Source organism: Enterobacter vonholyi, from assembly GCF_008364555.1.
Classification (GTDB): domain Bacteria; phylum Pseudomonadota; class Gammaproteobacteria; order Enterobacterales; family Enterobacteriaceae; genus Enterobacter; species Enterobacter vonholyi.
On record NZ_VTUC01000037.1, the window covers coordinates 227130 to 340050 of the forward strand.

Sequence of the window (112921 nt, forward strand, 5' to 3'; positions counted from 1 at the left end):
ATCAGGAGCAGATTAAGGCGCTGAAGTCGACTATTGATACCAGCAAGGTGACCGTGTCCGTGATTCAGGCGAATCAGGGGAAGATTAACGCCATGCACAGCTACCACTCGCTGGGCCGCGTGCTGCGCGACGCAGGATTCAAGTTCCCGCCGCTGATTGAGTCCATCCCGGAAGAGGGACGGATTGACGTCAGCGCCGAGCGCCTGCCGGAGCTGGATGCCGATTTCGTCTTCGCCACCTGGCGCGGGGATACGGGCGGTAAACCGCAGGACGAGCTGGCGGCGATGGATGCTGTCATGCCGGGCTGGTGTCAGTTCCTCAATGCCTGCCGAACCGGGCATTACGTGCTGATCTCGCGTGAAGAGGCGATCTCGAATTCGTTCGCGTCTTTAGGGCTGATGGTCGCGCAGGTACAGTCTCAGATTGCCGGGCGTCCGCTGCCGGAGGCATCACGGTGATCCGCAAAGAGAAAGGGCGCGTGGATGTCTATGGCGACCGTTTTCGCGCGCGGGCGCATCAGCTGACGCCGCGTCTGCTGCAGGTTGCACGCTATATTCATGACAATCGCGAAGCGGTGATGGAACAGACCGCCATGGAGATTGCTGCGGAACTGAAAACCTCGGATGCCACGGTGGTCCGCGCCATCCAGGCGCTGGGTTTCGCCGGGCTGCGCGATCTCAAGCAAACGCTTGAGCAGTGGTTTGGTCCGGTGGTCACCTCCAGCGAAAAGATGTCCACTACGGTGAACACGCTTGCCAGCGACGTCAACGCGAGCATTGATTTCGTTCTGGAGGGGCATCAACACACCTGCGAGGTGTTGTCCGAGCCGCACAACCGCTACGCGATGGCCCAGGCGGTCTCTCTGCTGGCGCAGGCGAGGCAGGTCGCCATATTTGGCATTGGCGCCTCCGGCATTCTGGCCGAGTATACCGCCAGGCTGTTCAGCCGCATGGGGTTACCCGCCACGCCGCTTAACCGTACCGGAATAGGGCTTGCCGAGCAGCTGATTGCGCTTCAGCGCGGCGACGTGCTTGTGATGATGGCGCAGAAGTCCGCGCACCGGGAGGGGCAAACCACCCTGCGTGAAGCAAAACGTCTGGGCATTCCAACGATACTGCTGACCAACGCCCTTGATTCGCGCTTCAGCAAGGAGGCCAGCGTGGTGATCCACGTTCCGCGCGGCGGCGAAAAGGGCAAAATCCCGCTCCACGGCACGGTGCTGCTGTGTCTGGAGATGATTATTTTATCCGTAGCCTCCACCGAGCCGCAGCGCACTATCAAGTCGATGAAGCGCATCAACGAGCTACATCGCGGGTTAAAACCGGGGAAGAAAAGCAGCTAAAAACAACAAAGCCCGGTTGCGCTGACGCTCACCGGGCCTGGACCTGTTCTCCCTCTCCCGTCAGGAGAGGGCTGGGGTGAGGGAAAACTTAAACCCCTTGCTCCAGAATGCGGATGTGGGTTTCCAGCACGTCACCCTTCACCGCGTCACTCCACGCTTTCATGTGCGTGGTCTGCAGGTGTGCTTCGAGGTGCGCGACGGTTTCCCACTGCTCAACCATGATGATCGAGTCCGGTGCGGTCGCCTGGAAGCTGGCGTCAGTGGCGGCATCCACCATCGGCGCGTAGCCGTGGCAGCCTTCTTCTTTCAGTACGGTCGGGATAATTTTCGCGAACTGATCCAGCACCGCCTGACGGTGATGTTGACCTGGACGAGTACGGATTTCTGCGATAACGGTAAGCATGTTTACTACTCCTTTAATTCCAGGCTACCAGTTAAGCAAAAATTTCCGCGAGATGCTTGCGATATTCTGCGATATAGCTCGGGACATCAGGCATTTTAATCACGTCGTTGACGATAAACGTCGGCAGAGGATCCATGCCCAGGAACTGGTTAGCCTTGTGGAACGGCAGGTACGCGCCGTCAACGCCCACGCCTTCGAAGAACTGATCTTTCTCGGTGAAGGCTTCCAGCGGGGCGTTCCAGGTCAGAGAGAGCATATATTTTTTGCCCTGAATCATACCGCCTGACCCGTATTTTTTGGACGCGTCAGAGCGGGTGCGGCCATCGCTGGCATACAGTGAGCCATGACCTTCGGTGAACACATCGTCCATGTATTTTTTTACGGTCCACGGCGCGCCCATCCACCAGCCTGGCATCTGCCAGATCACCACGTCAGCCCACAGGAAGTTCTGTACTTCGGCCTTCACGTCGTAGTTGCTGTCCGCGCGTACGACCTTAACATCATGCCCGGCGTCGCGCAGGAAACCGTCCGCGACCTCGGTCAGGGTGTCATTCAGCTGGCCTTTAGAGTGCGCAAATTCTTTTGCACCGTTGATAATCAGGATGTTGCTCATTATTTGTCCTCGACGATGAAAGTATGGCGAGTATTCTACGCGCGAGGACGGAGCGGAAAAATGAGCAAAATGTGCAAAGTCTTTTGCATTAAACGCAATAATTTCTACCAGCTGACCTTCACTTCAAAACCGCCTTCAGGCGCATTGCTCAACGAGACGCGCATACCGTGCAGCGCGGCGATGCGTTTTACGATGGATAACCCCAGCCCGCTGCCCGTGGCATCCTGACCCGGCGGACGATAAAAGCGCTCGCCGATGCGCGCCAGCGCGTCAGGTGAAATGCCTGGGCCGTTGTCGCGCACGGTAAAACTACGCGCGTCCAGGGTGACATCCACCACGCTGCCGCGCGGGCTGTAGCGGATGGCGTTGTCCAGCAGGTTGCGCACCAGCAGGCTTAGCAGCAGTGGCTGTCCCTGACGTTTGATCTGCGGGGCGCGGTTGTTGAGGCGAATATCAATCCCTGCCTGCTGCGCCGGATGCCAGATATCCAGCACCGCCGACTGAAGTAAATCGGCAAGCGTTATCGGTTCGACGTCGTCAAGATTATCCAGCGAGTCCAGACGCGACAGCGTGAGGAGCTGGTCCACCAGCCGGGAAGCGCGGTCGATGCCCGCATGCAGCTGCACCAGCGCTTTTTCCCTCGCCTGCGGATCGTCCTGCGAGAGCTGCGCCACGTCAGTTTGCACCTTCAGGGCCGCCAGCGGGCTGCGCAGCTCGTGGGCGGCGTCGGACGTAAAGCGGCGCTCGCGGGTCATCATTTCCTGGGTACGCGCGAAGAGATGATTCAGCGAATCAAGAAGGGGGCGCACTTCCGTAGGGACGCCCTCCGTCGGCAGTTTATCGGTAGCATCCGGCGAGCGGGAGCGCAGGGTCTGCGCCAGCTTTTTCAGCGGCTTTAGCTCCCGGCTCAGGAGCAAAACCAGCAACAGCAGCATCACGGGCAGCGCCACCAGCCAGGGCGCGAGCTGCGAGCTGACCACGTCCAGCGCCATCTCCTGGCGATACTCCCACTCCTGGCCGACCACCACGCGGTATTTCCCGTCGGGTGAGGTCAGCCACAGGAAACGCCATTCGTCGTTGTCGTCCTGGAGCTGCCCGTTAGCAAACCCGTCGCGGCGATAGTGGTACGGAATATCGCGCCCGTTCTCGCCATCGTTCAGCAGCATTTTGCCGTCGACGGCGTAAATGGCGAAAGCCAGCGCGTCGTCATCGAGACGGCCATGCTTCACTTTTTTCGGGATCTCGCGCATCCGTTCGGGGGCGCGGATCTCGTCAAGATCCATCGTCAGCAGCCGTTTGGCAAACAGCATCTGCTGCGTGTCGAAGAGCTTATCCAGCTTGTGGGTGGTCTGCTGCCAGGCCACCAGGCTGGCGGCAAACCATGCCGTCAGGGAGAGCGCTAAAAAGAGGAGCGTCAGGCGCAGCTTCAGGCTCAGGCGTTGCGTCAGCTTCATGCGTCACCCAGGGTATAGCCGATGCCGTGCACGGTGCGGATAAACTCGCTGCCAAGCTTGCGGCGCAGGTGATGAACGTGGACTTCTACCGCGTTGCTGGAGACGTCGTCATCCCAGGTATACAGTTTTTCTTCAATCGTCTTGCGAGGGAGCACGCGGCCTGCATTGCGCATCAGCAGTTCCAGCAGCGCGAACTCTTTCGGCTTCAGCGTCAGCGGTTCACCGTCCAGCGTGGCGACGAGACGGGTCGGATCGAGCGTGACCTTGCCGTGGCGTAGCTCGCTATGCGTCTGGCCGTGACTGCGGCGGACCAGCGCCTCGAGGCGGGCGCCGACTTCAATCAGCGCGAACGGCTTGCAGAGATAATCATCCGCGCCAAGACGCAGCCCTTCCACGCGCTGGTTGAGCGCATCCCGCGCGGTCAGGATCAATACCGGCTCGCTGCGCCCGCTTTCGCGCCACGCGCGCAGGATGTCCAGACCGTCGATTTCCGGCAGCGTCAGATCCAGCACCACGGCATCATAGGGCGCAGAAGCAAGCGCGGCCTGACCGGTTTTACCGTCGGTAAACCAGTCCACGCTAAAGCCCATTTTGCTTAAACCCGCCCTGATACCGTCGCCGATTAACGTGTCGTCTTCTACCAGTAAAATGCGCATGTTCCCTCCTTGATGCTGTCAGTAAACCCTCTGTAAGCGCCTGCTGTACAGCAATAATAAATAAATTTTTCCCTTAAGAAGTTGTTAAGGATTACCCTGTTTAATGGACTGCGAAACCAGATTAAAGGGAGAGTTAATATGAAAAAATTCGCTGCTATTGCCGCCATCATGATGATGACCACTGCCCCCGTTTTTGCCGCGCAGGGCGGATTTAACGGCCCGTCGGCCACGCAAACCCAGACCCAGACGGGAGGTTTTGTTGATAACGACGCTAACCTCACCACTGCGGTGAAGGTAAAAGAGATGAAGGACGATAGCTGGGTGAAGCTGCGCGGGAACATTACCCAGCGCCTGTCCGATGACCGCTACACCTTCCGCGATGAGACCGGCACGCTCAATGTGGAGATTGACCACAAGCGCTGGAACGGCGTGACCGTCACCCCTCAGGATAAAGTGGAAATCCAGGGCAAGGTCGATAAAGAGTGGAACGATTTTGAAATCGACGTGAAGCAGGTCATTAAGCTGAACAAATAACCCGGAAAGGGCCGCATAAGCGGCCCTTTTTCTTTGTGACTCAACTCGTCAGATAGGGTAGTATCTGCGGCAATATTGCCTGAAACCCTTCGGTTTCTGAGTTGAGGAATCACACGTAATGAGCGATATGGCAGAGCGCCTCGCGCTACATGAATTCACGGAAAACGCCTACCTGAACTATTCCATGTACGTCATCATGGACAGGGCGTTGCCGTTTATCGGGGATGGCCTGAAGCCCGTTCAGCGCCGCATCGTGTATGCGATGTCCGAACTGGGGCTGAACGCCACCGCCAAGTTCAAGAAATCCGCCCGTACCGTCGGTGACGTGCTGGGTAAATACCATCCGCACGGCGACAGCGCCTGCTATGAAGCGATGGTGCTGATGGCTCAGCCGTTCTCTTACCGCTACCCGCTGGTGGATGGTCAGGGGAACTGGGGGGCGCCGGACGATCCGAAATCCTTCGCGGCAATGCGTTATACCGAATCCCGTCTCTCTAAATATGCCGAAGTGCTGCTGGGCGAGCTGGGTCAAGGAACCGTCGACTGGGTGCCAAATTTCGACGGTACGATGCAGGAGCCAAAGATGCTGCCTGCGCGTCTGCCGAACATCCTGCTGAACGGTACCACCGGTATTGCGGTCGGTATGGCGACGGATATTCCGCCGCACAACCTGCGTGAAGTGGCGAAAGCCGCCATCACCCTGATCGAGCAGCCGAAAGCCTCGCTCGACGATCTGCTGGATATCGTGCAGGGGCCAGATTTCCCAACCGAAGCCGAAATCATCACCTCGCGCGCGGAAATCCGCAAAATCTACCAGAACGGGCGCGGCTCTGTGCGCATGCGCGCGGTGTGGAATAAAGAGGACGGCGCCGTGGTGATCACCGCGCTGCCGCATCAGGTTTCCGGCGCCAAAGTGCTGGAGCAGATCGCCTCCCAGATGCGCAATAAAAAGCTGCCGATGGTCGACGACCTGCGCGATGAATCGGACCACGAGAACCCGACCCGTCTGGTGATCGTGCCGCGCTCCAACCGCGTGGACATGGAGCAGGTGATGAACCACCTGTTTGCCACCACCGATCTGGAAAAAAGCTACCGCATCAACCTGAACATGATCGGCCTCGACGGACGCCCGGCGGTGAAAAACCTGCTGGAGATCCTCACCGAATGGCTGACGTTCCGCCGCGATACGGTACGCCGTCGTCTGAACCATCGTCTGGAGAAAGTGCTTAAGCGCCTGCATATCCTTGAAGGTTTGCTGGTGGCGTTCCTCAATATCGACGAGGTGATTGAGATCATCCGCACCGAGGACGAGCCGAAGCCCGCCCTGATGTCGCGCTTTGGCATCAGCGAAACCCAGGCCGAAGCGATCCTCGAGCTGAAGCTGCGCCATCTCGCCAAACTGGAAGAGATGAAGATCCGCGGCGAGCAGAACGAGCTGGAAAAAGAGCGCGATCAGCTGCAGGCGATCCTCGCGTCCGAACGCAAGATGAATAACCTGCTGAAAAAAGAGCTGCAGGCCGATGCCGATGCCTTCGGTGACGACCGTCGTTCTCCGCTGCACGAGCGCGAAGAAGCGAAGGCGATGAACGAGCACGACATGCAGCCGTCCGAGCCTGTGACCATTGTCCTGTCGCAGAGCGGCTGGGTACGCAGCGCCAAAGGCCACGATATCGACGCGCCGGGGCTCAGCTATAAAGCGGGCGACAGCTTCAAAGCGGCGGTCAAAGGCAAGAGCAACCAGCCGGTGGCGTTTATCGACTCCACCGGTCGCAGCTACGCCATTGACCCGATCACGCTGCCTTCCGCGCGCGGGCAGGGCGAGCCGCTAACCGGCAAGCTGACGCTGCCGCCGGGCGCGACGGTTGACCATATGCTGATGGAAGCCGATGACCAGAAGCTGCTGCTGGCGTCCGATGCGGGCTACGGCTTTATCTGTACCTTCAACGATCTGGTCTCCCGCAATCGTGCCGGTAAGGCGCTGATTAGCCTGCCGGACAACGCTCACGTGATGGCACCGCTGGTGATTGAGAACGAAAGCGACATGCTGCTGGCGATCACTACCGCCGGACGTATGCTGATGTTCCCGGTCAGCGATCTGCCGGAGCTGTCAAAAGGCAAGGGCAACAAGATCATCAACATCCCGTCGGCGGAGGCCGCGAAAGGCGAAGATGGCCTGGCGCACCTCTTCCTTCTGCCGCCGCAGAGCACGCTGACCATTCACGTCGGCAAGCGCAAAATCAAGCTTCGTCCGGAAGAGCTGCAGAAGGTGGTGGGTGAGCGCGGTCGCCGCGGCTCGCTGATGCGCGGTCTGCAGCGTATCGATCGCGTGGAGATTGACTCTCCTGCACGCAGCGCTGCGGGCGACAGCGAAGAGTAATGTCGTGATATCCCCCCTCTGTCCGGAGGGGGAATTTCAATAAAATTTCCCGTAAAATCGTTGTTAATTCGTGCGTTGCGATTAACAATACGCGCTCGTAATAAAGTCCTTACCTGGCCACAGGTGAAGTATAATTGTCAGCTGTTGGGGCTTCAGAGGTCGCTATGCTATATATTGTTCGTCTTATTCTTACCGTCATCTACTGTATTCTGGTCTGTATTTTCGGCTCTATTTATTGCCTGTTCAGCCCGCGTAATCCGAAGCATGTCGCCACCTTTGGCCATATGTTCGGGCGCCTTGCTCCGCTGTTTGGCCTGAAGGTTGAAAAACGTCTGCCGGAAGGGGCGGAGAATTTCGGTAACGCCATCTATATTGCCAACCATCAGAACAACTACGATATGGTGACGGCCTCTAATATCGTGCTTCCACCGACCGTGACGGTGGGCAAAAAAAGCCTGCTGTGGATCCCGTTTTTTGGTCAGCTGTACTGGCTTACCGGTAACCTGCTGATTGACCGTAATAACCGTGCAAAAGCGCACAGCACCATTGCGGAAGTAGTGAATCATTTTAAAAAGCGCAAAATCTCAATCTGGATGTTCCCGGAAGGAACGCGCAGCCGTGGTCGCGGCCTGCTGCCGTTTAAAACCGGTGCGTTTCATGCTGCAATTGCGGCAGGTGTTCCAATTATTCCCGTGTGCGTTTCCAATACTTCGAATAAGATTAATCTTAACCGCCTGAATAATGGGCTGGTGATTGTCGAAATGCTGCCACCTGTCGATACCAGCAAATACGGTAAAGATCAGGTGCGCGAATTGGCAGCACACTGCCGTGAGCTAATGGCTCAGCATATTGCGCAGCTCGACAAAGAAGTCGCAGAGAGAGAAGCCGCCGGTAAGATTTAACCCGGCGTTGAAGGGAAAACGAATTCCCGCGTTGTTAGTCGTTTCAGATGGAGCTTATATGTCACTCAGTCGGCGTCAGTTTATTCAGGCTTCGGGGATCGCCCTTTGTGCGGGTGCGATGCCGCTGACAGCCAGCGCCGCCGGGCAGCAACAGCCGCTGCCTATACCGCCATTAATTGAATCCCGTCGCGGTCAGCCGCTTTTCCTGACGCTGCAGCGTAGCCACTGGTCCTTTACCCAGGGGACGCGTGCGCCCGTCTGGGGCATTAACGGACGTTACCTCGGGCCGACCATACGCGTGTGGAATGGCGATGACGTAAAGCTCATCTACAGTAACCGCACCCCTGAAAATGTCGCTATGACCATCAGCGGTCTGCAGGTGCCTGGCCCGCTGATTGGCGGCGCGGCGCGAATGATGTCACCCAGCGCCGACTGGGCGCCCGTTCTGCCGATTCGCCAGAGCGCGGCAACCCTGTGGTATCACGCCAACACGCCTAACCGCACGGCGCAGCAGGTCTATAACGGCCTGGCCGGCATGTTGCTTGTGGAAGATGAAGTCAGCAAATCTCTGCCGATCCCGAATCACTACGGCGTGGATGACTTCCCGATTATCATCCAGGACAAACGTCTGGATAACTTCGGCACGCCTGAATACAGCGAGCCGGGCAGCGGTGGCTTCGTCGGTGATACGCTGCTGGTCAACGGCGCGCAAAGCCCGTATGTCGAAGTTTCTCGCGGCTGGGTGCGCCTGCGCCTGCTCAACGCGTCTAACTCGCGCCGCTATCAGCTGCAAATGAGCGATGGTCGTCCGCTGCACGTGATCTCCGGCGATCAGGGCTTTTTACCGGCGCCGGTGTCCGTCAAACAGCTTGCGCTCTCGCCGGGCGAACGTCGCGAAGTTCTCATTGATATGACCAATGGGGATGAAGTGTCTGTCACCTGCGGTGAAGCGGCCAGCATTGTCGACCGTATTCGCGGGTTCTTTGAACCGTCGAGCATTCTGGTCTCGACCCTGGTGCTGACCCTGCGTCCAACCGGTCTGCTGCCGCTGGTGACCGATAGCCTGCCCATGCGCCTGCTGCCGCAGGAGATCATGAGCGGCTCGCCGGTGCGCAGCCGTGATATCAGCCTCGGCGACGACCCGGGCATCAACGGCGCGCTGTGGGACGTCAACCGCATTGACATTACCGCGCAGCAGGGTACCTGGGAGCGCTGGACGGTGCGTTCAGATATGCCGCAGTCGTTCCATATTGAAGGGGTGGCATTCCTGATCCGCAACGTCAACGGTGCCATGCCGTTCCCGGAAGACCGCGGCTGGAAAGATACCGTCTGGGTGGACGGCCAGGTTGAGCTGCTTGTCTACTACGGTCAGCCTTCGTGGCCGCATTTCCCGTTCCTGTTCCACAGCCAGACGCTGGAGATGATGGACAGGGGCTCCGTAGGGCAGATGCTGATCAATCCGGCCCCATAATCCTGACATTCCCGGTTCGCCGGGAATGTTTTATGCCCGCCAGAAAAAGCGCGAGAACAGTATCAGCACCGGATAAATTTCCAGACGCCCTAAGATCATCGCCGCGCACATCAGCAGTTTTGCCCCCTCTGTTAACGTGCCGAACGTCGACGCCGTCTCGCCAAACCCCAGCCCCATGTTGTTGATGCAGGCGGCAACCGTTGCGAATGACGTAAACAGGTCGTAGCCCATCAGATTGAGCGACCAGACAAAAAAGCCCGTAATCATCACGTAGAGAAAAAAGAAGCTCCAGACTGAGCGCAGGACGCGTTCATTCACCACGCTTTTGCCCACCTTAATGCTCAGCAGCGCTCTCGGATGCGCCAGCTGGTTCATCTCCTGAATACTCTGCTTGAACATAATGAGAAAACGCAGCGCTTTGATCCCGCCGCAGGTCGAGCCTACGCAGCCGCCAAAAAAGCTGGCGCTCAACAGCAGGAAGATGGTATGTGCTGGCCACTGGGCATAGTCGGCTGTCGAAAGGCCGTTATCGGTCATCATCGAACTGGCAAGGAAGAAGGCATGCACCAGGCTATCAGTGGCGTTGTACATCCCGGCATGCCAGACCTGCCAGGCGGTGATGACGATAATCACCGCGGCGGCGCTCAGAAAGAATTTAACCTCCGGGCTGCGGCGAATCGGTTTCAGGGTGCGTCTGACAATGGCGACGTACCAGAGGGTGAAGTTAAACGCGGAGAGCAGTGAAAACGCCCCGGCGACCAGCTCAATCGCGTGGCTGTCATAAAACCCAATGCTCTCGCTGCGGGTGGAGAAACCGCCCAGTGACACGGTCGACAGCCCGTGACAGAGGGCGTCAAAAAAAGACATTCCCGCCAGCCAGTAGGCCAGGGTGCAGGCCACCCCCAGCGCGAAGTAGGTCACCCACAGCGTGCGCGCGGTATCGGCAAGGCGGGGCGTCAGGCGCTCCTCCTTGAACGGTCCCGGCATCTCTGACTGATAGAGCTTCATGCCACCGATGCCCAGCAGCGGCAGGACCGCGACGGCCAGCACGATGACGCCTAACCCGCCAATGAAATTCAGCTGAGCGCGGTAATAAAGGTACGATTTAGGCAGGGCGCTGACGTCCCCGATCACCGTTGCCCCGGTGGTGGTGATCCCGGAAACCCCTTCAAAGAGCGAGTCGGCAAAAGAGAGCTGTAGCCCGTCATCCATCCAGAGCGGCATGGCGCTAATCAATGAAAACAGCAGCCAGAACAGCACGATGATCACGAAACCGTCGCGGGTGCGCAGCTGTATGCCCGCGTGACGGGTTGCCCGCCAGGTTAGCCCTCCGAGAGTAAAAAAGGTTAAAAAGGTGGTCAGAAAGGCAAAGTAGGTCCGCTCTTTATTCAGCAGGGCGATAACCATCGGCGGCAGCATAGAAAGGCTGTACAGCAGAACCAGAAAACCGCAGAGGTGAAGGACCACCCGCAGTTGGGAGACATGTAACGAATCGTTGGGCTTCACAACTGAGCTCCGCACAAATACGCATTACCGGGGCAAATCACCGGAAAATATAGTGAATATTATGATCCAAAATTATCAGGGTGCTGTATTTTAACGAGTTCCGTGAATATCTGCCTGCTTCCTGCATCCTTTTCTTCAAATCCGGCGGATGAACAGCGTATAATCCCGCTCCTTTTGTTTATTTTTTCTTCGGAAGCATTATGAGCGCAATTTCCCTGATCCAGCCGGATCGTGACCTCTTCTCCTGGCCCCAGTACTGGGCGGCCTGCTTTGGACCGGCGCCATTCCTGCCGATGTCCCGGGAAGAGATGGACCAACTGGGCTGGGACAGCTGCGACATCATTCTGGTCACGGGCGATGCCTACGTTGACCACCCGAGCTTCGGCATGGCCATCTGTGGACGTATGCTTGAGGCGCAGGGCTTCCGCGTGGGGATCATCTCCCAGCCTGACTGGAACAGCAAAGACGACTTTATGCGTCTGGGTAAACCGAACCTGTTCTTCGGCGTGACTGCAGGCAACATGGACTCGATGATCAACCGCTATACCGCCGACCGTAAGCTTCGTCATGACGACGCCTACACGCCGGATAACGTGGCGGGTAAACGCCCGGACCGCGCAACCCTCGTCTATACCCAGCGCTGCAAAGAAGCCTGGAAAGACGTGCCGGTGATCCTGGGCGGCATCGAGGCGAGCCTGCGCCGTACCGCGCACTACGATTACTGGTCTGATACCGTGCGCCGCTCGGTGCTGGTGGATTCCAAAGCCGACATGCTGATTTACGGAAACGGCGAGCGTCCGCTGGTGGAAGTGGCGCACCGTCTGTCGCAGGGCGAGCCGGTGAGCAGCATCCGCGACGTGCGCAATACCGCCATCATGGTGAAAGAGGCGCTGCCGGGCTGGCGCGGAGTGGATTCCCGCATCATTGATATGCCGGGTAAAATCGACCCGATCCCACATCCGTACGGCGACGATCTGCCGTGTGCCGATAACAAGCCGGTTGAGCCGAAAAAAGCGGAAGCGAAGGCTATCGTCGTGCAGCCTCCGCGCCCGAAGCCGTGGGAAAAGACCTACGTGCTGCTGCCCTCCTATGAGAAGGTGAAAGCCGACAAGGTGCTCTACGCGCACGCGTCCCGTATTTTGCACCATGAGACCAACCCTGGCTGCGCCCGCGCGTTGATGCAGAAGCACGGCGAGCGCTTTATCTGGATCAACCCGCCGGCGATCCCGCTTTCCACCGAAGAGATGGACAGCGTCTTTGCGCTGCCGTACAAGCGCGTGCCGCACCCTGCTTACGGCAACGCCCGTATCCCGGCGTATGAGATGATTCGCTTCTCGATCAACATCATGCGCGGCTGCTTCGGCGGCTGTTCTTTCTGCTCGATTACCGAGCACGAAGGGCGCATTATTCAGAGCCGCTCTGAAGATTCGATCATCAATGAGATCGAAGCGATTCGCGACTCGGTACCTGGATTTACCGGCGTGATTTCCGACCTCGGCGGTCCAACCGCGAACATGTACATGCTGCGCTGCAAGTCGCCGCGCGCAGAGCAAACCTGTCGTCGCCTCTCCTGCGTCTATCCAAGCATTTGCGAGCACATGGACACTAACCATGAGCCGACGATCAACCTCTACCGCCGCGCGCGTGACCTGAAAGGCATCAAGAAGATCCTGATAGCCTCCGGGGTACGTTACGACATCGCCGTGGAAGATCCGCGCTACATCAAAGAGCTGGCGACGCACCACGTCGGTGGCTATCTGAAGATTGCGCCGGAGCACACCGAAGAAGGCCCGCTGTCGAAGATGATGAAGCCGGGCATGGGTAGCTACGATCGCTTTAAAGAGCTGTTCGACACCTACTCGAAGCAGGCGGGCAAAGAGCAGTATCTGATCCCGTACTTCATCTCTGCGCACCCAGGCACGCGTGATGAGGACATGGTGAACCTGGCGCTGTGGCTGAAGCAGCGCCGCTTCCGCCTGGATCAGGTGCAGAACTTCTATCCGTCACCGCTCGCCAACTCGACGACCATGTATTACACCGGCAAGAATCCGCTGAGTAAGATTGGCTACAAGAGTGAAGAGGTGGTGGTGCCTAAAGGGGATAAACAGCGTCGTCTGCACAAGGCACTGCTGCGTTACCACGATCCGAAAAACTGGCCGCTGATCCGCCAGGCGCTGGAAGAGATGGGTAAAAAACACCTGATCGGCTCGCGCCGCGACTGTCTGGTACCGGCCCCGACGCTGGATGAGATGCGCGAAGCTCGTCGCCAGAACCGCAATACTCGCCCGGCGCTGACCAAGCACACGCCGATTGTGCATCAGCGTTCGAATGGTAATTCGAGTGTGAAGAAGCCCGTGAAGCGCAAAGCGTAAATAATAAACCCCGGCAAGCCGGGGTTTTTATGTCGACACGCAGGCCGGGTAAGGCGAAGCCGCCACCCGGCTTTTTTACGCAATTACCCGCCAAACTGATCCGGGTCCGGCCCAAGCCGCTTGCCCTTATCCAGCTTCGCAATTTCCCCCAGCTCATCTTTGTCGAGACGGAAATCCCAGACGTCGAAGTTCTCGGCGATGCGCGATGGCGTGACCGATTTCGGGATCACCACCAGGCCGTTGTCCAGATGCCAGCGAATGACGATCTGCGCCGGGGTTTTGCCGTATTTATCCGCCAGGTCGCGGATAATTTTCTGGTCGAACACGCCTTCGCTACCCTGTGCCAGCGGGCTCCATGACTCGGTCTGGATTTTATGCGTGGCGTTCCAAGCGTGAAGCTGACGCTGCTGCAGCAGCGGGTGCAGTTCGATCTGGTTAATGACAGGCGCGACGCCCGTCTCGTCAATCAGCCGCTGCAGGTGATGAACCTGGAAGTTGCAGACGCCGATACTTTTCACCAGCCCCTCTTTCTGCAGTTCAATCATCCCTTTCCAGGCATCAACATAATGGTCGATAGCCGGAACCGGCCAGTGCATCAGATAAAGGTCGACGAAGTCGAGCTGGAGCTTCTCCAGGCTCTCCTGCAGGGCCTCGCGGGGACGTTTTTGATCGTCATTCCACAGTTTCGTGGTGATGAATAACTCATCGCGGGGGACACCGGCGCTGGCCAGTGCGGTCCCCACGCCGTCCTCGTTTTTGTACGCGGCGGCGGTGTCAATCGACCGATAGCCGACTTCCAGGGCTTTATGAATGGCGGAGACGACCTCGTCGTTACCGGCTTTCCATACACCTAGCCCCAGCTGGGGCATCACGTTGCCGTCCTGCAGCTTGATTACGGTTTGGTTTGCCATTTTTCCTCCTTCAGGTGCGCATCGTCGGAGGGAGACTCCGGCGATGGGGTGTGCATTAAGTCTGGACGAAATGTCAAAAAACGAAAGTCGGGGGGACAAAAACGCTTAGCGTGCCGCCTCGTAAATACGACGGCTGACGTCCAGCGTGATGTCGCCGTGCTCGCCCAGATGGGTCATGCCGTGCTCTTCGAGTTTCGCCAGCAGGGCAGGGATGGAGCTGCCGTCCAGCCCGTAGCCGGACAGACGCGTTGGCACGCCCAGACCTTCAAAGAAGCTGCGGGTCGCTTCGATGGCGGCATCAATGCGCGCGTCGTCAGAACCCTCGGTGATGTCCCACACGCGCTCAGCGTACTGCAGCAGTTTGGCGCGTTTGGTATCACGTTTTTCATTCCACAGGGCAGGCAGCACAACGGCCAGCGTCTGAGCATGATCCAGACCGTGCATCGCCGTCAGCTCGTGGCCCAGCATGTGGGTCGCCCAGTCCTGCGGCACGCCAGCGCCGATCAGGCCATTCAGCGCCTGTGTGGCGGCCCACATCACGTTGGCACGAACGTCGTAGTTTTCAGGCTCTTTCAGCGCTTTCGGACCTTCTTCAATCAGCGTCAGCAGAATGCCTTCCGCGAAGCGATCCTGAATTTTAGCATTCACCGGGTACGTGACGTACTGCTCAACGGTATGAACAAAGGCATCGACCACGCCGTTCGCCACCTGACGCGCAGGCAGGGTGTAGGTGTAAACCGGGTCCAGGATAGCGAACACAGGCTGGACGTGTTCGTTCATGAAGGCCTGCTTGTCACCGGTGGTTTTACGGGAGATCACCGCGCCCTTGTTGGATTCAGAACCGGTGGCTGGCAGGGTCAGCACGGAGCCCATCGGGATGGCGCTTTTAATGTCGCTGCCGCGGGTTTCCAGAATGTGCCACGGATCGATGCCGTCAGCGTAGTGCGCTGCCGCAGCGATGAATTTGGTGCCGTCCAGTACGGAGCCGCCGCCGACGGCCAGCAGGAAGGTGACGTTTTCTTCGCGGGCAATTTTCACCGCGTTCATCAGCGTTTCGTAAGACGGGTTTGGTTCGATACCACCGAACTCACGCACGTCCAGACCGTCCAGCGCGCTATAAACCTGATCCAGTACGCCGGTTTTTTTCACGCTGCCGCCACCGTAGGTGATCAGTACGCGGGCGTCAGCAGGGATCTGCGCGCGCAGGTCAGCGATAGCGTCTTTACCAAACAGAATGCGGGTTGGGGTGTGAAGATTAAAGTTGTTCATTGCTCGTTCCCTTTAGTGGGTGAAAAACCGTGGTGCGCAGAGGGCGACCTGATGCTGCACATTGTGGCCGTCCGGGGCTATCCCCTCAATGCACATTCCTGCCGATGTCTTGCCCATTTCTACAGAGCGCTGGAGAAAGCGCGGAAAACGACGCACACTGTTAGCGTCAAAAACCGTACCCGGAGTAACGCAAGATGAACCGTGAGGCTATCTGCCAGCAGCTCACTGTGCAGATTAAGAGATTGATAGATAATGATAATCGTGCCAGCGATCTGCTGCCGGATATTCGCCTGCTCTATGGCACGCAGCCGGGGACGCGCACGCCGGTCATGTACCAGCCGGGCATCGTTTTTCTCTTTTCAGGCCATAAAATTGGCTATATCAACGAGCGCGTGTTCCGCTACGACACCAATGAATATCTTCTCCTGACGGTACCTTTACCCTTTGAATGTGAAACCTTCGCGACAGAGGCGGTTCCGCTGGCGGGGATCCGCGTCAATGTCGACATCCTCCAGCTGCAGGAGCTGCTGATGGAGATTGGCGAAGATGAACTCTTCCAGCCTTCGATGGCCTCGAGCGGGATTAACTCGGCGACGCTGTCTGAAGAGATCCTCTGCGCCATTGAGCGTCTGCTGGACGTGATGGAGAGGCCGCTGGACGCGCGTATTCTGGGCAAGCAGATCGTCCGCGAAATTCTGTACCACGTGCTGCTGGGCCCGGGCGGCGGGGCGTTACTGGCTCTGGTGAGCCGACAGACCCACTTCAGCCTGATAAGCCGCGTGCTCAAGCGTATCGAGAGCCAGTACACGGAAAACCTCAGCGTCGACCAGCTGGCGGCGGAAGCAAACATGAGCGTCTCGGCGTTTCACCATAACTTTAAGTCGGTGACCAGCACCTCTCCGCTGCAGTACCTCAAAACCTACCGGCTGCATAAGGCGCGGATGTTGATGATCCACGACGGCATGAAGGCCAGCGCGGCGGCGATGCGGGTGGGCTATGAAAGTGCGTCGCAGTTCAGTCGGGAGTTTAAGCGCTATTTCGGCGTTACGCCGGGAGAGGATGCGTCACGTATCAGAACGATGCAGGGAGCCTGAGGGGAAACACAGGCCGGGTAAGCGACAGCGCCACCCGGCTTGTTGAATTATGCGCTGCAGTACTTCTTCTTAATCACCACCGCGATGGTTCCCACCAGACCCGCCACCAGCAGGAACATCGGCAGCACCATCAGGAAGGTCATCACCTGATCTTCGTGGTGTTTCACAAAAGGGATCATGTTCAGCGCGTAGCCGAGCGTGGTGACTACACCCACCCACAGTAGGGCGCTCAGCCAGTTGAAGAACTGGAAGCGGCGGTTCGACAGACCGGAAATGCCCGCCATCGTCGGCAGAAGGGTGCGAACAAACGCCAGGAAACGCCCCGCCAGCAATGCCAGCAGGCCGTGACGATCGAACATGCAGGTCGCACGCTGATGATATTTATGCGGTAACTGCGCCAGCCAGCCTTTTACGACGCGGGTATTCCCGAGCCAGCGGCCCTGAAGATAGCTCAACCAGCAGCCCAGGCTGGCTGCGGAGGTGAGAATAACCATCGTTGGCGTGAAGTCCATGACGCCTTTCCCGATTAACGCCCCGGCAAGTAAAAGCAGGCTATCACCGGGTAAAAACGAGGCTGGCAGTAATCCATTTTCCAGAAACAGAGTTGCGAACATCACGAGGTAAACGATACCGACGACGTGAGGATCCGCCAGCGCGGCAAAGTCGTGTTGCCAGAGCGCCGCGATAATATCTTGAATAACAGCCATGGACTTTCCTGTGGAACAGCAGATATAGCGCTATTGTACTCCCTTATTCGCCCGTCGGGTTTGATCCCGGGCGCAACTCATGCAGACTTTTCTGCTTGCGGTGTCCACAAAAGCGTCCAGAGAGTACATTTTCAGCCAGCACTCTACACGATACGCTCGAACCCTGCTGCTAAATCGGCAATCAGATCGTCAACATTTTCTAAACCGATATGCAGTCGTATCAGGGTACCGCTGAAGTCTACTTCACCCCCGGGGCGAAGGGCCGCGATCTGTTCCGGCTGGTTAGCCAGGATCAGGGATTCAAAACCGCCCCAGGAGTAGGCCATGCTGAAAAGGGTAAAATTATCCAGATAGCTCGCCAGCTCGTCGTTATTCAGCCGCTTTTTCAGTACGAATGAGAACAACCCGCTGCTGCCCGTAAAGTCACGTTGCCAGAACTCATGGCCTTTACTGCCTGGTAACGCGGGATGATTTACGCGCTCAACCAGCGGATGCTGCGCCAGCCATTCTGCCACCTTCAGGCTGCTTTCATGGTGCTGACGCAGACGAACGCCCAGCGTGCGGATACCGCGGCTGGTCATGTAGGCCGTGTCGGCATCTACCATCTGGCCCATCAGGTACGCATTTTCACGCAGCTGATCCCAGCAGCGCGCGTTGGAGACCGCAGTACCAATCATGCCGTCAGAGTGGCCTATCAGGTATTTCGTTGCCGCCTGAATCGAAATATCAATGTCGAATTCCAGCGCTTTGAACAGCACGCCTGCCGCCCAGGTGTTGTCGATCATAACGATCGCCTCTGGCGCTTTGCTGCGTACGGCCTTCACGATAGCCGGCACGTCGTGAACTTCCATGGTGAGCGACCCCGGAGATTCCAGGAACACAATGCGCGTGTTTGGCTGAATAAGTTCGGCAATGCCTTCACCAATCAGCGGGTCGAACCAGCCGGTCGTTACCCCGAGCTTGCTGAGGATTTTGGTGCAGAAGTCCTGGCTGGGTTCATAGGCGGTGTTGGTCATCAGGATATGGTCGCCCTGTTCCACAAACGCCAGAATGGTGTTGGCGACCGCCGCCGCCCCGCACGGGAAGAGCGCACAGCCCGCGCCGCCTTCCAGCTCGCACATCGCTTCCTGCAGAGAAAAATGGGTTAGCGTGCCGCGACGGCCATAAAACAGCCCGCCTTTCGCGCGATTACGCGTGGCGTTTTTTTTCTCCTCAACGGTGTCAAACACCAGCGAGGAGGCTCGTTGAATCACGCTGTTGACCGATCCCTGAGTATATTTTTTGCTGCGTCCTGCCTGTACCAGCGTGGTATCAAGATGCTTCTTTGTCATGTTCGCTAACCCTGTTTTTATACGTCTGGACGTCCAGACTACCACGATTGGAAAAAACTGCACCCCGAGGCTTATCGAATAAGCAGAAAATATTAGCAAAAAACCGCATAAGAAATTTTTACTGCGTAAGCGCAAGGAAAGTGAGCGAAAATTACGGCACCATGCAAATACTAATGAGAACTACTATCAATTCGACGACGTTTTGATATTATTACGCTCAGATTTTGTGATTTGCGTCCTGGAGATACAGAGTGGGTAATAATTTGATGCAGACGGATCTCTCCGTTTGGGGCATGTATCAGCATGCTGACATCGTGGTTAAGATTGTGATGATCGGCCTGATTCTGGCGTCCGTTGTCACCTGGGCTATCTTCTTCAGCAAAAGTGCCGAGTTGCTTTCGCAGAAGCGTCGCCTGAAGCGGGAACAGCAGCAGCTGGCTGAAGCCCGCTCTCTGGATCAGGCTTCAGATATGACCTCATCTTTCCACGCGAAAAGCCTGACTACCCTGCTCGTGAATGAAGCGCAGAACGAGCTGGAACTCTCCGCAGGCAGTGAAGATAACGAAGGCATCAAAGAGCGTACCGGTTTCCGCCTGGAGCGCCGCGTTGCGGCCGTTGGCCGACACATGGGGCGCGGCAATGGTTATCTGGCTACCATCGGCGCGATCTCACCGTTCATCGGTCTTTTCGGCACGGTCTGGGGCATCATGAATAGCTTTATCGGTATCGCGCAGACCCAAACTACCAACCTGGCGGTCGTGGCGCCGGGTATCGCAGAAGCGCTGCTGGCGACAGCAATCGGTCTGGTTGCCGCTATCCCGGCGGTGGTCATCTATAATATCTTCGCGCGTATGATTGGCAGCTATAAAGCGACTCTTGGAGACGTTGCCGCGCAGGTTCTGCTGCTGCAAAGTCGCGATCTCGATCTGAATGCCAGCTCGGTTAAGCCGGTGCATGCGGCGTCTAAACTGCGCGCAGGTTAATAGTATGGCGATGCGTCTAAACGAAAATCTGGACGATAACGGCGAAATGCATGAAATCAACGTGACGCCGTTTATCGACGTCATGCTGGTTCTGCTGATTATCTTCATGGTAGCTGCACCGCTGGCGACGGTGGATGTGAAGGTGAATCTGCCGGCATCTTCCAGCCAGCCCCAGCCGCGCCCGGAGAAGCCTATTTACCTGTCGGTGAAAGCGGATAAATCCATGTTCCTCGGGAACGACCCGGTGACGGACGACTCAGTCATCCCGGCGCTGGAGCAGCTTACGGGCGGAAAGAAAGACACTACGGTCTTCTTCCGTGCGGATAAAACCGTTGATTATGAAACCATGATGAAGGTAATGGACACGCTGCATCAGGCGGGTTACCTGAAGATTGGACTGGTCGGCGAAGAAAAGGCGGCCTCGAAGTGATAAAGAAGCTGGCGAAAGCCGGCTTTTTTTATGCCTGTCGGTTATGCGCTTTTGTTATTCGTTGGTGCGGCGGAAGGATTTGCCAGCGCGTCCTCATCAAGCGCAACGCAGGTGACGTTTGAGGTACGGTACTCACCGTCTGACAGCTTGCGCGTCAGACGCAGGGTGGCGATTTCTCTGGCGAGCAGATACTGATAATTGGCCTCGAGGCGCCCCAGAAGCTTCTCTTTCAGCTCTGGCCGCTGTTCAATGATGGCATTCATCACGGCACCGTAAATTTCTTCTTTGACCTGCAGCGGATAAATTTCACGGCGATTCTGCCATTTAAGCCGCACCAGCGTCGCCGGGATCGATACCAGGTCTTGTGTAATGCGCGTCATCTCGTCATTTTTTGTGTTTCGTAGTGCGTCGAGATTTTGCTTTAAGATAAATTCATCACTTTTTTTATCATCTAAAGTCAAATAAACGTCGTTATTTTTAACTTCTTTCACGTTAATCTTCCCCCAGGCTATAAAAAATTGGGTTGTTTTTTTCGCGCGTAATTAAATTAAGCCAAATTTCATTGCCCGCTTCATTAATTTCTTCGGTTTTCTCGGCTATTATTTGACTTAGTTTCTGGGCATCTATTTCTCCCTCGGCCTGCAGGTCATTCAGCAGGTGGACAAAGGCTTCAATTTTTATAGCGCGAAATAAGCGGTCTTTTATATGACGATCGTGCTCTTCCAGCAACATATTTCGCGATTTGCCAGTTCGGGAAACACCAATTAATATATCGGGCTCGAAATCAGAGAGCTTTCTTTTCCCCTGAGTGAAACTGGCCTCTTTTTCTGCTTCCGTCGGTTGCTGTTCCACAGGCGTAATGTGGTACTTAGCCGGGACGAGATAGTCGGGCAGCATTTTTAATTTCCTTTAATTTCAACAGGGTGGGGTTGGTAAAGGCGTGAGATTCGTTGACAATATCATGAGGCAAATTTAAAATCAAAAAAAATGGAGCCTACCCATGAACAGCATCTTTTTTACGGTCATCACATTACTATTATTGACCGCTGGTGTGCTTTTATTGATGCAAGAGTTCAATAAAACGAAAGTGTCGAAAGACGCCAGTGAGCCCCCACAACCTGAACTGATGACAAAAGAGGAAGGTGAAGACCATTTCTCTGTATTGATGAACTCCGTTACGCCTGTCTGGTACTGGCGGGTGAACCACGAATATATCGACTTTTTACATGCGACAATTAAGCGCATGAAAATGTCGGAAATTAATGACACGCCCGGACTGTTTGAGGCGCAGCGTCGCTGTAGCGATCTGAATTCAGCAGTCTATAAATATTATGACAATATCAAAAAGCGCTGTCTTAACGGAGAAAAGGTATCTTATTCCGATCTGGACGTATTGAATTTGCGGCAGTGTTTTCGCGAGTTCAGTCTGGAAGCCTATCCTGAACTGGTGGCGCTTGTCTGGCCGGAGTACGCACGTCCGGAAGTTAATCCAGACAACGTCTGAGTGACGTACCGTTGAGTTATTGCAAACAGTCAGCGCCGTTGAGATATACTGGGCGCTGGTTTCTTTTGCAAACAGGACTCTATGGAACGCTTTTTTGAAAATGCCATGTACGCCTCTCGCTGGATACTGGCCCCCGTCTATTTTGGCCTTTCGCTGGCACTTATCGCGCTGACGATTAAGTTCTTTCAGGAAATCCTGCACGTTCTGCCGAATATCTTTTCCATTGCCGAAGCGGATTTGATTCTGGTTCTGCTCTCGCTGGTGGATATGACCCTGGTGGGTGGGCTGCTGGTGATGGTGATGTTCTCCGGCTACGAGAATTTCGTCTCCCAGCTTGATATCGACGAGCGTAAAGAGAAGCTCAGCTGGTTGGGCAAAATGGATGCCTCGTCGCTGAAGAATAAAGTGGCCGCGTCGATTGTGGCGATCTCTTCTATCCACCTGCTACGCGTATTTATGGACGCGAAGAACGTGCCGGATAACAAACTGATGTGGTACGTCATTATCCATCTGACGTTTGTGCTGTCTGCGTTTGTGATGGGGTATCTGGATAAGATCAGTAAGAAGTAAAGTACGCCTTACCCCTCACCCTAACCCTCTCCCCAAAGGGGAGAGGGGACTGCTCGGTGCGGCATTATTTATCAGACGACGCCTGCCACAGATTCAACTCCCCATCCGCAACATGCTGGTCAATCCGCTTGAGTTCGTCCTCCGTAAAGCGCAGGTTTTCCAGCGCCTGTACATTCTCTTCCAGCTGTTCCGGGCGGCTTGCGCCAATCAGCACGGACGTCACGCGCGCATCTTTCAGCAGCCAGCTTAGTGCCATCTGCGCCATGGTTTGTCCGCGCGCCTGCGCCATCTCATTCAGCAGGCGAAGGCTGCTCAGGTTGGCGTCGGTGAGCATCTTTTGCGTCAGGCCGCGCACTTTATTCCCTTCGCGCTGCATGCGTGATCCTTCAGGGATACCGTTCAGGTATTTCCCTGTCAGCAACCCCTGCGCCAGCGGGGTGAAGGCAATACAGCCCGTACCGTTTGCTTCCAGCGCATCCAGCAAGCCGGTCTTATCGACCCAGCGGTTAAGCAGGTTATAGGACGGCTGATGGATCAGCAGGGGGATCTTCCACTCGCGCAGCAGCTCGGCCATTTTTTGTGTGCGGTCTGTCGAGTAGGAGGAAATCCCCACATACAGCGCTTTTCCGCTCTGCACGGCATGGGCCAGCGCGGATGCCGTCTCTTCCATCGGGGTGTTTTCATCCACGCGGTGGGAGTAGAAAATATCGACGTACTCGACGCCCAGACGCTTCAGGCTCTGGTCGAGGCTGGCGAGCAGATATTTGCGTGAACCGCCGGAACCGTACGGCCCAGGCCACATGTCATAACCCGCCTTGGTGGAGATAACCAGTTCGTCGCGGTATGCGGCAAAATCTTCCCGCAGCAGGCGGCCGAAATTCTCTTCCGCGCTACCCGGCGGTGGTCCGTAGTTATTGGCAAGATCGAAATGAGTGATGCCGAGGTCGAAGGCTTTTCGCAGCAGCGCGCGTTGGGCATCAAGAGGCTGGACGTGGCCGAAGCTATGCCACAGTCCCAGCGACAGGGCGGGCAGGCGCAGGCCACTTTTGCCGCAATAACGGTATTGCATATTCTCATAGCGGCCGGGGGAAGGGTGCCAGGACATGATGTCTCCTTTCTTATTGATGAAATTTTCGAAACAACGTTTTCATTCTGAACTTACCACATCACAAATTACATCACTAAGCTCGGGCCTGATGGTTAACAGCTGCTGTGTGACCAGTGAAGCCACGCTAATTAAAAATGATCACAAAACGTTATAATTTCCCTCTTTCCTGCCGATAACGAGAGTAGTACTCGCCTCTGGGCGAACTCACCCTCACGGCAAGGAAGACTTATGAATATGCTCCGTAATTTCACGATCCGCTTCGTCATGCTGACGATTCTCGGGATCTTTTGTTTAATGTGGGCGGGTGTTGGCTTGTACAGCACCTGGTCCCTTTCTCGCGTTTCAGATGGCAACGAAGTCGATCGCCAGCTGGTTAAACAGATGACGGTACTCAGCCAAGGTAACGATCAATATTTCCGCTTTGTGACCCGTCTGAGCCGCGCAATGGAAGTCAAAGCCGCAGGCGGCACGCCGGATCTGTCCTCTGCCCAACAGGCGCTGGATAACATGGGCAAGAAACTGGCCGAGATGAAGGCGATCTCCCCAGGCCCGATGGATGAGCAGATCTCTTCCAGGGTGATTGGCACCTGGCAGGCGCTGCTTGAACAGGGCGTAACGCCGCAAATGCAGCAGGCGAAGCAGGGGGCTCTGGAGGGATATCGCCAGCAGGCCAACAACGTCACACCGCCGCTGAGCCGCGCGTTTGGTGCGGCCGCTGAGGAGTTCAATAATGCCGCCGCGAAGTCGCTCGACAGCACCCGCGTGGTGGTGGACGGCCTGACAAGCATGACCCGCACGGTGATTATCGTTGCCACGATTATCGGCCTGCTGATCCTGCTCTTCACCGACCGTTACCTGGTGGCGATGCTGGTCAAACCGCTGGATCGCATTCGCCAGCAGTTCCGCCAGATTGCCCAGGGCGATCTCAGCCAGCCCATTGAGCCGTTCGGCCGCAACTGCGTGGGCCAGCTGGTGCCGCTGCTGAGCGCCATGCAGGACAGCCTGCGCGAAGCGGTCAGCACGATCCGCTCCGGCAGTGAAAATATCTGGCGCGGCGCGACGGAAATCTCCAGCGGTAACAACGATCTCTCTTCCCGTACCGAAGAGCAGGCGGCTGCGCTGGAAGAGACGGCAGCCAGCATGGAACAGCTGACCGCCACGGTGAAACTAAATGCGGAAAGCGCGCGTCAGGCCAGCCAGCTGGCCGATGTGGCCTCAACTACCGCCAGCCGCGGCGGCTCGCTGGTGGAAGAGGTGGTGACCACCATGAGCGGTATTTCGGAAAGCTCGAAGAAAATCGCTGAAATCACTAACGTTATCAACAGCATTGCCTTCCAGACCAATATTCTGGCGCTCAATGCGGCGGTTGAAGCGGCGCGCGCGGGTGAACAGGGGCGTGGTTTCGCGGTAGTGGCAGGTGAAGTTCGCAACCTGGCAAGCCGCAGCGCCAACGCGGCAAAAGAGATTGAAGGGCTGATTACCGACTCCGTTTCCCGCGTAGAGCAGGGGGCACAGCTGGTGAGCGACACCGGCACCACCATGGATGCGATTCTGCGTGACGTAACGGAAGTGACGACCATTATGAAGCAAATTGCCTCGGCCTCTGAGGAGCAGAGTAAGGGCATTTCGCAGGTCGGAATTGCCATTACCCAGATGGACGGCGTTACCCAGCAAAACGCCTCGCTGGTGGAGGAGGTTTCCGCGGCGGCGGCGGCGCTGGAGCGTCAGACCGAAGAGCTTCAGCGCTCGGTGCAAAAGTTCCGCCTGACGGCATAACGCAACGTTTCAAGGCCGCCGGATGCGGCCTTGTATTATTAACGCCTTCCCCATTCAGCTCGCGTTGAAACTGCTATTCTTTTGCTAACCCCCCTGACGTTCTGGGCTCTCTTCTGTGAGGTGTTGCTATGAACAGATCGTTATCTCTCATCCCTGTTCTCTCTTTCATTTTTCTGATGATGTTCTCGGTTTTTGCCGATGCGACCCAACAGGCGCAGGAACGGCGCGTGGCGCGTGATGTCAGGCAGGAAACCCGCGACGCGTCACGGCAGGTGAAGCAGACCTGCGTGGCGAACAATAACCAGAGTAATCACGACTGCAGCCAGGATAAACGTCAGATGAAACAGGCCGGACGGCAAAAAGCGCGGGATATTAAGTATTAATGTGGTAATGAAAAATATTAGGAATGAGACACGGACAATAAGCGGAAAGCATCATCGGGGATGTGATTAATACCGGGCAAACGCAGCGCTGCCCGGATGTATGTATCAGTGCGTCGCCTCACCAATCAGCGCACCCGTGCCCGCACCAACGGCTGCACCTTTCAGCACGCTCTTGCCGGTCACCGCCGCGGCACCTGCGCCCACGGCAGCACCTACCGCACCGCCTTTACGCGCGGCTTTACCTTTGCCGCCGTTTTTGAACATAGCACCCGTGCCTGCGCCAACAACGGCGCCGCCAACGGTCGATTTCAGATCTTTGCCAGTGGCTGCGCCAATCGCCGCGCCTGCTACCGCGCCAGCTGCAGTTTTGTCGATGGCCATTCCCGAGGTGGAGAAAATGAGGGCGCTGATAACCAGCGTTGTTTTAATAAGTTTCATAACAGATCCTTTGTGACTGCTGTCGGTTGATACGTCATTTCTCACTCTCTGACGCGAGAAAAACGTCCAGATAGTGCCAGCAATACCGGTTCAACCTTTAAGCTAATCATGCCCTGGGCAAGGATCTCAGCTGCCGGGCGGGGATCCGCCCGGCGGAACATTACGCCTGACGCTTATCTTCCGTATTGGTCTCGAAGTCGCTCGCCGCATGGCGCTCGTGGAGCTGCTCGTTCAGCTCGCCGCTGGTGCGGTTAACAATACGTCCGCGCTTAACGGCATGGCGGTTCGCCACGTCTTTCGCCCAGCGCTGCACGTTGGTGTACTTCTCTGCATCCAGGAACTCGGCGGCGTTGTACACGCTGCCCAGCGCCACGCAGCCGAACCACGGCCAGATTGCCATATCCGCGATGGTGTACTCCTCACCCGCCACGTAGCGACCGCGCGCCAGCTGTTTATCCAGCACGTCGAACAGGCGTTTGGCTTCCATGGTAAAGCGGTCAATTGCGTACTCAATTTTTACCGGCGCGTAGTTGTAGAAGTGGCCAAAACCGCCGCCGAGGAACGGCGCCGCGCCCTGGAGCCAGAACAGCCAGTTCAGCGTTTCGGTGCGTCCCGCCGGATCCTTCGGCAGGAAGTGGCCGAACTTCTCCGCCAGGTAGAGCAGGATATTGCCGGATTCAAATACGCGGGTTGGCGGGTTCGTGGAGTGGTCACGAAGCGCCGGTATTTTCGAGTTCGGGTTCACCTCAACGAAGCCGCTGGAGAACTGGTCGCCCTCGCCGATGCGGATCAACCACGCGTCGTACTCCGCGCCCGTCACGCCCAGCGCCAGCAGCTCTTCGAGCATGATCGTCACCTTCTGGCCGTTCGGTGTGCCGAGCGAGTAGAGCTGCAGCGGGTGCGAACCGACAGGAAGATCTTTCTCATGGGTCGCGCCGGAAATCGGACGGTTAATGTTGGCGAACGCGCCGCCGTTGTTCTTTTTCCATTCCCACACTTTGGGTGGCTGATACGTGTTGTCTGACATGTTGGCCTGCCTTTTGAGTGATGTGTTGAGGCAGTGTAGCAGGAGATTTGTGAACCGTTTAACGTTGCGAGCGCAATCAATTAACCGCTATTCCTTCCGGCGCTTATATATAACAAATCCGGCATAAGCTTAATCGAAAATCGCATTTTCATAATTAATGCGTAAAACGATAAAGCTGAATATGATGCTTCAACATAAATAAAAGATGCAGTAATAAACACTTTATAAGGCAAGGAGTTAGTGAGATGCGCAAGCTTCTGTTATCGGCCGTGGTCGTTTCGCTCGCGTTAGGCCTGGCAGGCTGTGATGATGCGAAAAATAAAGAGACAAATACGGCCGCGGCGGCAAAAAGCGACGCGCCAAAAGAGGGCGGTTCGCTAATTATTGGAATTACCTCCGGCGACCCGTTAGCCGTTAATCCGCTTTATGCCAGCGACCGCACAACGTTAACCATCATGCAGGCGTTGTATGCCCCGCTGTACAGCTTTAATAACGGCAAGATCGAGTGGGGCCTGGCGGAAAGCCTCACGCCCTCCGCCGACAACCTGAGCTACACCCTGACGTTAAAACCCAACCTGAAATGGCAGGACGGTCAGCCGCTGACGGCGGACGACGTGGTCTTTACGTTCAACAAGCTGCTCGATGCCAAACAGCACAGCTTCTTCCGCAGCATGTTTACCTGGGGCGGCAAGCCTGTTGAAGTAAGCAAGGTTGACGACCGCACCGTTAAGTTCACCTTACCGCAGGTCAGCGCCGCCTTTACCGGCACCCTGGTACAGATCTACCCGATCCCGCAGCACGTGTTCGCCGGCGAAGGCGACCTGGAAAAGAGCAGCAAAAACGATGCGCCGGTCGGCTCCGGGCCGTTCAAGTTTAAAGAGTACCGCGCCGGGCAGTATTACGCCCTGACCCGTTTTGACGATTACTGGAACGGCAAAGCGAAGCTAGATTCGGTGACCTACCGTTTCGCCAAAGACAGTAACGCCGCCAACCTGGCGCTGCAAAACGGTGAAATCAACCTCAAGATGGTTGACCCGCAGGACGTGAACCGCCTGAAAAATACCGGTAAGTTTGACTTCGTGGTCTATCCGGAAGGCCGCCTGGCCTATATGACGTTCAACCAGAACGTGCCGGTAATGAAGAGCAAAGAATTGCGTCAGGCCATTGCTTACGCCATCAACAAAGACGAGCTGACCCAAACCGCCTTTACCTCGCTGGACTACGCCAAACCGGCGACGTCCTTCCTGACGCCCGATACGCTTTACAAGACGGATGACGTCGAGCAATACAAATTCGACCTGCAAAAAGCTAAAGAGCTGCTTAAAGCGTCCGGCGCGCCGGACAACCTCAAGCTGCGCCTGGCGTATGTGAATACCAACAAAACCCAGGAGAGCATGGCGCTCTACATTCAGCAGGCGCTGAAGGGCATTGGGATGAACGTGGAGCTGATGCCGCTGGACTCCAACGCCATGTCCCAGCGCAGCCTCGATATGAACAACACCGCCTGGGAGCTGAACCTGGGCGGTTACATCATGGGCTCAGAGCCGGACGGCTACAAATCGCTGTTCATGAGCAACGAGGCCTATAACTACGCGCACTACAAAAATCCGCAGTTTGATGCCCTGTGGGATAAAGGCGCCGTGGAAACCGACGCCGCAAAACGTGCCGATATCTACAAGCAAATTCAGCAGACCGTGGCGAACGACATGACGTACTACCCAATCGCCTATACCAATGCGACCGTCGCGGTGGACAAGCGTTTTGGCGGCACCGAGGAAGCGGAGCCGAAACCGGTCTATCTGTTCCAGGATCTGTCAAAAATCTATCAGAAATAAGTAATTGCCCCGGCCGTCGGGTCGGGGCCTTGGTAAGGGCACGTCGTGAACACACTTCTCACGCGTCGGCTGCTGCAGCTGCTGCCGATGCTGTTCTTTATTTCGCTGGTGGCGTTTTTGCTGGTCAAACTGGCGCCCGGCGATCCGGTGGCGGCGTACATTACGCCGCGTATGGCTCCGGAAGATATCGAACGTATTCGCCAGAGCCTGGGGCTGGATAAGCCGCTGGTCACGCAGTACGTCCTGTGGCTGAAAAATGTCCTGCAGGGCGATCTCGGCTATTCGCTGATCTACCACCGCCCGGTGCTGGAGATGATCGGCGAACGCATTCCGGCCACGCTGGGGCTGATGGGCGCGTCGCTGCTGCTGGCGATCGTGCTGGCGATCCCGCTGGGCCTGCTGGCGGGGGCATTCAAGCATCGCTGGCTGGATCACCTGCTTAACCTGTTCGCCTATATCGGCATCTCGGTGCCGATTTTCTGGTTCGGCATCTTGCTCATTACGGTCTTTGCCGTGCAGCTTAGCTGGTTCCCCAGCATGGGGATGCGCACCATCGGCATGGAGGATAACGCGCTGGACGTGCTGCGTCACGGCGTACTGCCGTGTATTGCCCTCACGTTCTACAACCTCTCCAGCTATGTGCGCTACATCCGTTCCAACACCATCTCGCAGCTCTCGGCCGACTACGTGCAAACCCAGCTTGCCTACGGCGCTACGCGTTCCAGCATTCTGTTTAGACACGTGCTGAAAAACGTGCTGCTGCCAGTGATCACCCTGTTCGGACTGTCGTTCGGTGAGCTGATTGTGGGGGCCTACGTGACGGAAAGCGTCTTCTCCTGGCCGGGGATGGGGCTGCTCGGGATCCAGTCGATCGCCTCGCTGGACTACCCGCTGATCATGGCGATCATCATGCTCTCGTCGATGATGCTGATCGTCGGTAACCTGATCGCCGATCTGCTTTATCGCTTCGCCGATCCACGCATTCGTACGCTGAGGTAACCCGGATGAGCAGACGCTGGCAGCAGGTTCGTCACCAGCTGCGCCGCAACCGTCCGGCGCAGTTCTCCCTGTTTGTGCTTTTTATTTTTATTGTCGCCGCGCTCTGTGCGGGGTTAAGTCCGTACGATCCGGATCGGATGGCGCTCGGCGCACGCACGTTACCGCCGGATGCCGCACACTGGTTCGGCACCGACGAGTACGGGCGCGACTACTTCACCCGCGCGCTTTATGGCGGCCAGATCTCCCTGATGGTCGGTTTTCTCGCCATGCTCTTTTCCACGCTTATCGGCACGGTGGTGGGCACGGTGAGCGGCTATTTTGGCGGCTGGCTGGATAACCTGATGATGCGCGCCGTGGATATCCTGATGGCCATTCCGGCCTTCTTCCTGCTGCTGGTGGTGAATGCTTACCTCAAGCCGGGCGTGGATAACATCATTCTGATCATCAGCCTGCTGACGTGGATGAATATGTCGCGGCTGGTGCGCGCAGAAACCCTGTCGGTGAAAGAGCGCGAGTACGTGCTTTATGCCCGCGCGTCGGGGGAAAACCCGCTGCGCATTATCGTGCGTCACATTATTCCCGGCGTGCTGCCGACCATTATCGTTGCCGCCACGCTCAATATCGCCTCGGCCATTCTGATGGAGTCGACGCTCAGCTTCTTAGGGCTGGGCGTACAGGCACCGGCGGCGTCGTGGGGAAGCATGCTCAATAACGCCCAGTCTTATATTGGCGAAGCGTCGTGGCTGGCGATGTTCCCCGGCATCCTGATCCTGCTGACGGTGTTCAGCTTTAACGTGCTCGGCGATGTCTTCCGTACCGCCTTTGAGCCGGGAGCGAATCGCGATGAGTAGCTTATTAGCGCTTGAGAACCTGCAAACTACCTTCCGCACCCGCGAGGGCGAGGTTCACGCGGTGCGCGGCGTAAGCTTTCAGGTGCAGCCGGGAGAACTTGTCGGCATTGTTGGCGAGTCGGGCTGCGGAAAAAGCGTCACCTGTAAGTCGATTATCCAGCTTCTGGGGAGCAACGGACGGATAACCGGCGGCAGCATTCGCTTCCAGAATGACGATCTGGCGCAGAAAACCCCTGCGCAGATGCGCGCCATTCGCGGCAATGAGATCGCGATGATTTTCCAGGATCCGATGACCGTCCTGAACCCGGTGCTGACCATCGGCAAGCAGATGTCTGAGATCCTGATGCGCAATAAAGGACTCACCAAAAGAGCGGCCAAAGCGGCGGCGATCGCCATGCTGGAACAGGTGGGGATTGCCGAGGCGGAACGCCGATACGACCAGTATCCTCACGAGTTCAGCGGTGGGATGCGCCAGCGGGTGATGATCGCCATTGCGCTCTCCTGCAACCCGAAGCTGCTTATCGCCGATGAGCCAACTACCGCGCTGGACGTCACCATTCAGGCGCAGATCCTGCGTTTGCTGAAAAGCCTGCAGCAGCAGACCCAAACCGCGATTCTGCTGATCACCCACGATCTCGGCGTGGTGGCGCAGGTCTGCAGCCGCGTAGTGGTGATGTACGGCGGGCTGGTGATGGAGGAGGGCAGCGTAGAGGACATTTTTTATCGCCCCGCGCATCCTTACACCCAGGGGCTGCTGACCTCGCTGCCGCGCCCGGATGAGGTGAATCAACGTCTATCGCCTATTGAAGGTTCGCCGCCCGGCCTGCTTAACCCGCCGCCGGGCTGCCCGTTCGCCGAACGCTGCCCAAAACGCATGCCCCAGTGTGAACGGCAGCCCGCGTTTTACACCGCCGGAGAGGGCCATCGCGCCGCCTGCTGGCTATGGGCCGATAAGGAGACTCATGCATGAGTGAACAACAGGCACCATTAGTGAGCGTGCGCGATCTGCGCAAGCACTATCAGCTTAACGGCGGTCTGCTGCGTAAAGGCGCGGCCGTGAAGGCGGTTGATGGCGTGAGCTTTGATATCCAGCCCGGCGAGACGTTTGGCCTGGTGGGAGAGTCCGGCTGTGGGAAATCGACGCTCGGACGCGCCATTCTGCGCCTTTTCGATATTACCGCGGGCGAGATCCACTTCGCCGGGCAGGCGATTGCCCACGCCCGCGAAAAAGAACTCAAGCCGCTGCGCAAGCGGATGCAGGCGATTTTTCAGGATCCTTACTCCTCGCTCAACCCAGGCATGACGGTGCGACAGCTGGTGGCCGAGCCGATGCAGATCCACGGCTACAGCCGTGAAGAACAGCGGGAACGGACGGAAACGCTGCTCTACAAAGTGGGGCTGAAGCAGGAACACCTTGATCGGTTCCCGCATGAGTTCAGCGGCGGGCAGCGTCAGCGCATCAGTATTGCCCGTGCGTTGTCCGTGCGTCCCGAATTTGTGCTGTGCGATGAGCCGCTCTCGGCGCTGGACGTCTCGGTGCAGGCGCAGGTGGTGAATATTCTGCAGGATTTGCAGCAGGAGCTGGGGCTGACCTATCTGTTTATCGCCCACGATCTCTCCATGGTGCGCCATATCTCCAGCCGCATTGGGGTGATGTATCTCGGTAAGCTGGTGGAGGTGGCCCCGGCGAATGAGCTGTATCAGCGTCCGGCGCACCCTTATACCCGCGCGCTGCTGGCGGCGGTTCCCCAGCCCGATCCGCGGATTCGCAACCTTGAAGACGCGACCCTGCGCGGTGAAATGCCCGGCCCTACGTCCGCGCTGCCGGGCTGTAAGTTTTGCAGCCGATGCCCGCACGCCATGCCGGTTTGCCAGACGCAGAAGCCTGCGATGCAGGAGATCGCGCCAGGGCATTTTGCGGCGTGCTGGCTGTTTAACATGTAGTTAATGCACCGCGCAGGTGTATGATAAATGTCCCTCTGTCAGGTTAATTACAACGTGCAGACGACGACAAACCTTAAAAAATTGCCGCCTGCCTGTTTTAGGTTGGATACATGCATAAAGGAAATTTAAGCAGTGATGCGCCATTCGGGACATTGTTAGGCTATGCGCCCGGTGGCGTGGCGATTTACTCTTCAAATTACGGCAGTCTGGACCCGCGAAAATACCCGGAAGACGCGGATTTTCGCAGCTACATCGGCAACGAATACATGGGCCACAAGTGGCAGTGCGTTGAGTTTGCCCGCCGTTTCCTGTTCCTCAACTATGGCTTCGTGTTTACCGACGTCGGTATGGCGTGGGAGATCTTCTCTCTGCGCTTTTTGCGTCAGGTGGTGAACGATAACATTCTGCCCCTTCAGGCCTTTGCCAACGGTTCAAAACGCGCGCCGCGCGCCGGAGCGCTGCTGATCTGGCAAAAGGGCGGCGAGTTTCACGAGACCGGCCACGTGGCGGTGATCACCCAGCTTCTGGACGATAGGGTGCGTATTGCGGAGCAGAACGTGATTCACTCCCCGCTGCCGCTCGGGCAGCAGTGGACGCGCGAGCTGCGCCTGAGCGTGGAGAACGGGTGTTACACCCTCCACGACACCTTCAGCGACACGGAAATTCTCGGCTGGATGATCCAGACCGAGGATACGGAACACAGCATTCCCCAGCCGGAAATCGACGGTGAACTGCTGAAAATCAGCGGCGCGCGGCTGAAAAACAAACGTCAGTTCGACGGCAAGTGGCTCAACGAAAATGACGCGCTGCAGCAGGCGTATGTTCGCGCCAACGGCCACGTGATCAACAAAGATCCCTGCCAGTACTTCACCATTACCGAAAGCGCCGAACAGGAGCTGATCAAGGCCACCAACGAACTGCATCTGATGTACCTGCACGCCACGGACAAGGTGCTGAAAGACGACAGCCTGCTGGCGCTTTTCGACATCCCGAAAATCCTCTGGCCGCGCCTGCGCCTCTCCTGGCAGTGGCGTCGTCACCATATGATCACCGGTCGTATGGATTTCTGCATGGATGAGCGCGGGATCAAGGTCTATGAGTACAACGCCGACTCCGCCTCCTGCCATACCGAGGGCGGGCTTATCCTTGAGGAGTGGGTGAAAAACGGCTATCGCGGCAACGGGCATAACCCGGCGGAAGGCCTGCTGGAAGAGCTGACCGGCGCCTGGAAGCACAGCCACGCGCGGCCGTTCGTCCACATCATGCAGGACAACGATGTCGAAGAGGACTATCACGCGCTCTTTATTCAGCGTTCGCTGATGCAGGCCGGGTTTGAGACCAAAATCCTCCACGGGCTGGGGGCGCTCAGCTGGGATGCCGCCGGGCAGCTGATCGACGACGAAGGTCGCCACGTCAACTGCGTGTGGAAAACCTGGGCGTGGGAGACGGCGATAGAGCAGATCCGCGAGGTCAGCGAAACCGAATATGCCGCCGTGCCGATCCGCACCGGGCATCCTGAAGGCGAAGTGCGCCTGATTGACGTTCTGCTGCGCCCGGAGGTGCTGGTCTTTGAACCGCTGTGGACCGTTATTCCAGGCAACAAGGCGATTCTTCCGGTGCTGTGGCAACTGTTCCCCAATCACCGTTACCTGCTCGACACCGATTTTGAGGTCAACGATCTGCTGAAGCAGACCGGATATGCCGTTAAGCCGATTGCCGGACGCTGCGGCAGCAATATCGATCTGATCAGCGCCCAGGACGAACTGCTGGATAAATCCAGCGGCAAGTTTGTCGACCGTAAAAACATCTACCAGCAGCTGTGGTGCCTGCCGAAGGTCGACGGCAAGTACATACAGGTCTGTACCTTTACCGTGGGCGGGAACTACGGTGGGACCTGTCTGCGCGGCGATGACTCGCTGGTGGTGAAGAAAGAGAGCGATATCGAGCCGCTGATCGTGGTTAAAGATAAGTAGTTCTTAGCCGCTTTTAAAAAGCCCCCGCAGGGTATCCTGCGGGGGCTTTTCGTTACTGTTCTTCCTCTTCCTGCCCGTTGATCTTCAGATCGATGATGCGGCCAATCTGATCGTGGTACACCGTCAGCAGGTTGTACTGGCTCATCTCGGAGATGATCTGCGGTGAGACATTAAAGCTGCGGGCCAGCTCCTCCTCCTGCAAATAACCCGGCTGGCGCCGCCTGACGTGGGCACGGCGGCGATTGTACTGATACCACAAAATCAGCAGCCAGCCGTTGAGTGCGGCGAACAGCAGGTAGAGCAATACCGTATTAAAGGACGCAATAATCACGCCCCAGCTGTGGTCGCTCTCCTCGGTTAGCTGCATCCAGAGCCGGGCATACAGGAAAAACAGAAAGCCTCCCCACGCCACCAGCGTTAACGCGGCATCGAAAAGACGTGGCAACAGCCGATGTTCGGTCAGTATTAAGGTATTTTCGTTCATTGAAGGCTTCCTTTTCCCCGGTCCGGACTGATCCAGCGCGCGCGGGCGCGCTGGCGTTTAAGCATGACTTTTGGAAAGGCGACGAGGGTGGTGAACAGGCCGATCATCCAGTACACCATCGGGAACCAGATCACCCAGAAAAGCGAGCTGGCCACCTTCCGTTCATAGCGCCGCTCAATGTACAAACTGACGAGGAACTGCAGGAGGCACATCACGCCCAGCAGTAGCCCGGTAAACTCCGGTGGAAAGAGGCTCTCCACGGTCAGCCTGGCAGGAACAGGGGCGATATGGCTGAGAATAAATAACAGCACCGTCATGGCGTACGCGAAGGCCCACAGCGTTGACAGGGCGTACTCGATAAAAAGGGGCCACATGCGGTGATGCTCCCAGCGCACAATCCTGCGAAGGTTGACCAGAAACACCTCCGCGCCGCCCTGAGCCCAGCGCAAACGCTGTTTCCACAGGCCCTTGAGCGTCTCCGGCATCAGGATCCAGCACAGCGCCCGCGGCTCGAAAAAGATATCCCAGTGGCGCAGCTGGAGCTTCCAGCTGATGTCGATGTCTTCGGTGATCATGTCCGGGCTCCAGTACCCGACGTCCGCCAGCGCCTGTCGGCGAAAGGCGGCGATGACGCCGGAGACGGTAAAGACCCGGCCATAGATCCGCTGCGTCCGCTTGATGAGCCCGATAATCGATGAGAACTCGCCCACCTGAATGCGGCCGATCAGCGTGGAGCGCGTGCGAATACGCGGGTTCCCGGTGACCGCCCCGACGTGGGGATACTGAATCAGCGGTGCCACCAGATACGCTGCCGTATCGCGATCGAGCAGGGCGTCACCGTCAATGCAGACCAGCAGATCGCCCCGGGCCGCCGCCGCGCCGGCTTTGAGCGCCAGCGCTTTCCCCTGATTTTCCGCGAGATTAATCACCCGCAGGCGCGGCTGTTCCAGCGCCAGCGCCTGCAGCACCTGCGCCGTGTTGTCAGACGAGCCGTCGTTGATGGCGATAACTTCTATATTTTCATACCGCTGATCCAGCGCGGCGCTGATGGTCTCCCGGGCATTTCGTCCCTCGTTAAAGCAGGGGATCAGAATGGATATGAGCGGCTCACCGGCGAGCGTCGGGGCGGGCGTCTCTTTATCCCACGACCAGTGGCGTTCAAGCTGAAACCAGAAATAGAGCCCGCCGGTTATCCAGAGCACGGACATGAACAGCGGCCAGAAGAACACAAAATCCAGAATCAGTTCGCCGGTAAAGAGGGCGGCCACGCCCAATGGCAACCCGAATACCAGACATAAAATGGAAAAGGCGATAATGCGATCAGTCATTGTCAGGGTACCAGTACGAAGAAAATACAGGCCTGATGCGTGTGATATCAGGTTGGTTGTTGATGAAATCATCGGGGTAGTAACCGTAGTTTTTGACGCCGTTCAGCTGGAGCACGCGCATCCACTGCGCAAGCTGGCTATCAGAAACGGCGCGCTGCGGTTTCTTATCCCAGTCCCTGGACTGCAGTTCAAAAATGGTTTTATCGAGCGCGCCGGGACGTGTGGCGACCGCTTTAACCAGACGCGCCAGCCAGGCATCGCTCTCGTCAGCCGGAATGGACTCCATCAGCGGCATGGCCATCGGCACCGTCCAGTCATACTCCGCCAGAAAATCGTCAAGATCCTGCGCGAACCACGCCTCGCTTTCGGGCTGCAGAATGGGTAGGGCGAACATGTTGCGCGCGGTTTTTATCTGCGGGCCACGGATATGCTTCACCGCCAGGCTCAGGGCATGGGTAAACCCGATAAGCGTCTGGCTTTTCTGACGTGTTGTGCTCTGAGCGCCATCGTCCACGTCCGTCAGCACCGCATCGTCATGGAACAAAATCCCGTTGAAGCTGGCATAGCGGGCCAGATCTTCGTAGATGTCCGTTACCTGCTGGCGCACCTGCGGGTCCCACGGGGAGAGCCGGATATAGGGCTCGGTGGCTTCGCGCAGCTGGCCGGTTTGACGATCCCGGCGCTGCACGCGCGGCAGGAAAGGATCGAGATCGAACGAGAGCACCGGCATCCACGCGAAGACTTTCACCCCCGCGCGGGTTTGCAGCTGCCAGGAGACAAAATTAAAGAGATCGGCCCGGACCGGCAGACGACGGTTGGGGAAATAGAGCGCCTTAATCCTGCCGTCGCCCTGCGGGTCGGCAAACGCCTGCAGAAAAACATGGCTGATTTTCATGTCGTAGACCCGCTGGATCAGCCTGTTGATGTTTTGGGTCTGCTGGGCCGGATCGGGATCGTAAACGTAGTCGAGATCGACGTGCATGACGCGAACGGGATCGTGCTCCTGAACCTGGCTTACCGTACTGGCAAACGCCTTGAGCGAGGGATTGCCAGCGATCAGCAGACGAGGGATGTTCCCCAGCTCCTGCACGTTCCCCAGCCCGTCTTCAAGGGTAAAGGCCAGCTGATAACCCTGCTGTCTGGCGATAGCGAGCGACGTGCCGTTGGCGGCACCATAGGGCCAGACCCAGGCGCGCGGCGCTTTGCCCGTCACCTGCGTGATTTTTTCAGTCACTTTGCGAACGTCATCGCCGATCCGCTGGCTGAACTGCCGATCGGTTTCATAGCGGCCCGTGGCTTTATCATAAAAGCGGTTGGCGATGGCAGGTTCGCGGCTGCCCTGCGGGTTGGCCGGAATGCCGTAATGCGAGGCCCAGGTGTGCGATCCGATCTCAATCAGCGGGGACCGACTGAGCTCGCGCACCATGTCCCACGTCGCGAAGCGATCGCGGGGCGTCATCAGACCGCCGAAGTTAACTTTTTGATTTGCCGGCGTATCCACCCAGCTGCCCACCGGCGCCCAGAGCGCAGGGACGTTCCACGCCTGAAGCAGCGGCCAGACGCGGGTGTAAAAGCTGCTGTAGCCGTCGTCAAAGCTGAGCAGAACGGCTTTCGGCGGCAGCGTTTTTTTTCCGTCATGGGCATCCAGAATGTCCTGCACGCTGATGATGTGATAACCGTTGTGCAGCAGCCAGCTTATCTGCTCGTTTAGCGCGCTGGTACGCACGGAGAGGTAGCGCTGATCGGCGGCATCGTCTTCTACATCGTGGTAGGCCAGCACCAGAAACTGGTTCTGCGGCCAGGGTTTGCTCGCCTCCAGCTGTGGCCGCGCTTTGGGGGCAATAAACGAAAATGCCTGCGCGCAGACGCTCGCGCTGAGGCAGAGCCAGCCGAGGAGTATCAGGCTCGCGGAAAAACGTGTGTTAAGCATAATCATCCTTAAAAGCGTAAAGTCGCGTCTAACGTGACGGAGAGGTTGCTCTCGCGTTTGCCGTCGTAAGGGCGTTTATCCCAGTTCAGCATCACGCCGGTATCAATAACGTTGTTCCACTGAACGCGCTGTCCGTAACCCAGCAGGGCGATGGCGCCAGCGGACTGATTTTTCTGCCAGTAGCTGCCGCCTCCCGCCACGAACTGCTGGCTCCAGAGGGTGTCGTAATGGCGGTACATCTCATGGTCAACGGCCAGGGCCGCCGTCACGGAGAGATCCCGCGCCGGGTTGTAGTAGAGCGTGTCCCGCAGGCTATTTTTACTGGCGGCGATCCCCGGTTCGAGATCCAGCGTCAGTGACGGGGTCTGCCAGAGACGCTCCTTGCCCGTGAGGGTGTATTCCTGGCGGCGGTTATGATCCGAGAAGCGGCTGAGGGCGGCACTGAACTGGTACTCACGACGCTCGTTTTGATACCAGCGCACGCCGCCTTCCCCCCGGTTGGCGTTGATCCCGTTGCGTAACGCCCGCAGGGGCGTGGTGTGCGACAGGCGCTCAAGGCTGCCGCTGACCTGCCAGCTATCGGTGACAAAGTACGTTGTTGAGAGGCGAGCGCCCGGCTTGTTCGCCCCGTGATAGCGGTTGCTGGAGAGTTCGGCTTCGAGCTGGAGGTTGCGTGGCCGCCATTTGACGCCGCCCAACAGGTGACGGCTGGAGCCTTTGCCTTCATCGAAATTACCTTCGGCATAGCGGGTGCCGGCAAACAGCCGCCAGCTATCCGCCACGGGTGGGCCATAGAGCGTGGCGTCCCAGTTGAGGTCGTGCGTCCCGCTGACGGGGTTATCGGAGTGCAAACCCTTGCTCGCGTTGAGGCGCAGCTCGGACATATGGTGGACGGTGCGGAGCCTGTCCAGACGCCTTGCGCTGCGATCGCGCGGCGCGCGGGCGACTACGTCGTCGGCCAGTAAATCCATCTGCCGCCATTCCTGCAGATCCATGGCGACGTAAGCCTGCTGCTGCTCAAGTTCGAGATTCGAGGGCTCCAGCGCCTCCGCCATTTTCAGCGTTTGCTCGGCCGCGCGCGGCAGGCCTCGCGTCTGAAGCAGCGTGGCGTAGTCAATCTGCAATCCCTGATTGCCCGGCGCGGTTGTCGCCAGACGTCGCGCCAGCTTTTCGGCTTCCGGCAGGGCATTAGTCGCCAGCAAATAGTTAAAACGGAGCGACTGCCCGGTAAGCCACCGATCGTTCGGCTGAGGGGTAGGGGAACCGAAATCGTAACGGGTCCAGGGAACGTTGCGGGTCTGGCGCTCTGCATACCGGCGGGCGGACGGATACTCTCCCGTATCCAGCCAGGCGTAGAAAAGCGCGTGCTCTTCGTCCTGCGGATCGGAAGCGTATTGCGGATAGCGCTGCAGAAGCGCGAAGGCGGCCGCGGTATTTTTCTCCTGGAGGTAGGACGAGATCACCCAGCCGATTGCCCAGCCCGGCACCGGATGCCGGGCTGCCGTCAGATCCTGATATTCGCTGATGACCCGCGGGTAATCGGCATGAGCGTAGAGCGCGCCGAGCCGGTCGATACGCGCAAGGACGACGTCTTCCGCCGCCTGCGGCTCGCTTTGCCAGCGAGACAGCAGTGCGTCGTAACGATTCAGTGCGGATTGCGCAAGCTGCAGGCGCTCCTTTTCTGTTCTGCCAGGCACATCTGCAAGGCGAACGCTTTCGGCTGCGGCATTCAGCTCTAGACGACGACGCTCCGCTGGGGACAGCGCCACCTTTTTTGAAAGCTGGAGAGCGGGAGTATTGACCCGGTTATCCGTTAGCGCGTCGATCAGCTCGCGAAGAAGCGCGTGATTTTCTGGCGCGATATTCAGCGCGCGCGTGTCTGCTAAAAGCCGATCCCAGCTTTTTCCCTGGCGTAACCAGACATACCCCAGCGTCTGAAGATGCGCCTGAGAGGGATCCTCCGCCACCAGCTGTCGGGCTTCCTTGAGGGCAAGCGTATCTTTACGGGCATCGGCCAGGGTTTTGATATAGCCGATACGATAATCGTCGTTATCCGGCGCAAGGCTCAGCGCTTCTTTCCAGAGCGCCAGAGCTGGCTGCCACGCTTTCTGATTTCTCCTGGCCTGTGCGACAGCCGCAACGCCACGGGCGGGCAGCGGCATATAAATGCTGTAGCGCTGCCAGACCTGAATAACCTCGTCATCATGACCTGCCCAGGCCGCTACCTGTAACCAGTCCGCAACGTGTTCAGGCGTCAGGGCATGCTGCTGCTGATAACGCTGAAGATAATCGAGAAACGACGTGTAATTACCGTTACGCGCCTGTTGAATCTGTTGCTCATAAACGGATTCCGAACCCTGAACCAGAACAGGAAAGAGTAATAACAGAAACAATAATGTTGGGGTGCGATAAAAGAATAATGTACTTAAGCGAAGCGATCTTTCCATATCTATTTGCCATTTGTTTATCATGAATCCATTGCATAACACGGCCGCCTTTTAACTCTGCGTTAAAGGCCATAAATGGGAACATTAAATCTGAATGCAGTAACGTTATGGGGTACTTACTTAAAGGTAATTATGTAACCTCATCTCAGTGGTCTGGATGGGAGGTAATGTACACCTGATATGTTGCCGGATAAATATGCTGAAAAGCTGCTGTGTAGTTTTGAGATAATTCTGTAATAGGCGTGTTTTTGTGTTTATTTTGAATTGACTAATTAATTATAACTAATTGAAATAATTGCATTTTATTTTTATTGTGACAGTTTTGTATATATTTTTTATGACGCTAATCTGTCTCAATTAAAGTACTTTCTGGTGCATGTTTGGGAAGTTTCATGACAAAAATTCTTAATGTTTAGAGAAGTGACTTTTCTGGGATTGTTTTTTATTTATAATTAAAGACAGACATTGAATGATAGTCTATAGGAAGTCTTACTCATCAATGTGTGTATTGAGGGATGTCCAAAGCCAGAATACATTTATCGTTAATATAACAGCGCTATAAAACGAAGGCGGTCTTCTTTTCGCAGGATCGTTCTTGCTTTAATCTAAAAGGGATGGTTAGTGGCAACTTCAATAGTGTTAGTGACTCAGGATCGCTACCTTGTCAGGGGCATGCGGATATTTTTTCCGGATATTATCCTGCTCGATTCGATTGACAGAAACATATTTGATAACGGTGCAGATGAATATTCTGTATTGATTGATAGTCGTGCGCCGCTTCGTTTATATGATTACCTGATACGCCATCCGGCCAGAACGAGAAAAACGATTTGCTGCGTTATGCTTGATATGCGCCATCGCGAGGAGAATCTGCTCAGTATGAAGCTGTTTATGAATACGTCGCTGACGGAGCCGGACATGGCCTCGCTGTTTAATCTGGTGCTCAATATGAAGGGCAGGCGCCTGACCACGAAGTGGCTGCTGAATTTACGGCTGAGCACGCATGAAACGATCATGTTGCGGTTGCTGAGGGCAGGCATGTCAATGGAGGAGGTTGCTGACGAGCTGAATACGTCGGTGAAAAGTCTCTACCGCAAACGTACGGCGCTCTCGGAACGGCTGGGGGCGGAGAACTTCAATGAGGCGTGTCTGTTTATCTTCAAAAACAAACTGCTGGGCGCAGGTGGGAACGATCCCTGAGGTGGGAGAAACCAAAAGCATAGAACTGACTTGCGGGCGGTATTCTGAGTTTTAGGAAAACTGGACGGTGACGACATCCTTGTTTTAGCTATGGATTTACTCTGGCTCAAAACGAGAGAAAGGACGTTGTAATGGACACGGTTGAAGAGACTGGTGGAACATAGTTCTATCACGGAAATGCTAACGTAACAGCGCAGGAGCTATTTTTGCTCATATTTGCTGAGGGTCTTGCAAATCATATGGGGGTGACGGTTGAGTCTGCTGCAACCATTTTGGCTGGGCAACCCCTTCTGCCTAAGCGAAAGGTCCTGGGTGCATCCGGATCACGGACAAGTATTGCCTCGAAAGTTGCGCGGCGTATTTTAAAGGGAGCACGTTTCCCCGATGGCATAAGGGTCGAAACCACCATTGGTATGGGTAAGACACGGCTAACAAACAAGGTCGAGGCAGCAGTAGGGCGGGCGTATACTCAGGCGGTGATTATTTTTATTACGGTTGCCAGAGAAACGAGAAGCAAGTACAACCTCATCGCGCGACCTAAAGATCGCATTGTCTGGACATACTTCTGATGTTGCAACCTGATGAACAAGAATTGTTAGATTACATCACTGATAATTACAGTGACCGTAAATCTCCGGCAAGGAAAGAATGGACCTTCCAGGAGCATTTCAATCTCGTACCTGAAGATCTTGAGGACATGCTGCTGGACCTTTTCACCCGGTACGGAATTGAGTATGGCAACTTTGTGATGGACCATTATTTTGAGCCGGAGCTGTTTTGGTTTCAGTTTCGGCTCACAAAAAATTCCGCGACCGTCAGTATAAGCCGCTAACGCTTGAGATGATTATTGAGTCGGCAAAAGCCGGACGCTGGCTGTATGACTAAGGGGCAGAAAGCGCCTTATGATGTTTACGCCGATTGGCGCTCGTTCCATGCTATTCGGTGATTCGATAGCATTCGTAGTATAGATGGCCCTGCGGATATCTGGTGGGTAGATGAAGAATGTGTTCAGGCATTTTCCAATGCCTACACCAGCTTTTGCTCATTTGTAGATGTTTGCCAGCCTGTAAATAAACCCGATTTAGTTCCACATATTTTTGAGATCCCTGACTGATGATGTTGTAGACGGTATTCCTCAGTCATCAAGCTGTTCAGTGATTCATGCGGATGTTCACAGTTATACAATGAGAGGCCCGGTTTATTGATAAGTTGCTAATTAAAGCATTGGCATGAAAAATTCATAAGCATGTCAGCGCTCTTGTTCATCTTATTTTATTTTACTTTATCTTCGGATGTCGGCATGGCGGAGGAAGTGGCTTTTGTGAAATTTTTATCAAAATGGCTTAGGAAGGTTTCTGTTAAGTGTCCATGATAATAAGCGTAAGCAACAGTGCTAACATTTGAGCTTTTGGGTTTGATAATGTTAAAAGTTAACATTGTAGATCTCACTACCGGCAACAAAGACGTAGCTGTGGTGGATGCGATGATCATACCCGGTGGAGATGAGCCGACAGATTGTTGATGCGCTGGATAAAGAGGGCATCAGTTACAACGATCTCCGGGTCGATGCATTGTTGCGTTGTCGGTATGTTATGGATATCTCAGCAAATCACGCTGCTTTTTCTGACATAAAAATAACCAGCCGAAAGCGGGTGCTGTTCTGGTTTCCGGTTGCGGTACTGGTGATTTTCTGTAGTGGTGTATGGGTTCTCAGGCAATTAACGTCAACGTCAGTAAACTCGCCCGTCTTTATTTTCTTTGTCTGGCTTTATTTTATGTTGTGGCTGTGGATCTGCAGCCTGAGCCTGAATGAGTGGGAGAGGCTGAATAAGGCAACATTGCTCTGGGCGCAATTATCCCCGTATCTGGGGGCCTGCGGTATCCGGGTTTCAGCGGACAGCGATGAGGTGCCGGAGTGATGGAAGATCTGACCCTGCGCTATTTCGACACCGAAATGCGCTACCTGCGCGATGCGGCGCGGGAGTTTGCGGAGCTGCACCCGGAAGAAGCCCGTGAAATGGGGCTGACAATGAACGGCGCGAAGGACGAATCGGTTGATCGTCTGTTCCAGGGCTTTGCCTTCCTGATGGGCCGGGTGCGCCAGAAGCTGGACGATGATTATCCGGAACTGACCGAAGGGGTTATCAGCCTGCTGTGGCCGCATTATCTGCGCCCGCTGCCGTCAATGTGCGTGGTGGAAATTGCGCCGGAGCCGGATGCGCTCAAGCACAGTGATGTCATCCCTGAACATACCGAAGTGATTTCAGCCCCGGTGGGAGACAACCGCGTGCGCTGCCGTTACCGCACCACGCGACCGCTGACCCTGCATCCGCTGATGCTTCAGAAGGCAGGTAACTTCACCGAACCGGACGGCAGGAGTGCCCTTCGTCTGCGTTTCATCTGTGGTAATACCGCTGACTGGCAACGGCTCGACCTTGCTGCGCTGCCGCTGTACCTGAACGGCGATACGCCGCTGGCCTCGCTGCTGCATCTGTTTCTGACCCGCCATGTGGCACAAACCTTTATCCGGATGCCCGGCAATGTTGACCGTGAGCCGCTGGCGTTGCGCTTTCGTGCCAGCGCCTTTGATGCAGATGCGTACCTGTGGGACGTGGAGAAGAGTGAGTACAGCGGCTATCAGCATCTGCTGGAGTATTTCACCTTCCGCGAGAAGTTTATGTTTGTCTCGCTGGAAGGACTGGAGCAGGTTGCCTGGCCTGAAACGCTGCCCTGGTTTGAGCTGGAGCTGCGCTTCACGCAATCGTGGCCGCATGATTTCAGCGTCAGTGAAGAGAACCTGCGCCTGCACTGCGTGCCGGTGGTGAACCTGTTCCGCCTGGATGCACGTCCGCTGGCGATTAATGCAGAGCAGACGGAATACCGGCTGCAGCCGTTGCGCGATAACGACCCGCATACTGAAATCTTTGCGGTGGAATCGGTGGCCGCCTCGTTTGAAGAGGATGCGCCACATTACACCCCGTTTCGTCTGTTTGAGCAGCGGGGCGACATGCTCCGGCGTGAACGTCCGCCCCGGTATTTTCATACCCGTGTGCTGCGCGGGCCGTCAGGCCGTACGGAAACCCGGCTGATTCTGGGAGGCGAAGAGTTTGAACGTGAGCGCCTGTTACCAGATGAGCCGCTGGCGCTGAGTCTTACCGGCACCAACGGCAGCCTGCCGCGCATGACCCTGAAAAGTATCCTGCTGGACCAGCTTGCCGGTACACCGCAGACACCGGTTCGCGTGCGTAACCTCTGCCCGCCGTCAATGCCCTGCTACCCGCCGAACGAGAACCGCTTTCACTGGAAGCTGCTGAGCCAGCTCGGCAGCAGCTTTCTGTGGATGATGAACAATGCAGAGGTGTTGCGTAATACCCTGGCGCTGTATGACTGGACGGACAGCGAGACTCACCGTCGTCGTCTGAACGGTATCCTGAATGTTGAACACCACCGGCTGGAATACTGGAAACGCGGCCTGATACGGGGTGTGGATATTGAGGTCACGCTCGACACCACGATGTTCGCAGGCATGGGCGATGCCTGGCTGTTTGGCAGCCTGCTGAACCGCTTCTTTGCCCAGTACGCCGATATGCACCTATTTAACCGCCTCACCCTGATACTGCAACCGACAGGACACTGCCTGCGATGGAAAGAAAACCATCAGTCAGCTTCACGGGGCTGAATGACGCATTCGGCGGGGACCTGCCGTACACGAATTTTTACCGCTTCCTGCAGTGGCTGGAAAAGACACATCCGGAGTATCCACCACTCGGCAGCAGCTGGCGCATCGGCGATGACCCGGTGCGTCTGCGTCCGTATGCCGGAATGGGCTTTCCGGCGGGTGAGTTCAGGGGCATTGAGATTAACCCGGATGACAATCCGGATTCACCGCCCACGGTCAGAACCACCTTTATGGGGCTGTACGGCGTTACATCACCGTTGCCCACGGCGTATATCGATGACATCACGCAGCGGCGTGAAGGTCATGAGACGGTGGAGCACTTTCTCGACATCTTCAACCACCGCCTCATAACGCAGTTTTACCGCATCTGGCGCAAGCACAGTTACCCGGCGTCGTTTGAGGACGGCGGCACGGACAGAATTTCACAGTGCCTGCTGGGACTGGCGGGACTCGGCATTCCCGGTACGGCTGAACACCTGGACACTCCGCTGTCGCGCTTTCTCGGGATGCTGCCCGCCCTGCAAGTACCGGGGCGCACTGCTGAAGGCGTGGCCCAGGTGGTCAGAATGGTCACGCCGGATACTTCTGTCACGGTGATACCGCGCTATAAGCGAAAGGTGGAAATCCCTGAACTGACCCTGAGCGCCAGCGGAGACGGATTTTGTCTGGATGACTGCCCGGTGCTGGGCGGTTTTGCCTGGGATGTGAACAGCACCATTGAAATCCGCCTGTATACCGAAAGCAAAGCCGACGTGCGGAGCTGGATGCCACCAAAATACTCGCTGTATCACGATTTACTCTCGCTGCTGCGGGTCTACCTGGGCTGGCGCTATGACGCCCGCATTTTCCTGAGCTTTCCCCGCAGGCTCCTGCCCGCGCCACGTCTGACGGTCCGGGACAGCGAAGACAGCGTTTACATGGGCTATTCGTTCCTGCTGGGCCACGACCCGGACGATACGGGGCCGGATCCGGAAATGCCCGATACCGTGACGATTAAACTTGGCCGCTACGAAGGGCTGAAAAAGAACCCTCATCATCGTGAGGTGACGGAGGTTGAGGACTGAGATGATGATGAACAGAAAAATATTTCACGCTGCCGGTCTGCTGGTGGTGCTCACCCTGACGGGATGTGGTCTGACGCAGAAAGTCAGTGATGGCACGACCTCGGTCGCGAGGGCCATTTTCTACAAACAGGTGAAAACCCTGCACCTCGACCTTGCCGCCCGCACCGCGCTCAATCCTGATGAAGACGGGATGTCACTGGCAACGGACGTGTGGGTGTATCAGCTGAAAGACCGGCAGGCGTTTGATAAAGCCGATTACGCCGCGCTTCAGTCAGGTGCCAGCACGCTGCTGAGCGCTGACCTGCTGGCAGAAAAGGACGTGTGGGTTCGCCCCGGCAGCACGGTTTCGCTGAATATGCCGCTGGATGAGAAAGCGCAGTACGTGGCGCTGGTGGCGCAGTTCCGCTCACCGGATGCGCGTAAGAATGACTGGCGGCTGGTGCTGACGCGGGATGACCTCGATCCGGACAAAGCGCGGGTGATTGCGCTGGAAGGGCATTCGATAACGCTGAAAGTGGCTGAAGATAAATGAGGACTTTTTGATGAAACGAGACTGGGATTTGTTACGCAAAATACTGGTGGATATAGAGGAAGAGCGGGATCTTTTTGCTTATCTACCAGGTGAACCACAACTGGATGATTTCGAAAGCGTAGATGCATACTCCTGTGAATATGAGAGCTGGTGTCTGACTCAGGAGCACTTTTTCGGCCATCTTGAACTGTTGCTGGAAAGCGACTTTGTAGACGGGATCCAGATAATAAGAGGTTCGGATGGATATATCAGCTATGGCACATCACCAAAAGTTAGATTGATGATGGCGGGACACGATCTACTCGACACAATACGTTCTGCAACGCTCTGGGAAAACATCAAAACAACAGCAAAAAAGAAAGGGGTTGAGTTGTCGTTTGATGCAATAAAAGTGCTGGGAGCGACAGCGCTTAAACATCTGCTGGGCTGAGCACCTGTATGGCCGTTGCGTACAGACCATTGACGGTATAACTGAAAAGGGGAAGTGTGTGTCTGAAAAAACAGTGTATTTCACCGATTTTGATGTTGTTCGCAACCGCGCAACTTTTGATGCTGATGCGGAGATTAGCCTGGAGAATTTTGAGCGTCTTACCGGGGCTTACCATTTTACGCAGGAAGTGATTTGCCAGGTCAGAACGCCTGGTGGCGTTTGCCATCAGAAGCATAAGCGGGGTTGCCTCGGCGTAATGAAAGACGGCAGGGAGGCGCTGATAGGCAATAGATGTGCAGATCACTATTTTAAATCCGATCTGAAATTTTCTCTCGAACGTAAACGCGTGAAGGATGAAATTGAAAGACAGCGCATTTTCAGTCAATACCACACTATTCTGGCGGAGCAGGAAACACAGCGCGAAGCATTGTCTTTGTTGCACTGGCAGGCGCTGCAAACGAGCGCGATGATCAAGTCATGGTACAAAGGATTTCAGCCCGGTGTGCTGCGTTTCATTTATAACGCAGGCAAGACCGGAAATGGGAATGTAGTGATCGAAACAGAGCATGTGACGACTGAAATCAGAGTGATCGAGGGTGAAGAGCAGGAGAAGCGTATATCGAAATGGTTGCCCGAAGTCCTCGGACGTTTATCGCCACTTCCGGAAGAGCGTGTCGTGCAGGATATGGTTGACGGTGCAGGAAAAGCAAAAGATGCTCTGGATACGCTGATTGCCTGCGATCCAGAAGCGCTCTCGTTTCGGAAGCTAAAAACACTGGTTACCGCCATTGATAGTGCAGATCTTATTTCTCAGCAGCAGAATGATATTAAAGCGGATGCTGAAAGGTTTAAGCAACGCACGAACCTTCAGTTGCTTTTTTTCGTTCAGGACAGATGGGATGACTCTGATCGGGTTCTGGCGCAAATTTTGCGCATGCGTGGGAATAAGTACACGCCTGCTGATATCCGGCGAGAAGAGAAACGGATCCTTGCGACGTTTGCTTCGCAGATTAAGGAACGTGCCTGGCGGGCTGTCTGATGATAATACTTTCGATATGGATTTCAGAGGAGAGGGGTTACGGTGTCGGTGTAGATCTGGAAGATATCTCCGTACTGAGGTGATCGGGCATGACGATCGTCACGAGTGATGTGGAGGTTTATGACAACCTGACGAAAACGACGAGGGTAATTTCGGCGTGGCAAATCTGAACCGCCGTGTCGTACATGAATTTAACCATTCATGCATGTATTAATATTTGTAAATATATTGTTGCGAATGAAGAGGTGCCAGTAGGAGTTAAGATCGTAGCTAATAGGGGATGTGCAGGGAGAGGGTATTGGCTGGCAGGACAAAATTATGTTTTAGACCGGAGAGAGGAAAGTCCTAAAAAGCCTAATTTAGGTGGTTTAGCACTTTATTGATGTCATATTCTAAAAATTATTAGCATTGAATGGTATTAATTACCATTGCCATTTGTTGCGGTGGGCCCCTGGTTCAGTGCTATATGTTGCTCTCTTGTATAAATAAATCGAGCCACGCCGCTGGTTGGACAATATACGAAGAAGAAATCATTACGGTAAAACTCCTGGATGATATCAATGGCCTCGTCCAGTTTGGCGCGTTTGCTGACACAATCAGGGCCATATTGTAAAAGCAGGCTGCATGAAAAACCTGTTCTCCAGCGAGGGCGATGCTGGTTTTCTTCCAGCCAGCTCATTAGTTTAGTGGCTCGCTGGAAAGCGGGGGCCCTTTTGTCGAAGAGGTTCATAAATTGCTTCATATGCCAGGTGCAAATCGAACATGCGGCGTTAATATGCTGCACTGATATCTCGGTCGATCCCTGTTCGTACTCTCCGGAAAAAACATGGAAGAGTGCAGCCATACGGGCAATATTTTCCAGCAAATTGGAGCCAGCATCCTCGAATTCGCGGAAGAAACCGTCATAACGTAGTTCAGCTTCGATATCGTTGTATAGCTGATCGAAGTGATACTGGTTCTGTATGGTCAGCACGGTACGTTTATTGTTACCTGCCTTGCGCTTTTGCAGAAGCCTGTTTCCGGTTTCGTGGAGTTGATGAAGCCCTGCCAGATCCGGTTTCTTGTTTTCTCCAGGCTCTTTAAAGCGATAACCCTGGAGGCTGTCCGGGAAGCAAAATAAAAAACGAGCTGCGAAGCCGGATGGACGAGCTCGACTTTTGGATGAAAGCAGCAAATCTTCCACATATTGAGGCTGGACCATCCAGTTAATCGTGGCTCGGGGGCTTCTGATAATTCGACGCCCAGAAACGCGATTCGTGGTGATGTCGTCACCGTCCCACAAGTCGTTGAGCTGGGGGATGGACTGCTTTAGCTGCTTAATAATGTAACCCGCTTCGCTTGATAACAGGCAAACTGAGGCGCTGTGCTCTGGTAAAACCTCCGTCATACCGCGAAAAGTCTTGTCGCCGAAAATCATTTGACGTCTTTCAGGTTGTACCGGTTCGTCATCTTTAATGGCTTTGTATTCGGCTTCACACTCTGTAGTTTCGTTGCCATCCTCAAGCAGTTTTTTCAGCTTTTTGGCTGCCACTTTTTCTTTGATTTTCCAGACGCCCATGCTGGACTTATATTCCACCATTTCTTCGTCATACTCCTTTTGCTGCTGGAGATCGTATGCGTGAAGCGGAGCGTTGACCAGGTTATCAGTGGTTGTTTTTCGGTCACCTGAGACGGCACCAGTCAGTAAGAATAATGACACTGGTTTGGTTTTGAGTCCGGGGGTGATAAGAACGTCGACCTCACCCTGAGCTATTGCCGACATATAGCCCAATACAGGCTGTGAAGCGACAGGAACAGGCGACAGAACTGTTTTATGAACATTTTCAACCGGCTTAAACACAAAGCCAGGAAATGCCTCTAACGGATATCCTGGGCACAGGTTCTGCTTATATTCTCTTTCTGAACGTCGGCGCTGCCGTTTAAGCTGCATATTTGATCTGTTAAATGGGAAGGACATTATAACCTCTGGTTAACTTATGATTGTTAAGGTAATAGCTGGAGGGGTTATTCAGGATAAAAGCTCCCCCTCCAACCGTTAAATTGGCTTTAATTAACATTGATGCAACGCTATCGGCTTGTTTAACGGTAGTTAAAAGGCCATAAGCGGTATTGCAATCGTCGTTACATTAGTGAAGTACCTTAGGGGAATGTTTTTCCTCTTCATCTGGGGCCGGTCCGTCTTGCTCTGGCGGTGAAATAAAGGTGTCACCACCTCTAGACTGGTATCTGATTTCTAACGCTTTTCCTTTCCAGTTCTGGCGTGCATATTCCTCGCTGCATTCTATGCCATCAAGAAAATAGCGACCTTTCTAATGGGGGAGAAGGAAGGGTTTAAGCAGTTCAAATGGATTTTGTTCTTCTTTCTTGGAATGGGCCTTGCGTTTCGACTCAGCCTTTTTGGCAATGCTGTTTGAACCATTCGTAACATTGCTGGACCCTGTGGAGGGTTGGTCATAAGCTGCTGAGGTGTCGACCGCGTGCAGCGTTGCTGTACCGTTCGTATGGTCGGCTGCAACTGGGGTGTCATGGGTTGCAAACGCTGCTTCCCCTGTATTTTTTTCGGGTGTAACAGTTCGTTCAGCCATTGCCACTGAACCGGTGTTATCCTCTGGCCCAAGTGCAGCTACGGGTTGTTGCGCCGCGTCTGCAGCGGTTTCGTAGACCGGCTGGCTATCCGTTTCGGGTACCTCGTTCAGATCCGATTGAACAGCGTGATTTGGTGCCTGCTGTGCATAGCTGTTCGCGCGAAAACCGGTGCTGTTGTACGGCGAACCATAACCACCGGAAGCGAAGCGATGGGTATTGCCCTGTGGATATGGGCGTTGGTATGCGCAAAGATCGTTAGCTAGGCAGTTAAGCTGATCGATACACTGACCCAGAAACTCGATATGCTGCTGCAGCAGAGCAACAAGCCAGGATTCGTCATCGAGCTCAATGCAATAATGATACAACTCAATAAGCTGGTGTTCAGTGCGGGATAGCTGTCTGATATGCCACGACTGATTGCGCAAACTGCAATTACGCGGGCGAAGCGAGTGCGCGTAGTCGTATTGAATGCAGACCAGATTTTCAAGGCTATGCTTAACCTGCGAAAGAAACTGCTCGTCAGTGTAAGATGGATGCTCGACATGCTGTGTAAGCAAACGACGGCAGTGTTCCGATTCCTGGATGAATTGTCCGGAATAGTATTGAAAGTCGTCTTTCGTGCCCACGTTCAAGTTTGCGCCATAGCGACGGTTTACGCTGCCGTAACGCCGAGTCGCTGCAGCATAGACTTGCGCCTGCGGGAAAGAACGCAGGTGTGATAATGGATAAGTGGCATAGGTAAGCGCCAGCTCGGACAGGAGACTTTCTATTTCTTTAGACTGGCGTTGGTTGTTTAAATAAAACATTGTTTTTCCTTTTCGATTCGGTAGTTATCGGTGGCGGCTTTGTCGGAACTGCCGCACGATAACGGTTTGCTGTTCATGGTGAAGGCGATGTATTGCCCTTAGTCAGCAAGGATTGACTGGACGGTACCGGATTTCTTTTCACGTCCGGCAATCCACGCTTTGACGTACGAGGTACGCCAGCGAGAGCTGCGACCAATACGGATCGGCGGGGCGATCTCGCCGCGCTTGAGCAGGTTGTAGCCATGAGAAAGGCTGAAACCGCCCGCACGAGCGAAATACTTCATGTCGATCAGCGGATCGTCAGGAATGTGTGGCTGGAAAATGGATAAGGAAGTGTGCATGGATGGTGCCCTCACAAATTAATAAGTGAGGGCATCGTGCTACCAGAGTCTGGTGGAGTGTGTGATATCACAAAAATAAATGTGATATCACAGATGAGAAACGATGTTCAGACGATTGATTAGTTAATTAAACCAGCGTCTTTAAGCCATTTTTCTATGGTTTGTCCTGTTGCTGGAAGCTCAATGCCTTTTCTAGTAAATTCCGCTTTAATTTTGTTGTCAAGGTTGGTTCTGAGTGATTTTAATACTTCCTTCCCAAATGAATATTCTATCAGTGAATATATCACTTCTGCTTTTGCATTCGCTGTTTTGGGGCTTTCCTTTGTTGGTTTCTCATCAGTTTGGTTACTGATGAAGTCATTTAGATATTTCTGCCGAATGCAAAATGATATACTTTCTGGTATAAATCCAGCATAAGGAACCGTAAGTAAGAATTCTGTTTCTTTATCATTCCCATTATCACCATACGCTTTTTGTTGTAAAGAAAGGCGATAAAGTTCTTTGGTCTCTGGTGATCTCAGGAATACGCCATTATTGGAGTAAGAGCGAATATTGACTCTGTCACGTTCATCACTTAAATAACTCTGATACGCTCTTTCGACTTCATAACGCTCCCCTCCCTGCATTGGAAGATCCCATAACCCAGTTATTTTCTTAGGGGCGCTTAGCAGATGGACAAAATCAAATTCTCCTGTATCGGGGAGTTCTTCATTCTCTTCCTCATCAACTAATTTATCTTTTATCGGTGGTGCGAAGAGACTCATGTCAGATAATACATGCCTGTATATCATTTTCATACCCTCTTCCGGATTGTTATTTAATAATTCGGTATAAACAGCCAGTTCATTCCTGCGTTTTTCAAGTCGTTCTTCTATTTTTCCCTAATGATCTCAATTTTTTCAGCAAGAAGAGGATCGACAATACGCACAGAGAGCACAAGATGTCCTCCTAAAACGAATTCGTAAATATTTTGTGGTGTGACTTCCTCTCCGAAATGTCCAGACAGAACACTTGCAGCTTCATTTACTGAGAAAAATGGTTTGAGCCCTTTTAATCTGGATAAGGTGGATCCAGACGTTTGATTCATAATTGTATTCCTTATATGTCTTTGTTTTTACCATTAAATACTCTCCTTTCTGTGATGATGGAACATTAAAAAAATAACAATTAGAGAATAAATGTAAAGAGATGGTGCAATACCATCTCTTTACATGGAAATCATTTGGTGATGTTGTTTTTATCAATAAAATCAGCGTACCACTGCATCATCACCCGGCGATCGTCCAGATAGAGTGCGTGGTTGTAGGTTCCCCGGATGGCGTTCTTGTCTATATGGGAACGCTGCATTTCAATCCAGGCTGAATTGAAGCCCTGTTCGTGAAGCACCGTGCTCAGTGTATGACGGAATCCATGCCCGGTAGCCCGCTTGTCATAGCCAATTCGCTTGAGCACCCTATTAACGCTGGCTTCGCCCATCGGCTTATTGATATTGCAGCGTCCCGGAAATACCAGCCGATACTGACCCGTCAACGTACGGAGCTCGCGCAGGATAGCCACCACCTGGTCCGACAGTGGCACCAGATGCTGGCGGCGCATCTTCATCCGCTCTTCAGGTATCGTCCAGAGTGCGTTGTCAAAATCAAACTCCGACCACTCCGCAGCCCGTAGCTCGATTGTACGTACGCCAGTAAGCAGCAGCAGGTTACTTGCCATACGGGTAATGGGACTACCGTGATAAGACGCCAGCTTTTCCAGAAACTCAGGAAGCTCGCTGACAGACAGGTGAGGGAAGTGTTCGGTCTTTGGCGCGCTGAGAGCACCGGCGAGCTCTGAGGCAGGATTGATAGTGGCGCGGCCTGTTGCAATGGCATAGCGGAATATCTGGTTACAGTACTGGCGTACCTTACGCATTTTTTCCTTAGCACCACGCTTTTCAATCAGGCGCAATACCTCCAGCATCTCCAGCGGCAGGATTTCAGCGACAGGACATTTGCCCACATAAGGGAAAATATCCTTATCCAGCGCTTCCAGGACGCTCTCAGCGTAGCTTTCTGACCATGTGGACAGCTTGTGGGCGTGCCATTCCATAGCGAGCGCTTTAAACGTGTTTTCGACGGTCAGTTTTTTTGGTGAGCTTTTCGAGCTGCTTTTGCTCGCTCGGGTCGCCACCTTCGGCTATCACTTTGCGGGCATCGTCACGTTTGAGTCGGGCTTCGGCCAGACTGATGTCCGGGTAGATGCCGATGGATAACTTTTCTCCTTGCCTGCGACGCGATATTTCATACGCCAGTAGCGGGAGCCGTTAGGTTTAACCAGTAAAAAAAGTCCGCGTTCGTCGGAGAGTTTATAGTCTTTGTCTTTTGGCTTGGCAGTCTCTACCTGCCTGGCTGTCAGTGCCATCTGGGGGCCCCTGAATCACGTTGAACACAATGAGCCCCCATTTAGGCCCCCAACAACAACTGGATTGGGAAAAAGTTGTGTGGAGTTTCATGGAGCTCGATGAGCAAAAAAACAAGATAAGTGGGTGATTGTACAGGAGTTTGGAGGAGTTCTGAACACTGCTAAAGAAGTGAAAGTGGTGCCCGGACTCGGAATCGAACCAAGGACACGGGGATTTTCAATCCCCTGCTCTACCGACTGAGCTATCCGGGCAACGGGGCGCATTAAACCCGATCTGCCCGGTGGCGTCAACGAAAAATGTTGTTTTCGTTACAGACTGCGCAATCTCTCACCATTTCGCCGCATCCTTAAGCGAAAAAGTGCGTCCATAGCGCGGAGAGCGGCATGGCGAGCAGCAGTGCGGGCAGCATATTCACCACGGCAAACATCTTGATCCCACAGATGCGCAGCCCGGTAGCCAGCAGCAGCAGGCCGCCGACGGCGGTAAAGTCTGCCATCATTGCGGGCGTGGTTAGCGGGAGAATTAGCGTGGCGCAGGTAGCCAGTGCCAGCTGGATAAGCAGCATCGGGACGCAAATCGCCGCCACGGCAATGCCGAGCGTGGTGGCAAAAATAGTGGCGGTGAAGAAATCAAGAAACGCTTTTGCAATCAAAATGCTCGGGTCGCCCGTCATCCCTTCCTGCATCGAACCGAAAATCCCGGTGCCGCTGGCGCAAAACAGAATGATGATGGCGACATAGTTCTGAATAAACGTCTCGTGCGTGCCGTGTTTCGCCTTGCCCGGTCGGGCAATCAGGTTTTTGGCTTTACTCACCGCGCTGTTAATGCCTTTTTCCAGATAGCAAAATTCGCCAATCAGCGCGCCGAGCAGGGTGGCCAACACCATCACCGGCAGGTTGGCGCATTTGATCACCAGCAGAATACCAATCCCTAACGATGCCAGGCCGAATATTGAGGGCATGGAGGTGCGAATCCGCTCCGGCAGCCGCTGGCTCAGCACGGCGCCGAGTACGCCGCCCAGCAATACGGCTCCTGCGTTAATAAATGGCCCGATAACCAAAGTTAACTCCTGTTATTTAATCATTGATATTGCATTATTATGGCACGGCAGGGCTTTGCGGGCCTTAGCTTTGGTTGATTTCGTGCATACTGATTCCTTCTTGCACCTCAAAATAAAAGGTGACATTATTGCGCGAATTTTCTCCTCCCTGTCTCACCGCCCGGTGAGGGTAACTGCGCCTATGAAAACCATGAAAATTGCCGTCAGCCGCGAGCTGCTCTCCACTGTGTCTACGCACCGCGAAAAGGTGACGCTGGACAGCACTGATTTTACCGATGTGGCGGCCGTCGTCATCACAACGGCTGAAAGCCGCAGCGGTATCCTTGCACTGCTGAAACGCACGGGCTTTCAGCTGCCGGTGTTTATTTTCTCTCAGGAGCTCACGGAGGTGCCCGACGGCGCCACCGCGGTCATCTCGGGCAAAGCTCAGGAGTTTCTGGAACTGGAGAGCGCTGCCAGCCGTTACGAAGAGAACCTGCTGCCGCCTTTTTTCGACACCCTGAGCCAGTATGTGGAGATGGGCAACAGCACTTTCGCCTGTCCCGGACACCAGCACGGCGCCTTTTTCAAAAAGCACCCGGCAGGGCGGCAGTTCTATGATTTCTTCGGTGAGAACGTGTTTCGCGCCGATATGTGCAATGCCGACGTGAAGCTGGGCGATCTGCTGATCCACGAAGGCTCCGCCAAGCACGCGCAAAAGTTCGCGGCGAAAGTGTTTAACGCGGATAAAACCTACTTCGTGCTAAACGGCACGTCAGCGGCCAACAAGGTAGTGACCAACGCGCTGCTGACCCGCGGCGACCTGGTGCTGTTCGACCGCAATAACCATAAGTCTAACCACCACGGGGCGCTGATCCAGGCGGGTGCCACGCCGGTTTACCTTGAGGCCGCGCGTAACCCGTTTGGCTTTATTGGCGGGATTGACGACCATTGCTTTGACGATGCGTATCTGCGGAACCTGATCCGCGAGGCGGCGCCGGAGAAAGCCGACGAGCCGCGTCCGTTCCGCCTGGCGATCATTCAGCTTGGCACCTACGACGGGACGATCTACAACGCCCGTCAGGTGATCGACAAGATCGGCCATCTGTGCGACTACATTCTCTTTGACTCCGCCTGGGTGGGCTACGAGCAATTTATTCCGATGATGGCAGAAACTTCCCCGCTGTTGCTGGAGCTGAACGAGAACGATCCGGGGATTTTCGTAACCCAGTCTGTGCACAAACAGCAGGCCGGGTTTTCGCAAACCTCGCAGATCCATAAAAAGGATAACCACATTCGCGGTCAGGCGCGTTTCTGCCCGCACAAGCGGCTGAATAACGCGTTTATGCTGCATGCCTCCACCAGCCCGTTTTATCCGCTGTTTGCAGCGCTGGATGTGAATGCCAAGATCCACGAAGGGGAAAGCGGACGCAGGCTATGGGCGGAGTGCGTCGAGCTGGGGATTGAAGCGCGCAAGGCAATCATTGCCAACTGTCATATGATCAAACCGTTTATCCCACCGGTGGTAGCGGGGCGGCCGTGGCAGGATCATCCGACGCACGCCATTGCCAGCGAGCTGCGCTTCTTCAGCTTCGAGCCGGGGGCCAAATGGCACGGCTTTGAGGGCTATGCAAGCGAGCAGTACTTTGTCGACCCGTGCAAGCTCCTGCTGACCACGCCGGGCATCAATGCCGAAACCGGCGAGTACACGGATTTCGGGATCCCGGCGACGATTCTGGCGCACTATCTGCGTGAAAACGGCATTGTGCCGGAGAAATGCGACCTTAACTCGATCCTGTTCCTGCTGACCCCTGCCGAAAGCAGCGAGAAGCTGGCGCAGCTGGTGGCGATGCTGGGACAGTTTGAACAGCATATTGAAGACGACACGCCGCTGGCGGACGTGCTGCCGACGATCTTCCAGAAATACCCGGTGCGCTACCGGGATTACACCCTTCGCCAGCTGTGTCAGGAGATGCACGATCTCTACGTCAGCTTCGACGTGAAGGATTTGCAGAAAGCGATGTTCCGCAAGGAGAGCCTGCCTGAGGTGGTGATGAATCCGCAGGATGCCAATCAGGCGTATATTCGCGGAGACGTGGATCTGGTTCGCATACGGGATGCCGAAGGACGAATTGCGGCCGAAGGAGCGCTGCCCTATCCGCCGGGCGTGCTGTGCGTGGTGCCGGGTGAAGTCTGGGGCGGGGCGGTACAGCGTTACTTCCTGGCGCTGGAGGAGGGCATCAACCTGCTGCCGGGCTTCTCGCCGGAACTGCAGGGTGTTTACAGCGAGAAGGATGCCGACGGGATTAAGCGGCTGTATGGGTATGTGCTGAGATAGTGCGGGCTGCTGCCCTCACCCTAACCCTCTCCCCCTGGGAGAGGGAACGTCTCATCAAACCGCACTACGCTTGTACATCCTCCTTGGATGCCCAATCTTACCGTACAGCATCTCCACCGTCAGAAAACCCGACTCGACGCAGTGTTCCAGATAGCGACGGGTGGTGGTTTTACTCAACCCCGTCTCGCTCACCACCTCATCCACGGTAAAGCAGTGCGTTGCCTTGTCGTTAAACAGAGACTGCACCCGCGCCAGCGTATTTTCCTCAATGCCTTTGCTGCCGTTGTCCAGGCGGTAGTTTTTCGCCTGCAGCTGATACAGAGAATCGACGTTTTGCTGGTCGACAATCTTCCAGACCCGCTGCTGTTCGGCAAACTGCACAAACCGCTCCAGCGACTGGCTGAGCCGCTTCCAGGAGACGGGTTTGAGGATGTAGTCGAACGCGCCGTTGCGGATGGCCTGGCTGCAGGTGTCCATATCGCTGGCGGCAGTAATAAAAATCACCGAGCAGTTGGCGCGGGCCAGCATGGGGTTATTGATAAGCGAGATCCCTTTGCCGTCCGGCAGGTAGTTATCCAGCAGCACCAGCTGCGGCTGTTTATTTGCAAGTTCTGCCTGGGCCGCAGCCAGCGACGAGGCAATGCCCACCAGCCTCAGACGCGGATGTTTGCTTATCAGCTCCGCGTGCAGTTGCGCCAGTTCGTTCTCGTCTTCAACAATCAGTACGTCGATAAGTTCATGTTGCATAGTCGGTGTCTTCCAGTTGCCGGGCGGTTCCCGTGGCCGGGATAAACAGGGAGAAAATGGCGCCGCGCGGGGTATTATCGGCAACTTCTATTGCGCCGCCAGCCTGTGTGACATAGCTTTCGATCAGATACAGGCCAATCCCATGATCGCCGCGCGTCTTGGTGGTGATGCCGCGTTCAAAGATCCGCTCACGGATCTCCGGTGTAATGCCAACGCCCTGGTCGGCGACTTCAATAATCAGCTCCTGGTCGCTGAGCTTTATCAGCACCTCCACCGGCGCGTGGGGAAGCGGCGACCGCTGCGTCGCTTCGATGGCGTTATCCAGCAGGTTACCAATAATCGAAATCAGTTCCTGCTCCCCGAGGGGAAGGAATGATTTATCCAGCCGACAGGCCGGATCGAAGCACAATTCAACGCCTTTCTCCCGCGCGCGGGCGGCTTTCCCCAGCAGCAGACCGCACAGGGTCGGTGAGCTGAAGCGCGAAGAGATAAAGTCCAGCAGCTCCTGGGCGTGTTCAGACTGCGCCTGAATGTAGCCAATCGCCTCCTCATAGCGGCCCATATGCAGCAGACCGGAGAGGGTGGTCATCCGGTTTAACTGCTCGTGGCGCATAATGCGTAGGTTATCGACATAGCGTTTGACCTGGCTGAGCTGGGCGCTCAGCGAGTCGATCTCGTTGCGATCGCGGAAGGTGATCACCCAGCCCTGCAGCGACCCCTCAAGCATGATGTGTACCCGGCTGGCAATCACCGTGAGATCGTTAAAACGGCAAATCTCGTCATGGGTATCTTTCGCCAGCATCGTCTGCGTGTCGAAGAACGGGACCGGATCGATCACCTGGCTTATCAGCTGTCCGCGCAGTTCACGGGCCGGCTGGCTCAGGCCCAGCAGCTTGCGCGCCGCCTGGTTGATGACTTCAATCCGCCTTTGATCGTCAATGGCAATCACCCCTTCATAAATAGACTCCATCATGGCCTTCTGCTGACGCACCAGCAGGCCGATCTCGCGCGGCTCAAGGGAGAAGATCTGCTTCTTAATACTGCGGGTAAAGAACCAGGAGAAGATAAAGAGAGCAATCAGCAGCAGCACGGCGGCAATCAGGATGTTGACCACTTTACTGACGGTAATGGTGTCCAGGTAGCTGGTGAGATAGCCGACCGAAACGATGCCGACCACCTGTCCTGCAGCGTTGAAGATGGGGGCTTTACTGCGCAGCGAAATGCCCAGCCCGCCTTTGCGGATGGTGGTGATGCTTTTACCCTGCAATACGGCTTCGTTGTCACCGCCTACCAGCGTGGTGCCCACTCTGTCGGCAAAGACGGAGTGAAAAAGATGCTGGCCTTTATCATCACCAATCACAATAAAGCTGGCGTCACTATGCGCAGAAATCTTCTGCATAAAATCATGGATGGCGTTGATATTCTTTTGTTCAACTTCATTACGCAATGTCGGAATAAGCGCAATCTCTTCAGCCTGTATTTTGGCTCGCGTACTCATTTCCTGATAAAGCTGTTTCCCTACGTCGGCATAATAATATCCGCCCAGTAACGAAAAAAGCACTGAGAAAAAGGCAACCAGCGAAATAAACAGCTTGATCTGGAAAGAGACTTTCATAACTATCACGCAAGGTAGCGGCAAAGATCGCCAATATATCATCTTTTTTTGCGCGTACGCCCGCTTTGCCGAAAACTTGTGATCCCTTGCACAGCGGGCGCTGTAAAAGCGTTATCCAAAAGGCTAACGTGCTTTGGGCTGCATGAACAAATGTTATTTGTTTGTTCAATTTAGAAAAGAAACCATAAAAACCACGGCAATAAATAAGGTATAAATCACATTAAATAAAAGAAACCATTAAAACCATAGCTGCCATTAAAACTTCGCTTTTAATATGCCATCCCTCACATAAAATAAGCCTTTGTGACTCTAAGCTGAACGCACAAAATAACCAAGGGGCTTATTATGAGCACAACTGACGATTCTTTCTCTGTTACCCACGACCCGATTGAAATTCAGCGACCTTCGCTCAAAGAGCGCTGGTGGCATATTATGGACACCTGGAAAATCGGGATTATTCCTCTGCCGCTGTTCGTTCTGGCGGGCGTGCTGATTGCGATTGATTGCCTGGGCGGAAAACTGCCGAGCGATATCGTGGTGATGGTCGCCACGCTGGCCTTCTTTGGCTTTGCCTGCGGCGAGTTTGGCAAACGCCTGCCGATTGTCGGCAAGCTCGGCGCGGCGGCGATTTGCGCCACGTTTATCCCTTCCGCGCTGGTCTATTACGGCCTGCTGCCGGACGTGGTGGTCGAGTCCACCACCAAGTTCTACAAATCCACCAACATTCTCTATCTCTACATCTGCTGCATTATCGTCGGCAGCATCATGAGCATGAACCGCACGGTGCTGATCCAGGGCTTCTTGCGCATTTTCTTCCCGATGCTGTGCGGCGAAATCGTCGGCATGCTGGTAGGGATGGGCGTCGGCCTGGCGCTGGGCCTTGAGCCTTTCCAGATCTTCTTCTTTATCATTCTGCCGATTATGGCGGGCGGCGTGGGCGAAGGTGCAATCCCGCTCTCCATCGGCTATGCCACCCTGCTGCATATGGATCAGGGCGTGGCGCTCGGCCGCGTGCTGCCGATGGTCATGCTCGGCGGGCTGACGGCAATCATCATCTCCGGCTGCCTGAACCAGCTCGGTAAACGCTACCCGCACCTGACCGGTGAAGGCCAGCTGATGCCTAACCGCGCCAATGCCGATGCCACCGTCTCTCAGCCTGCATTCTCCGGCAAGGCGGACGTGACCACTATCGCCTCCGGCGCGCTGCTGGCGGTGCTGCTCTACATGCTGGGCATGCTCGGCCACAAGCTGATTGGCCTGCCTGCTCCGGTCGGCATGCTGTTTATGGCGGTTCTGGTGAAGCTCTGTAACGGTGCCTCTCCACGCCTGCTGGAAGGCTCTCAGGTGGTGTACAAATTCTTCCAGACCTCTGTGACCTATCCGATTCTCTTTGCCGTTGGCGTGGCTATCACCCCGTGGCATGAACTGGTGGCCGCCTTCACGCTGACCAACCTGCTGGTGATTATCAGCACCGTCTCCGCGCTCGTGGCGACCGGGTTCTTCGTCGGCAAAAAGATTGGTATGCACCCGATTGATGTCGCCATCGTCTCCTGCTGCCAGAGCGGTCAGGGCGGTACCGGCGACGTGGCGATCCTGACCGCAGGCAACCGCATGAGCCTGATGCCATTCGCCCAGATTGCTACCCGTATCGGCGGGGCGATTAACGTCTCTGTCTCACTGCTGATTCTGGGCAACTTCCTCGTTTAAGTTTTCAGGAAAGAACAATGAAACTCGCAAGCTTTTTATACCAGGGAAAACGCAGCTACGGCATCGTCCAGGCCGACGGCGTGATTGATTTAGGCCGCCGTCTTGGCGACCGCTACAGCGACCTTAAAGCGCTGCTGCAGGGTAACGGGCTGGCACAGGCCACCCGCTACCTGAACGATGCCGTGGACGTGCCGATGAGCGCCATCACCTTCTTACCGGTGATTGAGCAGCCGGAAAAAATCCTCTGCGTGGGCATGAACTACGCCGACAAGCGCAAGGAGTTTGACCAGCACAACCCGGCCCCAACCCTGTTTGTCCGTTTTCCGGATTCACAGACCGGCCACAACGAACCAGTGCTGAAGCCGCGCCACTCCAGCGAATTCGACTATGAAGGCGAGCTGGCGGTGATCATCGGTAAAGGCGGGGAAAACATCAGCCGTGACGACGCCCTGCGTCACGTGGCGGGCTACAGCTGCTACATGGACGGCTCCGCCCGCGACTGGCAGCACACCTGGTTTACCGCCGGTAAAAACTGGCGCAAAACCGGCGCGTTTGGCCCGTGGATGGCGACGGCAGATGAGATCCCCGATCCGCACAGGCTTGCAATCCGCACCTGGCTCAACGGCCGCATGGTGCAGGAAGACAACACCAGCAGCATGATCCACAAGGTTGCTGAGCTGATCGAGTACATCAGCACCTTCACCCGCTTAAGTCCTGGCGATGTGATCATCACCGGATCCCCGGGCGGGGTGGGTAAAAAGCGCAATCCGCCGCTGTTTATGAAAGAGGGCGATCGCATTGAGGTGGAGATCGAGCATATCGGTCATCTCAGCAACGTGATCGTGGAAGCGCCAGCCGTCGGGCTTGCGGCAGCACATTAAGTAAGGCGGCAGCATGCAATCGCAACCCATCGATTTTCGCCACACCCTCGTGGCGAAACACCCGGAACGCTTAAGCCAGATCCGCTACCTGCTGGCAGACAGCGGCCTTGGCCTGGACAACGACATCACGCTGTTCGTCGAAGCCTGGTCCGGCTCGCAGCTGGTGGGTTGCGCAGGGCTTGCTGCCAACGTCATCAAATGCGTGGCGGTCAACGAGCAGCTTCGCGGCGAGAACCTCAGCGCGCGGCTGCTGGCAGAGGTGGAAAATGCGGCGCTGGAGTGCGGCCATTTTCACCTCTTCCTCTGCACCCGTCCGTGCAACCGGGAGCGCTTTGCCCGCAGCGGCTTCTGGCCGATTGCCCAGAGCGGGAACAACGCGGTGCTGATGGAGAACACCCCGCAGGGGATCGAGCGCTACTGCCGTTCCCTGAGCGCGAAGCGCAAGTGCGGGAAGAACATTGGCGCGATAGTGATGAACGCCAATCCGTTCACCCTCGGCCACCGCCATCTGGTGGAGCAGGCGGTGCAGCGGTGCGATGCCCTGCATCTTTTTGTGGTGCGTGAAGACGCCTCGTTCTTCCCGTTCAGCGCGCGTCTGGAGATGGTGCGCGCGGGCGTGGCGCATCTGCCGAACGTCGTGGTGCATGAAGGCTCGCAGTACATCATCTCTCGCGCCACCTTTCCGGCCTACTTCCTGAAGGAGACCGGCAAAGTGCAGCAGGCGTGGAGCGAGATCGACGTGCTGATCTTCCGGGACTTCATTGCCCCGGCGCTGGGCATCACGCACCGCTTCATCGGCTCGGAGCCGTTCTGCGACATTACCCGCCAGTACAACCAGACGCTGCACGACCTGCTGGCCTCGCATATTGAGGTGGTGGAAATGCCGCGCATCAAGGCCACCGGTAACGCCATATCGGCGTCCGAAGTGCGTCGATTACTGAAGACACAGCAGTTTTCCCGGATCCGGGAGATTGTCCCGGACTCCACCTTCGCGCATCTCGAAACGCATTACCGTGCGAGTGCGGAAGTCGCTTAACTACCAGGAATTTATCATGAAAATTGTAAGGGAGGCGCTGGCCGGAACGCAGGAGTCCAGCGACCTGATGGTGAAAATCGCTCCCGCTCAAGGCGAGCTGGAGATAGTCATCCACAGTGAAGTGATTAAGCAGTTTGGCGAACAAATTCGCCAGGTGGTCAACGACACATTGCGCGCCATGAACGTGCACCAGGGATTAATTATTATTGAAGACAAAGGGGCGCTGGACTGTGTGATCCGCGCCCGCCTGCAAAGCGCGCTTATGCGTGCCGCCGATGAACAGGCCATCAACTGGGGGGCGCTGAAATGAGCAAACTCCGCCGCAGTATGCTGTTCCTGCCGGGTGCCAACGCCGCCATGCTCTCCACCGCCTTTATCTACCGTCCCGACTCCATCATGTTTGATCTTGAGGACGCCGTTGCCCTGCGCGAGAAGGATACCGCGCGCATGCTGGTGTTCCATGCCCTGCAGCACCCGATGTATCAGGATATCGAAACCGTGGTGCGCATTAACCCGCTGAGCACGCCGTTTGGCCTGCTGGATTTGGAAGCCGCCGTGCGGGCAGGCGTGGACGTGATCCGACTGCCGAAAACCGACACGCCGGACGACATCTACGAGCTGGAAGGCCACCTTGAGCGCATCGAGCAGGAGTGTGGCCGCGAGGTCGGCTCCACCCGCGTAATGGCGGCGATTGAGTCGGCCATTGGCGTCATCAACGCCGTGGCGATTGCCCGCAGCTCTCCGCGCCTCATCGGCATTGCGCTGGCCGCCTTTGACTACGTGATGGACATGCAGACCGAGCGCGGCGACGGCACCGAGCTGTTCTACGCCCGCTGCGCCGTGCTGCACGCCGCCCGCGCGGCGGGCATCGACGCCTTCGACGTGGTGTGGTCAGACGTTAACGACGAGGCCGGGTTCCTGCGTGAGGTCGATTTGATCCGCAAGATGGGCTTTAACGGCAAATCGCTGATTAACCCGCGCCAGATTGACCTGCTGCACAACGCCTACGCCCCGACGCAGGAAGAGGTGGATCACGCCAAAAGGGTGATTGAGGCTGCAGAAGAGGGCGAGCGTAACGGTCTGGGCGTGGTGTCGCTTAACGGCAAAATGGTGGATGCACCGATTATTAACCACGCGCAGGTGGTGCTGGAGCGCGCGGCGGCCTCCGGCGTGCGTCGGTAAGGATGAAATAATGAATCAGACAGAACTTCTTCACGTGAATTTTCCCCATCTGCGGGACCTAAAACCGTTTGATACCGCCCACAGCGCCACGCCGTGGCTGGCGGACAGCGACGCGAAACACAGCCGCAAGCTGTGCGCCTCTATTGAAGAGGCGGTTAAGCGCTGCGGCCTGCAGGACGGCATGACCATCTCCTTCCACCACGCGTTTCGCGAAGGCGATCGGGTGATCAACACCGTTGTGGCGCTGCTGGCGCGCATGGGCTTTAAAAACCTGACCCTGGCCTCCAGCTCGCTGATGACCTGCAACGACGCGCTGATCGAGCATATTGAAAGTGGCGTCATCACTCGGATTTACACCTCGGGCATGCGCGGCAGGCTGGCGGATGCCATCTCCCACGGCCTGATGGACGAGCCGGTGCAAATCCACTCCCACGGCGGTCGCGTGAAGCTGCTCCAGGACGGCGAGCTGAATATCGACGTGGCGTTTCTCGGCGTGCCGTGTAGCGATGAGTTTGGCAACGCCAACGGGACGCACGGAAAATCGTGCTGCGGCTCGCTGGGGTACGCCATGGTGGACGCGCACTTTGCCCGCAAGGTGGTGCTGCTGACCGAAGAACTGGTGCCGTTCCCCAATATGCCCGCCAGCCTGGTGCAGGACCAGGTGGACTACATCGTGCAGGTTGAAAGCGTAGGCGACCCGGCGAAAATCAGCGTCGGCGCGGCGCGCGTCACCAGCAACCCGCGCGAGCTGATGATCGCCCGCTATGCGGCGGACGTGATTGAGCATTCCGGCTATTTCAAACCGGGCTTCTCGATGCAGACCGGCTCCGGCGCGGCGGCCACGGCCTGCACCCGCTTTATGGAAGAGAAGATGGAGCGCAGCGGCGTGAAGGCGCGCTTTGCGCTCGGCGGCATCACCGGCAGCCTGGTGGATCTGCACGAGAAGGGGCTGATCGAAAAGCTGCTCGATACCCAGTGCTTTGACGGTCAGGCGGCGGCTTCGCTGGCGCGCAACCCGAACCACGTGGAGATCTCCACCAACGTCTACGCCAACCCCGGCAGCAAGGCGGCAAGCTGCGACCAGCTCGACGTGGTGATCCTCAGCGCGCTTGAAATCGACGTTGATTTCAACGTCAACGTCATCACCGGCTCCGACGGGGTGATGCGAGGCGCGTCCGGCGGGCACTGCGACGTGGCCGCCGCGGCGAATCTGACCATCGTCGTTGCTCCTCTGCTGCGCAGCCGCATTCCCACGGTCGTGAAGCGGGTTACCACGCGCCTCACGCCGGGCGAAAGCATCGACGTGCTGGTCACCGACCACGGCATCGCGGTTAACCCGGCGCGTCCGGAAATCCGCGAGCGGCTGCTGGAAGCCGGGCTGAAGGTTGTGGATATCAACGCGCTGTACGAGCGGGCGATCTCCCTGACCGGCATCCCTAAACCGATAGAGTTTACCGACAAAATCGTCGGGGTGATCCGCTACCGCGACGGCAGCGTGATCGACACCGTGCGACAGGTGAAGGAGTAAGTATGATTTCAGCGACACCCGTGCGGACGGGTGTCAGCCTGGACGAACTGCTGGCGGCGAAAGAGCGCCGCGCAGCGCGCCAGGCTGACATGCTCGAGCACTATCAACAACCGGTGATTTCCCTCACGCTGGTCACGCCAGGGGAAATCAAGGACAGCCTTCGCTATCGCAACACCATGGGCGTGGCGCTGCAGATGTGCGACCAGCTGCTGTGGGAAAACCGCTGGCAGGTGCTGGACCGCCAGGTTCTATGGCTCCCGACTGGGCCAGAAGCCCTGTGGTGCGTGGCCCACCCGGCGGCGGAAATCAAAGCGCACTGTGCGGATCTGGAGCAGACGCACCCGCTCGGCAGGCTGTGGGATCTGGACGTGATATGCCTTCAGCACGGCCACGTCGGGCGTCAGTCGCTGGGCGCAAATCTAAGGCGTTGCCTGATCTGCGACGAGACCGCTCATGCCTGTTCCCGTTCGCGCGCTCATCCTGTGGAGCAGGTGGTTTCCCGCGTGGAGAAAATGATTGATGACTGGTTTGCTCGCGACTAAACCGCGCCCGGTTGACGTGCCTGCGCTTGCCGAAGCGGCGCTGTGGCAGGAGCTGGAGCTGACGCCCAAGCCCGGGCTGGTGGACAAGCTCAATAACGGTTCCCATCGCGATATGGACCACGCGCTGTTCGTTCGCAGCATTATGGCGATTACGCCGTGGTTTACGCGCTTTGCCGAGTTGGGCAGCGCGCATGCGGATAAACCCGCTGGCGAACAGCTACGGCTTCTCCGCCCGATGGGGATGGCCTGCGAGCAGGCGATGTACGCCGCGACGAACGGAGTGAATACCCACAAGGGCGGGATTTTTGCCCTGGGTTTACTGTGCTTCGCCGCCGGTCGTGTGAAAAATATCTCCGCAGATAGCCTCTGCTGTGAGGTGAGTAACATCTGCCGCGGGCTGGTGTCGCGGGAGCTGGCCGCACGCAGCGGGCAGGCGACGGCGGGCGAGCGGCAGTTTCAGCAGTACGGCTTAACCGGGGCGCGCGGCGAGGCTGAGAGCGGCTTTGCGACGGTCCGTAAGGCGCTGGCGCAGTGGAACGGACATTCACTTCACGGCCTGCTGTTACGCCTGATGGCGGTTAATCAGGACAGTAATCTGGTTTCACGCGGCGGCATGGAAGGGCTGCGCTACGTTCAGGGCTACGCGCGGGAACTGCTGGCTAACGGCTGGGACCGCGAGGCGTTGCTTAAGATGGATAACGCACTGATTGAACGGAACCTGAGCCCGGGCGGCAGCGCGGATTTGCTGTCGGTGGGTTGGGTGCTGTCTGGAATAAAATAGCCGGGTGGCGGCTTTGCCTTACCCGGCCTACGGTCTTGTTTTGTAGGCCCGGCAAGCGCAGCGCCACCGGGCACAACAATCAATGCGCGATCGGCTGCGCACCGTGCGGCTCGCGCACGTGCTTGTACTTGAACAGCGCGATGAACGCGAAGAACAGCACCAGCGAGTACGCCGCGAAGATCAGCCACACCGGCTGCCAGTTGGTGATGCCGTTAGTGGTGTACATCTCAACCACTTTACCGCTCACCACGCCGCCCAGAATACAGCCGAAGCCATTGGTCATCATCAGGAACATACCCTGCGCGCTGGCGCGGATTTCAGGCTTCACTTCTTTTTCCACAAACACCGAACCGGAGATGTTGAAGAAGTCGAAGGCGCAGCCGTAAACAATCATCGACAGCACCAGCAGCACGGTGCCGAACGGGCTTGGATCGCCATAGGCGAACAGGCCGAAGCGCAACATCCACGCCGCGATACTGATCAGCATGACGTTCTTGATGCCGTAGCGGCTCAGGAAGAACGGGATGGTCAGGATGAACAGCGTCTCAGAGATCTGAGAGATGGACATCATCACCGACGCATGTTCAACGATAAAACTGCCGGAGAACAGCGGGTTGTTATCGAAGCTGTGCAGGAAGGTGTTGCCGAACATGTTGGTGATCTGCAGCTCCGCGCCCAGCAGCATGGAGAAGATAAAGAAGATCGCCATGCGTTTGTTTTTGAACAGCGCGAAGGCGTCCAGGCCGAGCATGGTGCTCCAGCTCTGGTTTTTCTGCTGGTTAGAAACCGGAATGGTCGGCAACGTCAGGGTGAAGATCGCCAGCACCACGGAGAGCGCCGCACCGATATAGAGCTGCATATGGCTCAGTTCGAAGCCCGCGAAGCTCACGCCCCACATCGCCATGATAAAGCCGATGGTGCCCCAGATACGGATTGGCGGGAAATCGGTCACGATATCCATATCCGCAGACTTCAGGCGGTAGTAGGAGATGGTGTTGATCAGTCCAAGCGTTGGCATATAGGCCAGCGAGTTAAGCAGGATCACCATGAACATCGCCCCCGGCGTGGTCACCTGGGCTGCCATAAACAGCGTCCCCGCACCCACCAGATGACAAAGCATGTACAGCCATTTTGCGCTTAGCCATTTATCCGCCACGATGCCCAGCAGCGTTGGCATGAAGACAGCCGCAATACCGAGCGAGCTGTAGACGGCACCGATTGACGCACCATCGAACTTGAGCGTCACAAACATATAGGAGCCGAGTGTAGTCAGCCAGCTACCCCACAGGCAGAACTGCAGAAACGACAATATTTTAAGCTGCAGCTTAAGGTTCATGTTACTTTCCTCACAAGTGAGCGGGAGATATGTTGTTTTGGGAACATTCAGGGTTGTTATTTGATGCAATTCTATCAGTTGGCAACGATATGTTTTGTTACCTCCCGCAAAAAAATGCAATCCACATTAATTTGCAGTTTGGATTGTGATGCAAATAACATTTTCGTATGGGTGGGGTGAGTGAGTGCGGTCTGATGCCCTCACCCTGACCCTCTCCCACGGGGAGAGGGAAAGCAGAACACCTTCCCCTTGCAGGAAAAGGTGTGTTGATTATCGACGACGGTAGTTCTTCTGCGCCGTATTCACCTTATACAGATAGCGACGGGATTCCGCAGACGGGTGGCGGGTGGTGAGGGTAGAGTAGACATCCCCCGGCGCCATGCTGTTGATGATGTTCGCGGCCTGCACTTTGTCATTTGAGAAGACGCGCAGCACGCTGCCCGCGCCGCCGTTATAGGCGGTGATCACCGCATAGCGGCGCGACGTCGGGTTGTCTATGCCGCCGAGGTAGACATTGTTCAGCATCGCCAGATAGGCCGTGCCGGTATCAATGTTGCTCTGCGGGTCGAACAGATAGCTACGGCTCGGCGTGCCGGATTTACCCTGCGCGCGGAAGACGTCTTTACCGGCGCTGTGCTGCACAACCTGCATCAGCCCCAGGGCATCGGAACGGCTTACCGCATACGGGTTAAACGAGGATTCGGTCTGCATAATCGCCAGAATCAGCGACTCATCCACGCCGTATTTACGCGAGGCCTGACGCACCATGCCCAGATACTTATGCGCACGCTTGTCGAGGTGGTTCGGGACGAGGTTGATGGTGACGCTATAGATGATCTTCAGACCGTTAGAGCGGCTCTTCAGGCGCGTCTGCAGCAGGTAGTCGGCAAATTTCGTGGCGCGGCCTTCCCAGCGGATCGGCTGACCGGTCTGATCGACGACCTGACCGTACAGGAACGGCTCTTTCGAGATGGTGATATCGTCGGCATCGGAGTAGAGATCGATAGAGCCAGGATCGTCACCCATCAGCAGGGTTTTGATTATCGCCTGACGGAGTCGTGCCGCAGGGTCCGTGCCTGCAATGGTCTCAATCGTGATCGTCCCCTCATCAAAGTTGATGTGGCTACGGGTCAGATAGGCGTCGGTGTACTTAACGTAGTCCTTAGGTCCGGCAATAAGAACTTCGTTAAATCCCCATATGTTCTCGATGTTGTGGGCAAACTGCCCCATCAAAATGTCAAAACCGTTGGTGTCCTTGATCCAGGCTTCGTTGTAATCTTCGCCTTTTTTTGACGAACACGAGACAAGCAACGGCGCAACAAGGGCTAGCGCTAAAAGTTTTTTCATCATTCCGGGAGTGCGTGTTGTGTTTGCTTTAACGGCGGGGTTTCCCCCGCACGCTGTTATTTTTCCGGTGGCGTATAGCCTTCGATGTGCACGTCTTTACCTTCGAACAGGAAGCTCACCATCTCCTGCTCAAGCAGCTTGCGGTGTTCCGGGTTCATCATGCTGAGTTTCTTCTCGTTGATCAGCATGGTCTGCTTTTTCTGCCACTGTCCCCAGGCTTCTTTGGAGATTTCATTGTAGATGCGTTTACCCAGATCGCCCGGATAAAGCTGGAAATCCTGGCCTTCAGCGTCACGCTGCAGGAAAGTACAAAAAATCGTTCTGGCCATACTCATTCCTCTTTTTCTTGTCGATGCTAAACCATTGCACCGGCACGTAATTGCTGTAACAGGCGCTCCACGGGAGCCGCCAGTCCGACTGATGGCGGTTGCGCTAAGTTATACCAGAGAGCGGTGCCTTCATCCATGCACGAGGCGAAGGAGGACACGGGAAGCCACATCGGCACAATATCCAGATGGAAATGGCTGAAGGTGTGGCGAAACGCGGTCAACTGCGTCAGGTTATCGGCAGCAATCCCGCGCTTTTTAAGCCATTCACGCAGCAAGTCTTCATCTTCAAACTGTGGGAAGCAGTATAGACCACCCCACAGACCGCTCGGCGGACGCTGGGCGAGGAAGACCTCGTCACCGTGCTGCATCAGCAGCATATAGCCGGTGCGCTCCGGCAGCGTCTGCTTGGGTTTCTTACCCGGATACTGCGCCCATGAATGGTTGGCATACGCCACGCAGAGATTATTCACCGGGCAGAGTTCGCATTTTGGTTTTGAGCGCGTGCAGACCATTGCGCCGAGATCCATCATCGCCTGGTTGAAACGCTCGACGCCGTTAGCCGGAGTAACCGCTTCACTTATTTCCCAAAGACGTTTTTCAACATCTTTCTTCCCCGGCCAGCCGTCGACGGCATAGCAGCGCGCCAGCACGCGCTTCACGTTGCCGTCGAGGATCGGGAAATGCTTGCCTAAAGACAGGGAGAGAATAGCGCCTGCGGTTGAACGTCCGACGCCGGGGAGATCGGCCACCTCATCGAAGGTTTCCGGGAACTTCCCGTTGTGGCGCGTGGCAACCTGCTGTGCAGCCTTGTGAAGGTTACGCGCACGGGCGTAATAGCCAAGACCGGTCCACAGGTGCAGGACCTCGTCCAGCGGCGCGTTGGCCAGATCGGTCACCGTCGGGAAGCGCGCCATAAAACGCTCGAAGTAAGGGATCACCGTGGCGACCTGCGTTTGTTGTAACATCACCTCGGAGAGCCATACTTTGTAAGGCGTTTTTTCAATTTGCCAGGGCAGGGTTTTACGCCCGTATTTGTCGTACCAGTCCAGCACCTGGGCTGAAAATTGAGAGGCTTGCATGGTCATCGATTCGCATAATCAGGGACGCAGATTGCAGCACAGCGTCAATCTGCTGTAAACCGGATCTTTCCCATGCTTGCATAGAAGCCTTAACTTTGGATAATGCCCGTTTCCCGAACATTCTCACAAGCAGACAACTCTTTTATGAAAAACGACGTCATTTCACCGGAATTTGATGAAAACGGTCGCCCGCTGCGCCGTATTCGCAGCTTTGTCCGTCGTCAGGGCCGCCTGACAAAAGGTCAGCAACACGCGCTGGACAACTACTGGCCGGTGATGGGCGTTGAGTTCAGCGAGCAGCCTCTGGATTTTGCCGAGCTGTTTGGCCGCGACGCGCCGGTCACGCTGGAAATTGGCTTCGGTATGGGCGCCTCGCTGGTGACCATGGCGAAAGCTCGCCCGGAGCAGAACTTCCTCGGTATCGAAGTGCATTCGCCGGGCGTGGGCGCGTGTCTGGCAACGGCCCACGAAGAGGGCGTTGAGAACCTGCGCGTGATGTGTCACGACGCGGTGGAAGTGCTGCACAAAATGATTCCTGACAATTCTTTAACCATGGTTCAGCTCTTTTTCCCTGACCCGTGGCACAAAGCGCGTCATAATAAACGCCGTATCGTTCAGGCGCCGTTTGCCGAGCTGGTTAAAAGCAAGCTGAAGCTGGGCGGTGTCTTCCATATGGCGACCGACTGGGAACCGTATGCGGAACATATGCTGGAAGTGATGTCGTCGCTGGACGGTTACAAAAACCAGTCTGCGAGCAACGACTATGTACCGCGTCCGGAATCGCGTCCGGTAACGAAATTTGAACAGCGTGGCCATCGTCTTGGTCACGGTGTATGGGACTTAATGTTCGAGAGGGTGAAATAATGGCAAAGAATCGTAGCCGTCGTCTGCGTAAAAAGATGCACATCGAAGAATTCCAGGAAGTGGGCTTCTCCGTTGCGTGGCGTTTCCCGGAAGGCACCAGCGTTGAGCAGATCGATCAGGACGTGGATGCGTTCATCAACGAGGTGATCGAGCCAAACAAACTGGCCTTCGACGGTAGCGGCTATCTGGCCTGGGAAGGTCTGATCTGCACCCAGGAAGTGGGTAAATGCACCGAAGAACATCAGGCTCTGGTACGTAAGTGGCTTGAAGACCACAAGCTCGAAGATGTCCGCGTCAGCGAACTTTTCGACGTTTGGTGGGACTAATTAAGCAGTAAGGGGCCAGCATTAGCTGGCCCGTTTTGTCTGAGGGAGTGTTTAAGATGCGCAAAACGTTGCTGGCCGTTGCTTTGATGGCAACCGGATTCACCGCCCATGCGGATTATCAATGTAGCGTCACCCCGCGTGATGACGTGGTGTTAAGCCCGCAAACCGTGCAGGTCAAAGGCGAGAACGGCAATCTGGTGATTACGCCAGAAGGGAACGTCACTTATAACGGCAAGCAGTATAACCTGACTGCCGCACAGCGCGAGCAGGCGAAAGACTACCAGTCCGAATTGCGTACCGCGCTGCCGTGGATTAATGAAGGTGCCCTGACGCGCGTCGAAAAGAGCCGCGTGGCGCTGGATAAGATCATCACCAAAGAGGTGGGGGAGAGCAGCAACATGCGCACCCGCCTGACGAAGCTGGACAAGCAGCTTAAAGAGCAGATGAACCGTATTATCGAGACGCGCTCCGATGGCCTGACGTTCCACTATAAGGCGATCGATCAGGTCCGTGCTGACGGGCAGCAGCTGGTGAACCAGGCGATGGGCGGCATCCTGCAGGACAGCATCAACGAGATGGGCGCCAAAGCAGTGCTGAAAGGCGGCGGTAACCCGCTGCAGGGCGTGCTGGGCAGTCTGGGCGGCCTGCAGACCTCCATTCAGAACGAGTGGAAGAACCAGGAAGATGATTTCCAGCAGTTCGGCAAAGACGTGTGTAAACGCGTGGTGTCGCTGGAAGACAGCCGGAAGGCGCTGGTGGGGACGCTGAAGTAAGATCTCTGCGCGCTGGGCCCCTCACCCCATCCCTCTCCCCAGGGGAGAGGGTGTAATCGTTCCCTCTCCCTGTGGGAGAGGGTTAGGGTGAGGGCATCAGGCATTGCAGTCTTTGCAGAATAGCCATCATTACCTCCTCCTCATTAGCTCTAAATTCATTATTCCAGAACCGTAGTATTTCCCAGCCGTTTACATTAAAAAATTCAGCACGACGTGAATAATACATTTCGTTGTTCTGATGTTGTCCACCGTCCAGCTCGATAATCAGCTTTGCCTTAAAACAGGCAAAATCCACGATATATGCACCAATCGGCATCTGGCGGCGAAACTTATAGCCAAAGAAGCGGCGTCCCCTGAGTAAATACCAGAGGCGTAACTCTTCGGGCGTCATTTGTTTGCGGAGTTGTTTTGATTTGTCCATCCCCACACTCTGCCAGCCTTTCCCTCAGCTGGCAGAACGGGATGCAAAATCCTGAATCCGCCTTCAGGATTCTTCGGCGAGGAACAGCTCAAGAAGGGAATTGAGGAACAGTTTGCCGTGCTCGGTGATCTGCCAGTATTCCGCACATTCCGTGAGATACCCCTGCGCCAGCGCTTCGTCGATCTGCGGGCGAATCACCGATTCCGCCAGCCCGGTGTACAGCGCAAACTCAGCGCGCGGCGCGGCTTCCAGCAGACGGAAGCGGTTCATAAAGAACTCAAACGGCTTATCCGCCGCCTCGACGTTGTGCTGACGCTCCAGGTAGCGGCCTTCCATATACCCGCGAGGGTGGCGGGTTTTGGCAGTACGCAGAATACGCCCGTCCGGGAAGGTCACCTTGCCGTGCGCGCCGCAGCCAATCCCGAGATAGTCGCCAAAACGCCAGTAGTTCAGGTTGTGCTGACACTGGTAGCCCGGCTTCGCATACGCCGACGTTTCGTACTGCTGATAGCCCGCAGCGGTTAAAAGCCTGTGACCCTGCTCGAAGATATCCCACAGCGCGTCGTCATCCGGCAGCATCGGCGGACGCGAGCCAAACAGGGTGTTGGGCTCGATGGTGAGCTGGTACCACGACAGATGCGGGGGATTCAGCGCAATGGCCTGGCGCAGGTCGTCCAGCGCCTCTTCCAGCGACTGATCCGGCAGGCCGTGCATCAAATCCAGGTTAAAGCTGCGAAGATTAAGACCGGTCGCCAGGTTTGCCGCGCGCTTCGCCTCTTCCGGGCCGTGAATACGCCCCAGGCGCTTCAGTTTCGGCTCGCTAAAGCTCTGCACGCCGATGGAGATGCGGTTCACGCCCGCGCGCTGATAGTCGACAAAACGGTCGGCCTCAACGGTACCGGGGTTGGCTTCCATCGTGATTTCAGCATCCGCTGCCAGGTTCAGGCGCGCACGCACGCCGTCCAGCAGCGTTTGCATCGCCGGGCCTGACAGCAGGCTCGGCGTACCGCCACCTATGAAAATGGTCTTAACTTCACGTCCCTGTGCGTAAGGTACATCGGCGTCCAGGTCGGCCAGCAGATGCGCAACGTAGTCATCGTGCGGCACTTCGCCTTTCAGCGCGTGCGAGTTGAAATCGCAGTACGGGCATTTCTGCACGCACCACGGGATGTGAATATAAAGACTCAGAGGCGGCAAATTAGCCATTACGCAGTGCTTCCAGTAACAGTTTCAGCGCGCGTCCACGGTGGGATATCGCGCTTTTCTCTTCGCGGGTCAGTTCCGCAGCGGTTTTGCCCTCGGTCGGGACAAAGAAAATCGGATCGTAGCCAAAGCCGCCGTTGCCAGCCGCTTCACGAGTAATCACGCCCGGCCAGCTGCCGTGGCAGACGATCGGAGTAGGGTCTTCCGCGTGACGCATATAGACCAGCACGCAGTGGAACTGCGCGGAGCGCTGTTCGTCCGGTACGTCTTTAAGGGCGACAAGCAGCTTTTCCAGATTCTGCTGGTCGGTAGCGTCAACGCCGGAATAGCGCGCAGAGTAGATCCCCGGCGCGCCGCCAAGGGCGTCTACGGCCAGGCCGGAGTCGTCGGCAATCGCGGGCAGGCCCGTAATCTGCGCGGCATGGCGTGCTTTGAGGATCGCGTTTTCGATAAACGTCAGCCCCGTCTCTTCGGCGGAATCCACGCCAAGATCGGTCTGGGCGACCACGTCCAGACCAAAATCATTTAATAGCGAGGCCAGCTCGCGCACTTTACCGGCGTTGCCGGTCGCGAGAACAACTTTCTGCATGGTTTAGTCCTGTTCTTTCAGTGCCGCGACTTCCGTCGGGATAGATTGCGGATTAAGGATTTTTACCTGTTTATGTCGCCCAAGTTCACCTTTTTCAATGATGACCTGACTTTTGGCGACGCGAAACTGTTTTGCCAGATATTTGGTCAGATGCGCGTTCGCCTGGCCGTCAACCGGCGGGGCGGTGATGGCGACTTTTAACTCGTCGCCATGCAGCCCAACAATACCGTCACGGCTGGCTTTGGGCTGAATATACAGCCGCAAAACCAGCCCGTCAGCGCAGGTGCTTACTGCACTCATAGCGCCATCCACAGCCCCGGCAGCAGCATATTGCCCGTGGACTGCAGCAGCTCAGCGATCCCCATGTTGACCACATAGAGCAGCAGTACCAAGATCATCGGCGAGAAATCAATACCGCCCATCGAAGGCAGCAGGTTGCGAATCGGGCGCAGCAGCGGTTCGGCCAGTTGGATCAGCGCATATTCTACCGGACTACGGCCCTGGCTTACCCAACTCATGATGGCCATGACCAGCAGCACCCAAAAAATCAGCAGACCGACGGTTTTGATTAAAATCAGGACCGCAGCAATCCAGATAATCGGCTGGAAGGTGATGACCATAAACAGCACAATCGCTTTGATAACGCTCAGAATAAACGCCACCAGCAGAGACGAACTGTCGATGGGACCCATCGCCGGGATAATACGACGCAGCGGTCCGACAACAGGCTGCGTGATTTTCACGACAAACTGCGAGAACGGATTGTAAAAATCACAGCGGGCCCACTGCATCCAGACGCGCAGCAAAAGCGCCATCGTATACAGCTCAAGCACAGTTGAGAGCAGGAAAGTCAACGTCTTCATGGCGTTCCTCAGGTTTCCTTATTATTTTGAGTAGTCGCGCGCACCGAAAATTGCCGTGCCGATGCGCACCATAGTGCTGCCTGCCGCGATGGCGGCTTCCATATCATCCGACATGCCCAGAGAAAGCGTGTCTACCGTGTTATAGCGCGCTTTAAGCGCCTCAAATGCTACAGCCATTTGCTGTGCCACGGCAAACTGCCTTTCATAACTTGACTCAGGCGCCGGGATTGCCATCAAACCACGCAGGGTTAAACGCGGCAGGGCGTCCACTTCGGCTGCCAGCGCATCCAGCTCGCTCAGCGCAATGCCGGACTTGCTGTTTTCGTCGCTGATGTTGATTTGAATCAGCACGTTAAGCGCTGGCATCTCTGACGGACGCTGGTCGTTCAGGCGTGTCGCAATGCGCAGACGGTCAACGGTATGGCACCAGTCAAAGTGCTCCGCCACCAGACGGCTTTTGTTCGACTGCAGTGGACCAATAAAGTGCCACTGCAGATCCGTATTCCCCTGTTCCTGGAAGTAGCGAATTTTATCCACGCCTTCCTGGACGTAGTTTTCACCAAACGCGCGTTGGCCTGCGTCAATAGCTTCTGCGATGGCGCTCGCAGGCTTGGTTTTGCTGACTGCAAGCAACGTAATTTCTTCTGAAGCCCGGCCGCAACGCGTTGCGGCGGCTGAGATTTTGTCCCGGACCTGTGCCAGGTTATGCGCAATGTCGTTCATTTTCCGAGGAGTAGTCTATGGATGTGGAAGAAATTGTGGCCCTTAGTGTAAAGCATAACGTCTCCGATCTACACCTGTGCAGTGATTCGCCACCCCGCTGGCGCAGAACGGGCCGCCTTGAACCGGCACCGTTTCCTCCTCCTGACGTCAGGGCGTTGTTAAAAGCGTGGCTCAACGATGAGCAGCAGGGAACATGGTGGGCAAATGGACAGGTGGATTTTGCCGCGACGGTAACGGGAGGCCAGCGTCTGCGCGGGAGTGCCTTTAAGCAGATGCGCGGTGTCTCTGTGACGCTGCGTCTGTTGCCGCGTACCTGTCCACAACTCGCTACGCTGGGCGCGCCGCGGGCAATCCCGGAACTGTTATCCAATGACGCCGGGCTGATTCTGGTCACCGGGGCGACCGGCAGCGGCAAATCCACTACGCTGGCGGCGATGGTTGATTTTCTCAACCACCATACTGACGGCCATATCCTCACGCTTGAAGATCCGGTGGAGTTTATCTACCAGAGCGAGCGTTGCCTGATCCAGCAGCGGGAGATTGGCCAGCACAGTCCGTCATTTGCCGACGCGCTGCGCAGTGCCTTACGCCAGGATCCGGACGTTATTTTGCTGGGGGAGCTGCGCGACAGCGAAACGATCCGCCTGGCGCTAACCGCGGCGGAAACCGGGCATCTGGTGCTGGCGACGCTGCATACGCGCGGGGCATCGCAGGCGATTGAACGGCTGGTCGATACGTTCCCGGCGCAGGAGAAAGATCCGGTGCGTAACCAGCTGGCCGGCAGCCTCCGGGCAGTGCTGGCGCAGAAGCTGCTTCCCGATCTGCAGGACGGGCGCGTCGCGCTGTATGAACTGCTGGTGAACACCGCTGCGGCGGCAAATCTTATTCGTGAAGGGAAAACGTGGCAACTGCCCGGCATCATCCAAACCGGTCTGCAGGCAGGAATGCAGAACTTTGACCAGAGCCTGGCGGAGAGACGGGCGCAGGGGCGGCTGTAGGCCCCCGTGCTTAAAAGCCCTGTTCGAAATAGCTTTCGAGGATAATCACGGCAGAAGCGGAGTCCACGCTGCCTTTGTTGAGCGCCCGGAAGCCGCCGTGCTCAAACAGACCCGCACGCGCTTCGACGGTGCTAAGACGCTCGTCGTGAAGCTTAACGGAGACGCCAAAGCGGCCATGAATTTTATTGGCGAACTTTCGCGCCCGGGCGGTAAGCGGCTGTTCGGTACCGTCCATGTTCAGCGGCAGCCCAACAATCACGTCATCCGGCTGCCACTCCTTGAGCAGGCGCTGAATGAGATTCCAGTCCGGCGTACCGTCGTTGGCCTTCAGGGCAGTAAGCGGACGCGCGGTACCGGTGATGCGCTGCCCCACGGCGACGCCAATGCTTTTGGTGCCAAAATCGAAGGCCAGAAGTGTTCCGCTCATCAGGCGTGCCCCGCTACGCCAGGCATGGTCAGGATATCAATACCAATCAGCTTCGCCGCGTCACGCCAGCGATCGGCGATGGGGGTTTTAAACAGGATATTCATGTCCGCAGGCGCGGTAAGCCAGGCGTTATCGAGGATCTCCTGCTCAAGCTGGCCTTTCTCCCAGGACGAATAGCCCAACGCCACCAGCACTTCAGAAGGCTGCTCTGCGGTACCCAGCGTTTCGAGCACGTCACGCGAGGTGGTGATGACGGTGTTATCCGAAATTCGAATACTGGAAGAGAACACCGGCGGCGTATGCAGGATAAAACCGCGATCTTCTGCAAGAGGTCCGCCCAGCATCACAGGTTTATCAAGCCGTATTTCCGGCAGGCGCTCTTCAGCCGAGATTTTCAGCTTGTCCAGAATTCCTTCAACCTGAAGATTTTCCAGCGGTTTATTAATGATAATACCCATCGCGCCGTCTTCATTGTATTCACAAATATAAACCACGGCGCGGCGAAAAATCGGGTCCTGGAGAGCAGGCATGGCAATAAGAAAGTGATGCTGTAAATTCATTGTCAGAGGTACTGTTTCCTGGTTTAAAAAGCGACAGCGCCCAGTATGGGGACAAACACAGGCGCTGTCACTAATAGTATTGTTAGGTTATTTCTGTAAACGTTTTTCGATAGCGTCCATCAGCATTCCGGTGATCGAAATCGGGAATTCAGCCTCAATTTCACGAATGCAGGTCGGGCTGGTGACGTTCACTTCGGTCAGACGATCGCCGATGATATCCAGGCCAACGAAGATCAGGCCTTTGGCTTTCAGCGTCGGGCCAACGCGACGGGCAATTTCCCAGTCGCTTTCGGTCAACGGGCGTGGCTCACCTCGGCCACCGGCTGCCAGGTTACCACGGGTTTCGCCACCCTGCGGGATACGTGCCAGGCAGTAAGGAACCGGTTCGCCATCCACGACCAGAACACGTTTGTCGCCGTCTTTGATCGCCGGAATATAGTTCTGCGCCATGCAGTAACGCGTGCCCAGCTCTGTCAGGGTCTCGGCAATCACGCCAATGTTCGGGTCGCTCTCTTTCACGCGGAAAATCGACGCACCGCCCATGCCGTCCAGCGGCTTCATGATGATGTCGCCGTGCTTCTGCCAGAATTCCTTCAGCTGAGCTTTGCTGCGGGTCACCAGCGTTTCCGGCGTCAGGTCAGAGAACCAGGCGGTGTAGAGCTTCTCGTTACAGTCGCGCAGGCTCTGCGGCTTGTTGACGATCAGCGTTCCTTTCTCTTCTGCGCGTTCGAGAATATAGGTGCAGTAGATGTATTCAGTGTCGAATGGCGGATCTTTACGCATCAGGATGACGTTGAGATCGGCAAGCGCAATGTCCTGCTCGGTGCCGAATTCGTACCATTTGTCGTAGTTCTGCTCGACGTTAACGATGCGGGTGCGGGCGCGGGCTTCACCGTTGATCAGGTAAAGATCGTTCATCTCCATATAGTGGAGTTCATAGTCGCGACGCTGCGCTTCCAGCAGCATGGCGAAGCTGGAATCTTTCTTGATGTTAATGTTTGCGATGGGGTCCATCACGATGCCGAGCTTGATCATGTTCTTCTCCGTTAATGCTTCAACCCAGATCGCCAAACCGTACCTGTAGCGCGGTAATGGCCGTGAGTGCCGTTGTCTCAGTGCGCAGAACGCGAGGTCCCAACAGAATATCAGTAAACTGGTAACGTGCCGTCATCGCAATTTCGTCCGCCGACAGGCCGCCTTCGGGGCCAATCAGCAGACGAACGCGCTCAACGGGCAGCGGTAGCGTATTGATGCTGGCGCTGGCGCGCGGATGAAGATTGAGCTTCAGCCCACTGTCCTCTTCTGCACACCATTCCTCCAGATCCATCGCCGGGCGGATCTCCGGAATACGGTTCCGGCCACTCTGTTCGCAAGCCGCAATGGCAATTTTCTGCCACTGCTGGATCTTTTTGTTCAGACGTTCCGCGTCCAGTTTAACGCCACAGCGCTCAGAAAAAAGTGGCGTAATGAGGCTTACACCCAGTTCAATGGATTTCTGAATGGTGAACTCCATTTTCTCACCGCGCGACATGACCTGGCCCAGATGAATGTGCAGCGGTGATTCCCGGTCATCCACTTCAGCGCGCAGGACGTTCACGTGTACGCTTTTTTTATCTGCCCGCGTAATTTCGGCGTCGAACACCTGGTTCGAGCCGTCGAACAGCTGGATTGCCTGACCGGCGCCCATGCGCAGCACGCGGCCAACGTGGTTGGCGGCGTCATCAGACAGGGCGATTTCGCGGCCTGTGGTAATCAGTTCAGGGTGGTAAATGCGGGGAATGCGCATAGTCAGAAATTCCATGTGTCATGCGATATAAGCGAATTGCCGTAGTGTAGGTTAGCTCTTTTGCGCCTGGCAAGCCCGCTGGACGTAAGGGTTGTGATTCCCCTGGACTCTGGCGATACGGTCGTCGCGCTGGCATTCCCACTCCGTCACCGGATACTGCTTGTCCCAGGCGTTGAACAGCTGCGTCTGCTGGCGGGAGAGGTTGAGATCGTAACGGTCGCGCATATAGAAGTAGGTACGGGCAATGCTGCCGCGCGCGCGGGCAGGGGGCTCGGCGACTTTCTCTTTAAAATCAATCTTCATACCGCACTGGCCGTACTGGCCTTCGCCACCGTTCCACTGGCTGTACATGAAGTTACCCCGGTCGCCGTTCACTTCGCCCACCGCGGGCTGCAGGTTATGCATGTCGCTTTCCATCTGGCGGTAAACCGGGTCTTTGGCGCAGTTTTTACGTCCGCCATCCTGCCAGCACTGGCGCTGGTGGCCAAACTGCCAGGCCGGAACGACATGCTCCCATTCAATACGGCTGGCGCGGTTTTCGTTTTTACGCACCTTGTAGCCGCAGGACTCAAGGTCAACGACCCCTTTTTTACCCTGCCAGTTAATTTTACAGCCGCAGTAGAAATCGCCCGGCACATCGGCGTTCACCTTCACGCCTGCGGCCTTGGCCTGGGAAAAACTGTTGATACCGTCGGCCAGAGCATGGCCTGAGAGCGCCGTCGTCAGAAAGGCGACCGCGAGAGAAAAATTACGGGACATCTTACACTCCGTGTCAAAACGAGCCCGCAACGTAACGAATGTTGTTCCTGTATGCAATCAGTCAGATCAGGAAAGTTCCTGAAAGTTCAGATGATTATTCCGCAACCAGCGGCTTGCCGCATTTGACGCAGCGGTAGGTCGCCTCGCCGCGCACCACGCGATTATGGCGACGGACGGTAAGCTGGTGCTGCTGGCACTGACAGCGGTAGGGGAAGGTATTGCGGCGCACCGACTCCAGCTCGAACTGGTGGGTACGACGCGCCGGAACGCCGAGCACCGCCTCCATCATCCACTTCCACTCTTTTCCGTGGGGGGCGACGCGCCCGAAGTGCTTCCACACCAGCAGATGCGCCAGCTCGTGCGGTACCACTTCGTCGATAAACGCCTGCTGGTTTTCCATCATCAGCACCGGGTTAAGGCGGATCTCATACGACTCGAGCCAGGCGGTACCGGCGGCGGTGCCACGCTGCTGATAAACGATTTTGGGTTCAGGGTAGTTGCGACCGAGCTTCAGGTTCGCCTGGGCGAGCTTTTCCCGCAGGCTGCGCATAACGGCCTGCTGAATGGCGATGGGGAGACGGGGTGCTTTCATAGGGGCGCAGCATAAAGCGCGAAGCGGGGAGGTGCAAGAGGCACCTCCCGAGTGAGGATTAGTCGTGGGCGCCGATTTCGCGCAGAGGACGACCTTTCATCAGGTTACGTTCAATATGCTCCAGGGACACATGTTTGGTTTCTGGAACCAGCCAGATGGTCAGCACAATAAAGAAGATGTTCAGACCGGCGTAGACCCAGAAGGTGTTGGCGTTGCCCAGGGTATTGAGCATGGTCAGGAACGTTGCGCCGACGATCATGTTGGCAATCCAGTTGGTTGCGGTAGAGCAGGTGATGCCAAAATCACGTCCTTTCAGCGGCTGGATCTCAGAGCACAGCACCCAGATCAGCGGACCGGCGCTCATCGCAAACCCGACGATAAACATCAGCAGCATGCCTACCGCAAAGTACTGGGCGGTTGGGGAGTGAATGCCCACATGCATCATGGTACCGAGGACGCCCATACCGGCTGCCATCACCAGGAAGCCCAGCGTCAGGGTTGGCTTACGTCCCCAGCGGTCCACCAGACCAATTGCGATAAAGGTCGCCAGCACGTTGGTCAGACCCACGATGACGGTCCCCCACATCTGCTCGGTGGTGTTGGTGTAACCCGCCAGTTCAAAGATTTTTGGCGCATAGTACATGATGACGTTCATTCCGGTGAACTGCTGCATGACCTGCAGCAGTACGCCGAGGAAAACCGCGCGGCGGAAGTTGCTGTTCTCTTTAAATAGCGCCCAGCCGGACTGTTTAACCTTCAGGCTTTCGCGGATCTCTTCCAGCTCGTTTTTCGCTTCCGCACTGGTATCGCGCAGGCGCATCAGCACGCGTTCGGCATCGTGGAATCGACGTTTCGCAGCAAACCAGCGAGGGCTGTCCGGCAGGAAGAAGACGCCAATCAACAGCAGAACTGCAGGGATGATGATCACGCCGAGCATCCAGCGCCATGCGCCGCTGTAGCTAAACGCGGTATCGGAAAGGTATGCACCGAGGATACCAATGGTGATCATCAGCTGGTACATCGAAATCATACTGCCGCGGATTTTCTCCGGCGCAATTTCAGACAGATAGAGCGGGGCGGTGTAGGACGCCACGCCCACGGCCAGACCAAGCAGCACGCGGGAAACCAGCAGGACCTCAACGTTAGGCGCTGCGGCAGAGAAGAGTGAGCCGGCAACGAACAGGATCGCGCCGATCATCAGGCTCTTTTTACGTCCGAGCTTGAAGGAGAGCCAGCCGCTGCCGACGGCCCCGACGGCAGCGCCAAACATCATGGAGCTCACCACCCACTCCTGGGTATGAGCGCTGATCTGGAACTCTTCTGTAATGAAAGGTAATGCACCGGCAATCACGCCGATATCCAGGCCAAAAAGTAATCCTGCCAGGGCGGCGAGGAAACAGACGAAGAATGTCATCGCCTTGTTGGACGTACGCCCCTGTTTTTTATTGTCAGGCATTATGCCCTCCAGTTGGGTTATCAGTTTTATTGATGTTAAGGGTAGGTGAGCGACCCACAAAAATATGTGAGATTAATCACATGGGTGTAATCGGTTACACAGCTTTGCAACCGTAAATAAAATTAAAGCTTTGAAAATATAGAGGTAAATGAGGTGATATGCATCGCGAAAGGACACATTTCAGACTTAACTGAAAGGGAATGTAACAGCAGAAGAAAGGCGAACATGCAAAGAGAATATTCTGAAAGCGCAGTGGTGCCGGTGCGGTGTAATCGGTTCCAAAGGGTACACCTTTCAGCCGCCATCCGACAAAAAAAGGCCAGCCTGAAGGCTGGCCTTTTAAAAGCGATATCAGTCGATTACTTCAGACCGGCAGCTTCACGCAGCAGAGCGGCTTTGTCGGTTTTTTCCCATGGGAAATGTTCACGACCAAAGTGACCGTATGCAGCGGTTTCTTTATAGATAGGGTGCAGCAGATCCAGCATCTGAATCAGGCCGTATGGACGCAGGTCGAAGAACTCGCGTACCAGCAGCGTCAGCTGTTCTGAAGGCACTTTCTCGGTACCAAAGGTTTCAACCATGATGGAGGTGGGTTCAGCCACGCCGATTGCGTAGGAGACCTGAATCTCACAGCGGTCAGCCAGGCCGGCAGCAACGATGTTTTTCGCCACATAACGTGCCGCGTACGCCGCAGAACGGTCAACTTTAGACGGATCTTTACCGGAGAACGCACCGCCACCGTGACGCGCCATGCCGCCGTAGGTATCAACGATGATTTTACGACCTGTCAGACCGCAGTCACCCATTGGGCCGCCGATAACAAAGCGTCCTGTTGGGTTGATGAAGAATTTGGTCGCAGAGCTCAGCCATTCGGTAGGCAGAACCGGCTTGATGATCTCTTCCATCACTGCTTCCTGCAGGGATTTCTGATCGATTTCTTCGGAATGCTGGGTAGACAGAACCACCGCGTCAATCCCGACGATTTTGCCGTCGTCATACTGGAAGGTGACCTGGCTTTTCGCATCCGGGCGCAGCCACGGCAGGGTGCCGTTTTTACGTACTTCAGCCTGACGCTGCACCAGACGGTGTGCGTAGGTGACCGGTGCTGGCATCAGCACGTCGGTTTCGTTGGTTGCATAGCCGAACATCAGACCCTGGTCGCCCGCGCCCTGTTCCAGCGGATCGGCACGGTCAACGCCCTGGTTGATATCCGGAGACTGTTTGCCAATTGCGCTCAGTACCGCGCAGGAGTTGGCATCAAAACCCATATCAGAATGCACATAGCCGATCTCACGCACCGTGTTACGGGTGATCTCTTCGATATCAACCCATGCGCTGGTGGTGATCTCACCGCCAACCAGAACCATGCCGGTTTTGACATAGGTTTCGCACGCTACGCGTGCTTTAGGATCCTGCGCCAGGATCGCATCCAGCACCGCATCGGAGATTTGGTCAGCAATTTTATCAGGATGTCCTTCTGATACGGACTCGGACGTAAACAGGTGTTTTGCCATGTTTTATTTCACCTAAGAGGAATTTGGTTAGCTCAAGCTGCTGTGTGGAATAGCCAAAGGAGATAATTCTACCAAGGCCTGCAGGTTTTTGACACTGGCAGTATGAGTGTTAATCAGTATAGATGGATTAACATCTGGATGGCTATTTTAGGTCACTTCTTCGCCCGATTTCCAGTTTTTTTTGACTAACCTCTCACTCAGTTGAAATTGCTGCTGGCAATAATTCCTGACGGCCCCGGCAACACGCGCATTTTTGTTTTGCTTTTTAGCCCCCTTCTCGGTATAAAACGCGGCGCGCGGCTCATATAAAATAAGCGCTCGATGAACTCATCGTGTCGCCACTTCCAGCCGGGTTAAGCAGTGAACTTTTAGCTTTGGCTTGGGGTCCGTTTCAGCAGAAGCGGCCGTGGAGGTGATACGAGATAATGAACCATCGTTTTCCGCTAATTCAGCGCAGCCGTTCTGGCGCGCATTTGATTCCCGCAACCCGCATTTTTAGTCTGCAAACCTGCCGATGTTATACCCATCTCGGCGCTTCTCAGGATTCCAGGGCCGGTCACGCTTTGTGAAAACTGAACAAGGGCGCTCTTGTTAATACAAGAGTTTTCTCGTGGTTTCGCCGAACCTTGTCATACAGAGTTCGGATACGTGTTTTACAATGATATGAATAAGAAACCGGTCGCACGGTCTGGATTTCAGCATACTCTGCTGGGAAACGGAGCCGTTTATGGGTTGTTATCGCCGTATAACGCTGCGATAGTAGTCAACTGTTTTACACTTAATACAAAAAGTTGAGGTTCGCTATGTCTGACGACATGTCTTCTTTTTCGCCTTCGTCAGCGGGCGAACAGGGTGTACTACGTTCTATGCAGGAGGTTGCGATGAGCTCCGAGGAAGCCAGCAAGATGCTGCGCACTTACAATATTGCCTGGTGGGGCAATAACTATTACGACGTCAACGAACTGGGCCACATCAGCGTCTGCCCGGATCCGGACGTCCCTGAAGCGCGCGTGGATCTCGCGAAGCTGGTTAAAGCCCGTGAAGCTCAGGGCCAGCGTTTGCCTGCACTGTTCTGCTTCCCGCAGATCCTGCAACATCGCCTGCGTTCGATTAACGCCGCGTTTAAGCGCGCGCGTGAATCCTACGGTTATAAAGGTGACTACTTCCTGGTTTACCCGATCAAGGTGAACCAGCACCGCCGCGTAATTGAATCTCTGATCCACTCCGGCGAGCCGCTGGGCCTGGAAGCGGGTTCCAAAGCGGAACTGATGGCAGTTCTGGCGCATGCGGGCATGACCCGTTCAGTGATCGTCTGTAACGGCTATAAAGACCGTGAATACATTCGTCTGGCGCTGATTGGTGAGAAGATGGGCCACAAGGTCTATCTGGTTATCGAAAAGATGACCGAAATCGCCATCGTGCTGGAAGAAGCCGAGCGTTTGAACGTGGTGCCACGCCTTGGCGTGCGTGCGCGTCTGGCGTCGCAGGGTTCCGGCAAATGGCAGTCCTCCGGCGGCGAAAAATCCAAGTTCGGCCTGGCGGCAAACCAGGTACTGCAGCTGGTGGAAATCCTGCGCGAGCGCGGTCGTCTGGACAGCATTCAGCTGCTGCACTTCCACCTCGGCTCGCAGATGGCCAATATTCGCGACATCGCCACCGGCGTGCGTGAATCGGCGCGTTTCTACGTTGAGCTGCACAAGCTTGGCGTGAATATTCAGTGCTTCGATGTGGGCGGCGGCCTGGGCGTGGACTATGAAGGCACCCGCTCGCAGTCTGACTGCTCCGTGAACTACGGCCTGAACGAATACGCGAATAACATCATCTGGGCGATCGGCGATGCCTGTGAAGAGAACGGCCTGCCGCACCCGACGGTGATCACCGAATCCGGTCGCGCGGTGACCGCGCACCATACGGTGCTGGTCTCGAACATCATCGGCGTTGAGCGCAGCGAAACCACCGAAGCGACACCGCCGGCAGACGATGCGCCGCGTTCCCTGCAGAGCATGTGGGAAACCTGGCAGGAGATGCACGAGCCGGGCACGCGTCGTTCCCTGCGCGAATGGCTGCACGACAGCCAGATGGACCTGCACGATATTCACGTGGGCTATTCTTCAGGCACCTTCAGCCTGCAGGAGCGCGCGTGGGCGGAGCAGCTCTATCTGAACATGTGCCATGAAGTGCAGAAACAGCTCGACCCGAGCAACCGCGCGCACCGTCCGATTATCGACGAGCTGCAGGAGCGTATGGCGGATAAGATTTACGTCAACTTCTCGCTGTTCCAGTCGATGCCGGATGCCTGGGGTATCGATCAGCTGTTCCCGGTTCTGCCGCTGGAAGGGCTGAACCACGCCCCGGAACGTCGCGCGGTGCTGCTGGACATTACCTGCGATTCCGACGGTGCTATCGACCACTATGTTGACGGCGACGGTATCGCAACGACAATGCCAATGCCGGAATACGACCCGGAGAACCCGCCGATGCTGGGCTTCTTTATGGTCGGCGCGTATCAGGAGATCCTCGGCAACATGCATAACCTGTTCGGTGATACCGAAGCGGTGGACGTGTTCGTGTTCCCTGACGGCAGCGTGGAAGTTGAGCTGTCCGATGAAGGGGACACCGTGGCAGACATGCTGGAATACGTTCAGCTGGATCCGAAAACCCTGCTGACGCAGTTCCGCGATCAGGTGAAAAACACCGGTCTGGACGACGCGCTCCAGCAGCAGTTCCTGGAAGAGTTTGAAGCGGGTCTGTACGGATACACGTATCTGGAAGACGAGTAGTCGTTGATGCCCGGTGGCGCTGCGCTTACCGGGCCTACGAATGTAGGCCGGATAAGGCGAAGCCGCCTTCCGGCAGAATGCTATACTCACTTGAACCCGTATGCATTACCGGCGATAATTCGCCCTAATAAGCGATTTACGAATCAATCCCTTCCTCGTCGGGTTTAACGACGCGGAGGGGATTTTTTTTCATCTGTTTTTAATGTATCGACTTTAAAAGAGGTCAGGACATGAGCACTTTAGGTCATCAGTACGATAACTCTCTGGTATCTAACGCGTTTGGTTTTTTACGCCTTCCGATGAACTTCCAGCCGTACGACAGCGACGCTGACTGGGTGATCACCGGTGTGCCGTTCGATATGGCGACATCTGGCCGCGCGGGTGGTCGTCACGGCCCGGCGGCGATCCGTCAGGTTTCCACTAACCTGGCCTGGGAGCACAACCGCTTCCCGTGGAACTTCGACATGCGCGAGCGCCTGAACGTGGTGGACTGCGGTGACCTGGTGTATGCCTTCGGCGACGCGCGTGAGATGAGCGAAAAGCTGCAGGCCCACGCCGAGAAGCTGCTGGCTGCCGGTAAGCGCATGCTCTCCTTCGGCGGCGACCACTTCGTGACCCTGCCGCTGCTGCGCGCCCACGCGAAGCACTTCGGTAAAATGGCGCTGGTACACTTTGATGCGCATACCGACACCTACGCGAACGGCTGTGAGTTTGACCACGGCACCATGTTCTTTACCGCGCCGAACGAAGGTCTGATCGACCCGAACCACTCCGTGCAGATCGGTATTCGCACCGAGTTCGACAAAGATAACGGCTTCACCGTGCTGGATGCGGGCCAGGTTAACGACCGCGGCGTTGATGACATCCTCGCTCAGGTGAAGCAGATTGTGGGTGATATGCCCGTGTATCTGACCTTCGACATCGACTGCCTGGATCCGGCTTTTGCACCGGGTACCGGTACGCCGGTTATCGGCGGCCTGACCTCAGACCGCGCCATCAAGCTGGTGCGCGGCCTGAAGGATCTGAACATTGTCGGGATGGACGTGGTGGAAGTGGCGCCTGCCTATGACCAGTCCGAGATCACTGCGCTGGCCGCAGCGACCCTGGCACTGGAAATGCTCTACATTCAGGCTGCTAAAAAAGGCGAATAAGCCTCGCCTGGCGTGAAAAAAAACCTCTCTATTGAGAGGTTTTTTATTGCCTTTAGAACACGTTAAACGGGTATTCCACGTAAGCGCGGATCTCGTCCCCGCCCACGTTGTACTCGCTGGCATTGCTGGAGACGCGCAGCACGGAGTAGCGCAGTTTAAGCTTCAGATCCTTAGCCGGACCATCCTGCACCTGGTACTGGATCTGGTTAAACCACTCGTGCTCTTTGCCGTTGCTGGTTTCAGAGGTTTTGATGTTATCGCCACGCACGTAGGCGGTGGTCCAGCTCAGGCCCGGTAAGCCAAGGCCGCTAAAGTCCAGACCGTAGGAAGCCTGCCATGAACGTTCATCTTCGCCGTTAAAATCTGACCAGTAGGAGTTCGCCAGCCAGATGGTGTTACCGCCGTCACCCACGCCGCCCTTGTCACGATAGCCGCCGTAGTTGTAGCCGGTACTGCCGCTGCTCTGCTGGTACGCTACTTTGAACGTGTGAATATCCCAGATGTAGCTCGCCGCCAGGCTCCAGATAGCGTTGCTGCGGCCCGTATCGAGGCTGTCCGCGTAACCCTGGTCGAGACGGGAGTTATAGCCGTTGAAGTCGAGCACCAGCTGCTGCCCGGTGCTGAACGGCTGCTTGAAGTTCAGGCCCAGGTACTGCTTGTTCATCACCTCTTCATTATGAGAGGCGTAAAGCGCGCCGCTGAACTGGTCGTTAAACTGGTAGCTCGCGCCGCCGAAGGAGAGGCTCTTCAGTCCGCTGTCGTGGCGATCGTCACTTTTACGCTGCTCGTCGGTGAAATAACCGGCGTTGATTTCCAGACCGTCGATCTCTTTTGAGGTCAGCATGGCGCCGGTGTAGCTTTCAAACAGCAGGCGAGAGCTGTCGGCATTGACGATGGGCAATTCAGGACGCTGATTCCCGTAGCTCAGTACGGTATTCGAGATGCGCATTTTGGCGGTTGCGCCAAACTTTGCCAGATCGGATTTTGCCCGGCCGTCGTCTTCCTGCTTAAAGAAGTCGATGCCGCCTGCGCCGCTCTTGCCGCGACCGCCGTCCAGGCGCACGCCGTATTGAGCAATACCGTCCACTCCAAAGCCCACCAGCCCTTCGGTATAGCCGGATGCAAACGTGGCGATGATCCCCTGACCCCATTCGGCTTTGTCCTGCTGGCCCTGATGGTAGTCGCGGCTGATATACGCATTGCGGAAAAACAGATCCAGACGGCTGTCGTCAATAAAACCCTGGCTGTCGGATTGCTGGCTTGCAGCGGCAGGTAATGCGGCAAATAAGCTTAAAGCAACTAATGATAATTCTTTTTTCACGGAGGGAACGTCTCTGTCTGGATATATTAATTTGAATAACTGCGGAGGTGATAATTACCGGAAAAAGTGACCTTTGCAATAATTATGTGACCAGACATTTCAATGCCATAGGGCAGATTTGGCGGGGCTTTCAGGGGTGTTATCGATACGTGCTGTTAAGTTAACAATTCATGCGAAATAAAAAGGAGGCAAAACTGCCTCCTTCTGAAATTATTTAATTCCGTCTGCGGCCATACGGTCGCGAATATGCTGCGCGCGTTCTTCTGAGGCCGGGTGATCGTCAAACATGGAGCTTTGGCGTCCGGCTTCCAGCTTGGCCAGTTTTTCGAAGCTGGTGGCTAAGCCTGATGGATTAATGCCGCGTTTGCGCAACAGATCGTAGGAGTAGTCATCCGCCTCGGACTCCTGACGCTGTGAGAACTGAGAGTTAACCAGCTTTTCACCCACGTCCCCAAGCTGTGACTGCGACAGGCTGCCAACGATACCGCCTGCAGAGGCCGCCGCTGCGCGGATGGCATTGGTGCCCAGGGCAACCTGCATCCCTTTCTTCACGTGGCCCAGGGCAACGTGGCCCATTTCATGGCCGATAACCGCTTCCACTTCATTGTCGGTCATCATGTCCATCAGTCCGCTGTAAACGCGGATACAGCCGTTCGCCATCGCGAAGGCGTTGACGTCTTTCGCCATGTACACCTTGTAGTTCACCGGCTGGCCGTTGATGTTGTCGCCCAGCGCGGAAGCAATCTTATTCAGACGCTGCGTGTAGGTACTGTTGGCCGGCGCAAGCGTGGCTTTTCCGTCCATATCTTTACAGGCCTGGTCGCTCAGCGCTTTCACCTGCGCATCGCTCAGGGAATAGGCCTGAAAGGCCTCTGCCCCTGACGTCATCAGACCGTTAGAATCCATATTCTGACAGCCGCTCAGCAGGAGCGTTGTACCCAGGGCCAGCACTATTGCACGCATTTTCATGAGGTTGCTTCCGTACTCGTTAATCTGAATAAAATCCGAAAAGGTCACCGTCAGCGAAGCCGGTGTCGGGCTAAGTATAAGGAATATCTACAGGGCCGGGCGAGTAGATTGCGCAACATGCGAGCATGATCCAGAGATTTCTTAAGCTGCAAAAGAATGGTCCATGTACATGGCATGCCGCTTGGGTTACATTGTTGGCACTTTTTTCCGGCGTAGCCCAAAACGCGCTGTCGTCAAGGGCATGGCCTTTAACAGTCCGATCTGGAGTTAAAATGTCCTCACGTAAAGAGCTTGCTAATGCTATTCGTGCGCTGAGCATGGACGCAGTTCAGAAAGCCAAATCCGGCCACCCAGGGGCCCCTATGGGTATGGCTGATATCGCCGAAGTCCTGTGGCGTGATTTCCTGAACCACAACCCGCAGAACCCGTCATGGGCTGACCGCGACCGCTTCGTGCTGTCCAACGGCCACGGCTCTATGCTGATCTATAGCCTGCTGCACCTCACCGGCTACGATCTGCCAATTGAAGAGCTGAAAAACTTCCGTCAGCTGCACTCCAAAACTCCAGGTCACCCGGAAGTGGGCTACACCGCTGGCGTAGAAACCACCACCGGCCCGCTGGGTCAGGGTATTGCTAACGCCGTGGGTATGGCGATTGCAGAGAAGACCCTGGCGGCGCAGTTCAACCGTCCTGGTCACGACATCGTTGACCACTTCACCTACGCGTTCATGGGCGACGGCTGCATGATGGAAGGCATTTCTCACGAAGTGTGCTCCCTGGCAGGTACCCTGAAGCTGGGTAAACTGGTTGCGTTCTATGACGACAACGGTATCTCCATCGACGGTCACGTTGAAGGCTGGTTCACCGACGACACCGCAGCACGTTTCGAAGCCTACGGCTGGCACGTTGTGCGTGGCGTTGATGGTCACGATGCTGACTCGATTAAACGTGCAGTAGAAGAAGCGCGCGCGGTGACGGACAAGCCGTCCCTGCTGATGTGCAAAACCATCATCGGCTTCGGTTCACCGAACAAAGCGGGTACGCACGACTCCCACGGCGCGCCGCTGGGCGATGCAGAAATCGCACTGACCCGCGAAGCGCTGGGCTGGAAACACCCTGCATTTGAAATCCCATCCGAGATCTACGCTCAGTGGGATGCAAAAGAAGTAGGCCAGGCGAAAGAAGCGGCCTGGAACGAGAAGTTCGCTGCTTACGCGAAAGCCTTCCCACAGGAAGCGGCTGAATTCACCCGTCGTATGAAAGGTGACATGCCGTCTGACTTCGACGCGAAAGCGAACGAGTTTATCGCTAAGCTGCAGGCGAACCCGTCTAAAATCGCGAGCCGTAAAGCGTCTCAGAATGCGATTGAAGCGTTCGGCCCATGGCTGCCAGAATTCCTGGGTGGCTCCGCTGACCTGGCGCCATCTAACCTGACTCTGTGGTCTGGTTCTAAGCCAATCAACGAAGATACTGCCGGTAACTACATCCATTACGGTGTACGTGAATTCGGTATGACCGCGATTGCCAACGGTATCTCCCTGCACGGCGGTTTCCTGCCGTACACCTCTACCTTCCTGATGTTTGTTGAATATGCCCGTAACGCCGTGCGTATGGCGGCGCTGATGAAACAGCGTCAGGTAATGGTCTACACCCACGACTCCATCGGTCTTGGCGAAGACGGCCCAACTCACCAGCCGGTAGAGCAGGTGGCTTCCCTGCGCGTGACCCCGAACATGAGCACATGGCGTCCATGTGACCAGGTTGAATCCGCGGTGGCGTGGAAATACGGCGTTGAGCGTAAGGACGGTCCAACCGCGCTGATCCTCTCCCGTCAGAACCTGGCGCAGCAGGAGCGTACCCCTGAGCAGTTGGCGAACATCGCTCGCGGTGGTTACGTGCTGAAAGATTGCACGGGCCAGCCTGAGCTGATCTTCATCGCTACCGGTTCTGAAGTTGAGCTGGCTGTTGCCGCATGGGAAAAACTGACTGCCGAAGGCGTGAAGGCGCGCGTGGTCTCCATGCCGTCTACCGATGCGTTCGACAAGCAGGATGCCGCTTACCGTGAATCCGTTCTGCCTAAAGCGGTTTCCGCACGTGTGGCAGTGGAAGCGGGTATCGCTGACTACTGGTTCAAATACGTGGGCCTGAACGGTGCCATCGTCGGTATGACCACCTTCGGTGAGTCTGCTCCGGCAGAGCAGCTGTTCGAAGAGTTCGGCTTCACCGTTGAGAACGTTGTCGCGAAAGCGAAAGAACTGCTGTAATCGCCGTTTTGCCCGGTGGCGCTACGCTTACCGGGTCTACAAATGGCTCGAAAGTAGGCCGGGTAAGCGCTAGCGCGCCACCCGGCTTTTTTTGCGTCATTATTCCACCTAAAATGTGACGCAAGTCATATAGCTCGCTTATTCATCTGGACAGACATTCCTTTTATTCCCCGATTCGCTTATTCTTGCTGAAGCGTTTCAGTCGATTAAATGTTCGACAATTGACCAATCAATCGCAGTTTGTGACAGCAAGGATTCCCCTTCGGGCGTAGCTGGATTACTCTTTCAGCCACCTCAAACTCAGGGATTGCTTTGCAGGAGATCTATGACCGTACGCGTAGCGATTAATGGCTTCGGTCGCATCGGGCGTAACGTGGTTCGTGCTTTGTATGAATCCGGACGTCGGGCGGAAATAACCGTGGTGGCAATCAATGAACTGGCGGATGCTGCGGGCATGGCGCATTTATTGAAGTATGACACCAGCCACGGACGTTTCGCCTGGGATGTGCGCCAGGAAAGAGATCTGCTTTTTGTGGGTGACGACGCTATTCGTGTTCTGCATGAGAACAGCATTTCCGGGCTACCCTGGCGTGAACTGAGTGTGGATGTCGTGCTTGACTGTACCGGTGTTTATGGCAACCGCGAACACGGCGAAGCGCATCTGACTGCAGGCGCGAAAAAAGTCCTGTTTTCTCATCCCGGCAGTAATGACCTCGACGCGACAGTCGTGTTTGGCGTCAACCAGCATGAGCTGCTGGCCGAACACCGCATTGTTTCCAACGCCTCCTGTACCACCAACTGCATTATTCCGGTCATCAAACTGTTAGACGATGCGTATGGCATTGAATCCGGCACCGTGACCACGATTCATTCCGCCATGCACGATCAGCAGGTTATCGACGCCTACCATCCGGATTTACGACGCACTCGCGCGGCGAGCCAGTCAATCATTCCGGTGGATACAAAACTGGCGGCAGGGATCACCCGAATTTTTCCGCAGTTTAATGACAGGTTTGAAGCGATTGCCGTGCGTGTTCCAACGATTAACGTCACTGCAATCGACCTTAGCGTGACGGTGAAAAAACCTGTAAAAGCCTGTGAAGTCAACCTGTTGCTGCAAAAAGCGGCACAGGGGGCATTTCATGGTATAGTTGACTATACGGAATTACCGTTGGTCTCAGTAGATTTTAACCACGACCCGCACAGCGCCATCGTCGATGGCACGCAAACGAGGGTCAGTGGGGCACACCTTATCAAGACGCTGGTCTGGTGTGATAACGAATGGGGCTTTGCTAACCGAATGCTCGACACCACGTTAGCAATGGCCGCTCAAGGTTTCAGGTAAGGCGCATCGTGCGTCTGCAAAACTTTAAGAATCAACGAGAGGATTCACCATGTCTGTAATTAAGATGACCGATCTGGATCTGGCTGGTAAACGCGTTTTCATCCGTGCCGATCTGAACGTACCGGTTAAAGATGGCAAAGTGACCAGCGACGCGCGTATCCGTGCATCTCTGCCAACCATCGAACTGGCTCTGAAGCAGGGCGCGAAAGTGATGGTCACCTCCCACCTGGGGCGTCCAACTGAAGGCGAGTACAACGAAGAGTTCTCTCTGCTGCCAGTGGTTAATTACCTGAAAGACAAACTGTCCAACCCGGTTCGCCTGGTGAAAGATTACCTGGACGGCGTTGAAGTGGCTGCCGGTGAACTGGTTGTTCTGGAAAACGTTCGCTTCAACAAAGGCGAGAAGAAAGACGACGAAACCCTGTCCAAAAAATACGCTGCACTGTGCGACGTATTCGTGATGGATGCCTTCGGTACTGCTCACCGTGCACAGGCGTCAACCCACGGTATCGGTAAATTCGCAGACGTAGCGTGTGCCGGTCCTCTGCTGGCTGACGAACTGGAAGCGCTGGGTAAAGCACTGAAAGAACCAGCTCGTCCGATGGTGGCTATCGTTGGTGGTTCTAAAGTTTCTACCAAACTGACCGTTCTGGATTCCCTGTCTAAAATCGCTGACCAGCTGATCGTTGGCGGTGGTATCGCGAACACCTTCGTTGCCGCTCAGGGCCACAACGTGGGCAAATCTCTGTACGAAGCAGACCTGGTTGACGAAGCCAAACGCCTGCTGGGCACCTGCGATATCCCGGTTCCAACTGACGTTCGCGTCGCGACCGAGTTCTCCGAAACCGCAACCGCGACCCTGAAATCTGTAAACGACATCAAAGATGAAGAGCAGATTCTGGACCTGGGCGACGTTTCTGCACAGAAATTGGCTGAAATCCTCAAAAACGCAAAAACTATCCTGTGGAACGGTCCTGTTGGCGTGTTCGAATTCCCGAACTTCCGCAAAGGTACTGAAATCGTTGCTAACGCTATCGCAGACAGCGAAGCGTTCTCTATCGCAGGCGGTGGTGACACCCTGGCAGCAATCGACCTGTTCGGTATCGCTGACAAGATCTCCTACATCTCCACTGGTGGCGGTGCATTCCTGGAATTCGTGGAAGGCAAAGTACTGCCAGCAGTAGCAATGCTCGAAGAGCGCGCTAAGAAGTAAGCCATTCAAGGGCAGGGAAACCTGCCCAATTTTCAGCGCGCTTTTAAGAGCTCGCACCTTTTCTAACGGCCGAAGATACAGGACTAAGCAACATGTCTAAAATTTTTGATTTCGTAAAACCTGGCGTTATCACTGGTGATGACGTACAGAAAGTGTTCCAGGTAGCTAAAGAAAACAACTTCGCTTTGCCAGCAGTTAACTGCGTGGGTACCGACTCCATCAACGCCGTACTGGAAACTGCAGCTAAAGTTAAAGCTCCAGTTATCGTTCAGTTCTCTAACGGCGGCGCTGCGTTCATCGCAGGTAAAGGCGTGAAAACTGACATTCCTCAGGGTGCTGCAATCCTGGGCGCTATCTCTGGTGCGCACCACGTTCACCAGATGGCTGAACACTACGGTGTTCCAGTTATCCTGCACACTGACCACTGCGCGAAGAAACTGCTGCCGTGGATCGACGGTCTGCTGGACGCGGGTGAAAAACACTTCGCGGCAACCGGTAAGCCACTGTTCTCTTCTCACATGATCGACCTGTCTGAAGAGTCACTGCACGAAAACATTGAAATCTGCTCTAAGTACCTGGCGCGCATGGCCAAAATGGACATGACCCTGGAAATCGAACTGGGCTGCACCGGCGGTGAAGAAGACGGCGTGGACAACAGCCACATGGACGCTTCTGCCCTGTACACCCAGCCAGAAGACGTTGATTACGCTTACACCGAGCTGAGCAAAATCAGCCCACGCTTCACCATCGCAGCGTCCTTCGGTAACGTACACGGCGTTTACAAACCAGGTAACGTGGTTCTGACCCCGACCATCCTGCGTGATTCTCAGGAATACGTGTCTAAGAAACACAACCTGCCGCACAACAGCCTGAACTTCGTCTTCCACGGCGGTTCCGGTTCTTCTGCTCAGGAAATCAAAGACTCCGTAAGCTACGGCGTAGTGAAAATGAACATCGATACCGATACCCAGTGGGCAACCTGGGACGGTATCCTGCAGTACTACAAAGCGAACGAAGCTTACCTGCAGGGCCAGCTGGGCAACCCGAAAGGCGAAGACCAGCCGAACAAGAAATACTACGATCCACGCGTATGGCTGCGCGCTGCTCAGACGTCCATGGTGACCCGTCTGGAGCAGGCTTTCAAAGAACTGAACGCGATCGACGTTCTGTAATTTGAGCTGCTAACAGCATCAGAAGGCCCGCAAATGCGGGCCTTTTTTATGCTTTTTCAATACCCTGCCAGACCTGTTTTTGTGATCTGTTTGGCAAACCCGGCACTTTTTGTTTACCCTTTACGAACCTGCCTGTCTCCATGGGGGATGGATTTTGTGTTTTGGTTTAACAAAAGGAAGAATAAATGGAACAACTCGATGTTGTAGACAGCATCAATAACGCCGGTAACTGGCTGGTACGCAACCAGGCGCTATTGCTGAGCTATGCCGTGAACATTGTCGCGGCGATTGCCATCATCATCGTCGGGATGATCGTGGCGCGTATCGTATCGAACGCGGTTAACCGCGTGATGCTGGCCCGTCACATTGACGCCACGGTGGCTGACTTCCTCTCCGCACTGGTGCGCTACGGCGTTATCGCCTTTACGCTGATTGCGGCGCTGGGCCGTGTGGGCGTGCAGACCGCCTCCGTCATCGCCGTTCTCGGTGCCGCCGGCCTGGCCATTGGTCTGGCGCTGCAGGGCTCGCTTTCAAACCTGGCGGCAGGCGTGCTGCTGGTAACCTTCCGTCCGTTCCGCTCCGGCGAATACGTTGACCTGGGCGGCATTGCCGGAACCGTGCTGCAGGTGCAGATTTTCTCTACGACCATGCGTACCGTGGATGGCCGCATCGTGGTCGTGCCGAACGGAAAAATCATTGCAGGCAACATTATTAACTTCTCCCGTGAACCGGTGCGTCGTAACGAACTGATTATCAGCGTGGCATACGACTCCGACATCGATCAGGTGAAGTCGCTGATTACTAATATCATTGCTTCAGACGATCGCATTCTGAAAGACAAAGAGCAGACGGTTCGCCTGAACGAACTCGGTGCTTCCTCCATTAACTTTGTGGTGCGCATCTGGAGCAAAAGCAGCGATCTGCAAAACGTGTACTGGGACGTGCTGGAACGCATTAAGCGCGACTTCGACGCCAACGGCATCAGCTTCCCGTATCCGCAGATGGACGTAAACGTCAAAAAAGTCAAAGAAGCAGAATAACGTCACCCGTAGGCCCGGTAGGCGCTCGCGCCACCGGGCTTTGCTTTCATAAGCTCCGCTAATACCCAATTAATATTATCCATTTCCTCTAATGTGATTCGCGCAGTATAGTCAGCCTCCAGAACAACACTGCGAGAAAATCGTCATGCTATCTTATTATTTTCAAGGGCTTGCCTTAGGCGCGGCCATGATCCTTCCGCTCGGACCGCAAAATGCGTTCGTGATGAATCAGGGCATCCGCCGCCAGTACCATCTGATGATTGCCCTGCTGTGCGCGGTAAGCGATTTGCTACTGATCTGCGCCGGGATTTTTGGCGGCAGCGCGCTGCTGATGCAGTCTCCGTGGCTGCTGGCGCTGGTTACCTGGGGCGGCGTGGCGTTTCTGCTCTGGTACGGTTTTGGTGCCCTGAAAACGGCGATGAGCAGCAACCTCGAGCTGGCGAGCGCGGAGGTCATGAAGCAGGGCCGCTGGAAGATTATCGTCACCATGCTGGCGGTCACCTGGCTTAATCCGCATGTTTATCTCGACACCTTTGTGGTGCTGGGCAGCCTGGGCGGACAGCTGGACGTTGAGCCGAAACGGTGGTTTGCGCTCGGTACGGTCAGCGCCTCGTTCCTCTGGTTCTTCGGTCTCGCCATTCTGGCGGCATGGCTGGCGCCCCGCCTTCGTACGGCCAAAGCCCAGCGCATCATTAATACCCTGGTCGGCCTGGTGATGTGGTTTATCGCTTTCCAGCTGGCGAAAGAGGGGATTCATCACGTTCAGGAATTGTTCAACTAATCCTTGTCTTATGGACAACTGAATAAGACCCGCTAAGCTTGCTGGCATGCGCCCTGTTAATGGGCACTCTTCGCAACATGGAGGAATAACAGTGAAGTTTAAGGTGATGGCCCTGGCGGCATTAGTAAGTTTTGGGGCGGTGTCGGTGCAGGCAAGTGAACTGCCGGATGGCCCGCACATCGTCACTTCAGGCACCGCAAGCGTGGACGCGGTACCCGATGTTGCAACCCTGGCAATTGAGGTGAATGTGGCGGCGAAAGATGCGGCGACGGCTAAGAAGCAGGCTGACGATCGCGTTGCGCAATATCTCTCTTTCCTCGAGCAGAACGGTGTCGGTAAAAAAGATATCAACTCCGCTAACCTGCGTACTCAACCCGATTACGACTACCAGAATGGTAAAAGCATCCTGAAGGGCTACCGCGCCGTGCGTACCGTTGAAGTGACCGTGCGTCAGCTGGATAAGCTTAACTCGCTGCTGGACGGTGCGCTGAAGGCGGGTCTCAACGAAATTCGTTCCGTGTCGCTGGGCGTTGCGCAACCGGAGAAATACAAAGACGAAGCGCGTAAAGCGGCTATTGATGATGCCATTCACCAGGCGGAACAGCTGGCTTCTGGCTTTAAGAGCAAGCTCGGCCCGGTTTATAGCGTGCGTTACCACGTCTCTAACTACCAGCCAAGCCCGATGGTTCGTATGATGAAGGCTGATGCAGCCCCGGTGTCCGCTCAGGAAACTTACGAGCAGCCAACTATTCAGTTCGACGATCAGGTCGATGTGGTCTTCCAGCTGGAACCAGTTCCAGCACAGCCGAAACCTGCTCAGTAATCTGTAGGCCGGGTAAGGCGTAGCTGCCACCCGGCTTTTCTTTTTAATCCTGTCTCAACACCTTATGCCCGTATGCCAGCAGCGCGTCGGTGACGTTGCGCATCATACGGCTTTCCGGCGCAAAACGGTGCCAGTAGAGCATCCGGCGCTGATACAGCCCCGGCGTCAGGTCAATCAGCTCACCGCTTTTCAACTCTTTCTCAATCTGCAGGTGCGGGATCATGCAGCAGGTGGTGCCCTGGCGCGCAAGCTGCACGAAGGCTTCAGACGAGTTGACGATATGGCACGGCACGCTGCCAGGCGGCAGATCGAAGTTTTGCTGCAGGAACGCCTGATGCATATCGTCCAGATGGTCGAACGCCACGGCAGGGGCTTTCAGCAGCGCGGCGCGGGTGACGCCGTTGGGGAAGTAGCGCTCGGCAAAGGCTTTTGACCCCACAAACAGGTAGTCCAGTGCGCCCAGCTGATCGACAAGACAGCTTGGCAGCGCCTGAGGCTGAATACTGACGGCCCCAACCACTTCACCGCGACGCAGGCGCTCCTGGGTTCGGGTTTCATCTTCAACCTGTAAGTTCAGGCGGATAGGGGAATCTGCTAATACCGGCGCAAGAGCCGGCAGCAGCCAGGTTGCCAGACTGTCGGCGTTGACCGCCAGAGAGAGCAGCAGCGGCGTAGAGCCCGTTTGTTCGTCACCCAGCCACTCGTCTTCCAGCAATTCAACCTGGCGCAGCAGGGCGAGGAGTTTTTGCCCTTGCTCGGTTGGACGTGGCGGCACGGTACGCACCAGCAGCGGCTGGCCGAACATGTTTTCAAGCTGTTTTATACGCTGTGATACGGCGGACTGGGTGATGCAAAGCTTTTGCGCCGCGCGCTCAAAACCTCGTTCACGAATAACTGCATCAAGTGCCTGTAGTGTTCTGTAGTCCGGACGTTTCATTGCTCTGGCTGACTCCTTAATTTTGCTTATTCTGCACTATGACACAATTTTCCCTTTGTGGCAGACGAATTCCATTCGACGTGTTCTATAATGCGCCCTGAGTTTTCACACCACAGGCAAAACGATCATGACGCAGGATGAACTGAAAAAAGCAGTAGGATGGGCCGCTCTCCAGTACGTACAGCCGGGTACCATTGTCGGTGTCGGTACGGGATCAACCGCGGCACACTTTATCGATGCGCTGGGCACGATGAAGGGGCAAATCGAGGGCGCGGTTTCCAGCTCTGATGCTTCCACGGAAAAGCTGAAAAGCCTCGGCATTACCGTTTTCGATCTCAATGAAGTGGATCGTCTGGGGATTTACGTTGACGGCGCGGATGAAATCAACGGCCACATGCAGATGATCAAAGGCGGCGGCGCGGCGCTAACACGCGAAAAAATCATCGCCTCCGTTGCGGACAAGTTTATCTGCATCGCGGACGCCTCCAAGCAGGTCGACATTCTGGGTAATTTCCCGCTGCCGGTCGAAGTGATCCCAATGGCCCGTAGCGCGGTTGCCCGTCAGCTGGTGAAGCTTGGCGGTCGTCCGGAATACCGTCAGGGTGTAGTCACCGACAATGGTAACGTGATCCTCGACGTTCACGGTCTGGAAATTCTTGACGCGATTGCGCTGGAAAATGCCATCAACGGCATTCCGGGCGTAGTGACCGTAGGGCTATTCGCCAACCGTGGCGCGGATGTGGCGCTGATCGGCACCGCTGACGGCGTGAAAACCATCGTAAAATGATCTGATGGGGGGAGTCCTCCCCCCGCTAAAAAATTTTTGAAAAGCTAAATTCGGTGACTTGTGTCACGTTTTTACGCCTCTTTTGCCGATCCTGCCGCGTTTGTAAATTTCCATAGCATTTTCCTCTGACATTTTGCTCTGTATGACTTTTCTTCAGAGTGCCGACGCAAACGTTCATATTGCTGCAATAGTTTTTTTTGATATGTTGGCTACGGCGGATTCATATCCAGCACAACATCAGTTCAGACAAAAACAGGGTCGGGTAAATGGCAAAGGTATCACTGGAGAAAGACAAGATTAAATTCCTGCTGGTCGAGGGCGTACATCAAAAAGCAATCGATAGCCTTCGTGCGGCAGGTTACACCAACATCGAATTTCACAAAGGCGCGCTCGATACCGAAGAGCTGAAAGCGTCCATCCGTGATGCCCACTTCATTGGCCTGCGATCCCGTACTCACCTGACTGAAGAGGTTATTGCCGCGGCGGAAAAGCTGGTGGCTATCGGCTGCTTCTGCATTGGTACCAACCAGGTTGACCTGAATGCTGCCGCGAAACGCGGTATTCCCGTCTTCAATGCCCCGTTCTCTAACACCCGTTCCGTGGCGGAGCTGGTGATTGGCGAACTGCTGCTTCTGCTGCGCGGCATTCCTGAAGCTAACGCCAAGGCGCACCGCGGCGTGTGGAACAAACTGGCGTCTGGCTCATATGAAGCGCGTGGTAAAAAGCTGGGGATTATCGGCTACGGCCACATCGGTACCCAACTGGGGATTCTGGCGGAATCTCTCGGTATGCATGTCTTTTTTTACGATATCGAAAGCAAGCTGCCGCTGGGCAATGCCACCCAGGTTCAACACCTGTCTGACCTGCTGAACATGAGTGACGTGGTGAGCCTGCACGTGCCGGAAAATGCGTCCACCAAAAACATGATGGGCGCGGAAGAGCTGGCGCTGATGAAGCCGGGCTCACTGCTGATTAACGCCGCGCGCGGCACGGTTGTCGATATCCCTGCGCTGTGCGATGCGCTGAAGCGTAAGCACCTGGCGGGCGCCGCCATCGACGTGTTCCCGACGGAGCCAGCCACCAACAGCGATCCGTTTACCTCTCCGCTGTGCGAGTTCGACAACGTGATCCTGACGCCTCACATTGGCGGTTCCACCCAGGAAGCGCAGGAGAACATCGGTCTGGAAGTGGCGGGTAAACTGAGCAAATACTCCGACAACGGTTCTACGCTCTCTGCCGTGAACTTCCCGGAAGTGTCTCTGCCGCTGCACGGTGGTCGTCGTCTGCTGCACATCCACGAAAACCGTCCAGGCGTGCTGACCGCGATCAACCAGATCTTTGCCGAGCAGGGCGTCAACATTGCCGCGCAGTATCTGCAGACGAACTCGCAGATGGGCTACGTGGTTATTGATATCGAAGCGGATGATGATGTGGCCGAGAAAGCGCTGCTGAGCATGAAGGCCATCCCGGGGACGATTCGCGCGCGTCTGCTGTACTGATGATACGAGGTATATGAAAAACGGTAACGATAGTTACCGTTTTTTTATGTTTTCACCCTCTCCCTGTGGGAGAGGGCATCAGGCTACGAGCCTATTTCACCATTCCCACAACTTCGACGGCGTTACTACCGCCGGCAACGGCACATCCCATTTCTCCACCGGCAATGCCTCCACGCCCTGGCAATCATGCGCATAACCCACCGGCTGCAACCCGTACTGCTGCCAGTTTTGCAGCGTCCGGTCATAAAAACCGCCGCCCATCCCTAAACGCTGGCCCTGTTCATCAAACGCCACCAGCGGCGTAATCAGCACATCCAGCTGTGACAGCGGCAACACGTCGCGCACGTCGAGTTTCGGTTCGGTGATTTTCAGGCGATTCACTACCAGCTCGCTGTGCGGGTGGTAGTGCAGAAACAGCAGATTCCCCTCGCTAAACGGGTGCAGCACCGGCAGATAGACCTTCTTCCCGGCGCGCCAGAGTTGCTCTATCAGCGGTTGGGTGTCCAGTTCGCCGTCAAACGATAGAAACAGCGCAACGGTATGCGCCATCAAGACAGGGGGATACGCCATCATACGGGCGGCGGCCTGCTGGGCAAAATGCGCTTGCTGATCGGAGGTTAACGCACGGCGGCGCTGACGAATTAGCTGACGGATGTCCTGGCGTGAAGCAGAAACTTCAGGGAATTGAGTCATGGTAGTCGGTAGAAGAAAAGAGAGGGAATCTCCGAGATGCCGCCGCAGGCTGTAACCCTTGAACCCTTGGTTCAAGGTGAATGTGTCGTCATAGTTTTAAGGCTTCTCGGACGGACCGAGCATGCTCACCAACCATGGAGCGCCACATTCTTGTGGTATGAAATATCGGCTCAGGGGACTGGCCCGCTTGCGAACATCTCAGAGAAATTTTGTCTTCACAGTTACTCTACCATAGTCAACTGAGAAGTGTTATTCAAACTTAGGTCCCGGTCTTTCGGGATTGCGACCTTGATCAAGCAATGCCTGTTCTATGGTCTGCTGGAGCATTTTAATGCGCTGCTCCATGCTTGCCGCGTAGTCGCGGGTCTTCGCTTTTTCCTGAGTCAGTTCATAGCTGATGTTCAACGCGGCGATGAAAACCAGCTGCTCAGTATTTGTGACTCTAGTGCGTTCTTTTAGATCTTGCAACCGCTGATTCAAATCGTCCGCAGCCTGATTCAAAGCATCCCTTTGTTCAGGCGGACAATTCACTCGCAGTGAACGGCCAAAAATCTGGAGATCGACGGGTTGTGCAGACATGCCACCTTCCTGCTGATTGACTGCGCTGCCTTCGCTTACGGCCCCGGGGGCTGCGAAGGGGCGACACTATAGCTACCCTGATGTGAAGATACAAGCCCTTTTCTGGTATCACCAGGGTCCAAAGTGGTAGCATATCATGAAACTTCCCCCCTTTGACGACGAATGCTCATGTCTATACAGAACGAAATGCCTGGTTACAAGGATTTAAACCAGTTACTGAACCAGCAGGGAGTCGGTTTAACCCCTGCCGAAATGCACGGTCTGATCAGTGGCATGCTGTGCGGCGGAAACAGCGACAGCTCATGGCAGCCGCTGATCCACGACCTCACGAATGAAGGACTGGCGTTTGGTCACGAGCTGGCGGAAGCGCTGCGTAAAATGCACGCCGCCACCAGCGATTCTCTGGAAGACGATGGCTTCCTTTTTCAGCTTTATCTGCCTGAAGGCGACGACGTTAGCGTGTTCGATCGCGCCGATGCGCTGGCCGGCTGGGTAAACCACTATCTGCTGGGGCTGGGCGTGACGCAGCCTAAACTTGATAAAGTGACCGGCGAAGCGGGTGAGGCGATCGACGATCTGCGTAATATCGCTCAGCTCGGCTACGATGAAGACGAAGACCAAGAAGAGCTGGAAATGTCTCTCGAAGAGATCATCGAGTACGTGCGCGTGGCGGCACTGCTGTGCCACGACAACTTTACGCGCTCACAGCCGACCGCCCCGGAAGTCCGCAAGCCAACCTTACATTAAGAAAAATAACGCACAGGAGGGTGTCATGGTTATCTCGAGTCAAGAGTATTCGCGCCGCCGTCAGGCGCTGCTGGCGAAAATGCAGCCGGGCAGCGCCGCGCTGATTTTCGCTGCGCCCGAAGTCACGCGCAGCGCCGACAGCGAATATCCCTATCGCCAGAGCAGCGATTTCTGGTACTTCACCGGCTTTAACGAGCCGGAAGCGGTGCTGGTGCTGATTAAGAGCAATGACACCCACAACCACAGCGTGATTTTCAACCGCGTACGAGACTTAACTGCTGAAATCTGGTTTGGCCGCCGCCTGGGGCAAGAGGCCGCACCGGCGAAGCTGGGCGTTGACCGCGCGCTGGCGTTTAGCGAAATCAACCAGCAGCTCTATCAGCTGCTTAACGGCCTCGACGTGCTCTATCACGCGCAGGGCGAATATGCGTACGCAGATGAGATTGTTTTCACCGCGCTGGATAAGCTGCGCAAAGGCTCGCGCCAGAACCTGTCCGCACCGGCCACGCTGACGGACTGGCGTCCGGTGGTGCATGAGATGCGCCTGTTCAAGTCTGAAGAGGAGCTTAACGTGATGCGCCGTGCGGGCGAAATCAGCGCCCTGGCGCACACCCGCGCGATGGAGAAATGCCGTCCCGGGATGTTCGAATACCAGCTGGAAGGCGAAATTCACCACGAATTTAACCGCCACGGCGCGCGCTATCCCTCTTACAACACCATTGTCGGCGGCGGGGAAAACGGCTGCATTTTGCACTACACCGAAAACGAAAGCGCGCTGCGCGACGGCGATCTGGTGCTGATTGATGCCGGCTGCGAATATCAGGGCTATGCGGGGGACATAACCCGTACCTTCCCGGTGAACGGTAAGTTCTCACCGGCACAGCGCGCCATTTACGACATCGTTCTCGAGTCTCTTGAGACGGCGCTCAGGCTGTATCGTCCCGGTACCTCCATGCAGGAAGTAACCGGCGAAGTGGTGCGCATCATGATTACCGGTCTGGTCAGGCTCGGGATCATGAAAGGGGATGTCGACACCCTGATTGCTGAAAATGCGCATCGACCGTATTTCATGCACGGCCTGAGCCACTGGCTGGGGCTGGACGTGCATGACGTTGGCGCGTACGGCACCGACCGTTCGCGCGTGCTGGAGCCGGGCATGGTGTTAACCGTGGAGCCGGGCCTGTATATCGCGCCGGATGCCGACGTGCCTGAAGAGTACCGCGGGATTGGCATTCGTATTGAAGATGACATCGTGATTACCGAAACCGGTAACGAAAACCTGACCGCCAGCGTCGTGAAAAACGCTGACGATATCGAGGCGCTGATGGCAGCGGCGCGCGCATGAGCGTGATTATCGTTGGCGGCGGCATGACCGGGGCCACGCTGGCGCTGGCCATTTCGCATTTGACGCAGGGCCAGCTTCCGGTGCACCTGGTGGAAGCCGTTGCGCCAGAGGCGTCAAACCACCCCGGTTTTGATGCGCGCGCCATTGCGCTGGCGCAGGGCACCTGCCAGCAGCTTTCGCGCATTGGTATCTGGCAGGCGATAGCCGACCGCGCCACGGCGATCGGTACCGTGCACGTCAGCGATCGCGGCCATGCTGGCTTTGTCACGCTGGACGCGCAGGACTACCGGATTGATGCCCTGGGTCAGGTCGTTGAGCTGCACGACGTCGGATTGCGACTGTTCCGCCTGCTCCAGGACGCGCCGGGCGTCACGCTGCATTGTCCGGCGCGCGTGGCCAGCGTGAGCCGTAGTGAGGCGTCGGTTAGCGTGACGCTGGAAAACGGCACCGTTCTTGAAGGCCAGCTTCTGGTCGCCGCGGACGGTTCGCGCTCGTCGCTCGGCAGCCAGTGTGGCGTGGAGTGGCGCCAGCAGCCTTACGGGCAGGTGGCGGTCATTGCGAACGTCTCTACCTCAGCTGAACACCACGGCAGGGCGTTTGAACGCTTTACGCAGCATGGTCCGCTGGCGATGCTGCCGATGTCGGACGGGCGCTGTTCCCTGGTGTGGTGTCATCCGCAGGATAAGGCGGAAGAGGTTAAGGCCTGGTCCGACGAACGTTTTTGTTCCGAGCTGCAGAAAGCCTTTGGCTGGCGGCTGGGGCGTATTACCCATGCAGGCAAGCGGACGGTCTACCCGCTTTCGCTGACCACGGCGTCTCAGTCTGTCTCCCATCGTCTGGCGCTTGTCGGTAATGCCGCACAGACGCTTCACCCCATCGCGGGGCAAGGCTTTAACCTGGGCTTACGCGACGTCATGAGCCTGGCCGAATCACTGGCGCAGGCGTGGGGCGAGCAAAAAGACTGCGGGGCGTATTCGGTGCTGAGTCATTACCAGAAGCGCCGCCAGGCGGATAAAGAGGCCACCATCGGTGTGACCGATGGCCTGGTCCATCTTTTTGCCAATCGCTGGGCACCGCTGGTTGCGGGCCGCAACCTCGGGCTGATGGCGATGGAACTATTCATTCCGGCACGTGACGTGCTGGCGCAGCGGACCCTGGGTTGGGTCGCGCGTTAAGGAGTTATCATCGTGCAAAATGTTGATGTCGCCATCGTTGGCGGCGGAATGGTCGGACTGGCATTGGCCTGTGGATTACAGGGCAGCGGCCTGCGCGTGGCGGTGCTGGAGCAAAAGCAGCCCCAGCCCGTTGCGCCGGATGCGCCGCCGGAACTCCGCGTCTCGGCGATCAATGCGGCCAGCGAAAAGCTGCTGACGCACCTTGGCGTCTGGGCAGATATTGTGGCGCACCGTGCCAGCTGCTATCACGGCATGGAAGTGTGGGATAAGGACAGCTTTGGTCATATTGCTTTTGATGATGAAAGCATGGGCTATAGCCATCTGGGGCACATCGTTGAAAACGCGGTGATCCACCACGCGCTGTGGCAGAAAGCACAGCAGTGCAGCGACGTGACGCTGATTGCGCCTGCGCAGATCCAGCAGGTGGCATGGGGCGAAAACGAGGCATTTATCACCCTGCAGAGCGGCGACATGCTGACCGCGCGTCTGGTGGTCGGTGCTGACGGTGCCAACTCCTGGCTGCGGAATAAAGCCGACATCCCGCTGACCTTCTGGGACTATCATCATCACGCGCTGGTCGCGACGATCCGTACCGAAGAGCCGCACGGCGGCGTGGCGCGCCAGATTTTCCACAACGACGGCATTCTGGCGTTCCTGCCGCTTAGCGACCCGCACCTGTGCTCGATTGTCTGGTCTCTGGTGCCGGAGAAAGCCCGGCAGATGCAGGAGGCGACGCCGGACGCCTTTAACCAGGCGCTGTGCGTGGCGTTTGATAACCGCCTTGGCCTGTGCACGCTTGAAAGCGAGCGTCAGGTATTCCCGTTAACCGGCCGCTACGCGCGTCAGTTTGCGGCGCACCGTCTGGCGCTGGTGGGGGATGCGGCGCATACCATTCATCCGCTGGCCGGACAGGGCGTTAACCTCGGCTTTATGGACGCGGCGGAGCTGGTTGAGGAGCTGCGTCGCCTGCATCGCGAAGGGAAAGATATTGGTCAGCATCTGTACCTGCGCCGCTACGAGCGCAGCCGCAAGCACAGCGCGGCGATGATGCTGGCTGGCATGCAGGGCTTCCGCGAACTGTTTGCCGGAGCGAATCCGGCGAAAAAACTGCTGCGCGATATTGGCCTCAAGCTTGCTGACACCCTTCCGGGCGTTAAGCCCCAACTCCTCCGTCAGGCGATGGGTCTTAACGACCTGCCGGACTGGCTGCGTTAATTTAGATCCCTGTCACACTTTCTTTTCCCGGCCTCTGCGCCGGGGAAATTCCCTCGTTTGAAATATTCTAATTTCACGTCATTTTTCGCATTAGATAATCTAATGTCGCATTTTTCTCGTTACGGAAATTCGGCCCGATTTTCCGCACGAAATATCACCATGTGCTAAATCCTGTTAGAGCATTGTTAATTTTGTGCGGGGTTAATCGCATTTTTCCAGTGAATAACTCTGTAGGCTTTTTAGCGTTTTTTGGTCATAAGCTAATGTGATGACCCATTTTGCCTTATGGTTAACCGCCGGTTTCGGTGGTAAGTTCAGGTAAAAGAGAACGTTTGCGTCGGTGCCCGAACGCGGGGCCGATACCGGGTTTCACGGTGAATTTTTCAACGAGGACAAGATGGCTCAACAGACTCCTTTGTACGAACAACACGTGTTATGCGGCGCCCGCATGGTGGACTTCCATGGCTGGATGATGCCGCTGCACTACGGCTCTCAGATTGATGAGCACCACGCGGTGCGCACCGATGCCGGTATGTTCGACGTGTCCCATATGACGATTGTCGATCTGCGCGGTAGCCGCACCCGGGAGTTTTTGCGTTATCTGCTGGCAAACGACGTCGCCAAACTGAAGACGCCGGGCAAAGCGCTCTATACCGGCATGCTGAATGCCTCGGGCGGCGTGATTGATGACCTTATCGTTTATTACTTCACTGAAGATTTCTTCCGCCTCGTTGTAAACTCCGCCACCCGCGAAAAAGACCTCTCCTGGATCACCCAACACGCCGAACCTTATGCCATCGACATCACCGTCCGTGACGATCTGTCGCTGATCGCCGTGCAGGGACCAAACGCGCAGGCGAAAGCCGCCTCTCTGTTTAACGACGAGCAGCGCAAAGCAACCGAAGGCATGAAGCCGTTCTTCGGCGTGCAGGCGGGCGATCTGTTTATCGCCACCACCGGCTACACCGGTGAAGCCGGCTACGAAATTGCGATGCCGAACGAGAAGGCCGCTGATTTCTGGCGTGCGCTGGTGGAAGCGGGCGTGAAGCCTGCGGGTCTGGGCGCGCGCGATACGCTGCGTCTGGAAGCGGGAATGAACCTTTACGGTCAGGAGATGGATGAAGGCGTCTCTCCGCTGGCTGCCAACATGGGCTGGACCATCGCGTGGGAACCGGCTGACCGTGAGTTTATTGGCCGTGAAGCGCTGGAGATGCAGCGCGAGAAGGGCACCGAACAGCTGGTGGGACTGGTGATGAAGGAAAAAGGCGTGCTGCGAGGCGAACTGCCGGTGCGCTTTACCGATGCTGACGGCAATCATCGCGAAGGCGTGATCACCAGCGGTACCTTCTCCCCGACGCTGGGCTACAGTATTGCACTGGCACGCGTGCCGGCGGGCATTGGCGAAACGGCGGTGGTGCAAATCCGCAACCGCGAAATGCCGGTCAACGTGACCAAACCGATTTTTGTTCGCGCCGGTAAGCCGGTCGCCTAATCATTTTTATCAGGAGAACTTCAATGAGCAATGTGCCAGCAGAACTGAAATACAGCAAAGAACACGAGTGGCTGCGCAAAGAGGCGGACGGCACTTACACCGTAGGGATCACCGAGCACGCGCAAGAGCTGCTGGGCGACATGGTGTTTGTTGACCTGCCTGACGTGGGCACGACCGTTAGCGCGGGCGACGACTGCGCCGTAGCAGAGTCCGTAAAAGCAGCATCTGACATCTATGCCCCTGTAAGCGGTGAGATTGTCGCCGTCAACGATGCGCTGAGCGATTCGCCGGAACTGGTCAACAGCGAGCCTTATGAAGGCGGCTGGATCTTCAAGATCAAAGCCAGCGACGAATCCCAGGTTGCCGCGCTGCTGGATGCGACCGCGTACGAAGCACTGTTAGAAGACGAGTAAGCCATTATCCCTCTCCCCTTTGCGGAGAGGGGAGGGTGAGGGGAACAGACGACACCCTCACCCCAGCCCTCTCCCTCAGGGAGAGGGAGAAAACACATTCACTGCACGTTTCAGGAACCATCGCTCATGACACAGACTTTAAGCCAGCTTGAAAACCGTGGCGCCTTCATCGAACGTCACATTGGGCCGGATGCTCAGCAACAGCAGGAGATGCTGAAGACAGTTGGCGCGGATTCATTAAACGCACTGATCGGCCAGATTGTGCCAAAAGACATCCAGCTTGCCACGCCGCCTCAGGTGGGGGAAGCCACCACGGAATTCGCCGCGCTGGCGGAGCTGAAGGCCATCGCAGGCCTGAACAAGCGCTATAAGTCTTACATTGGCATGGGCTATACCAACGTGCAGTTACCGCCGGTTATCCTGCGCAACATGCTGGAAAACCCGGGCTGGTACACCGCTTACACCCCCTATCAGCCAGAAGTCTCCCAGGGCCGCCTGGAAGCACTGCTGAACTTCCAGCAGGTGACGCTGGACTTGACCGGCATGGATATCGCCTCCGCTTCTCTGCTGGATGAAGCGACCGCCGCCGCCGAAGCGATGGCGATGGCTAAGCGAGTGAGTAAGCTGAAAAATGCCAACCGCTTCTTCGTCGCGGCGGACGTGCATCCTCAGACGCTGGACGTGGTGCGCACCCGTGCGGAAACCTTCGGCTTTGACGTGATCGTCGATGACGCTGACAAAGTGCTGGATCATCAGGATGTCTTCGGCGTGCTGCTGCAGCAGGTGGGCACCACCGGTGAAGTTCACGA

At 56.0% G+C, this 112921-nt stretch carries 111 protein-coding genes, 1 tRNA gene, 1 other RNA gene and 5 pseudogenes (2 of these 118 only partly in view); 64 read left to right on the plus strand and 54 right to left on the minus strand.

Features of this window, described 5'->3' with window-relative positions:
* On the plus strand, positions 1-458 hold the 3' portion of the coding sequence (locus F0319_RS19965) for an iron-siderophore ABC transporter substrate-binding protein (RefSeq protein ID WP_149367623.1). 493 nt of this gene lie to the left of the window's left edge; 458 of the gene's 951 nt are visible here — the last part of the coding sequence; the start codon falls outside the window, past its left edge; the stop codon is at positions 456-458.
* Complete coding sequence (locus F0319_RS19970; RefSeq protein WP_111963280.1) at positions 455-1342, plus strand: MurR/RpiR family transcriptional regulator; 888 nt, start codon at positions 455-457, stop codon at positions 1340-1342. The genes F0319_RS19965 and F0319_RS19970 overlap by 4 nt, the downstream gene beginning before the upstream one ends.
* A gap of 88 nt (positions 1343-1430) precedes the next feature.
* Here the strand turns inward: F0319_RS19970 and F0319_RS19975 are convergent, their stop codons facing one another.
* The 4 genes from F0319_RS19975 to qseB all read right to left on the minus strand — a co-directional run bounded on the left by F0319_RS19975 (position 1431) and on the right by qseB (position 4468).
* Positions 1431-1745, minus strand: coding sequence for a putative quinol monooxygenase (locus tag F0319_RS19975; RefSeq protein WP_032664433.1), 315 nt, complete (start codon positions 1743-1745; stop codon positions 1431-1433).
* A 31-nt stretch (positions 1746-1776) separates the two neighbouring features.
* Positions 1777-2358, minus strand: a complete 582-nt coding sequence (locus F0319_RS19980) for an NAD(P)H-dependent oxidoreductase (protein WP_111963279.1) — start codon at positions 2356-2358, stop codon at positions 1777-1779.
* A gap of 104 nt (positions 2359-2462) precedes the next feature.
* Positions 2463-3812, minus strand: coding sequence for a quorum sensing histidine kinase QseC (gene qseC / locus F0319_RS19985; RefSeq protein ID WP_149367624.1), 1350 nt, complete (start codon positions 3810-3812; stop codon positions 2463-2465).
* On the minus strand, positions 3809-4468 hold the full coding sequence (qseB, locus tag F0319_RS19990; protein ID WP_023326078.1) for a quorum sensing response regulator transcription factor QseB: 660 nt from the start codon (positions 4466-4468) through the stop codon (positions 3809-3811). The genes qseC and qseB overlap by 4 nt, the downstream gene beginning before the upstream one ends.
* Before the next feature lie 138 nt (positions 4469-4606).
* On the opposite strand from qseB, the gene F0319_RS19995 reads away from it, so the two are divergent.
* The 4 genes from F0319_RS19995 (at position 4607) to ftsP (ending at position 9752) form a co-directional block, all read left to right on the plus strand.
* Positions 4607-5002 (plus strand): YgiW/YdeI family stress tolerance OB fold protein, encoded by a 396-nt coding sequence (locus F0319_RS19995; protein WP_149367625.1) that lies wholly within the window; start codon positions 4607-4609, stop codon positions 5000-5002.
* Between the two features lie 118 nt (positions 5003-5120).
* Positions 5121-7379 (plus strand): DNA topoisomerase IV subunit A, encoded by a 2259-nt coding sequence (parC, locus tag F0319_RS20000; protein WP_111963276.1) that lies wholly within the window; start codon positions 5121-5123, stop codon positions 7377-7379.
* Between the two features lie 164 nt (positions 7380-7543).
* Entirely contained in the window at positions 7544-8281 is a 738-nt protein-coding gene (gene plsC, locus F0319_RS20005; protein WP_045404006.1) for a 1-acylglycerol-3-phosphate O-acyltransferase, read from the plus strand.
* A 58-nt stretch (positions 8282-8339) separates the two neighbouring features.
* Positions 8340-9752, plus strand: coding sequence for a cell division protein FtsP (gene ftsP / locus F0319_RS20010; protein WP_133295144.1), 1413 nt, complete (start codon positions 8340-8342; stop codon positions 9750-9752).
* Between the two features lie 30 nt (positions 9753-9782).
* Here the strand turns inward: ftsP and F0319_RS20015 are convergent, their stop codons facing one another.
* A complete protein-coding gene (locus tag F0319_RS20015) occupies positions 9783-11258 on the minus strand; it encodes a TrkH family potassium uptake protein (protein ID WP_111963275.1) in 1476 nt (491 codons plus the stop codon).
* Between the two features lie 200 nt (positions 11259-11458).
* Between F0319_RS20015 and F0319_RS20020 the strand changes: the two genes are divergently transcribed.
* The gene (locus F0319_RS20020; protein WP_111963274.1) at positions 11459-13630 is read left to right on the plus strand and encodes a YgiQ family radical SAM protein; all 2172 of its coding nucleotides are present in this window, start codon (positions 11459-11461) and stop codon (positions 13628-13630) included.
* A gap of 83 nt (positions 13631-13713) precedes the next feature.
* Here F0319_RS20020 and dkgA read toward each other — a convergent pair whose 3' ends face one another.
* Entirely contained in the window at positions 13714-14541 is an 828-nt protein-coding gene (dkgA, locus tag F0319_RS20025) for a 2,5-didehydrogluconate reductase DkgA (protein WP_149367626.1), read from the minus strand.
* A gap of 105 nt (positions 14542-14646) precedes the next feature.
* The gene (gene yqhD / locus F0319_RS20030) at positions 14647-15810 is read right to left on the minus strand and encodes an alcohol dehydrogenase (RefSeq protein ID WP_149367627.1); all 1164 of its coding nucleotides are present in this window, start codon (positions 15808-15810) and stop codon (positions 14647-14649) included.
* A gap of 194 nt (positions 15811-16004) precedes the next feature.
* Between yqhD and F0319_RS20035 the strand changes: the two genes are divergently transcribed.
* A complete protein-coding gene (locus F0319_RS20035) occupies positions 16005-16904 on the plus strand; it encodes an AraC family transcriptional regulator (protein WP_111963271.1) in 900 nt (299 codons plus the stop codon).
* A 47-nt stretch (positions 16905-16951) separates the two neighbouring features.
* Here the strand turns inward: F0319_RS20035 and yghB are convergent, their stop codons facing one another.
* Entirely contained in the window at positions 16952-17611 is a 660-nt protein-coding gene (yghB, locus tag F0319_RS20040; RefSeq protein ID WP_023309176.1) for a DedA family general envelope maintenance protein YghB, read from the minus strand.
* Positions 17612-17754: 143 nt separating this feature from the next.
* Positions 17755-18942 carry a cystathionine beta-lyase gene (gene metC / locus F0319_RS20045; RefSeq protein ID WP_111963270.1) on the minus strand — a complete coding sequence of 396 codons (1188 nt, stop codon included), beginning with the start codon at positions 18940-18942 and terminating at the stop codon, positions 17755-17757.
* 251 nt (positions 18943-19193) lie between these two features.
* Here metC and exbB point away from each other — a divergent pair, with 251 nt between their 5' ends.
* Together exbB and exbD are read left to right on the plus strand one after the other, a co-directional pair.
* A complete protein-coding gene (gene exbB / locus F0319_RS20050) occupies positions 19194-19925 on the plus strand; it encodes a tol-pal system-associated acyl-CoA thioesterase (RefSeq protein ID WP_023333405.1) in 732 nt (243 codons plus the stop codon).
* A gap of 4 nt (positions 19926-19929) precedes the next feature.
* Entirely contained in the window at positions 19930-20355 is a 426-nt protein-coding gene (gene exbD / locus F0319_RS20055) for a TonB system transport protein ExbD (RefSeq protein ID WP_149367628.1), read from the plus strand.
* 41 nt (positions 20356-20396) lie between these two features.
* Here the strand turns inward: exbD and F0319_RS20060 are convergent, their stop codons facing one another.
* Entirely contained in the window at positions 20397-20846 is a 450-nt protein-coding gene (locus tag F0319_RS20060; protein WP_143345546.1) for a cytoplasmic protein, read from the minus strand.
* Position 20847: 1 nt separating this feature from the next.
* The gene (locus tag F0319_RS20065) at positions 20848-21252 is read right to left on the minus strand and encodes a hypothetical protein (RefSeq protein WP_032659974.1); all 405 of its coding nucleotides are present in this window, start codon (positions 21250-21252) and stop codon (positions 20848-20850) included.
* A 103-nt stretch (positions 21253-21355) separates the two neighbouring features.
* Between F0319_RS20065 and F0319_RS20070 the strand changes: the two genes are divergently transcribed.
* Both F0319_RS20070 and F0319_RS20075 read left to right on the plus strand, forming a co-directional pair.
* Positions 21356-21859: an ESA_00282 family adhesion-associated protein gene (locus F0319_RS20070; RefSeq protein WP_111963268.1), complete on the plus strand. Its 504-nt coding sequence runs from the start codon at positions 21356-21358 to the stop codon at positions 21857-21859.
* A gap of 81 nt (positions 21860-21940) precedes the next feature.
* Positions 21941-22429 carry a TIGR00645 family protein gene (locus F0319_RS20075; RefSeq protein WP_008499805.1) on the plus strand — a complete coding sequence of 163 codons (489 nt, stop codon included), beginning with the start codon at positions 21941-21943 and terminating at the stop codon, positions 22427-22429.
* Positions 22430-22493: 64 nt separating this feature from the next.
* Here the strand turns inward: F0319_RS20075 and F0319_RS20080 are convergent, their stop codons facing one another.
* Complete coding sequence (locus F0319_RS20080) at positions 22494-23534, minus strand: aldo/keto reductase (RefSeq protein WP_149367629.1); 1041 nt, start codon at positions 23532-23534, stop codon at positions 22494-22496.
* A gap of 231 nt (positions 23535-23765) precedes the next feature.
* Between F0319_RS20080 and F0319_RS20085 the strand changes: the two genes are divergently transcribed.
* Positions 23766-25313, plus strand: coding sequence for a methyl-accepting chemotaxis protein (locus F0319_RS20085; RefSeq protein WP_045403971.1), 1548 nt, complete (start codon positions 23766-23768; stop codon positions 25311-25313).
* Between the two features lie 128 nt (positions 25314-25441).
* A complete protein-coding gene (locus F0319_RS20090; RefSeq protein WP_149367630.1) occupies positions 25442-25696 on the plus strand; it encodes a hypothetical protein in 255 nt (84 codons plus the stop codon).
* 105 nt (positions 25697-25801) lie between these two features.
* Here F0319_RS20090 and F0319_RS20095 read toward each other — a convergent pair whose 3' ends face one another.
* Positions 25802-26134, minus strand: coding sequence for a hypothetical protein (locus tag F0319_RS20095; RefSeq protein WP_029740720.1), 333 nt, complete (start codon positions 26132-26134; stop codon positions 25802-25804).
* Positions 26135-26294: 160 nt separating this feature from the next.
* Positions 26295-27161, minus strand: a complete 867-nt coding sequence (gene yghU / locus F0319_RS20100) for a glutathione-dependent disulfide-bond oxidoreductase (RefSeq protein WP_115876270.1) — start codon at positions 27159-27161, stop codon at positions 26295-26297.
* Between the two features lie 245 nt (positions 27162-27406).
* Between yghU and F0319_RS20105 the strand changes: the two genes are divergently transcribed.
* From F0319_RS20105 to gss, 6 genes are all read left to right on the plus strand, one after another.
* On the plus strand, positions 27407-28996 hold the full coding sequence (locus tag F0319_RS20105; RefSeq protein ID WP_149367631.1) for an ABC transporter substrate-binding protein: 1590 nt from the start codon (positions 27407-27409) through the stop codon (positions 28994-28996).
* A 45-nt stretch (positions 28997-29041) separates the two neighbouring features.
* Positions 29042-29995 (plus strand): ABC transporter permease, encoded by a 954-nt coding sequence (locus F0319_RS20110; RefSeq protein ID WP_149367632.1) that lies wholly within the window; start codon positions 29042-29044, stop codon positions 29993-29995.
* 5 nt (positions 29996-30000) lie between these two features.
* Positions 30001-30846, plus strand: coding sequence for an ABC transporter permease (locus F0319_RS20115; protein WP_115876267.1), 846 nt, complete (start codon positions 30001-30003; stop codon positions 30844-30846).
* On the plus strand, positions 30839-31816 hold the full coding sequence (locus tag F0319_RS20120) for an ABC transporter ATP-binding protein (RefSeq protein ID WP_149367633.1): 978 nt from the start codon (positions 30839-30841) through the stop codon (positions 31814-31816). The genes F0319_RS20115 and F0319_RS20120 overlap by 8 nt, the downstream gene beginning before the upstream one ends.
* The gene (locus F0319_RS20125; RefSeq protein WP_149367634.1) at positions 31813-32790 is read left to right on the plus strand and encodes an ABC transporter ATP-binding protein; all 978 of its coding nucleotides are present in this window, start codon (positions 31813-31815) and stop codon (positions 32788-32790) included. The genes F0319_RS20120 and F0319_RS20125 overlap by 4 nt, the downstream gene beginning before the upstream one ends.
* A gap of 110 nt (positions 32791-32900) precedes the next feature.
* Positions 32901-34763, plus strand: coding sequence for a bifunctional glutathionylspermidine amidase/synthase (gss, locus tag F0319_RS20130; RefSeq protein WP_149367635.1), 1863 nt, complete (start codon positions 32901-32903; stop codon positions 34761-34763).
* A gap of 52 nt (positions 34764-34815) precedes the next feature.
* On the opposite strand, the gene pgaD is transcribed toward gss, so the two are convergent.
* The 4 genes from pgaD to pgaA are packed head-to-tail and all read right to left on the minus strand — an operon-like array spanning position 34816 to position 40952.
* Positions 34816-35247, minus strand: a complete 432-nt coding sequence (gene pgaD / locus F0319_RS20135) for a poly-beta-1,6-N-acetyl-D-glucosamine biosynthesis protein PgaD (protein WP_111963254.1) — start codon at positions 35245-35247, stop codon at positions 34816-34818.
* Complete coding sequence (pgaC, locus tag F0319_RS20140; RefSeq protein ID WP_111963253.1) at positions 35244-36575, minus strand: poly-beta-1,6-N-acetyl-D-glucosamine synthase; 1332 nt, start codon at positions 36573-36575, stop codon at positions 35244-35246. Before pgaC ends, pgaD begins: the two co-directional genes overlap by 4 nt.
* Positions 36568-38505: a poly-beta-1,6-N-acetyl-D-glucosamine N-deacetylase PgaB gene (pgaB, locus tag F0319_RS20145; protein ID WP_149367636.1), complete on the minus strand. Its 1938-nt coding sequence runs from the start codon at positions 38503-38505 to the stop codon at positions 36568-36570. Before pgaB ends, pgaC begins: the two co-directional genes overlap by 8 nt.
* Positions 38506-38513: 8 nt before the next feature.
* Positions 38514-40952 (minus strand): poly-beta-1,6 N-acetyl-D-glucosamine export porin PgaA, encoded by a 2439-nt coding sequence (pgaA, locus tag F0319_RS20150; protein WP_149367637.1) that lies wholly within the window; start codon positions 40950-40952, stop codon positions 38514-38516.
* A 672-nt stretch (positions 40953-41624) separates the two neighbouring features.
* Between pgaA and F0319_RS20155 the strand changes: the two genes are divergently transcribed.
* The 4 genes and pseudogenes from F0319_RS20155 to F0319_RS22480 all read left to right on the plus strand — a co-directional run.
* Complete coding sequence (locus F0319_RS20155; RefSeq protein ID WP_149367683.1) at positions 41625-42152, plus strand: helix-turn-helix domain-containing protein; 528 nt, start codon at positions 41625-41627, stop codon at positions 42150-42152.
* 131 nt (positions 42153-42283) lie between these two features.
* A pseudogene (locus F0319_RS20160) lies at positions 42284-42721 on the plus strand (STM2901 family protein).
* Positions 42721-42984, plus strand: coding sequence for a DUF1493 family protein (locus F0319_RS20165; protein ID WP_274596044.1), 264 nt, complete (start codon positions 42721-42723; stop codon positions 42982-42984). The pseudogene F0319_RS20160 and the gene F0319_RS20165 overlap by 1 nt, the downstream one beginning before the upstream one ends.
* Before the next feature lie 2 nt (positions 42985-42986).
* Positions 42987-43037, plus strand: a pseudogene (locus F0319_RS22480) (DUF1493 family protein); the annotation flags it as partial.
* Positions 43038-43068: 31 nt separating this feature from the next.
* On the opposite strand, the pseudogene F0319_RS22585 reads toward F0319_RS22480, so the two are convergent.
* Together F0319_RS22585 and F0319_RS22590 are read right to left on the minus strand one after the other, a co-directional pair.
* Positions 43069-43210, minus strand: a pseudogene (locus F0319_RS22585) (IS256 family transposase); the annotation flags it as partial.
* Positions 43179-43358 (minus strand): annotated as a pseudogene (locus tag F0319_RS22590) (hypothetical protein); the annotation flags it as partial. The pseudogenes F0319_RS22590 and F0319_RS22585, both read right to left, overlap by 32 nt.
* A 296-nt stretch (positions 43359-43654) precedes the next feature.
* Here F0319_RS22590 and F0319_RS20175 point away from each other — a divergent pair.
* The 7 genes from F0319_RS20175 (at position 43655) to F0319_RS20205 (ending at position 49279) form a co-directional block, all read left to right on the plus strand.
* The gene (locus tag F0319_RS20175) at positions 43655-44071 is read left to right on the plus strand and encodes a hypothetical protein (protein WP_149367638.1); all 417 of its coding nucleotides are present in this window, start codon (positions 43655-43657) and stop codon (positions 44069-44071) included.
* Complete coding sequence (gene tssF, locus F0319_RS20180; protein ID WP_149367684.1) at positions 44071-45831, plus strand: type VI secretion system baseplate subunit TssF; 1761 nt, start codon at positions 44071-44073, stop codon at positions 45829-45831. Before F0319_RS20175 ends, tssF begins: the two co-directional genes overlap by 1 nt.
* On the plus strand, positions 45795-46895 hold the full coding sequence (gene tssG / locus F0319_RS20185) for a type VI secretion system baseplate subunit TssG (protein ID WP_149367639.1): 1101 nt from the start codon (positions 45795-45797) through the stop codon (positions 46893-46895). Before tssF ends, tssG begins: the two co-directional genes overlap by 37 nt.
* 1 nt (position 46896) lies before the next feature.
* Entirely contained in the window at positions 46897-47427 is a 531-nt protein-coding gene (gene tssJ / locus F0319_RS20190; protein ID WP_149367640.1) for a type VI secretion system lipoprotein TssJ, read from the plus strand.
* 10 nt (positions 47428-47437) lie between these two features.
* Positions 47438-47857 carry a DUF2513 domain-containing protein gene (locus F0319_RS20195; protein WP_149367641.1) on the plus strand — a complete coding sequence of 140 codons (420 nt, stop codon included), beginning with the start codon at positions 47438-47440 and terminating at the stop codon, positions 47855-47857.
* A gap of 58 nt (positions 47858-47915) precedes the next feature.
* Positions 47916-48896: a hypothetical protein gene (locus F0319_RS20200; RefSeq protein WP_149367642.1), complete on the plus strand. Its 981-nt coding sequence runs from the start codon at positions 47916-47918 to the stop codon at positions 48894-48896.
* Between the two features lie 185 nt (positions 48897-49081).
* A complete protein-coding gene (locus F0319_RS20205; protein WP_149367643.1) occupies positions 49082-49279 on the plus strand; it encodes a hypothetical protein in 198 nt (65 codons plus the stop codon).
* Between the two features lie 35 nt (positions 49280-49314).
* On the opposite strand, the gene F0319_RS20210 is transcribed toward F0319_RS20205, so the two are convergent.
* From F0319_RS20210 to F0319_RS20245, 8 genes and pseudogenes are all read right to left on the minus strand, one after another.
* Complete coding sequence (locus F0319_RS20210) at positions 49315-50853, minus strand: YfjI family protein (RefSeq protein WP_149367644.1); 1539 nt, start codon at positions 50851-50853, stop codon at positions 49315-49317.
* A 352-nt stretch (positions 50854-51205) separates the two neighbouring features.
* Positions 51206-52288 (minus strand): hypothetical protein, encoded by a 1083-nt coding sequence (locus F0319_RS20215; protein ID WP_149367645.1) that lies wholly within the window; start codon positions 52286-52288, stop codon positions 51206-51208.
* A gap of 98 nt (positions 52289-52386) precedes the next feature.
* Positions 52387-52629 (minus strand): helix-turn-helix transcriptional regulator, encoded by a 243-nt coding sequence (locus F0319_RS20220; RefSeq protein WP_149367646.1) that lies wholly within the window; start codon positions 52627-52629, stop codon positions 52387-52389.
* Between the two features lie 119 nt (positions 52630-52748).
* Entirely contained in the window at positions 52749-53426 is a 678-nt protein-coding gene (locus F0319_RS20225) for a hypothetical protein (protein WP_149367647.1), read from the minus strand.
* Between the two features lie 74 nt (positions 53427-53500).
* On the minus strand, positions 53501-53716 hold the full coding sequence (locus tag F0319_RS20230) for a hypothetical protein (RefSeq protein WP_149367648.1): 216 nt from the start codon (positions 53714-53716) through the stop codon (positions 53501-53503).
* Between the two features lie 131 nt (positions 53717-53847).
* Positions 53848-55029 (minus strand): annotated as a pseudogene (locus F0319_RS20235) (tyrosine-type recombinase/integrase).
* A gap of 176 nt (positions 55030-55205) precedes the next feature.
* A tRNA-Phe gene (locus tag F0319_RS20240) sits at positions 55206-55281 on the minus strand.
* Positions 55282-55376: 95 nt separating this feature from the next.
* A complete protein-coding gene (locus F0319_RS20245) occupies positions 55377-56090 on the minus strand; it encodes a DUF554 domain-containing protein (protein WP_047173584.1) in 714 nt (237 codons plus the stop codon).
* A 181-nt stretch (positions 56091-56271) separates the two neighbouring features.
* Here F0319_RS20245 and F0319_RS20250 point away from each other — a divergent pair, with 181 nt between their 5' ends.
* Positions 56272-58407 carry an ornithine decarboxylase gene (locus F0319_RS20250; protein ID WP_149367649.1) on the plus strand — a complete coding sequence of 712 codons (2136 nt, stop codon included), beginning with the start codon at positions 56272-56274 and terminating at the stop codon, positions 58405-58407.
* Positions 58408-58461: 54 nt separating this feature from the next.
* Here the strand turns inward: F0319_RS20250 and F0319_RS20255 are convergent, their stop codons facing one another.
* Together F0319_RS20255 and F0319_RS20260 are read right to left on the minus strand one after the other, a co-directional pair.
* Entirely contained in the window at positions 58462-59154 is a 693-nt protein-coding gene (locus F0319_RS20255) for a response regulator (RefSeq protein ID WP_111963239.1), read from the minus strand.
* Entirely contained in the window at positions 59144-60769 is a 1626-nt protein-coding gene (locus tag F0319_RS20260) for an ATP-binding protein (RefSeq protein ID WP_188035114.1), read from the minus strand. Before F0319_RS20260 ends, F0319_RS20255 begins: the two co-directional genes overlap by 11 nt.
* A gap of 345 nt (positions 60770-61114) precedes the next feature.
* On the opposite strand from F0319_RS20260, the gene F0319_RS20265 reads away from it, so the two are divergent.
* The 8 genes from F0319_RS20265 to citG are packed head-to-tail and all read left to right on the plus strand — an operon-like array spanning position 61115 to position 68426.
* On the plus strand, positions 61115-62476 hold the full coding sequence (locus F0319_RS20265; protein ID WP_047173580.1) for a 2-hydroxycarboxylate transporter family protein: 1362 nt from the start codon (positions 61115-61117) through the stop codon (positions 62474-62476).
* Between the two features lie 17 nt (positions 62477-62493).
* Entirely contained in the window at positions 62494-63357 is an 864-nt protein-coding gene (locus F0319_RS20270) for a fumarylacetoacetate hydrolase family protein (RefSeq protein ID WP_047173579.1), read from the plus strand.
* A 13-nt stretch (positions 63358-63370) separates the two neighbouring features.
* Positions 63371-64393, plus strand: coding sequence for a [citrate (pro-3S)-lyase] ligase (gene citC, locus F0319_RS20275; protein ID WP_149367650.1), 1023 nt, complete (start codon positions 63371-63373; stop codon positions 64391-64393).
* Positions 64394-64409: 16 nt separating this feature from the next.
* A complete protein-coding gene (gene citD / locus F0319_RS20280) occupies positions 64410-64703 on the plus strand; it encodes a citrate lyase acyl carrier protein (RefSeq protein WP_047173578.1) in 294 nt (97 codons plus the stop codon).
* A complete protein-coding gene (gene citE / locus F0319_RS20285) occupies positions 64700-65575 on the plus strand; it encodes a citrate (pro-3S)-lyase subunit beta (protein ID WP_023306921.1) in 876 nt (291 codons plus the stop codon). The genes citD and citE overlap by 4 nt, the downstream gene beginning before the upstream one ends.
* A 10-nt stretch (positions 65576-65585) precedes the next feature.
* Positions 65586-67103, plus strand: a complete 1518-nt coding sequence (gene citF, locus F0319_RS20290; protein WP_111963234.1) for a citrate lyase subunit alpha — start codon at positions 65586-65588, stop codon at positions 67101-67103.
* 2 nt (positions 67104-67105) lie between these two features.
* Entirely contained in the window at positions 67106-67645 is a 540-nt protein-coding gene (gene citX, locus F0319_RS20295) for a citrate lyase holo-[acyl-carrier protein] synthase (RefSeq protein WP_149367651.1), read from the plus strand.
* Positions 67623-68426 (plus strand): triphosphoribosyl-dephospho-CoA synthase CitG, encoded by an 804-nt coding sequence (gene citG, locus F0319_RS20300; protein ID WP_149367652.1) that lies wholly within the window; start codon positions 67623-67625, stop codon positions 68424-68426. Before citX ends, citG begins: the two co-directional genes overlap by 23 nt.
* 79 nt (positions 68427-68505) lie before the next feature.
* On the opposite strand, the gene F0319_RS20305 is transcribed toward citG, so the two are convergent.
* From F0319_RS20305 to mutY, 4 genes are all read right to left on the minus strand, one after another.
* Positions 68506-69762, minus strand: a complete 1257-nt coding sequence (locus F0319_RS20305) for a nucleoside permease (RefSeq protein ID WP_115876247.1) — start codon at positions 69760-69762, stop codon at positions 68506-68508.
* 270 nt (positions 69763-70032) lie between these two features.
* Positions 70033-71109, minus strand: coding sequence for a membrane-bound lytic murein transglycosylase MltC (mltC, locus tag F0319_RS20310; RefSeq protein ID WP_111963230.1), 1077 nt, complete (start codon positions 71107-71109; stop codon positions 70033-70035).
* Positions 71110-71165: 56 nt separating this feature from the next.
* Positions 71166-71438, minus strand: coding sequence for an oxidative damage protection protein (locus tag F0319_RS20315; RefSeq protein ID WP_023309138.1), 273 nt, complete (start codon positions 71436-71438; stop codon positions 71166-71168).
* Between the two features lie 26 nt (positions 71439-71464).
* Complete coding sequence (mutY, locus tag F0319_RS20320; RefSeq protein WP_168708010.1) at positions 71465-72517, minus strand: A/G-specific adenine glycosylase; 1053 nt, start codon at positions 72515-72517, stop codon at positions 71465-71467.
* A gap of 144 nt (positions 72518-72661) precedes the next feature.
* Here mutY and trmB point away from each other — a divergent pair, with 144 nt between their 5' ends.
* The 3 genes from trmB to F0319_RS20335 are packed head-to-tail and all read left to right on the plus strand — an operon-like array spanning position 72662 to position 74480.
* Positions 72662-73381 carry a tRNA (guanosine(46)-N7)-methyltransferase TrmB gene (gene trmB, locus F0319_RS20325; RefSeq protein ID WP_025912470.1) on the plus strand — a complete coding sequence of 240 codons (720 nt, stop codon included), beginning with the start codon at positions 72662-72664 and terminating at the stop codon, positions 73379-73381.
* Positions 73381-73707, plus strand: a complete 327-nt coding sequence (locus F0319_RS20330) for a YggL family protein (RefSeq protein WP_003862421.1) — start codon at positions 73381-73383, stop codon at positions 73705-73707. Before trmB ends, F0319_RS20330 begins: the two co-directional genes overlap by 1 nt.
* 56 nt (positions 73708-73763) lie before the next feature.
* On the plus strand, positions 73764-74480 hold the full coding sequence (locus F0319_RS20335) for a YggN family protein (RefSeq protein ID WP_008499762.1): 717 nt from the start codon (positions 73764-73766) through the stop codon (positions 74478-74480).
* 82 nt (positions 74481-74562) lie between these two features.
* Here the strand turns inward: F0319_RS20335 and F0319_RS20340 are convergent, their stop codons facing one another.
* From F0319_RS20340 to F0319_RS20365, 6 genes are all read right to left on the minus strand, one after another.
* Positions 74563-74901: an endonuclease domain-containing protein gene (locus F0319_RS20340; protein WP_149367653.1), complete on the minus strand. Its 339-nt coding sequence runs from the start codon at positions 74899-74901 to the stop codon at positions 74563-74565.
* 63 nt (positions 74902-74964) lie between these two features.
* On the minus strand, positions 74965-76107 hold the full coding sequence (gene hemW / locus F0319_RS20345) for a radical SAM family heme chaperone HemW (protein ID WP_149367654.1): 1143 nt from the start codon (positions 76105-76107) through the stop codon (positions 74965-74967).
* Positions 76100-76693: an XTP/dITP diphosphatase gene (locus F0319_RS20350; RefSeq protein WP_149367655.1), complete on the minus strand. Its 594-nt coding sequence runs from the start codon at positions 76691-76693 to the stop codon at positions 76100-76102. The genes hemW and F0319_RS20350 overlap by 8 nt, the downstream gene beginning before the upstream one ends.
* Before the next feature lie 3 nt (positions 76694-76696).
* Positions 76697-76993 (minus strand): DUF167 family protein YggU, encoded by a 297-nt coding sequence (yggU, locus tag F0319_RS20355; RefSeq protein ID WP_023309131.1) that lies wholly within the window; start codon positions 76991-76993, stop codon positions 76697-76699.
* Positions 76990-77556, minus strand: a complete 567-nt coding sequence (locus tag F0319_RS20360) for a YggT family protein (protein WP_111963226.1) — start codon at positions 77554-77556, stop codon at positions 76990-76992. The genes yggU and F0319_RS20360 overlap by 4 nt, the downstream gene beginning before the upstream one ends.
* A 21-nt stretch (positions 77557-77577) precedes the next feature.
* A complete protein-coding gene (locus F0319_RS20365) occupies positions 77578-78279 on the minus strand; it encodes a YggS family pyridoxal phosphate-dependent enzyme (RefSeq protein WP_111963225.1) in 702 nt (233 codons plus the stop codon).
* Positions 78280-78296: 17 nt separating this feature from the next.
* Here F0319_RS20365 and F0319_RS20370 point away from each other — a divergent pair, with 17 nt between their 5' ends.
* The gene (locus tag F0319_RS20370) at positions 78297-79277 is read left to right on the plus strand and encodes a type IV pilus twitching motility protein PilT (protein ID WP_149367656.1); all 981 of its coding nucleotides are present in this window, start codon (positions 78297-78299) and stop codon (positions 79275-79277) included.
* Positions 79278-79287: 10 nt separating this feature from the next.
* On the opposite strand, the gene ruvX is transcribed toward F0319_RS20370, so the two are convergent.
* The 8 genes from ruvX to metK all read right to left on the minus strand — a co-directional run bounded on the left by ruvX (position 79288) and on the right by metK (position 86371).
* The gene (gene ruvX / locus F0319_RS20375) at positions 79288-79704 is read right to left on the minus strand and encodes a Holliday junction resolvase RuvX (RefSeq protein ID WP_149367657.1); all 417 of its coding nucleotides are present in this window, start codon (positions 79702-79704) and stop codon (positions 79288-79290) included.
* Positions 79704-80264 (minus strand): YqgE/AlgH family protein, encoded by a 561-nt coding sequence (locus F0319_RS20380; protein ID WP_020883695.1) that lies wholly within the window; start codon positions 80262-80264, stop codon positions 79704-79706. Before F0319_RS20380 ends, ruvX begins: the two co-directional genes overlap by 1 nt.
* An 87-nt stretch (positions 80265-80351) precedes the next feature.
* Positions 80352-81299 (minus strand): glutathione synthase, encoded by a 948-nt coding sequence (gene gshB / locus F0319_RS20385; RefSeq protein WP_149367658.1) that lies wholly within the window; start codon positions 81297-81299, stop codon positions 80352-80354.
* A 19-nt stretch (positions 81300-81318) separates the two neighbouring features.
* Positions 81319-82050, minus strand: a complete 732-nt coding sequence (rsmE, locus tag F0319_RS20390) for a 16S rRNA (uracil(1498)-N(3))-methyltransferase (RefSeq protein WP_149367659.1) — start codon at positions 82048-82050, stop codon at positions 81319-81321.
* 51 nt (positions 82051-82101) lie between these two features.
* Positions 82102-82809 (minus strand): deoxyribonuclease I, encoded by a 708-nt coding sequence (gene endA / locus F0319_RS20395; RefSeq protein ID WP_115876242.1) that lies wholly within the window; start codon positions 82807-82809, stop codon positions 82102-82104.
* A gap of 94 nt (positions 82810-82903) precedes the next feature.
* Entirely contained in the window at positions 82904-83401 is a 498-nt protein-coding gene (locus F0319_RS20400) for a SprT family zinc-dependent metalloprotease (protein ID WP_149367660.1), read from the minus strand.
* A gap of 58 nt (positions 83402-83459) precedes the next feature.
* Positions 83460-84857 carry a galactose/proton symporter gene (gene galP, locus F0319_RS20405; RefSeq protein WP_111963220.1) on the minus strand — a complete coding sequence of 466 codons (1398 nt, stop codon included), beginning with the start codon at positions 84855-84857 and terminating at the stop codon, positions 83460-83462.
* Positions 84858-85216: 359 nt separating this feature from the next.
* Positions 85217-86371 (minus strand): methionine adenosyltransferase, encoded by a 1155-nt coding sequence (metK, locus tag F0319_RS20410; protein ID WP_014885184.1) that lies wholly within the window; start codon positions 86369-86371, stop codon positions 85217-85219.
* Between the two features lie 425 nt (positions 86372-86796).
* Between metK and F0319_RS22595 the strand changes: the two genes are divergently transcribed.
* The 4 genes from F0319_RS22595 (at position 86797) to speB (ending at position 90302) form a co-directional block, all read left to right on the plus strand.
* Positions 86797-86940, plus strand: coding sequence for a hypothetical protein (locus F0319_RS22595; RefSeq protein WP_420889913.1), 144 nt, complete (start codon positions 86797-86799; stop codon positions 86938-86940).
* Positions 86941-87034: 94 nt separating this feature from the next.
* On the plus strand, positions 87035-87166 hold the full coding sequence (gene yqgB, locus F0319_RS20415; protein WP_127312443.1) for an acid stress response protein YqgB: 132 nt from the start codon (positions 87035-87037) through the stop codon (positions 87164-87166).
* A gap of 8 nt (positions 87167-87174) precedes the next feature.
* Positions 87175-89151: a biosynthetic arginine decarboxylase gene (speA, locus tag F0319_RS20420; protein WP_008499744.1), complete on the plus strand. Its 1977-nt coding sequence runs from the start codon at positions 87175-87177 to the stop codon at positions 89149-89151.
* A 230-nt stretch (positions 89152-89381) separates the two neighbouring features.
* Positions 89382-90302, plus strand: a complete 921-nt coding sequence (gene speB, locus F0319_RS20425; protein WP_008499737.1) for an agmatinase — start codon at positions 89382-89384, stop codon at positions 90300-90302.
* A gap of 52 nt (positions 90303-90354) precedes the next feature.
* Here speB and F0319_RS20430 read toward each other — a convergent pair whose 3' ends face one another.
* Both F0319_RS20430 and loiP read right to left on the minus strand, forming a co-directional pair.
* Positions 90355-91623 carry an OprD family outer membrane porin gene (locus F0319_RS20430; RefSeq protein ID WP_143345515.1) on the minus strand — a complete coding sequence of 423 codons (1269 nt, stop codon included), beginning with the start codon at positions 91621-91623 and terminating at the stop codon, positions 90355-90357.
* A 210-nt stretch (positions 91624-91833) separates the two neighbouring features.
* The gene (gene loiP / locus F0319_RS20435; RefSeq protein ID WP_021242066.1) at positions 91834-92592 is read right to left on the minus strand and encodes a metalloprotease LoiP; all 759 of its coding nucleotides are present in this window, start codon (positions 92590-92592) and stop codon (positions 91834-91836) included.
* A 272-nt stretch (positions 92593-92864) separates the two neighbouring features.
* Here loiP and tkt point away from each other — a divergent pair, with 272 nt between their 5' ends.
* The 7 genes from tkt (at position 92865) to F0319_RS20475 (ending at position 101230) form a co-directional block, all read left to right on the plus strand.
* Positions 92865-94856, plus strand: coding sequence for a transketolase (tkt, locus tag F0319_RS20445; RefSeq protein ID WP_149367661.1), 1992 nt, complete (start codon positions 92865-92867; stop codon positions 94854-94856).
* Between the two features lie 325 nt (positions 94857-95181).
* Positions 95182-96201, plus strand: a complete 1020-nt coding sequence (gene epd, locus F0319_RS20450; protein ID WP_149367662.1) for an erythrose-4-phosphate dehydrogenase — start codon at positions 95182-95184, stop codon at positions 96199-96201.
* A gap of 49 nt (positions 96202-96250) precedes the next feature.
* Positions 96251-97414: a phosphoglycerate kinase gene (gene pgk, locus F0319_RS20455; RefSeq protein WP_023309116.1), complete on the plus strand. Its 1164-nt coding sequence runs from the start codon at positions 96251-96253 to the stop codon at positions 97412-97414.
* 92 nt (positions 97415-97506) lie between these two features.
* Positions 97507-98586 (plus strand): class II fructose-bisphosphate aldolase, encoded by a 1080-nt coding sequence (gene fbaA, locus F0319_RS20460; RefSeq protein WP_008499731.1) that lies wholly within the window; start codon positions 97507-97509, stop codon positions 98584-98586.
* A gap of 185 nt (positions 98587-98771) precedes the next feature.
* The gene (locus F0319_RS20465; RefSeq protein ID WP_111963216.1) at positions 98772-99626 is read left to right on the plus strand and encodes a small-conductance mechanosensitive channel MscS; all 855 of its coding nucleotides are present in this window, start codon (positions 98772-98774) and stop codon (positions 99624-99626) included.
* A gap of 145 nt (positions 99627-99771) precedes the next feature.
* The gene (argO, locus tag F0319_RS20470; RefSeq protein ID WP_021242063.1) at positions 99772-100407 is read left to right on the plus strand and encodes an arginine exporter ArgO; all 636 of its coding nucleotides are present in this window, start codon (positions 99772-99774) and stop codon (positions 100405-100407) included.
* Positions 100408-100498: 91 nt separating this feature from the next.
* Positions 100499-101230 (plus strand): oxidative stress defense protein, encoded by a 732-nt coding sequence (locus tag F0319_RS20475; protein WP_149367663.1) that lies wholly within the window; start codon positions 100499-100501, stop codon positions 101228-101230.
* 43 nt (positions 101231-101273) lie between these two features.
* On the opposite strand, the gene argP is transcribed toward F0319_RS20475, so the two are convergent.
* The gene (gene argP / locus F0319_RS20480) at positions 101274-102167 is read right to left on the minus strand and encodes a DNA-binding transcriptional regulator ArgP (RefSeq protein ID WP_008499727.1); all 894 of its coding nucleotides are present in this window, start codon (positions 102165-102167) and stop codon (positions 101274-101276) included.
* Positions 102168-102294: 127 nt separating this feature from the next.
* Here argP and rpiA point away from each other — a divergent pair, with 127 nt between their 5' ends.
* Both rpiA and serA read left to right on the plus strand, forming a co-directional pair.
* A complete protein-coding gene (rpiA, locus tag F0319_RS20485) occupies positions 102295-102954 on the plus strand; it encodes a ribose-5-phosphate isomerase RpiA (protein ID WP_003860091.1) in 660 nt (219 codons plus the stop codon).
* Between the two features lie 266 nt (positions 102955-103220).
* A complete protein-coding gene (serA, locus tag F0319_RS20490) occupies positions 103221-104453 on the plus strand; it encodes a phosphoglycerate dehydrogenase (RefSeq protein ID WP_149367664.1) in 1233 nt (410 codons plus the stop codon).
* A 96-nt stretch (positions 104454-104549) separates the two neighbouring features.
* Here the strand turns inward: serA and F0319_RS20495 are convergent, their stop codons facing one another.
* From F0319_RS20495 to zapA, 3 genes are all read right to left on the minus strand, one after another.
* Complete coding sequence (locus tag F0319_RS20495; protein ID WP_149367665.1) at positions 104550-105146, minus strand: 5-formyltetrahydrofolate cyclo-ligase; 597 nt, start codon at positions 105144-105146, stop codon at positions 104550-104552.
* Between the two features lie 24 nt (positions 105147-105170).
* Positions 105171-105354: non-coding RNA, 6S RNA (gene ssrS, locus F0319_RS20500), on the minus strand.
* Between the two features lie 41 nt (positions 105355-105395).
* Positions 105396-105725 (minus strand): cell division protein ZapA, encoded by a 330-nt coding sequence (gene zapA / locus F0319_RS20505; protein WP_006811891.1) that lies wholly within the window; start codon positions 105723-105725, stop codon positions 105396-105398.
* A gap of 168 nt (positions 105726-105893) precedes the next feature.
* On the opposite strand from zapA, the gene F0319_RS20510 reads away from it, so the two are divergent.
* The 7 genes from F0319_RS20510 to gcvP form a co-directional block, all read left to right on the plus strand.
* The gene (locus F0319_RS20510; RefSeq protein ID WP_029739212.1) at positions 105894-106472 is read left to right on the plus strand and encodes a YecA/YgfB family protein; all 579 of its coding nucleotides are present in this window, start codon (positions 105894-105896) and stop codon (positions 106470-106472) included.
* A 31-nt stretch (positions 106473-106503) separates the two neighbouring features.
* The gene (pepP, locus tag F0319_RS20515) at positions 106504-107817 is read left to right on the plus strand and encodes a Xaa-Pro aminopeptidase (RefSeq protein WP_149367686.1); all 1314 of its coding nucleotides are present in this window, start codon (positions 106504-106506) and stop codon (positions 107815-107817) included.
* A complete protein-coding gene (ubiH, locus tag F0319_RS20520) occupies positions 107814-108992 on the plus strand; it encodes a 2-octaprenyl-6-methoxyphenyl hydroxylase (RefSeq protein ID WP_149367666.1) in 1179 nt (392 codons plus the stop codon). The genes pepP and ubiH overlap by 4 nt, the downstream gene beginning before the upstream one ends.
* 12 nt (positions 108993-109004) lie before the next feature.
* Positions 109005-110207: an FAD-dependent 2-octaprenylphenol hydroxylase gene (gene ubiI, locus F0319_RS20525; RefSeq protein ID WP_111963210.1), complete on the plus strand. Its 1203-nt coding sequence runs from the start codon at positions 109005-109007 to the stop codon at positions 110205-110207.
* 397 nt (positions 110208-110604) lie between these two features.
* Positions 110605-111699: a glycine cleavage system aminomethyltransferase GcvT gene (gcvT, locus tag F0319_RS20530; RefSeq protein WP_133295114.1), complete on the plus strand. Its 1095-nt coding sequence runs from the start codon at positions 110605-110607 to the stop codon at positions 111697-111699.
* 23 nt (positions 111700-111722) lie between these two features.
* Complete coding sequence (gcvH, locus tag F0319_RS20535; protein WP_008499718.1) at positions 111723-112112, plus strand: glycine cleavage system protein GcvH; 390 nt, start codon at positions 111723-111725, stop codon at positions 112110-112112.
* Positions 112113-112238: 126 nt separating this feature from the next.
* On the plus strand, positions 112239-112921 hold the start of the coding sequence (gene gcvP, locus F0319_RS20540) for an aminomethyl-transferring glycine dehydrogenase (RefSeq protein ID WP_149367667.1). Its footprint extends 2191 nt past the window's final position; only the first 683 of its 2874 coding nucleotides appear in the window; its start codon is at positions 112239-112241; its stop codon lies beyond the right edge, outside the window.

Excerpts from the sequence above, each read along its gene's own strand:
- F0319_RS19975 (WP_032664433.1), bottom strand. The coding sequence starts at position 1,745 with ATGCTTACCGTTATCGCAGAAATCCGTACTCGTCCAGGTCAACATCAC.
- F0319_RS19980 (WP_111963279.1), bottom strand. The coding sequence starts at position 2,358 with ATGAGCAACATCCTGATTATCAACGGTGCAAAAGAATTTGCGCACTCT.
- qseC (WP_149367624.1), bottom strand. The coding sequence starts at position 3,812 with ATGAAGCTGACGCAACGCCTGAGCCTGAAGCTGCGCCTGACGCTCCTC.
- qseB (WP_023326078.1), bottom strand. The coding sequence starts at position 4,468 with ATGCGCATTTTACTGGTAGAAGACGACACGTTAATCGGCGACGGTATC.
- F0319_RS19995 (WP_149367625.1), top strand. The coding sequence starts at position 4,607 with ATGAAAAAATTCGCTGCTATTGCCGCCATCATGATGATGACCACTGCC.
- parC (WP_111963276.1), top strand. The coding sequence starts at position 5,121 with ATGAGCGATATGGCAGAGCGCCTCGCGCTACATGAATTCACGGAAAAC.
- plsC (WP_045404006.1), top strand. The coding sequence starts at position 7,544 with ATGCTATATATTGTTCGTCTTATTCTTACCGTCATCTACTGTATTCTG.
- ftsP (WP_133295144.1), top strand. The coding sequence starts at position 8,340 with ATGTCACTCAGTCGGCGTCAGTTTATTCAGGCTTCGGGGATCGCCCTT.
- F0319_RS20020 (WP_111963274.1), top strand. The coding sequence starts at position 11,459 with ATGAGCGCAATTTCCCTGATCCAGCCGGATCGTGACCTCTTCTCCTGG.
- dkgA (WP_149367626.1), bottom strand. The coding sequence starts at position 14,541 with ATGGCAAACCAAACCGTAATCAAGCTGCAGGACGGCAACGTGATGCCC.
- yqhD (WP_149367627.1), bottom strand. The coding sequence starts at position 15,810 with ATGAACAACTTTAATCTTCACACCCCAACCCGCATTCTGTTTGGTAAA.
- F0319_RS20035 (WP_111963271.1), top strand. The coding sequence starts at position 16,005 with ATGAACCGTGAGGCTATCTGCCAGCAGCTCACTGTGCAGATTAAGAGA.
- yghB (WP_023309176.1), bottom strand. The coding sequence starts at position 17,611 with ATGGCTGTTATTCAAGATATTATCGCGGCGCTCTGGCAACACGACTTT.
- metC (WP_111963270.1), bottom strand. The coding sequence starts at position 18,942 with ATGACAAAGAAGCATCTTGATACCACGCTGGTACAGGCAGGACGCAGC.
- exbD (WP_149367628.1), top strand. The coding sequence starts at position 19,930 with ATGGCGATGCGTCTAAACGAAAATCTGGACGATAACGGCGAAATGCAT.
- F0319_RS20065 (WP_032659974.1), bottom strand. The coding sequence starts at position 21,252 with ATGCTGCCCGACTATCTCGTCCCGGCTAAGTACCACATTACGCCTGTG.
- F0319_RS20070 (WP_111963268.1), top strand. The coding sequence starts at position 21,356 with ATGAACAGCATCTTTTTTACGGTCATCACATTACTATTATTGACCGCT.
- F0319_RS20075 (WP_008499805.1), top strand. The coding sequence starts at position 21,941 with ATGGAACGCTTTTTTGAAAATGCCATGTACGCCTCTCGCTGGATACTG.
- F0319_RS20080 (WP_149367629.1), bottom strand. The coding sequence starts at position 23,534 with ATGTCCTGGCACCCTTCCCCCGGCCGCTATGAGAATATGCAATACCGT.
- F0319_RS20085 (WP_045403971.1), top strand. The coding sequence starts at position 23,766 with ATGAATATGCTCCGTAATTTCACGATCCGCTTCGTCATGCTGACGATT.
- F0319_RS20090 (WP_149367630.1), top strand. The coding sequence starts at position 25,442 with ATGAACAGATCGTTATCTCTCATCCCTGTTCTCTCTTTCATTTTTCTG.
- F0319_RS20095 (WP_029740720.1), bottom strand. The coding sequence starts at position 26,134 with ATGAAACTTATTAAAACAACGCTGGTTATCAGCGCCCTCATTTTCTCC.
- yghU (WP_115876270.1), bottom strand. The coding sequence starts at position 27,161 with ATGTCAGACAACACGTATCAGCCACCCAAAGTGTGGGAATGGAAAAAG.
- F0319_RS20105 (WP_149367631.1), top strand. The coding sequence starts at position 27,407 with ATGCGCAAGCTTCTGTTATCGGCCGTGGTCGTTTCGCTCGCGTTAGGC.
- F0319_RS20115 (WP_115876267.1), top strand. The coding sequence starts at position 30,001 with ATGAGCAGACGCTGGCAGCAGGTTCGTCACCAGCTGCGCCGCAACCGT.
- F0319_RS20120 (WP_149367633.1), top strand. The coding sequence starts at position 30,839 with ATGAGTAGCTTATTAGCGCTTGAGAACCTGCAAACTACCTTCCGCACC.
- F0319_RS20125 (WP_149367634.1), top strand. The coding sequence starts at position 31,813 with ATGAGTGAACAACAGGCACCATTAGTGAGCGTGCGCGATCTGCGCAAG.
- gss (WP_149367635.1), top strand. The coding sequence starts at position 32,901 with ATGCATAAAGGAAATTTAAGCAGTGATGCGCCATTCGGGACATTGTTA.
- pgaD (WP_111963254.1), bottom strand. The coding sequence starts at position 35,247 with ATGAACGAAAATACCTTAATACTGACCGAACATCGGCTGTTGCCACGT.
- pgaC (WP_111963253.1), bottom strand. The coding sequence starts at position 36,575 with ATGACTGATCGCATTATCGCCTTTTCCATTTTATGTCTGGTATTCGGG.
- pgaB (WP_149367636.1), bottom strand. The coding sequence starts at position 38,505 with ATGCTTAACACACGTTTTTCCGCGAGCCTGATACTCCTCGGCTGGCTC.
- pgaA (WP_149367637.1), bottom strand. The coding sequence starts at position 40,952 with ATGGAAAGATCGCTTCGCTTAAGTACATTATTCTTTTATCGCACCCCA.
- F0319_RS20155 (WP_149367683.1), top strand. The coding sequence starts at position 41,625 with ATGCGGATATTTTTTCCGGATATTATCCTGCTCGATTCGATTGACAGA.
- F0319_RS20165 (WP_274596044.1), top strand. The coding sequence starts at position 42,721 with ATGTTGCAACCTGATGAACAAGAATTGTTAGATTACATCACTGATAAT.
- F0319_RS20175 (WP_149367638.1), top strand. The coding sequence starts at position 43,655 with ATGAGCCGACAGATTGTTGATGCGCTGGATAAAGAGGGCATCAGTTAC.
- tssF (WP_149367684.1), top strand. The coding sequence starts at position 44,071 with ATGGAAGATCTGACCCTGCGCTATTTCGACACCGAAATGCGCTACCTG.
- tssG (WP_149367639.1), top strand. The coding sequence starts at position 45,795 with ATGGAAAGAAAACCATCAGTCAGCTTCACGGGGCTGAATGACGCATTC.
- tssJ (WP_149367640.1), top strand. The coding sequence starts at position 46,897 with ATGATGATGAACAGAAAAATATTTCACGCTGCCGGTCTGCTGGTGGTG.
- F0319_RS20195 (WP_149367641.1), top strand. The coding sequence starts at position 47,438 with ATGAAACGAGACTGGGATTTGTTACGCAAAATACTGGTGGATATAGAG.
- F0319_RS20205 (WP_149367643.1), top strand. The coding sequence starts at position 49,082 with ATGAATTTAACCATTCATGCATGTATTAATATTTGTAAATATATTGTT.
- F0319_RS20210 (WP_149367644.1), bottom strand. The coding sequence starts at position 50,853 with ATGTCCTTCCCATTTAACAGATCAAATATGCAGCTTAAACGGCAGCGC.
- F0319_RS20215 (WP_149367645.1), bottom strand. The coding sequence starts at position 52,288 with ATGTTTTATTTAAACAACCAACGCCAGTCTAAAGAAATAGAAAGTCTC.
- F0319_RS20220 (WP_149367646.1), bottom strand. The coding sequence starts at position 52,629 with ATGCACACTTCCTTATCCATTTTCCAGCCACACATTCCTGACGATCCG.
- F0319_RS20225 (WP_149367647.1), bottom strand. The coding sequence starts at position 53,426 with ATGAAAATGATATACAGGCATGTATTATCTGACATGAGTCTCTTCGCA.
- F0319_RS20230 (WP_149367648.1), bottom strand. The coding sequence starts at position 53,716 with ATGAATCAAACGTCTGGATCCACCTTATCCAGATTAAAAGGGCTCAAA.
- F0319_RS20250 (WP_149367649.1), top strand. The coding sequence starts at position 56,272 with ATGAAAACCATGAAAATTGCCGTCAGCCGCGAGCTGCTCTCCACTGTG.
- F0319_RS20255 (WP_111963239.1), bottom strand. The coding sequence starts at position 59,154 with ATGCAACATGAACTTATCGACGTACTGATTGTTGAAGACGAGAACGAA.
- F0319_RS20260 (WP_188035114.1), bottom strand. The coding sequence starts at position 60,769 with ATGAAAGTCTCTTTCCAGATCAAGCTGTTTATTTCGCTGGTTGCCTTT.
- F0319_RS20265 (WP_047173580.1), top strand. The coding sequence starts at position 61,115 with ATGAGCACAACTGACGATTCTTTCTCTGTTACCCACGACCCGATTGAA.
- F0319_RS20270 (WP_047173579.1), top strand. The coding sequence starts at position 62,494 with ATGAAACTCGCAAGCTTTTTATACCAGGGAAAACGCAGCTACGGCATC.
- citC (WP_149367650.1), top strand. The coding sequence starts at position 63,371 with ATGCAATCGCAACCCATCGATTTTCGCCACACCCTCGTGGCGAAACAC.
- citD (WP_047173578.1), top strand. The coding sequence starts at position 64,410 with ATGAAAATTGTAAGGGAGGCGCTGGCCGGAACGCAGGAGTCCAGCGAC.
- citE (WP_023306921.1), top strand. The coding sequence starts at position 64,700 with ATGAGCAAACTCCGCCGCAGTATGCTGTTCCTGCCGGGTGCCAACGCC.
- citF (WP_111963234.1), top strand. The coding sequence starts at position 65,586 with ATGAATCAGACAGAACTTCTTCACGTGAATTTTCCCCATCTGCGGGAC.
- citX (WP_149367651.1), top strand. The coding sequence starts at position 67,106 with ATGATTTCAGCGACACCCGTGCGGACGGGTGTCAGCCTGGACGAACTG.
- citG (WP_149367652.1), top strand. The coding sequence starts at position 67,623 with ATGACTGGTTTGCTCGCGACTAAACCGCGCCCGGTTGACGTGCCTGCG.
- F0319_RS20305 (WP_115876247.1), bottom strand. The coding sequence starts at position 69,762 with ATGAACCTTAAGCTGCAGCTTAAAATATTGTCGTTTCTGCAGTTCTGC.
- mltC (WP_111963230.1), bottom strand. The coding sequence starts at position 71,109 with ATGAAAAAACTTTTAGCGCTAGCCCTTGTTGCGCCGTTGCTTGTCTCG.
- F0319_RS20315 (WP_023309138.1), bottom strand. The coding sequence starts at position 71,438 with ATGGCCAGAACGATTTTTTGTACTTTCCTGCAGCGTGACGCTGAAGGC.
- mutY (WP_168708010.1), bottom strand. The coding sequence starts at position 72,517 with ATGCAAGCCTCTCAATTTTCAGCCCAGGTGCTGGACTGGTACGACAAA.
- trmB (WP_025912470.1), top strand. The coding sequence starts at position 72,662 with ATGAAAAACGACGTCATTTCACCGGAATTTGATGAAAACGGTCGCCCG.
- F0319_RS20330 (WP_003862421.1), top strand. The coding sequence starts at position 73,381 with ATGGCAAAGAATCGTAGCCGTCGTCTGCGTAAAAAGATGCACATCGAA.
- F0319_RS20335 (WP_008499762.1), top strand. The coding sequence starts at position 73,764 with ATGCGCAAAACGTTGCTGGCCGTTGCTTTGATGGCAACCGGATTCACC.
- F0319_RS20340 (WP_149367653.1), bottom strand. The coding sequence starts at position 74,901 with ATGGACAAATCAAAACAACTCCGCAAACAAATGACGCCCGAAGAGTTA.
- hemW (WP_149367654.1), bottom strand. The coding sequence starts at position 76,107 with ATGGCTAATTTGCCGCCTCTGAGTCTTTATATTCACATCCCGTGGTGC.
- F0319_RS20350 (WP_149367655.1), bottom strand. The coding sequence starts at position 76,693 with ATGCAGAAAGTTGTTCTCGCGACCGGCAACGCCGGTAAAGTGCGCGAG.
- yggU (WP_023309131.1), bottom strand. The coding sequence starts at position 76,993 with ATGAGTGCAGTAAGCACCTGCGCTGACGGGCTGGTTTTGCGGCTGTAT.
- F0319_RS20360 (WP_111963226.1), bottom strand. The coding sequence starts at position 77,556 with ATGAAGACGTTGACTTTCCTGCTCTCAACTGTGCTTGAGCTGTATACG.
- F0319_RS20365 (WP_111963225.1), bottom strand. The coding sequence starts at position 78,279 with ATGAACGACATTGCGCATAACCTGGCACAGGTCCGGGACAAAATCTCA.
- F0319_RS20370 (WP_149367656.1), top strand. The coding sequence starts at position 78,297 with ATGGATGTGGAAGAAATTGTGGCCCTTAGTGTAAAGCATAACGTCTCC.
- ruvX (WP_149367657.1), bottom strand. The coding sequence starts at position 79,704 with ATGAGCGGAACACTTCTGGCCTTCGATTTTGGCACCAAAAGCATTGGC.
- F0319_RS20380 (WP_020883695.1), bottom strand. The coding sequence starts at position 80,264 with ATGAATTTACAGCATCACTTTCTTATTGCCATGCCTGCTCTCCAGGAC.
- gshB (WP_149367658.1), bottom strand. The coding sequence starts at position 81,299 with ATGATCAAGCTCGGCATCGTGATGGACCCCATCGCAAACATTAACATC.
- rsmE (WP_149367659.1), bottom strand. The coding sequence starts at position 82,050 with ATGCGCATTCCCCGCATTTACCACCCTGAACTGATTACCACAGGCCGC.
- endA (WP_115876242.1), bottom strand. The coding sequence starts at position 82,809 with ATGTCCCGTAATTTTTCTCTCGCGGTCGCCTTTCTGACGACGGCGCTC.
- F0319_RS20400 (WP_149367660.1), bottom strand. The coding sequence starts at position 83,401 with ATGAAAGCACCCCGTCTCCCCATCGCCATTCAGCAGGCCGTTATGCGC.
- galP (WP_111963220.1), bottom strand. The coding sequence starts at position 84,857 with ATGCCTGACAATAAAAAACAGGGGCGTACGTCCAACAAGGCGATGACA.
- metK (WP_014885184.1), bottom strand. The coding sequence starts at position 86,371 with ATGGCAAAACACCTGTTTACGTCCGAGTCCGTATCAGAAGGACATCCT.
- F0319_RS22595 (WP_420889913.1), top strand. The coding sequence starts at position 86,797 with ATGAACCATCGTTTTCCGCTAATTCAGCGCAGCCGTTCTGGCGCGCAT.
- yqgB (WP_127312443.1), top strand. The coding sequence starts at position 87,035 with ATGAATAAGAAACCGGTCGCACGGTCTGGATTTCAGCATACTCTGCTG.
- speA (WP_008499744.1), top strand. The coding sequence starts at position 87,175 with ATGTCTGACGACATGTCTTCTTTTTCGCCTTCGTCAGCGGGCGAACAG.
- speB (WP_008499737.1), top strand. The coding sequence starts at position 89,382 with ATGAGCACTTTAGGTCATCAGTACGATAACTCTCTGGTATCTAACGCG.
- loiP (WP_021242066.1), bottom strand. The coding sequence starts at position 92,592 with ATGAAAATGCGTGCAATAGTGCTGGCCCTGGGTACAACGCTCCTGCTG.
- tkt (WP_149367661.1), top strand. The coding sequence starts at position 92,865 with ATGTCCTCACGTAAAGAGCTTGCTAATGCTATTCGTGCGCTGAGCATG.
- epd (WP_149367662.1), top strand. The coding sequence starts at position 95,182 with ATGACCGTACGCGTAGCGATTAATGGCTTCGGTCGCATCGGGCGTAAC.
- pgk (WP_023309116.1), top strand. The coding sequence starts at position 96,251 with ATGTCTGTAATTAAGATGACCGATCTGGATCTGGCTGGTAAACGCGTT.
- fbaA (WP_008499731.1), top strand. The coding sequence starts at position 97,507 with ATGTCTAAAATTTTTGATTTCGTAAAACCTGGCGTTATCACTGGTGAT.
- F0319_RS20465 (WP_111963216.1), top strand. The coding sequence starts at position 98,772 with ATGGAACAACTCGATGTTGTAGACAGCATCAATAACGCCGGTAACTGG.
- argO (WP_021242063.1), top strand. The coding sequence starts at position 99,772 with ATGCTATCTTATTATTTTCAAGGGCTTGCCTTAGGCGCGGCCATGATC.
- argP (WP_008499727.1), bottom strand. The coding sequence starts at position 102,167 with ATGAAACGTCCGGACTACAGAACACTACAGGCACTTGATGCAGTTATT.
- rpiA (WP_003860091.1), top strand. The coding sequence starts at position 102,295 with ATGACGCAGGATGAACTGAAAAAAGCAGTAGGATGGGCCGCTCTCCAG.
- serA (WP_149367664.1), top strand. The coding sequence starts at position 103,221 with ATGGCAAAGGTATCACTGGAGAAAGACAAGATTAAATTCCTGCTGGTC.
- F0319_RS20495 (WP_149367665.1), bottom strand. The coding sequence starts at position 105,146 with ATGACTCAATTCCCTGAAGTTTCTGCTTCACGCCAGGACATCCGTCAG.
- zapA (WP_006811891.1), bottom strand. The coding sequence starts at position 105,725 with ATGTCTGCACAACCCGTCGATCTCCAGATTTTTGGCCGTTCACTGCGA.
- F0319_RS20510 (WP_029739212.1), top strand. The coding sequence starts at position 105,894 with ATGTCTATACAGAACGAAATGCCTGGTTACAAGGATTTAAACCAGTTA.
- ubiH (WP_149367666.1), top strand. The coding sequence starts at position 107,814 with ATGAGCGTGATTATCGTTGGCGGCGGCATGACCGGGGCCACGCTGGCG.
- gcvT (WP_133295114.1), top strand. The coding sequence starts at position 110,605 with ATGGCTCAACAGACTCCTTTGTACGAACAACACGTGTTATGCGGCGCC.
- gcvH (WP_008499718.1), top strand. The coding sequence starts at position 111,723 with ATGAGCAATGTGCCAGCAGAACTGAAATACAGCAAAGAACACGAGTGG.